This window comes from Acidiphilium sp. MT5 (assembly GCF_054767495.1).
On sequence record NZ_BAABMR010000006.1, the window covers coordinates 110060 to 193574 of the forward strand.

The window sequence follows — 83515 nt, forward strand, 5'->3', positions numbered from 1 at the left end:
ATTCTGGCCCTCGCCCCGGCCACCACCCGGCTGATCGCCACCGGCAAGCGCGCGGGCGGCGCGCAAACCCCGCAACTCGCGATCAACGCGCACCTGATCGCCCTCGCCCAGCAAAATCTGCGCGTGCTGCGGCTTAAAGGCGGTGACCCGTTCATTTTCGGCCGGGGGGGCGAAGAATGCCTGGCCCTTGCCGCCGCCAGCATTCCGCACCGGGTGATCCCCGGCATTTCGGCGGGCATCGGCGCCGCCAGCGCCGCCATGCTGCCAATCACCCATCGCGGCCTGGCCCGCAGCGTGCTGTTCGCCACCGGCGAAACCGGCCCCACCGGCCCGCAGGTCGATTTCGCGCGTCTCGCTCAGGCCGCCGACACGCTGGTGCTCTATATGGCGCGCAACAGCATCGCCAGCATCGCCGCCACCCTGATCGACGCTGGGCGTAACGCCGATGATCCGGTGGCGTTCCTGCTCGATGCCACCACCCCGCGCCAGCGGATCATCCACACCACCCTCGCGCAAGCCGGGCGATGCGCGCGCGATCTCACCACCGAGGCCACCTTGATCATTATCGGCCCCGTCGTCGCCCTCAGCGCCCTGCTCACCCCAGCCGCGCCGCACGCCCTCCCGTTGACCCGCGCCCAGGAAGCCTGATCCCATGACCAAACGCGCCAGCCTGCCCCGCACCGCCCCCTTCGCCCAGGCCGACATCGTGGCACTCGATCAGGTCATTGGCCGCGCCTCAACGGTCCAGCGCGCCTGGCTCGCGGGCTTTCTCGCCGGCATCGACGCCGCGAACAGCGACGCCCCAGCCCCCGCCGCACCCGCCCCGCAGGTCGCCGCCCCGCCGAAACCCAAACTCACCATTTTGTACGCCACCGAATCCGGCAACGCCGAAGCCCTCGCCACCGCCGCCCAGCGCAACGCGCAAAAGCGCGGCTTTGCCGTGCGCACGCTCGATATGGCGGAAACCAGCCCCGCCGCCCTGAAAAACGTGGGCAATCTTCTGGTCATCGCCTCCACCTGGGGTGAGGGCGAGCCGCCTGCGCGCGCCGCCCCGTTCATCCGCGCGCTGACCAGTCCCGCGACACCCCCCGCCGCCCCCCCAGCCGCGCCCCCAGTCGCGCCAATCGACCTGACCGGAGTGAATTTCGCCGTCCTCGCTCTGGGTGACAGCGCCTACGCCCAATTCTGCGAAACCGGCCGCCAGCTTGATGCTGCGCTCGAAGCGCTCGGCGCCACCCGCATCGCCACCCGCCTTGATTGCGACCTTGATTACGCCCAACCCGCGCAAAATTTCATCACGCGTCTCTTTGAAACACTCGCGCCGCCCGCCAACCCCGCGCCGGAAGCCGCCAACCCCGCCTCGATCATTCATGTCGATTTTCATCGCACCGAGGCGCAGCATACCAGCCTGCACACCCATGACGCGGACGAGGACGACGCTGAAAAGCCAATCACCGCAGAAATCCCCCTCGAAATTATCGCAGAAATCACCGCCCACCACCCGCTCACCTCCTCGCGCTCCGCCTCACCCACCTTTCATGTCGAGCTTGATCTCACCGGCACCGGCCTCACCTACGAGCCGGGCGACTCCCTCCAGATCCTGCCGACCAACGATCCCGCAACCGTCACCGCCCTCCTCGCCGCCACCTTCCTGTCGGCCAGCCCGGACCACGCAACCATCGCCCAACGCCTGACCACCGAGCGCGACATCACCACCCTCACGCCCAAGCTGCTGCGCGACTACGCGCAGGCCACCAACCACCCCGACCTCCTGGCCCTCAGCGCCGATGCCGAGGCCACCAAGCGTTTTCTCGCCGACCGCCAAGTGATCGATTTGGTCGAAACCTTCCCCGCCGCCCTGAGCGGCGATGCCCTGATCAATCTGCTCCGCCCGTTGCCGCGCCGCGCCTATTCCATCGCCTCCTCTCAATCCTTGGTCGGCGAGCAAGCCCATCTTGCCATCGCCAAACTCGCCTATCACGCGGCTGGCCGTGACCGCCTCGGTGTCGCCTCCGGCATGATCGCCGAGCGCGTCCGCCAAGGCGACACCCTGAACCTGACGGTTAAACCCAACCGTCATTTCCGCCTGCCCGCCGACCCGCAAACCCCGATCGTGATGATCGGGGCTGGCACCGGCATCGCCCCCTACCGCGCATTCCTCCAGCACCGCGAAGCCCTGGGTCTCTCCGGCAAAGGCAGCCTGGGCCAATCATGGCTCATCTTCGGTCATCGCCACTTCCTGCATGATTTTCTCTACCAGCTTGATATCCAAGAATGGTTAAAATCCGGTGTACTTTCCCGTCTTGATCTCGCTTTTTCCCGTGATCAGCCGCAGAAAAAATACGTCCAGCACATTCTCGCCGCCGAGCGCGATGCGCTCAAAGCCACCCTCGCTGACGGTGCCGTGCTCTATCTCTGCGGTGATGCCAAAGCCATGGCCCGCGATGTCGATGCGACCCTCACCGAGATTCTCGGCGCCGACGCGCTCGAAGCCCTGATCCGCGCGGGCCGCTATAAAAAGGACGTCTATTAATGCCCAAACCAGCCGCCGCGCACGCACTGCTCACCCGCGCCATCACCCGCGATTTTCCCGGTCAAATCGCCCTGATCTCCTCATTCGGCACCGAATCTGCCGTGCTGCTGCATCTGATCAGCACCATTGATCGCGCGATGCCGGTCTTGTTTCTCGATACCGGCAAACTCTTCCCCGACAGCATCGCCTATCGCGATGCCCTAACAACCCGTTTGCGCCTGACCAATATCCAATCGCTCCGCCCCGACCCCGCCCATCTGCGCCGGTTCGATCCCGATCATCGCCTCGCCGCATCCGATCCTGATCTTTGCTGCGCCATTCGCAAAACCATGCCGCTCGATGCCGCGCTGATCCCCTATGCCGCCTGGATCACCGGGCGCAAACGCACCCAGTCCGATACCCGCGCCACCATCACCGCCAGCGAAACCAGCCCCGATGGTCGCACCATTCTCAATCCGCTGCATGATTGGACCCGTGCGGACATCGAACAATATTTCCGCGCCCACGCGCTGCCCCGCCACCCGCTCGAAGCAGATGGTTTCGCCTCAATCGGCTGCGTTCCCTGCACCCGCCGGATCAAGCCCGGTGAAAGCCCCCGCGCGGGCCGCTGGAGCGGCACGCCGAAAACCGAATGCGGCATTTTTCTCCCCCGCCCCACCCAACCGATCCAGGCCCCAGCATGACCGAGCCAAAATCCCTCTCGCGCAACGAAACCCTCAAAGCAGGCAGCAATTTTCTCCGCGGCACTCTGCCCGAGGCCCTCGACCAGCAAGCCTTCGGCGGCCTGACTGAGGATGAAGGCCAGTTGGTGAAATTTCACGGCATGTATATCCAAGATGACCGCGATCTGCGCCCCGAGCGCGCCAAGCGCAAGCTGGATCGCGCCTATAGTTTCATGGCCCGCCTGCGCATTCCCGCGGGCATTCTAACGCCGCGTCAATATTTGGCGATGGACGAACTCGCCGATACCTACGCCAACCACACGCTGCGCCTCACCACCCGCCAAACCATCCAGTTCCACGGCGTGATCAAAGCCAATCTGCGGGCGAGCCTGCGCGCCATCGATGCCGCCCTGCTCGATAGCATCGCCGCCTGCGGTGACGTTAATCGTAACGTGATGGCAACAGCAAACCCGTTCCTCTCGCGCGCCCATACCGAGGCCGCGGAAGCCGCCCGCGCACTCTCGGCCCATTTTCTGCCGCGCACCGGCGCCTGGCGCGAAATTTTCATCGATGGCGCAGCAATCACCCCACCCGATGCTGGGGCCGAACCCGAAGCCGAGCCCATCTACGGCCCCACCTATTTGCCGCGCAAATTCAAAATGACCGTGGCCGTGCCACCGTCAAACGATGTTGATGTCTTCGCCCATGATCTCAGTTTCGTCGCCGTCATCGAGCAGGATCGCATCACCGGCTACACCATCATCGCCGGCGGCGGCATGGGGGCAAGCCATGGCGAGCCGGAAACCTATCCGCGCGTCGGCTCGATCATCGGCTATTGCCCTGCCGCGCAATTGCTCGAGGCCGCAGAAGCCATCCTCACGGCCCAGCGTGATCTCGGGGATCGCAGCAACCGCAAACATGCCCGCCTGAAATACACCATCGACACAATCGGCCTTGATGAATTCATCCGCATCGTCAATGAGCGTTTGCCAACTCCGCTGGAACCCGCACGTGCTTTCACCTTCACCAATAATCACGATACGCTCGGCTGGGCGCAGGATAGCGATGGTCTGCACCACCTCACCTTGTTCATCGAAAATGGCCGCATCCAGGACACCGACACAAGTCGCCTCAAATCCGCCCTTGCCAGCATCGCCCGCCTGCCGGACTTTATCGATCACGGCAGCCTGATTTTCACGCCGAACCAAAATATCATCATCGCGCGCATCACGGCCGCCCAGCGCAAGCTGATCGAAGCCATCCTCGCCGATCACGGCGTCACCCAGGCCGTCTCGCCGGTGCGCAGCACCGCTATGGCCTGCGTCGGCCTGCCCACCTGCGGCCTCGCCCTCGCCGAGTCCGAGCGCTATCTGCCAAGCTTAATCACCAAACTCGAAGCCCTGCTCAGCGCGCACGGCCTCGCGTCAGAAAAAATAACGATCCGCATGACTGGCTGCCCCAATGGCTGCGCCCGCCCCTATATCGCGGAAATCGGCCTGGTCGGGCGCAATCCTGGTCGCTATAATCTGCTGCTCGGCGGCGCGCCGGATGGGTCACGCCTCAATAAACCGCATCGCGAAAACGCAACCGAAGCCGAAATCCTCGAAACACTCGGCCCCCTCTTCGCCCGCTTTGCCGCCGAACGCATCGGCCCCGAATCCTTCGGCGATTTTTGCAACCGCACCCTTGCCTAACACCGCGTCACTGCCGCGCCATCTCCGCATGGCCAATCCCATCGCCGCTCACCAAGCCGCGCGGCTCCAGCCGCATCTCGATGCGCTGGATCTGCCCGGTGAACCGAAAGGGTGGCGCATAATCACCAACCGGACTGCCCCTGCTCATCCCAATATCCAACCCGCTCCAGGAAATCAGCGTGTTGAACCCCGAATCGCACCGCAGCCGCCCCACCTCATCATCATCAACCAGCAACACGCCTTCATGAAACGCCGTCTTCGCCATCATCCCCGCATGGCCCGGCGCGGCAAACCGCACCATCGGCCCCACCATGGCCCGATAGCGCAACCGGCACGCCCCCATTGGCAACATCCCGCTTGAGCGCAGCACATGATGCCGCCCGCCAATATTCAAATCATGCACCAGCCGCCCATCCTCGACATACAGCACATAGCCCGATGTCGCATCGCCATGCGCAATCAACACACCCGACGAACCCGCCTCTAACACCACATAAGCGACAATCTCATAGCCCCGCGCTCGAATATCCGGCGCCACATCGGTCGGAATATGGCCAACCCCCGGATGAAACACGAACTGCCGGCGATCACCCCGCCCGCGCGCCAAACTCTCGATAAATCGTTGCCCGAACCGATCATCCAGCGGCAATACATGGCACCGCTCCGCCTCCGCCCACCACATCGCCTGCAACGCCGCCAACCGCTCCGGCATCACAGCCGCCTGATCGCGCGTTTCCGAAAAATCACTGTCTAAATGATAAAGCTCCCAAACATCATCCTCGAACGCCGTGCCCGGCTTATGAAACGCCACCGCCTTCCAGCCATCATGCCACAGCCCCCGATGGCCAAACATCTCGAAATATTGCGGCCCCGCCCGGCGTGATGCCTGCGCATCCGTCAAACTACGCGCAAAACTCTCACCATCGAGCGACATTTGTGCGACCCCGCCAATCGTCTCCGGCACCGTCGCATCCACCCAGTCCAGCAAGGTCGGCACCAAATCCGCCGCATGACAAAATTGATGCCGCAACCCGCCCGGATCACGCACCGCACGCGGCCAATGCACAATCAACGGATCGCGAATCCCCCCGCCATGCGTGTTCTGCTTATACCGCCGCAACGGCGTATTCGCCGCCATCGCCCACCCATGCGGAAAATTCGAATGCGTGTCCGGCCCGCCAATATCATCAATCCGCCGAATTTTCTCCTGCAGCGTCTCGGCTTGAAAATTATACGGCCCCATCGCATTCACCATGCCCAGCGGCCCACCCTCCTGGCTCGCCCCGTTATCGGATAACACCAGTATAATCGTGTCCTCCGCCAACCCGCTCTGCGCCATAAACGCCATCAACCGCGCAATCTGCTGATCCGCATGATCCAGCATCGCCGCATAGGCCGATTGCAACCGCACAAATAACCGCCGCTCATCTGCGCCTAACGCATCCCACGCCGCCACCCCTTCATTGCGCGGCGGCAACGCCGTGCCCTCCGGTACAATCCCTAACGCAATCTGCCGCGCCAAACGCCGCGCGCGCTCCACATCCCACCCCGCCTCGAACATCGCATCATACGAGCGGATCAATTCCGCCGGCGCCTGATGCGGCGCATGGCACGCCCCAAACGCCAGCCATAACAGCCACGGCGCCCCCGGCGCATCAAGCTGATGCCCCGCCAAAAACCCCATCGCCTGATCCACCAAATCCGCACTCAAATGATAGCCAGAGCGAAAATTTCCCCCAAAATCCCCCCCAAAATCCGCTGGGGCCGCAATCGGCGAATTATCCCGGATCAATTCCGGCGCATATTGGTCGGTCTCCGCATCCATAAACCCATAAAACCGATCAAACCCCCGCCCCAACGGCCACCCATCAAACGGCCCCGCCGGCCCCGTCTCATGCAGCGGCGTCACATGCCACTTGCCCACCATATAAGTCCGATACCCCACCCCCCGCAGCATCTCCGGCAAAACCCCCGCCTCCCGCGCAATCTTGCCCCGATACCCCGGCAACCCGGCATCAAAATTCGCAAGGCACCCCATCCCCACCCGATGATGATTCCGCCCCGTCAACAACGAAGCCCGCGTCGTCGAACACATCGCCGTGGTGTGAAACCCCGTATAACGCAGCCCCCCCGCCGCCAATTGATCAATCGCCGGCGTGCGAATTTCCGAGCCATAACACCCAAAATCCGAAAACCCGACATCATCAAACAAAACCACCAAAATATTAGGCCGCGTCCCGCCGCGCTCATCACCCGACTGCGCCATAATGCCACTCCCTCATGGTTGCTCTAATCTTTACGAATTAAACTGGCACCAACCAGGCAGAGGGTCAATCAGGCTAATCGGCGGAGCGCCGCGAAAGCGAGCAAAAAACCGCTTTTTTGAAAAAAAGCGGCGCAAAAAACTTTCGCTCTCACGCGATATTTAGTCCACCGATCATACGGACGCGCCGCGACACGGTGAAATTCACGCAGCCGTTGTACGGATCAATAGCGCACCCAGCGTGCGAGAACCGGAGCATCATGTGGGGTTCAAGCGTGGCCCTCCCCTCGGCGCGTTCATCACCCAACCCCAAATGCCGCCCGATAAGCAATATCGATCTCGGCCATACGCTCGATCGTCATCTCCAATGCGGCAACAATCCGCTCCACTTGCGTAACCTCATCCAATCCAAGCGCCCGCCCTTTGCGGGACTTCAAGTATTTTTCCAGAACCTGATACCCGCCAATCTGGAACGCCCAAACATTCTCAGGCACCGGCGCAAAAAACTGTGCCGCATTGATGTAAACGGCGGACTCTGCCGCCACATAGCGCGGTTTCTCCACCACATTGTCGCCTCGGCCTTGATATTGCGCTAGGTTTTTATTCGGCTTGACTTTCAACAAATGAATTTGTGCCAAATCCCAGCCAAGATCGGCAAGCGTCTCAAAACCAATGCGCCGACCAGCAAACGGTATTCGTGGAAAATCGCCCCTTAGAAATTCTGAATACCGATCACGATACGTTTGGGAATGAAGAACCGCATAAACATAGCCAAATATCTGCTCGGGCGAGAACGCGGGATTTTCGTAGCGGGTTATGAGCTCGTCGCGATACCGTGGAGCTATGTTTTCGATTACTTCGGCAGTCTTATCGTTAGGTTCGATAAAGTCGAGAGTCGTGGTTTGCGCGCTTTTAGGCAAAGGATAGAGGTAAAGAGGGTAAACATAGTTTGCTTCACGGGAGCGATTAGAAATGAGACAGTCATTGGCGGGAGCATCAGCTAAAAAAGCGTGGCGCCAGACATTCGTACCAATTTGTCGAGGCACAAGAATGCAGATATTTTGTTTCGTATGTACATGAGCTAATAATTCGCGTCTTGGGTAATCCATGGTTATGTAACCAAAATGACAAAATCGTTGGTCAAAAGGACGATAATTAATGACTGTAATTTTCGGATCAGCAAGACGCTGAATGCTCTTTCGTGTGTCAGACAATTTCCAGTCGCGATTGTCCTTAAGTTTGTATTTCTCCGCCACGTTTGCATCGCTAATACGTTGATCGGCCATGTCGCGAAGGCGCTCAGCTATTTCCTCTTCCGTAAAACCAATAGCAAATTCATCCCGATGGGTCTGAAACCCCAAGACATTTACAGGGAATATTTCGGACACCGACCAACCCATTTGATATTCGGCTTGTCGGTTAACATCGTTGATTTGGAATAGGTAAAATGGAGCAGATGGAACCACCACCTTCCAATTTATATCCGAAAACTCAGTTCGTGCACACGCCTCGTATTTTGCGGACCGTGTTCCGAACAAGTCCGCTCGATACACACTATGGTTCGTTGGTTTTCGACTCTTAACAAAAAGCGACACCGCCACACCCTGCTCGATGTCAAATACGTTTTCGTCCTTTGATCCATCCGGATTGCGTTGGTTCTTTTTAGCGTTTCCGTGCAGATCAAGAACATAAATTTTATTAAAACTTACCATCAGCGACTGCCTCATGCCCCGAAATGTGGGGTTATCTAAGAACGAGTGGTTGGTAATAATTCCAACAATTCCTTCTTCCGCAGCGTCGATTTTCATTTGCGCAAATCGAATAAATTTAACATAATCATCATTGAGCCATTTTGAATTCCGTTCGGCCAACCGCGCCCCATCGACGATTTTATAAGCATCTATGGATCGCTTGGCGTCCACGCCATTATTGCGAGAATGTCCCGAATATGGCGGATTGCCAGTAATCACCAAAATGGGCTTATCCTTAATTTCTTGCGCCACATCCGCCTCCTTACTCAATGCGGGAAGCAAAAAATTCTGCTGTGCGGCAATTGGCTCCAACGTATTGGTCAAATAAATTCCCAACCGCTCATGGCCGGTCAGACCAACGCCCTTATCTTTGAGATATTGCGAGAGTTTCAAATGCGCAATCGTATACGGCGCAATCAAATATTCAAATCCAAACACATTGCGCAGCACATGCTCGCGCACCAGCATCACCCGTTTCGCGTGGCTCGGTCCAATCGTCTCGAACATCTTCTCCAATGCCTCGAGTAAAAATGTTCCGGTGCCCGTGGCAAAATCAAGCAGCGTCACGCGCTTATGGTCCGCAAGCCCGTCGGTAATTCCAAACGAATCGCGCAATACTGTATCAATCGCCCGAATGATAAAATTGACCACAGGCGGCGGCGTATAATAAACGCCGCGTGACTTTCGCAGCTTCGCATCATAACGCGCTAGAAAATCCTCGTAGAAATAAACGAACGGATCACGTTCGAACAAACGATGCTCTGCCTCTGACCCAGCCCGCACCCCTCTGCGGATCGCCCGGCGGTTGGCGAAACTTAAATCTTCAAGCACCGCCGCCAAGTCCAGGCTGTTCATAATGGAGAGAATCTCCTCCACCAGCCACCGGATCGGTGTATAATCGGGTTTCCGTAACTCGCCAATGAAGTCAATCAGTTCGCGAATAAGCGGAAATGCGCCCGGAACGAACTGCCGAGCATTATCGAGCGTGATCGTCTCCGCCGTATTGAGCCGGGCGAGAAACAGGCCATACGCAAGCATCTGCGCGAACGCATCAGCAAATTCGCTAAGCGTTAAATCGGCAAATACCTGCGTTCGAAAAGCGGCGTATAACCCATAAAGTCGGCCTTCCTGATGGTGGGCTTCCTGATCCGCCAGCACGGCCGCCAAACCCTCGCGCAATAGGTGTGAACGCGTTGCTAGCGCGGCTGCCAACTCTTGCGCCCGCCCCAACCCCATGGGCGCTTGGGAGAAAAAACCCCGCAACAACCGGCCAACCAAGTCGGCCCGATCCGTATTGACCTTATGCTTCCGACTTTTAACGTCCCCTGAAAATGCAAGCGATCCCTGCTCAACGCCATGCGAACTTATCCAGATAAAAGTCAAATAATCGGTTAGTAAAATATTGTCGGAGAGTTGACGATATTTCTTGATCTGCGGTGATTTTAATACGGCATCCAAATTATCGCCAATTTTTTTGACCTCAATATATCCGAGAACAGCACCTTTAACGGTAATTTTGAAGTCAGGTGAACCTTTATCATCCTGCCGCCTCGGCTCATGTTGCACGACGGCACTACGGCCAGCAAAGTGACATAGCAGCACCTCTAGAGCCGCGCGGTCTGTATGCTCTGTCTTTTGCTCAAGAGGAACCCGCAGTAGCGAATCAAAATATGTTTGAAATACCGTGTCCATGCACTCCACCGGCTGTATGACCCATCACTGCTGAATCATCCCACAGAATCGCCTTTTGATCCACATCTCGCGGGCACGGCCAAAACCGTTGACATGACGGCAGAACAAGCACACCCTAATCACTTTATACCCCTCGGAGCGTATAAATGCTCATACGGACATCCTTAACGAAATCATCGCAATTATGGCGGGTTTCTTCATGCCGCTAAACGTCCACTACCAAACAATGGTGGCCGACAACCCCGCCCAAGGGTCAGTCACCACAAAAGGTGTCCCATGAACGGCAAGCCCCCGCGCATATACCGACTTTTGTCCGTGGCCATCCGGGTTATCGCCTCGATCTTTGAGGGATTTATCCTTCAGGTCCAATCTTGGTCGAACATCGTGGTCACACCAACCCTGATCACGCGCACACTGATTGGCGCTGGGTTGTTTTTTGTTGTCTTCACCGTGATGATGATCCCAATCGAGCGCCGCCGCGCCCGCAAATATGCAAAACTCCCGCCGCTTGATCTGACGCTGCCAGCGCGAAATCCCGATCCCTAATCACCCACCTCCCCGCCGCTCTTCTCCCGCCGCGTATCCGGGCATATCGACCAAAGCTTGTTCAAAGGCCGACCTGATTTCGGTTTGACTGAACCCCCGATCCCAGAACTCGGTCATCAAACACGCCATCAACCACTCTAACGCCGCAGCCTTGTCGTAAGGCCCACGCCGCGCCAAATCCGCGCACGCATTGGCAAACTCGAAAGCCGCCGTCATCGCTTGCCCTTCCCACGGCACCTCATCCGCGTCCCCATCGCCCCCGCCACCGCTCATTTTTTTCTCCTCACGCGATCCGCTCGCCCGTTCACCCAATCCAACAAGGCGCGCCGCCTATCCTTTGGCCAATGGCTTCGTGCGTTATTCCCGCACCGCAAACAAATCAGCAGCCAATCGCACGGTGAATCCCGTGCCGCGTCGCGCAAATCCGGCTATGGTTCGCCCGCGCTCCACAATGAACGGTGCGATATCACTGCGCGCCGTTCAACAGCGCCACAATCCCCTCAAGCTGATCGAGCGTGTTATAAACCACACTCACCGTGCCCCGCTTGCCGTCATAGTTAATCCGCACACTCAAGCCCAAGCGCTCGGATAAATCCTTCTCCAAAGCCCGCGTTTCCGGGTCATGTTGCGCTGGCGGGCGCGGCGGCGGCGCTTTCGCGGTCAGCGCCTCTTGGGTCAATTTTTCGGCTTGCCGCACCGATAATTTCCGCTCAATAATCGCCCGCGCCGCCTCTTCCGGGCGCGGATGGCCGATAATCGCCCGCGCATGGCCCGAACTCATAGCACCCTCGCGCACCTGACGCTGCACCGCCATCGGCAAATTCAGCAACCGCAACAAATTCGCGACATGCGACCGCGACTTACCCACCGCCTGCGCCAGCGCCTCTTGGCTCAGCCCAAACTCGGTCATCAATCGGCGAAACCCCTCCGCTTCTTCAATCGGATCAAGGTCCTGCCTCTGTAAATTCTCAACCAGCCCCGCCGCCATCGCCTCCGTGTCGGACAAACGGCGGATCAACACCGGCACTTCATGCAACCCCGCGCGCTGCGCCGCCCGCCAGCGCCGCTCCCCGGCGATAATCTGATAGCGCCCGTCAATCGTCGGATGCGCGCGCACCAATAACGGCTGCAAAACCCCCTGCGCCTTCAGCGATTCAGCCAACTCATCGAGTGCGGCCTCATCCATCGTCCGCCGGGGCTGAAACGGCCCCGGCTCCAAATCAGCCGTCGCCAGGCTCTGCGGCGTTGCCAACGGCCCAGCATTCGCCTGATCGCCCATCAGCGCGGCCAAGCCCCGGCCCAGCCGTTTTGGTTGTGGTTTAGTCATGATGTTTCACCGCTCCTTGCCGTCCAGCCCGCTCGCGCCGCAAAAATTCTGCCGCCAACGCCACATAAGCCTGCGCCCCTGGCGAGCGAAGATCATAAAGCAATATCGGCTTGCCGTGGCTCGGTGCCTCGGTAATCCGAATATTGCGCGGAATCGTGGTCTCAAACACCAGCGATTTGAAATGATCGCGCACGTCATTCACCACCGCAACTGAAAAATTATTGCGCCGATCCAACATCGTCAGCACAATCCCGCCCATCACCAATCCAGGATTATGGCTCCGCCGCACGAGATCAATGGTCCGGGTCATCTGGGTGATGCCCTCCAGCGCAAAAAACTCGCATTGCAGCGGCACCAGCACCAGCGACGCCGCGACCAGCGCATTCAACGTGAGCAGCCCCAACCCCGGCGGGCAATCGATGAACACATAATCAAACAACCCAGCGAACGCCGGCGCGCCGATGGTTTGCGCAATCAATCGCTCACGCTGGGGTGCTGCGGCGAACTCCAAATCCGCACCAATCAAATCTTCCGTCGCCGGGATCAGGGAAAGCCCAGGAATCTCAGTGGGATGCACCAAATCATCCGGCGTCGCATCACCCGCCAACAACGCATAAGCGCCCACACCCCGCGCGGACGCGGCCAACCCCAACCCGGTCGAGGCGTTACCTTGCGGGTCCAAATCGATCAGCAAAACCCGCTCACCAGCAACCGCGAGCGCTGCCGCCAGATTAATCGTGGTCGTCGTTTTGCCAACGCCACCCTTCTGATTGGCAATCGCCACAATGCGCGGCGGTTTCGGCGAGCGATTTTTTTGGTCAGGTGACACGGCTTATCCCATCAAGACGAAAAATGACTGCATCAGGGTCAGTGCGGCTCGCCTCACGGCTGACCCTCATGTGCCACCGCGCCGAGGCTGCGGTCAACTCAGTTTCCCCCTGACGGCCTTTGGGAAACAGGCAAAATCCCTCAGGCGCCAGCAATGGCGCCGCAAGCTCCAACAGCCGGTCCAGCGGCGCCAAGGCCCGGGCGGTGACGAAGTCAACGGGCGGCAGCGAAAGCGCTTCAATGCGCGCGGCGATCACGCGCACCGCAACACCTAATTCGGCGGCGATATGCTGTAAAAAAGCAGCCTTGCGATGATCGGACTCCACGAGCGTCATGCGCAATGCCGGCCGTGCGATGGCCAGCACCATCCCCGGAAACCCCGCACCCGCGCCCAGATCGACCCCGTTGATGGTGGCGGTCGGGATCAGCGGCAGAATTTGCAGCGAGTCGAGAATGTGCCGCGCCCAGATATGTTCGATATCCGCCTTCGCAATCAGATTAATCCGCAACGTCCACCGGCGCAGCTCTGCCTCGAACGAACGGAGCCGCTCAATTGTTTCACGTGAAACAAGGGCCTCGATCGCCGCCAGATCCTGTTTCACGTGAAACAGCCCTCACGCCGCTTGGCTGCGCGGGCGGCGTAATGCGGCAAACACCGCGCCCAAGGCCGCCGGCGTCATCCCCTCCAAGCGACCGGCGTCGCCGAGCGATGTGGGGCGAAAGCGTTCCAGCCGCGCGCGCAGCTCGGCAGAGAGGCCGCCCACGGCGGCATAATTGAAATCATCAGGAATCAACACTGCATCATCCTTGGCACGGGCTTTGATTTCCTGATCCTGGCGGCTGAGATAGCCCGCGTAATGCTGATCGGCTGCGCGAATGTCCGCCGCCATCGCGCTAAGCCGACCGTCCGCCGAAGCGCCGGCCATGGCGGCGCGCAACGCCGCGAACGCGCTTTGACGATCAGGGCCAACGCATCCCCATTCGATGCCGAGTGCAGTCAAGCGCAAATCCGCATTGTCCGCCCGCAGCCGCAGCCGATGCTCGGCGCGCGAGGTAAACATGCGGTACGGTTCCGTCACCCCGCGTGTAACCAAATCATCAATAAGCACGCCGATATAAGCCTGAGCGCGGGAGAGTTTTATCAGCGCTTGATCGTTGGCACGGCTGGCGGCGTTAATGCCCGCCATCAGGCCCTGTGCTGCCGCTTCCTCATAGCCGGTGGTGCCGTTAATCTGCCCGGCGAGGAACAAGCCAGGGATTTGCTTGAGTTCGAGGCTGTGGCGCAAGGCGCGCGGGTCGATATAGTCATACTCAACCGCGTAGCCTGGCTGCAGAATTTTTGCACGCGCCAGGCCCGGCATGGTTTGAATGAACGCTTGCTGGATCGCCTCAGGCAGGCTGGTCGAAATGCCGTTCGGATACACAATATCGCTGTCGAGCCCCTCAGGCTCCAAGAATACCTGATGCCGAGATTTATCAGCAAAACGGACGATTTTATCCTCGATCGACGGGCAGTAGCGCGGCCCAACCCCTTCGATTTGGCCACCATAGACCGCCGATTGATGCAGATTATCGCGGATAATATCGTGCGTCGCGCCGGTGGTTTCGCTGATCCGGCAGGCAATTTGCGGGTTGGTGATCCGCTCGGTGAGCAGGCTGAACGGCGTTGGCTCAGCGTCACCATGATCGGCAGGAAGCTCGTCCCAATCGATCGAGGAACGCGCCAACCGGGCGGGCGTGCCGGTTTTCAGTCGGCCCAGCGGCAGGCCCAGAGCGCGCAGGCGGCGCGATAGCGCTTGAGCGGGCGCATCACCCAGTCGTCCGCCGGGGGTGGAACGGCCACCAAAATGCAAAATACCACCGAGAAAAGTGCCGGTGGTGAGCACAGCAGCGGCGCACCCTACGCGCTGGCCGGTGCTGGTGATGATCGCGGCCAGATGGCCCTGATCGTCCAGCGCAATATCAGCGGCCTCGGCCTCAAGGATGGTGAGGTTTTTCTCCACGGCCAAAAAACCCTGCACCGCTTGCGCATAAAGCGCCCGATCCGCCTGCGCGCGCGGCCCGCGCACGGCGGGGCCTTTGCTGCGATTGAGCATTTTGAAATGAATGCAGGCCGCATCAGCCGCTTTGCCCATGATGCCATCGAGCGCGTCAATCTCACGGACCAAATGGCCCTTGCCAATGCCGCCAATCGCCGGATTGCACGACATGGCACCAATACGGGCGCGGTCATGGGTCATCAACAAAACGCGCGCCCCCATGCGCGCCGCGACAGCAGCGGCCTCGGTGCCGGCATGACCACCGCCGATAATGATGACGTCATAGGATGAGTTTTGTGTAGACATAGCAGGCTTATAGCAGGGTTTGGCGAGAATTGTAGGGATCGGATTTTCGGCGGGGGCAAGGGCCGATTGGGCGCTGACACGAGGCGGCGCGGGTATGGTTGACAAGCCATGCAACTACCGAAGAAATTGCGATAAATATTGAAATATTTTTCAACCGACAAGAAATAATCGTGTCTAATAATAAACAAAATTCGATTTATTTCTATTCATAACCTATTTCGTTGGTCCTTTATTTGCCAGCCGTTGTTTTGGTCCTCTATGCCAGGTCAGTATTGCGCGCTTAGGAGCGGCGCATCCAGGCTTGGCACCAGCCAGCGGCGCTGATTGGGCCGGCGACGAGGTGGCAGTGGCTGGTGGTGGTGCCGGGGTTGGGTGGTTTGAACCAGATGCAGGCACCACAGACTTCGCCGTCATGGGGGATGTCGATATAGCCGACGGAGGCCTTGGATAGGGTGGGTACCATCGTGTTAAGCTGTGTCGGCGTTGCCGCCCGTGCTGTTGGCAGGGCAGCGGCGGCCGCGATGGTCGCGGTGGCGGTGCTTGTGAGAAATTGGCGGCGGCGGAGCGGCGGTGGCGCGAAAGACATGGTCGGCTCCTGTTAGTAATTCACGGTGGTAAGGGCGACGCGGGCATTGAGTGTCCGGTCCGCACCCAGCGCGCCGTAAAACCGCACGCTGGTGATATGGTTGGCGGTATAGCCTTGCTGCACCCGCAGAACGATGGGTATGGTTTTGTTACCGATGGTAGCGCGGCCAATGAGTTTGTCGCCCTGATCGGCGCAAGCACCGGCAAGATAAATCGGGCGTTTGCCATATTCGGTGGCGAGCGTTGCGGTCATCCGGCAATCGGTGCGGTTGCCGTTGAACCAGAGGCGGCCTTTAATGTCGGTAAATCTGCGGGTTGTTGATTGATGGCGCAGGCTGGCCTCTGTGCTGCCGGTATTGAGATCAACCTCGATGGTTTCCAGCGGGCGCAGGCGCGCAACGGTGGCGGCGGTCGCGTCCGGCTGGCCGCGATTACCCCAGCTGGTGCGCACATAATTGGCGATGGCGGCGATTTGCCGATCCGAGAGAATCGCGCCAAAGCGCGGCATTGCGGATTGGCCAGGGTGCCAGGGTTGAAAGCCGCCGAGCATCATCGCGATCAGATTATCCGGCTTGCCATTCCAGAGTGCTTGGTTGTGAGCGAGATTAGGGATGTTATTCTTCACCCCCTCGCCGTTATTTTGGTGGCAGCGGGCGCATTCGTCATGATACAGCGTTTTACCAGCGGCGATTGACCCGCTGTTATTGATGGTTGATTCGGCACTGGTCTGCGGTTTGATCGTGCGCAGATAATCAACAATGTCGCGCACATCCTGTTTGGGCAGGCGGCTCAGACTATCATCGACCACGGTTTTCATTTTGCCGAAAGGTGCGCCTTGGTGCATGTCACCATCATCGCGCAGATAGGTCAGAATCGCGTGGTTCGACCAAGCGCCGAGACCGTCTGATTTGGCGTTGGTGATGTTGGGGGCATACCACGATTGGGCGGTGATATGGCCGCCGGCAAGGAAGCGTGAGGTGATGGTTGCCATCGCGATGTTGCGCGGCGTGTGGCAGGCGTCGCAATGTTCGAGCGCTTGCACCAAATATGCGCCGCGCCGCGTGTTTTTGGTCCAGCCGGGTTGATCGCGAACCGGATGCGGGTGGAAATAGAGCAGGCGCCAGGCGAGCAGGCCGGCGCGCAGATCAGTCGGGAACAGCATGGTGTTCGCGCGGTTTTTGATCCGCACCGGCGCAAGACTGTCGAGATAGGCTTTGATCGCCATAACATCAGCGCGCGTAAGTTTGGAGTAGGCGGTGTAGGGCATCACCGGATACTGGTATTTGGGAAATACAAGCAGCGAATGGCCCGGATCGATGCCGTTATGCATCGCGTTCCAGAATTGCTGGTTGGTCCAAGCGCCAATGCCGTCGCGTTTACTCGGCGTGATATTGGGCGAAAAAACCGTGCCGAACGGCGTGCCGACAGCGCGGCCCCCGGCATAAGCGGGTTCGCCAGCAACGCTGTGGCAGGGCATGCAATCGCCCGCGACGGTGAGAAAATAGCCTTTGCGGATCAGGGCGGCTTGCTGTGGATGATCTTGCATCGGGGCGGGCGCGGGTAGGATGCTACCGGACATGCCGGGTTTCGGGTCCGTCGCCACGCGGGTGGCGGCGGCGGACCAGGTGGTGACACCGCCAAGGGGTGGCGCGGCGGAATGGGCGCCCCAGGCGATCGAGATCATCGCCGCGACAAAGCTGGCACTGAGCGCGCCGATCAGCGCACCGATCAGGATTGGCTTCTTGGACATAGGACACCTTTCATGACCTTACGAGGGTGCCCGGCTGGGTGATTTCAACCCGGTTTGTGGTGCGGTTCGGCCAAAATGCGGTCAGAACGGCCCGGATGACACGCTTGTGATCAATGCTCGATCAGCGTTGCGCCGCAAAGCTATTTGCCGATGCAAAAGGCGCGAAATACCTGATCGAGAATATCTTCCACCCCGATGGTGCCGGTTAGGCGGGCGAGGGCGGTGGCGGCGTCGTGGAGGTCTTGGGCGCGGAGTTCTGATCCGGGGGCGGCGAGGGCGCGGTCGAGCGCTGCGATCATGTCGCACAGGCAGGCGGCGTGGCGCGGGCGGGCGAGGGCGGGTGCGCCTTGGCGGTCGGTCAGGCGGGTGAGCTCGGTGGTCAGGCGGTCCAGCAGCGCGTCCAGCCCGGCGCCGGTTTGCGTGCTGATCGGCAGCAAATCAGCCGGGATTGTGCGCGCCGCGAGATCGGCCTTGCTCGCGAGATGCAGGATCGGCACGGGTCTATTAAGCAGCGCGGGCAGTGCGGGCGGGTGCGGAAAATCGGGGGCGGGGTGCAGCGCGAGGATTAGGTCCGCCTGTTCGGCGTGGCGCTGGGCGCGGCGCACGCCTTCGGCCTCAATCGGGTCATCGGTCTCGCGCAGGCCGGCGGTGTCGGTGAGGTGGAGCGGAATGCCGGCGATGATCAGGCGGGTGGCAACGGCATCGCGGGTGGTGCCGGGGGTGGGTGCCACAATGGCGATGTCCGATCCGGCGATGGCGTTGAGGAGCGAGGATTTGCCCGCGTTGGGGGGGCCGAGAATCACCACCGACAAGCCCTCGCGCAGCCGTTCGGCGGCGTGGCTGGCGCCGAGGGCGGCGGAAAGCTCGTCGCGCAGGCTGCGAATGGATTGCAGGAGCAAAAATTCGGTTTCCGGCGGCAGGTCTTCATCCGCAAAATCGATGCTGGCGGCGAGTTGCGCCATGGCGTTGATCAGGGTGCTGCGCCAATGCTCAACGGCGCGGCTGGTGGCGCCAGCGGATTGTTCGAGGGCCATGCGGCGCTGGGCTTCGGTTTCAGCGTCGATCAGGTCGGCGATGCCTTCGGCTTGCAGCAGGTCGATCTTGCCATGGGCGAAGGCGCGGCGGGAAAATTCGCCCGGCTCGGCGGGGCGTGCGCCGAGGGTGACCAGCGCATCGGCGATGGCGGCGCGCACCGCGCGGCCCCCATGCAAATGCAGTTCGGCATAATCTTCGCCGGTCACGCTGCGCGGCGCGGGAAACCAGAGCAGCAGCCCTTCATCGATGATTCGCCCCGCATCGCGCAGGCGGCGCAGGGCGGCTTGGCGCGGCGGCGGCAGGTGGCCCGCGAGCGCTTCGAGAATGCGCGGCAGCCCATGACCCGACAGGCGGATGATGGTGATCGCGCCGCCTTGACCGGAGGCGGGCGCAAAAATCGGATCGTTCATGGGGGCGTGATCATTCGGCGCGGATCATTTGGGCGCGGTGGGCGCGAGCAGAAATTCGGTGACGATCTGGCCGCCGAGCAGGTCTTCGGTGAGAATCCGGTCGATGGCCGCGTTATCGGGCGCGCGATACCAGGTGCCGCGCGGATAAATCACCAAGGTCGGGCCGTGTTCGCAGCGATCCAGGCAGCCGGCGGCGTTGATCCGGGTGCTGGGGATGCCGAGTTCCTTGGCGCGGGCTTTCATATAATCGCGCAGTTTTTCACTCCCTTTCGCGGCGCACGAGCCGCGCGGATGCCCATCCGGACGGCGATTGCCGCAGACAAAGACGTGATGTTGAAAATAGGGTAATGCGGTGTCGGTCATGCTGTTCTCGTGGTGGCGGTGTGACCATCTAGCGGCGGTGCAAAAATTTAGGAAGCGCATGATGGCTCGAAATGCTTTAGCGGATGCAACCTCCCCGTATTTGTTGCAGCATGCTCATAATCCGGTGGATTGGCTGCCCTGGAGTGCCGAGGCGCTGGCGCGCGCGGCGGCGGAGCAAAAATTGGTGCTGCTCTCGATCGGGTATGCGGCGTGCCATTGGTGTCATGTGATGGCGCATGAGAGTTTCGAAAATCCGGCGATTGCGGCGCTGATGAATGAGCATTTCATCAATATCAAGGTGGATCGCGAGGAACGGCCCGATATCGATCAGATCTATATGCAGGCGTTGCAGGCGATGGGCGAGCAAGGCGGCTGGCCGTTGACGATGTTTTTAACGCCGGAGGGCGCGCCGGTATTTGGGGGCACGTATTTTCCGCCGGAGCCGCGCTGGGGGCGGCCCGGATTTCCGCAGATCTTGCAGGGTTTGGCCGAAGGCTGGGCGCAGGATCGCGAGCGGATTGCCCAGAGCGGGGCGGCGTTGCTGCGCCGGGTGTTGGCGCGCGGCGAACCGGCGGTGGGCGGGGCGTTGACGCGGGCGGATTTGATTGCCGTCGCGGATCGGTTCATCGGCATGGTGGATTGGGAGGATGGCGGGCTGAAAGGCGCGCCGAAATTCCCCAACCCGCCGATTTTTCGGTTTTTATGGAGCGAATATGCCGGATCGGCGCGCCATGAGGCGGGGGCGGCGGTCGGGCTGCTGTTGGCGCGGATGGCGCAAGGCGGGATTTGGGATCATTTGGGCGGCGGGTTTGCGCGCTATGCCACGGACGGCGAATGGTTGGTGCCGCATTTTGAAAAAATGCTGTATGACAATGCGTTATTGCTCGATTTGCTCGCGCTGGTGCAGGCGGCAGAACCGGATTTATTGTTCGCCGCGCGGGCCGATGAGCTGGTGGGCTGGCTGCTGCGCGATATGCGCGCCGAGAGCGATGCGCAGGATGATGGCGCGGTGGCGTTCGCGGCCTCCGAGGATGCGGATAGCGAAGGCGAGGAGGGCAAATTTTACGTCTGGACGCGGCGTGAGATTGAATCGGTGCTTGGCAAGGATTTGGTAAGTTTTGAAGCGCATTATCCTTGTCCGGAAGGGGGGAATTGGGAGGAGCGGATTATTCTGACGCGCGCGACGCACCCGGAGGATGCGGCGACTGAGGCCCAATTGGCGGGCTTGCGTGCGCGGCTGCTGGCGGCGCGCGATCAGCGGGTGCGGCCAGGGCGGGATGATAAAATCCTCGCCGATTGGAACGGCCTCGCCATCGCGGCGTTGGTGCGTGCGGCTGCGGTGTTTGAACGGCCTGATTGGCTGGCGGCAGCGTGGTCCGCCTTTCGGGCGGTGCAGGCTTGTTTGGGCGGCGCGGATGGGCGGTTTGGCCATGCGTTTCGGCGCGGGCGGATTTCCGCAATCGGGCTGCTTGATGATCAGGCCGCGATGCTGCGGGCGATGGTGAGCCTGTATCAGGCCAGTGGCGATCGGGCGCTGTTGGCGTCGGTGGAGCGCACCCTGGCCACAACCGAGGCGCGGTTTGGCGATGGGCGTGGCGGATTTTACCTGGTGGCCGATGACGCCGAGGATTTACCGGGCGGAATGCGCCCGCATGGCGGGTTTGATGGCGTGACCCCGGCGGGGGCCGGGCTGATGGTCGAGGTGTATGCAGCGCTGTATCTCTTGACCGGCACGCTGGCGCATCGCGAGCGCGCCGAACAGATTATCGCGACGATGAGCGGGGAACGGCGGATTTTGTCAGCCTACCCGACCATGCTGGTCGCCGCACGGATGCTGGAGGCCGGCGGCTGCGTGGTGATCGTGGGTGATCCGGCGCGTGCGGATTTCCACGATTTGCACCAAGCCGCTTTGCGCGGGTTCGATCCGGCCCTCGTTGTGCTGCCGGTGGGCGATGCGAGCGGGCTGGCGCCGACGCATCCCGCCCACGGCAAAAAGCCGGGTGCGGATGGGCAAGCCGCCGCCTATCTGTGCCGGGCGCAAAGCTGCGCGCCGCCGGTCTATCGGGCGGAGGATTTGGCGGCGCTGATTGTGCAGCCAGGCGGCCGGCGCAATAGCTAAGGCTGCGGCGCTATCGAGCGAAAATCGTCATTACCAAGATTCGAGCCGTCCTTGCGAGATACGGTGAAAGCCGGGTCCTAAATTTGGACCCGGCCTCTTAATCACCGCCTCGGGTAGCTACGGAAGTGCTGACAAACAAGCTCCACGTTTCCGAAGCGAACGCGGACATAAGATTTAACGAACACCATGTTGAGAAAACCCCCATGGCCTGGGGTACACCCCTTGCACATCGACTCGGCCCACGCTAGATTCCGATAGCCACCGGACCCGGCGAGAGCCGCGTTTGCGTGTTGGTTGCGCGGGGTGCGCCCCAAGGCGTCACTACAACAACCAAAGCCGTAACCTCGTTAGCCCCCTTCCCTTTGGTGGAGGGATGGGGGCTTTCGATTCGTGGCCCATCATTAATGCTTGCCCGATTCTTACAACAAGGTCAAGGGTCGTTGTGACGCACTACGGCCTGTGGATAATTTTGTTGTAATCTTGAGATTCTTAGTATATTAGCGGATTATGTCGTTGGATCGTGCCACGTCGGATTTGACCAAACTTAAGCTGGAGGTGGCTCGCCTTCAGGCGCAGTTGAGCGCCGCGAACGAAAAAGTGGTCAAACTGGAGCACTACATTGAAGTGACTCGCGCTTATGAGTCACAACGGGACGATGTGGATCGCGTAAAAGGCGGCGTTGGAACTCTGCTGGTGTCTACCGTCATCGAAATTTTGAGGGAAAAAGGTACGCGTCAGCCGACTCGCCTCCTTGTCGAGGAACTTGAGCGGCGGGGGCTTCACATCGGTGGCCAGAATAAAATCACAAATCTTTCCGGGATGCTCTCTCGATCAGGCGACCTCGTTTCCAGTCGGACGGAGGGATGGGGACTAAGTGTATGGGAAAACGACTTACATCGAAACGAACCCTCGTGTTGGCAAGGGGTAGAGTCCACGTCTAGAGAGCAAGAACCCGAACCAGAACCGCCGACCAGCGATCAAATCGCCTCTTGGGGTGACGATATTCCGTTCTAATTTAAACGACGACGTAGGCCATTCACATGTGATTGGTCCTATTAAAATTGACTATGGCGGCGCTGATCGTTCAGCCAGGCGGTGGCCGTGCTAAATGAGGGCGCGCGGGTGGGTGTGGGTCTTCGTTGTGAAGCTGACTTATCCCCGGCTGATGAGTTTTCCGACCGTGGTAATATCTGTCTGTGTACCCTGTCCCGATTTCTGAAATTTCTGACCAATGGTGGGCGGAAACGGTAGCGCGGCGCCCATTAAATACTCGACTTCGAAATTATATCGCTTGGTGTTATGTGGCGCCCAATTGGATTTACGAAAATAGAATACCCAATTATTGCCAGATTTGCGGACACCTTTGGTGATCAGATAGGCCGCGCCGGGAATATTTTGCCATGTTTGCATCCCGTCGATACTGTATTGATACCATTGTTCGGCGACGTTCTCACCGGCGACCCATGGATATTGGCAAACGAAACGAGGGGGTTTGATCGAGTGATCGTCTCGTCCCGACCCCGAATTCGCCGATGGAGAGTCGCCCCAATAAAATTGCATGTCGCTCGGCATCCGGTCGGTGAACGGTGGTACTTGCTGGGATGTCCTGAACTTTACAAACTCTCGGGTGCCGACCTTTTTCAACGACTCCATGCTGCCGGTGCTGCTCTTCCATTTGAAATCGAAGACATGGTGGTAGCCGCCGGGCGTCAAGGTTACGAGCTCTCCAGCACCACCATTATCGCCCTTATACATATAACTATTTTCAAGATCGAAACGGACAAAATGCATAGTGGGATCACAGGGACGGCCACAGATCCGCAGGCCCGACGGTGCCAGTAGGTCGAGCGCGGCTTGATATTTTTGTTGCCGATCCGCGGGGATAAAAAAAATCAACTCTTGCAGCCGGGCCATTTTGGCAGGGTCGGCCATCAGTGTGGGGGCTTTGCCAAGTTCACTGATCAGTGGGTCGAGTGAGCTACTGAAGATTTTGCCGAGTCGTTTGTTAATTTCGAAGGCTTTGTCAGTAAAATTTTTCACATTGATGTCAGGCATTATCGCTTCCTCCATCCCCAATTCTTGACTGCACGAATTAATTCTGCAGTCAGGCTAGCGGTTAATCGGCTTAACGACAAGGATATGAAAGCTGCCCGGCACGAATTCGGTTTTGCCATAGCTCTTGCCCGGCTTCGGCGGCAGGATTTTGCGAATGGTGGCGGCGGAGAGAAAAGCGGTTTGGGTCGCCTGATCGAACGCCATAGTGCGCGCGCTCGGGGCGGTGTGGAGGGTTTGGATGATTTGGTAGTGGGTTAGGTCGGTGGCGCCGATGATGGTTAGTGTGCCGTCAATGCTGGGGGCGAAGGCGATGTTGGCGCGCGGATCATAGCGCATCGCGTCGCTAAAGCCGGGAATTGGCAGGGTCGCGAGACTTTGGCCGGTACGGGCGGCGATAATATCAACCCGGTGGTTCACACACGAGACGAACAGGCGCTGGCGGGTGCGATCAATCGCGAGGCCCACCGGGCCATGGCAGGCCGCACCGAGATTGATGCGCCGCGTCAAGCGCAGGGTTCTGGTGTTGATCACCGCGATTTGGTCGGCGGATTTCAGATTGAGATAAGCGTGGCCTCGGCCATCTGTGACAATGAATTCCGGATCGGCGTGAAACGGGATGGATTTCAAAAGGCGGCCCGTGCGCGCATCAATGGCGAACAGGCGCTGGCTTTTCTCGTTCGGCGCAAACACCCGATTGGTCGCCGGATCAAACGCGATGGCGTCCGGGCCGGGTCCGACCTTGATGGTTTTCAGGATATGCAGGGTCCGCAGGTTGAACATGGTCACGGTGCCGGCAAGGCCAGCGGTGGCAAAGCCGCGATTGAGCGTGGGTGCGAGGGCAATGCCGTGCGCGCCATTGATTGGCGCAATGGTGGCTATCGGCTGATCGCGCGCCGTGTCGATCACGGCGATGCGGTCGCCCTCCGCCGCGAACAGCCGGTGCGCGCCCGGCTCGGTGGTCAGATAATCCCATTTGACCGGGCCAGGAACCGCAATGCTGCCGGAAACCGCGAAATTCGGCGTGTGCGCCGCCGCGCGATGCGGCAGCACCGCAAGGCCGGTGAGTAAAGCAAGGCGGGTGAGCAGGGCAAGGCGGGCGGTCATGGCAAATCCTGAATTGAGCTGATGTCCGGGTTTGGAATGAAGCGCGCCGCGATGCAATCGCACGCGGGCGATGTCATCAATTTATCATTTTTCGCGCCCGCCACTTTTTCACATCCCCCGTCTTTCGCATCAATGGCATCGGGCGGAACCCGCTCAAGAGGTTGCATTGCGGCGATATGCCGATATATATAAGGCATATCGCCAGGAGCCCGATTATGAACACAGCCCCGATCATGAACACAGCATTGAGTGGCCTGGAGGCGGTCCGTGAAATCAGGAGCGGCCTCCCGATCGACCGGGTCGATGAGGCGATCCGCGACGGGTTGGTGACAGCGGTTGAAATCGACCAATTGGCAGTGCCCCGCAAAACCTTGGCGCATCGTCGGCAAATTGGCCGCTTATCGGTCGAGCAATCGGATCGTTTCGCCCGCTTGCTGCGCATCATTGCCACCGCCGAGGATGTGTTCGCCAACCGCGAAAAAGCCGCAACATGGCTCCGCCGCCCGAGCCGTGTTCTGGACGGTCAAGCGCCCTTGCATTTGCTCGATACCGATGCCGGCGCCCGCGCCGTCGAAGCATTGCTCACCCAGATTGCGCACGGCATCGCCGCTTGATCACGGCTTGGCGCATCGCCAAGCGGCGCTATGCGGATTTGTCCGGGTCCGGCGCCAAGCTGGTGGGGGGCCGTTGGAACCGGCCAGGCGCCGCCATTGTCTATACCGCCGATCACCCAGCCTTGGCGGCGCTGGAAGTCCGGGTCCATCTCGATTTGCCGCCCGACCTGTTACCCGATGATTTCGTGTTGATGAAAATCGCCCTGCCCGATGAGCCGCCAGAGACCCTCACCGAATTTCCCTCCAATCCCCAAGCCTATGGCGATCAATGGTGTGCGCAGGGCCGAACCGCCATCCTGCGCGTGCCCTCTCTACTGGTGCCTGATGCCTTCAATTATCTGCTAAACCCGGCCCATCCGAACGCCACCAAGGCCAAGCTGATCGCCCTCAAGCCGTTCGCTTTCGATACGCGCCTCTGGCGCGGCGCGCGCTGAGCGCGTCCCGCCAATCAGCCCAGCGCGTCAGGCGTGCAGCCCCGGCGCTTCCTGGCCGGTGCGGGCAACATACTCGGTGTAGCCGCCGCCGTAGAAATGAATGCCCTCCGGTGTCAGCTCCAGCACCCGGTTCGAGAGCGCGGCGAGAAAATGGCGGTCATGCGAAACGAACAGCATGGTGCCTTCATACTGCGCGAGGGCGGTGATCAGCATCTCCTTGGTCGCGATGTCCAAATGGTTGGTCGGCTCGTCCAGCACCAGAAAATTTGGTGGATCAAACAGCATCAGCGCCATCACCAGCCGGGCTTTCTCGCCGCCGGAGAGCACGCGGCAGGGCTTGTCCACCTCATCGCCCGAAAAGCCGAACGCGCCGGCCAGCGTGCGCAGCGTGCCTTGGTTGGCGTGCGGAAACGCGCTGTCGAGCGTCTCGAACACGCTGGCGCCGCCATCGAGCAAATCCATCGCGTGCTGGGCGAAATAACCAAGCTTGACGCTGCCGCCGAGCTTGACCGTGCCCTCATCCGGCGCGGTGCTGCCGGTCACCAGTTTCAGCAGGGTGGATTTGCCCGCGCCATTCACGCCGAGCACGCAGCAGCGCTCGCGCCGGCGCACCAGCAAATCCAGCCCCTGATAAATCACCCGCTCGCCATAGGCTTTAGACACGCCCCGGAGCAAAACCACGTCATCGCCCGAGCGCGGGGCCGGGGCAAAATCAAACCCGATGGCCTGACGGCGCTTGGGCGGCTCTACCCGGTCGATTTTTTCGAGCTTTTTCACCCGGCTTTGCACCTGGGCGGCATGCGAGGCGCGGGCTTTGAAGCGTTCGATGAAACTGATTTCTTTGGCCAGCATCGCCTTTTGCCGGTCAAACTGCGCCTGCTGTTGTTTTTCGGCCAACGCGCGTTGCTGCTCGTAAAACTCATAATCGCCCGCATAATCGGTCAAGCTGCCGCCATCGATTTCGATGATTTTATTCACCACCCGGTTCATGAAAGCGCGATCATGCGAGGTCATCAGCAGCGCGCCATCATAACCGGCCAGAAATTGTTCAAGCCAGATCAAGCTCTCCAAATCCAAATGGTTGCTCGGCTCATCCAGCAGCATGACATCCGGGCGCATCAGCAAAATACGCGCCAGCGCCACGCGCATTTTCCAGCCGCCGGAGAGATTGCCAACATCGCCCTCCATCATCGCCTGGCTGAAGCCAAGCCCGTGCAGCACCTCGCGCGCCCGGCCATCAAGCGCGTAGCCGCCCAGCGCCTCGAAGCGCGCTTGCACATCGCCAAAGCGCTCAATGATCGCATCGAGCTGATCGGCCTGATCCGGATCGGCCATCGCCGCTTCAAGGCGGGAAAGTTCGGCGCCGATCTCGCTCACCGCCCCCGCGCCATCCATCACCTCCGCCACCGCGCTGCGCCCCGCCATCTCGCCAACATCCTGGCTGAACAGGCCGATACTCACACCGCGCTCCACCAGAATCTGCCCTTCATCCGGCACCTCCGCGCCCGTAATCATGCGAAACAAGGTGGTCTTGCCCGCGCCATTCGGGCCAACCAGCCCGATTTTCTCGCCCTTTTGCAGAGCGCAGGAGGCTTCGATAAAGACCAGACGTTGGCCGTTTTGCTTGCTGATATTGTCTAGGCGGATCATGGAGCCTCGGTTCGGTGAACGGATAAGGCCGTGTAGAGCGTTTCGCCGTCAGCGAAAATGGGCGGCACCAAAATGCCAAGGCGCGACAATAGGAGCAAAAAATGGAGAATGTGGCGTATAAAATTTTTCGGGCGTCCGAATGGGCGCAGTTTCAGCGCGAGGGAAATTTTGCCGGCTCGCCCGCCGATCAGGCGGACGGGTTCATTCATTTATCCACCCGCGCGCAGGTAGCTGGCACGCTGGCCGCGCATTTTGCCGGCGCAACCGGGCTGGTGCTGGCCGCGATCAATCTGGTGCCGTTGGGGGCGGCGGTGCGCTGGGAACCGGCGCGCGGCGGCACATTATTTCCACATCTCTATGGCGTGCTGACGCCTGATCTGGTGCTGAGCGTGGAGATGCTTGCGCAGATCGGCCCGGCGGGCAATGGTGCCGCCCAAGCGTGATCGGAATTGGCGCGGAAAATTGGAGCGAATAATGGATGAGCAGCAGGTACGGTCGGTCGTTTTAGGATTTCCGGGGGTTGGCGCGGACCGGCTCGATTCGGTCTCGGTGCGCGAGGGGCTGGTGCAGGTGGCGCTGCGCGTAGACCGCGCCGAAGCGGCCCGGTTCGAAGCAATGCGGGCCGGGCTGGAGCGCGCCCTCAGCCAATTGGCCGGCGTGCGCAATGCAACGGTGGTGCTCACCGCCCAGCGCGCAGCGGAGCCTGCACCGCCCCCCGGTTCTGCGTCGGCAGCACCCGCGTCGGCAGCACCGGCTTTATTAGCCAATGTCGGCGCGATCATCGCGGTCGCGTCCGGCAAAGGCGGGGTGGGTAAATCTACCGTCGCGGTGAATTTGGCGGCGGCACTGGCGCAAACCGGGCTGCGGGTCGGCCTGCTCGATGCCGATATTTACGGGCCGTCATTGCCGCGCATGCTGGGCCACCAGGGCAAACCGGCGATGGAGGGCAACCGGCTGGTGCCGATTCAGGCCTGGGGCTTGCACGCCATTTCCATCGGGCATGTGGTCGATGAAGAAACCGCGATGGTGTGGCGCGGGCCGATGGTGCTGAATGCGCTGATGCAGCTCATGGGGCAGGTGGCGTGGCCCGCGCTCGATGTGATGGTGATCGATTTGCCGCCCGGAACCGGGGATATTCAATTAACCCTGGCCCAGCGGGTGAAATTGACCGGCGCCGTCGTGGTCTCAACCCCGCAGGATATTGCGCTGGCGGATGCGCGTCGTGGCGTGGCGATGTTCCGGCAAGTGCGGGTGCCGATTTTGGGCATTGTCGAGAATATGAGCTTTTTCACCTGCCCGCATTGCGGCGAGCGCAGCGAAATTTTCGGCCATGGCGGCGCGCGGGCGGAGGCGGCGCGCATCGGCGTGCCGTTCCTCGGCGAAGTGCCGCTGCTGCTGGCAATCCGCGAAACCTCAGATGCCGGCACGCCGGTGGTGGTGAGCGCGCCCGAGAGCGAGGCGGCACGGGCGTTCAAATCGGTGGCGGCAGCAGTATCCGCCCAAATCAGCGCGGCACCGGCATCAGCAGGGCCGCGCATCGTGATCGAATAGCGCGAGGATCGGCTTGGATGGCCGCCATCGGGTTTTATCATCTAACCCGCACCAAATTGCTCGCGGCCCTGCCGCCCTTGCTCGGGCGCAGCTTGGCGGCAGGGGCGCGAATATTGCTGGTCGCGCAAGATCCGTCCTTGCTCGCCAGCATCGATGACGCGCTGTGGCGGAGCGAAAATCCCGATTGGCTGCCGCATGGCATGGCGGGCGGGGCGGATGATGCGGCACAGCCCATTTTGCTGAGCATGGCGGATCATCCCGGCAATCAGGCGGGATTTTTGTTTTTGGCCGATGGCGCGCCGATTCCGCTCGATCGGTTCGAGCGGGTATTTGACTTATTCGATGGCACCGATCCTGACCGGGTGACGGCGGCGCGCAGCCGCTGGGCGGCGGCGAAACAGGCCGGGCACAGCCTCACCTATTGGCGCCAGGACGAATCCGGCTGGGTGAAGGCGGGATAGCGCCGGGGCGATTACCCGCCGAGCACGCGGCCCGCCACCGCATCAAGCTTCGCCACCAATTCCGGGTCGCGCGCCGCAGGCGGGGTGATAATCGCGTGGTCGAGCGCGTGGTCGCATCCCGCCGTGCAATGATGGCGCGGGGTCGCGAGGGTCGGGGCGATGGCGCGCACCAAGGCCCGCGCATGATCCGCATTGCCGAGCAGGATTTTCACCACCTGATCGACCGTCACGGCGTCATGCTCATCGTGCCAGCAATCAAAATCAGTGACCATCGCCACGGTCGCGTAACAAATTTCCGCCTCGCGGGCGAGCTTGGCTTCCGGCATGTTGGTCATGCCAATCACCGAGCAGCCCCAGGAGCGATAGAGATGGCTCTCCGCACGGGTGGAGAATTGCGGACCTTCCATCACCAAATAGGTGCCGCCACGGGTCACCGGCAGATCAAGCTGGCGGGCGGTGCGTTCCAGCGCGTCGCCCAGGCGGGTGCAGACCGGGTCCGCCATCGAGACATGCGCAACGCAGCCGACCGAGAAAAAACTTTTGGTCCGCGCAAAGCTGCGATCGATAAATTGATCGACAATCACGAAATGACCGGGCGGCAAATCGGCGCGCAGGCTGCCAACGGCGGAGAGTGAGAGAATATCGGTCACCCCCACGCGTTTCAGCGCATCGATATTGGCGCGATAATTCAAATCCGAGGGCGAGCGGCGATGGCCGCGACCATGCCGGGGCAGAAAAACCAACTGCACCCCGCCGAGCTTGCCAAAGAGCAGCGCGTCCGAAGGTTCGCCCCACGGCGTGCTGACATGTTCCCAATGCTGGTCTTCCAGCCCATCGATTTCATAAAGGCCGGAGCCGCCGATAATGCCGATGATCGGGGTTTTGGCGGGCGGGGCAGCAAGGGTCATGGGGTGCGGTCCTGTCGTAGGGCGAAAAAGCCGATGAGGCCGAAAATGGCCAGATAGATCATGGCGCGTAGCATGATGGATTTGCGCTGGTCGAGGGTCGGGTCCGCCGACCAGGCGAGGAATTCGGCAACATCATGCGCCATCGCCGCCGATTTGGGCGGATGATGAACGCGCAGGAGCGATACGATGCTGGCCGCGCCATGCGGCAAGGCGGTGGCGATCAGCGAAAGATCGGGGGCGGCAGGCTGTTGGGTCGGGCGCAGGGCGCGCCATCGCGCCATCGCGGCTGGGCTCACGCCCAAACCCGCAAGGTCACGCGCGCGCACCGCGCTGATCCCATGGCAAGCGGCGCAGTCGGCCTGATACACCGCAAAACCGGCCCGTAGCGTGGCCTTGTTATAAGTGCCCAGCGGTGCGGTGAAGCCAAAATGCGGTGCCGCGCGCGCCACCGGGCTGAACGCGACCAATGCGAGGAGTGCAATCATCGCGGCGCGCATCAGTTTTTCGCTCCACGCAAGCGGGTGGGCACCGGCTTGGGTTTTTCAAGCAGGCTAATCAGCGGGGTGACGAGACAAAAATGAGCCATCACATAGAAGGCGCTCAGATCCGTAATCAGCGGCCACGCGCCGCGATGGTCCGCCGCGCCGATCGAGAGCAAAACCCAGGCGCTGGCGAGCAGCCACAGCGCCCGGCGGTGCCAAGGGCGGTAGCGCGCAGCGGCGGCGGGGCTGCGGTCAAGCCAAGGCAGGGCCGCGAGCAGGATCAGCAAGACCGCGATCAGCGCGGTGCCACCGCCCAGGCTTTGGCCCGCTTGCGCGAGTCCCGCAAAGCCAAGCAGATACCAGGGCAAATCAAGATGCAGCGGCAGCGCCAGCCTACCAGCTGCAATCGCGTTCAGCCGACTCGATTGAATATGCGGGGCGGCAAGGATCAGGCCGAAAAAGATCAAGCCGGTGATGATCGCGGCGGCGAAGAGGCGCGGCGAGGCATGAGGGTGGAACGCCACCAGATCGCGCGGATCAAGCCGGGGTAAGCCATCGCGATTGGCCGGCGGGGCCAGGCGCTGGGTCAGGCTGGTCAGCCCCGCGATCAACAACAGCAAAAACCCGATCGCGATATGCGCCATGGCGATCCGGGTGAGATCGGGGCTGGATAATCCGCTGGCCGCACCTAGAAAGGCTTGAGCAATAGCGGGGCCGATCCGTGGGATGGCGGCCAGATGCGCGGCCAAATCCAGGCTGAGAGCAACGCTCGCGGCACCATCGATCATGATAAAGCCGAGCACGCCGAGGAACAGGAAGGTCGCAAACCGAACGATGCTAACAATCCAGGCCAGCTCACGGCCATCGCGATACAAGCCGAGGCGCAAGGCGCGAAACAATTGCAAATAGGCCAGGGCGAACAAAATACTAACCCCGGTGCGATGCAAATCGCGGATCAGCCAGCCAAACGGCACGGCGCGCATGATGGTTTGCAGTGAGGTGAAGGCGCCGTGCGGGGCGGCGTGGTAAAACAGGCCCAGCCAAATGCCGGTGAAGGTGAGGGTGATCAGCGCGCCCCAGATCAACGGCTCGAAGCAGGCACCGAGGCTGAAATCGGCGGGGACCGGCGCAAAAATCAGCGTATCGCGCAGTATCCGGCCTATCGGCAGGCGCTGTTCGAGCCAGTTGGGCGGCGCGCCGGGTTCGCTTGGCGGGGTCATGGGCGTGATGCCGTAATGGTGGCGGGCGCATAAGATGCGGCAGCGGGGCGAATCGGGCCGAGTGCGGCGATGAAAACCCAGGCCATGGCCCCGAACCCAACGGCGGCGAAGGCCAGGGCCAGGATGGTGAGGAACCGGATGGGTGTTTGGCGCATGGATAGGCTGGCATGGCGCGAATGGCGTGAAGATTCAAGCCATTGGCGCGGTTTTGTGATGTCAGGCGGTTCGGCGCTATAGAGGGAATGGTGTCAAGGAGGCCGAAATGACTGCCGAGAGTCCGGTGTTGGATGTGCCGCGCCATGAGGCGCTGAAACCGCAGGCGCAAGCGTGGTTCGCCCATTTGCGCGATCAGATTTGCGCGGCGTTCGAGGCGATTGAGGATGAGTATTCTGGCTCGGATTTGCCCGCCGGGCGATTCGAGCGGACGGCGTGGAGCCGGGAGTCCGGCGGCGGTGGGGTCACCAGCGTGATGCGCGGGCGGGTATTTGAGAAGGTGGGGGTGAATATTTCCACCGTTTGGGGCGAATTCAGTCCGGAATTTCGCAAATCAATCCCTGGGGCTGCCGAAGACCCCCGATTTTGGGCGGCGGGGATTAGTCTGGTCGCACATATGCGCAGCCCGCGTGTGCCGGCGGCGCATATGAACACCCGGATGATCGTCACCACCAAAGGCTGGTTTGGTGGCGGGGGGGATTTGACGCCGCTGCAACCGGGCACACCAGCCTCGGCGGAGGATGGCGCGACATTCCACGCGGCCTTCAAGGCGGTGTGCGATGCGTATGATCCTGACTATTACCCAAAATATAAAAAATGGTGCGATGAGTATTTTTACCTGCCGCATCGCGGGGAAACCCGTGGGGTCGGCGGGATTTTTTATGATTATCTGGACACCGGCGATCTTGAGCGGGATTTCGCCTTTACCCGCGATGTCGGCTTAGGGTTTTTGCGTGGCTATGACGCGATTGTGCGGCGGCGGATGGGCGAGCATTGGACGCCAGAGGAGCGCGAAGCGCAACTCGTGCGCCGGGGCCGCTATGTCGAGTTCAATTTGCTCTATGATCGCGGGACGATTTTTGGCCTGAAAACCGGCGGCAATATCGAGGCGATTTTGATGAGCCTGCCGCCGGAAGCGCGCTGGCCGTGAGATTATTGGCCTGATGGACACGATTTATCGCGGCGATTTGGTGAGCAAGGCCGGGCGGCGCAACGCGTGGATCGATGCGTTGTTCGTCGATCATGCGGTGCTGCGGCTCGGCTGGACCAATTTTGCCCCGGTGCAGCCGGGTGTGTTGTATCGCTCGAACCATCCGCTGCCGGGGCATTTGCGGCGCTATGTCCAAGAGGTGGGGTTGCGCAGCGTGATTAATTTGCGCGGGCCGTGCGCGAATGGCTCGGATGCGCTGTCGCGCGAGGCGGCGGGGCGGTTGGGGCTCGAATTTTACGATATGGCGCTGGAATCGCGGGGCGCGCCGCAGCGGGTGCGAATCCTGCGGCTGGCAGAGATTTACCGCACCATGGCGCGGCCCGGCTTGATCCATTGCAAATCCGGTGCCGATCGGGCCGGGCTGGCGGCGGCGTTATATTGGCTGATCGAGGGCGGCAGTTCGGCGCAGGCGCTGGCTGAGCTGAGCTGGCGCTATGGCCATATCAAACAATCCAATACTGGGATTCTCGACGCGTTCATTGAGACTTATGCCCGCGAGGCGGAGGGGCGGATTGGGTTTCTGGACTGGGTGCAAACCGAGTATGACGAGGCGGCCCTGCGGGAGCGGTTTCGCGCGCGCGGGCTCGCCCGGTTCGTCAATGATCGGATTTTGCGGCGGGAATAATTAATTTTCGGGCGGCACCGGGCTGATCGGGATTTCGCGGGCTTCGATGATCGGTTGCTCGCCATAGCCGGGGGTGCGCAGCTCGGCGCCAATCGTGTTGTTCAGCTCGGCTTCGATTTCGTCGCTCGCTTCGCGGGCGCGGTAATTTTGGCTGTTGCCGTTATGGTGCTGGCCATTATTCTGGCTCGCATGCGGCTGGGCTTGCGGGGCGGTGTGGCTGCCTTGCGCCTGGTTCATCGCGAGGATGATGCGGAAATAATGCTCGGCATATTGGTAATAGCTCTCGGCCAATACCCGATCACCGCTGCTTGAGGCATCACGGGCCATTTGCTGATATTTATCGTAGAGCTGTTGGGCGGTGCCGCGCACGCGCTGCTCCGGGCCGTTGCTGTCGAACACATGGTTGCGATTGAGCGGCGCGCTGTTCTGGAAGCTGCGGAAATTGCCGTTACCGCCACTATTGGGGCGATTATTGCGGCTGCGCATGCGTTTAATATTCATCGAGTTCGATCGTCCTGTCATGGTGTGGTGGAGCGGCGGACGCGGGCTGCATCATGGCCCCTGTCTTCCGCGCCGATCGTCCGCGACCGGGTCCTGCCTTCGGTGGGCGGGATGTTTTGGTGGCGCAGCGATGTCGGCGAACTCCCATCCGGTCAGACCCATCAGCACATCGAACGGACGACCAGGGGCGGGAGGTTGATCGGCATGAGCGGGCCAGAGGCGCGATTCATGATCGAACGGATAATTTATAGCGCAAACATTCGCTGGTGCCAAATTGTTTTTTTATCAGGGGTTTGGCCGGGTGATGATCAGGGCGCGGGGAATGGTTGCGAGGTCGTGGCGGGTGGTGACGGCGAAGCCCGCAGCTTCGGCCATCGCGCGCAGGGGGGCGGCTTGGCCGAGGCCGCATTCGAGGATGGCGGCGCCGTGCGGGGCGAGGCGCTGCGGGAGATCGGCCAGGATGGCACGGTAGGCGTTCAGCCCATCGCCACCACCATCGAGCGCGGAGGCGGGTTCGTACTGCGCGACCTCGGGCATCAGGCCGGGGATGTCATGGCTTGGGATGTAAGGCGGGTTGGCCAGGATCAGATCAAACCGGCCGGCGAGCGGGGCGGCCCAATCGGCCACGATGAAATGGCTGCGCTGCGCGAGACCCAGCGATTGGGCGTTGGCGCGGGCGAGTTGGGCGGCGGCTTCGATCCGGTCGATCCCGATGCCGTGGGCGGCGCGAAATTCGGTGAGGGCGGCGAGGAGCAGGGCGCCCGTGCCGGTGCCGAGATCGAGAATCCGCGTCACGTCATCACGGTGCGGAAATTGGGCGAGGGCGGCTTCGATCAGGGTTTCGCTATCGGCGCGGGGGATCAGGGTGGCGGGGCTGACGGCGAGGGTGAGGGACCAGAAATTGGCGTGGCCGGTGAGAAAGGCGAGCGGTTCATGGGCGGCGCGGCGGGCGACGAGGTTTTGTGCGGCCTCGGCCTCGATTTCGGTGATCTGATCGCGGAGCAGGAGAGTCTCGATGCGGCAGCGGAGCGAAAAAGCGAGCAGCAGGCGGGCTTCGCGGCGTGGTTGATCGATGCCGGCGGCGCGCAGTTGGGCGCTGAGGCGGGTGAGGAGGGTGGTGGTGGCTTCGCTATTCAAGATTGGGCGGCGAGTTTGGCGGCTTGATCGTGGGCGATCAGGGCTTCGATAATGTCATCGAACTCGCCTTGCATGATCCGGTCGATTTTATGGAGGGTCAGGTTGATCCGATGGTCGGTGACGCGGCCTTGGGGGAAATTATAGGTGCGGATGCGCTCTGAACGGTCGCCGGTGCCGACTTGGGATTTACGATCGGCGGCGCGCCCGGCATCGGCGCGGGCGCGTTCGGCGTCATAGATGCGTGAGCGCAGCACTTTCATCGCCTTGGCGCGGTTTTTATGCTGGCTCCGTTCTTCCTGCATGGTGACCACGATGCCGGTGGGCAAATGGGTGATGCGCACCGCGCTTTCAGTTTTATTGACGTGCTGACCGCCGGCCCCGGAGGCGCGATAAACATCGATCCTGAGATCGCCCTCATCGATGGCGATATCGACGTCTTCGGCTTCGGGCAGCACGGCCACGGTGATGGTGGAGGTGTGGATGCGGCCTTGGGTTTCGGTGCTAGGCACGCGCTGGACGCGATGCACGCCGCTTTCATATTTCAGCCGGGCGAACACGGATTTGCCGGTGATTTCGGCGATGCCTTCTTTCAGCCCGCCGAGTTCGGACTCGGTGTAGTCCAGATTTTCGAAGCGCCAGCCGCGTAAATCGGCGTAGCGGCGATAGGCGGCGAACAGTTCGGCGGCGAACAGGCCGGCTTCATCACCGCCGGCGGCGGGGCGGATTTCGAGGATGGCGGGCAGATCATCCGCCTCGTCACGCGGGAGCAGGAGCAGGCGGATTTCGCGCTCCAGGGCGGGTAATTGTTCGTGCAGGAGCGCAAGTTCGGCATCCGCTAGCTCGCGCAATTCGAGGTCTGCGCGGGCGGCTTCGGCTTCGGCTTGGGCGCGCTGGCCTGCGCGCAATTGCTGGATCAGGGCTTCGAGCGGTTCGATGCCGGCCAGTTCGCGCGAGGCGGCGACGAAGCGTTCGCCATCGAGGCCGGAGGCGAGCATGGCGCGCAATTCATGGGCGCGTTCGGCGATACGATCAAGTTGGTGGTCGAGGCTCATGGGCGGGGGGCGAGCTGCTGCAACAGAGTGGCGATGGGGAGGGTTTGTTGGGTGCCATCGGCGAGGTTTTTCAGGGCGGCTTGATCGGTGCTGCTCTCCGGCCCGACTAGGATGGCCCAGTTGGCGCCGGTTTTGTTGGCGCGCTCCAGGCGGCGTTTGAGGTTGCCGCGATAATTCATCTCTGCGGCGATGCCCTGGCGGCGCAGTTGGGTGAGGAGCGAAATGGCGGCGGGTTCGTGGGTGGCATCGATGGGGATGACGATGATCGGGGCGGGGGGTGCGGGCGGTTCGGCGATCAGCATGGCGAGGCGTTCGATGCCAGCACCCCAGCCGATGCCGGAGATGGCGGGGCCGCCCAGTTGTTCGACCAGGCCATCATAGCGCCCGCCGGCGAGCACGGTGCCTTGGGCGCCGAGGCGGGTGGTGACGAATTCGAAGGCGGTGTGGTTGTAATAATCGAGGCCACGGACGATGCCGGGATTTTCGATGTAGGCGACGCCCATGGCGGTGAGGTGGGATTTCAGCGCGGCGTAAAAGCTGGCGGCTTCTTGCGTGAGGTAGGGCGCGATGGTGGGGGCGTTGGCCACCAGGGCGATATCCGCCGGGTCTTTGGAATCGAGGATGCGGAGCGGGTTTTTTTCGAGCCTGGTTTGACTATCGGCGGAGAGTTGCGCCGCGTGGGCGGTGAAATAGGTGATCAGGGCGGCGCGGTAGGCATCGCGGCTTTGGGGGTCGCCCAGGGTGTTGATGTTGAGGGTGACGCCCTCGGTGATGCCCAGCTCATGCAGGATGGTGGCGGCGCAGGCGATGGCTTCGGCATCGGCCAGGGCGGTTTCGGCGCCGAGGATTTCAAAGCCGATTTGGTGAAATTGCCGGTAGCGGCCTTTTTGCGGGCGTTCGTAGCGGAACATCGGGCCAGCGTAGAAGATTTTTTGCGGCAGGGATTGGGTGAGGCCGTTGGTGACCAGGGCGCGACAGATGCCGGCGGTGCCTTCGGGGCGGAGGGTCAGGCTGTCACCGCCGCGATCCGCGAAATTATACATTTCTCTGGTGACGATGTCGGAGGTTTCGCCGAGATTGCGCGAGAAGACGGCGGTGGCTTCGAAAATGGGGGTGGACCAGGGTTCGGCGCCGTAGAGGGCGGCGATGCGTTGGGCGGTGCTGATGATGTGGGCGTGGCGGCGGGCTTCGGGGCCGATCAGGTCTTGGGTGCCGCGCGGCGGTTGGAGCTTGCTCAAGGCGGGTGATCCTTAGGGACTTGGCAGGGTGAGGGTTTGAGACGCTGCTCTATTGGCGGAAATTGGGCGGATTGACCAGCGGCGGCGGGGTGTGGGTTTTTATTACGATAACGCAACGAAATAGGCGTGATGCGGTGGCGGGGATTAAAAATATTGCAAACGGGGTGGGCCGAACCAGGCGTGGAAGGCTTGGCGTTGATCCCAGGGGGTGGGTTTGGGCGGCGGGGTTGGGAAGGGTGAGGGGCGGGGCGGATGGTTGCGCCGTGGTTTGCGGGGGCGGGGTGGGGTGGTGGTTGGGTTGCGGGTGGGGGCTGGCAGGTGCGTGGGGCGGGGGATGCCGAGCATGCGGCAGAGGGCGCGCAGCAGCGGGTGCAGGGCTGGGTTTTGGTCGATGGCGGCGCGCATCGCGGGATCGGCCAGGAATTGGGTGATGGCGTGGCGGTGGGTGACGCAGATATTGGCCTCGGTTTCGGTGGCGGGAACGAGGCGGAGCAGCCAGGCGTGATGGCGGGGCACGGGATCGGGCGTGTAGGGGCGCTCGGGGCGCGGGCGGCGTGATTGGGGGTTTTGGGGGATGGCGTTTGCGGGCCGCGGGCCAGCAGATGATCGAACCGGGCGATCATGCCGTTGAGGCGGCGCGCAATGGCATCGAGCAGGGGGCGGGGCAGGCCGGTTTGGTTACCGCGCCCGATAAATGCGCTGCGCAAGCCGCGCATGAGGATGGCGAAGCGGCGCGAAAGACTAACAAGGGTGGGCTGGTTGGTCACGCGCGCATAAGAGCATGAAGGGGGGTGGGTGCGAAAGGGGAAAGTGTCGCGTCTGTGCCGGATTGGGACTGAATGGCGGGAGTGCTTTTTCAATTTTGGAATAGCGCGTGTGATTGCTCTGTGCTACGATTGAATGCCGAAAGTTAGTGAGTTAATACTGACTCTATAAGAGACGAGAATAGCAAATGTATAATTTGGTTACGTCCCGATTAAACGTCGTTTCGTTGACGGTTGTGCGTATTGAGCTTTGTTGTGGCACTGTAAGTCTGAGCTTTGCATCGGCTTTTTATGAACGGGTAGGTGACAAGAGATTTCTCGTCACAAATTGGCATTGCGTAACGGGGCGTGATCCCAATACGGGTCTATGCAAAGCAAAGGACGGCATCACGCCAGATTCATTGATCGTTTGGAACCACAGTATCTTGATGGTCAATGGCCAATTCATCCGCTCGACTGGCCAATTTTTTGACACCCCTACTAAGATAAAGATTCCAATAGATTACCGCTCGGGCAGCAGATGGCGTATGCATCGGCAAGGACAGAAAATCGACCTTGCCGTTACCGAAATTATGCAAAGCGAAGGGGGTAATTTAGAGTGTTGCATCAGTGCGGTACAGCCTGACAAGAATACCGAGCTGGAAATTGGCGATGCTGTCGTCATAGTCGGCTTCCCGATTGGGCTTAACCCAACGGGAACGCTCCCGTTATGGAAAGGCGGTTATGTCGCCTCTGAACCAGCTTTTCCCGCGGGTGGCGAACCGTGTTTTTGGATCGACGCCGCAACACGGCGAGGAATGTCTGGCAGTCCTGTTTTCAAACGGCTACGGCGCCCGGACGCCTCGCGCGAGGCGATGAGTATTCTGCCCGGCATACTCACAATAGACGCATCTGATGCGCTACAGTTTGTCGGTATTTACTCTGGGAGGATGGGGCATGCTGACCTTCTAGAGGCGCAGATAGGTAAAGTTTGGCTCCCGCGCCTCATAGCAGAGGTCGTGACTGATGGCGTGGAACTTGATTTCGATGAACAGGTTGAGGCGTAGCGTCGGTTAGCAAGCGGGGAGGGTCGGTGATGGGCGCAGGTGGGTGGTCTGTTTGATGGGGTTATCGCCGCTGATGCGCTGCGTTGGCCATAAAATTCCCTTTGCGCATCAGAATGGCTCATTTAAGCGGCGTTGCAAGAGGGCGTGGTGGGGACGGGGCGACGTTTGCTTTCCCGCGATGTTGTGGATTTCCAAAATTGAACGTTTCTTCGATATTTGAACAATTGCCAATGTGTATCATGGCGGACTTGCAAGTGGATCGGGAAACGGTGGTAGCTGGCCGTTTATAGACATCAATTGGCCGACGCGGATGACCTCTTCTAGCCAGGATGAATCATGCGTCACGCCACTCGTTGCATCGATCACTAGATATCTGAGCTCATTTTGCACTTTCATATTAGAAATATATCTCCCGGCACGCTCGGTGACGGGTATTGTTGCCTCCAGAAGATCAAATATCCGAATGGCGATAATAATTGTTCCATCTATCTCAATGCCATAAGCTAAATGATGTTTTGGATGTAGCTGCCATAATTTGAACGAGGAGTTTCCTTCGGGAATGAGTCCAGCGCTCCCCATCAAAAATTGCGTCTCATTTGAATCCGGATTCAATATCGCCGCACGAATGGTAGCGGCGCTTGGATCATCAAGGTAGGTTTCGCCGAGCCACATAAAAGCTAGTTCGTAAACAATCTTAAGCATCGCGTGGCGGAGACGAGCAAAATTAATTTTTGGATTGATAATAAAAGTTGGTTGCTGACCTTCTTGCACCTCGAGACTTCCGATTATTTGCGACATTTCTTCGTCAGTTAGCGATCGCATACCCTGTCTTTTGCGTTCCCGTTGAATTATTTTTGGAATATTTTTCCGTTCCTTCGCATCCACCGTAATTTGGACCGCTATCGTGCCGTTGGGCAATTGCACTTTTCGCTTGTGGAAGATCAGGGAAATATCGAATTTTTCTGTTGTCGGATTGTATCGAACCTTCAGTCGCTTATCCGGATCTTCGGCTAGTTTAGCTTCTCCATCGAAGATATTAAACCGGCTTGGTGCTTTGCCAGAATTGCCGGCTAGGCCGAACTCCCCTCGCTTCCACAGAATTGGCGCAAAATTTGTCAATGCGGCGTCAATATTGTTTCCTAGAAATGAATTGCAATCACGGCATACTCGGGACATCGTCAAAGAGCCCCCGATGGCTAAAGGGAATACGTGCTCTTCAGACCCCGATTTTTCGCCAAGACAAAATATACACTTCACGTGTCATTCCTTCTTCCGATTTGGTCATTGTATTCTGGCCCAATAATTAGCAGGCGTATGATGGGCGAGCAGAGCGCTACCCATCGCTTACTTTTCGATTAAGAATTAAGAAATTTGATATTTGGTTTAACGGCCGTTATTTTACCAACAATAATACTACGCATCCTGTTTTCTATATGGTTGTATAGCGTGCTTCAATACGCTTCGCCGCTTTATCAAGTTCCGGAAAAAGATTGCTCTCATTAATGCCAAGCAAATCAAGAGCACTCCTCAGGGCACCCTTTGATTTTTGTGGAATAATGAATTTTTTTTCGCGTATGATCTGTGCGAAGTTAATGCTTTTTGGCGGCTCAAGACCATGAATTATAAAACCACCAGATTGAGCCAAAATCCGCCGATTACTCATCTTTGGATGAACGTAGTAGGGTTTGAACAGGTCGATTGGGTCAATATTTGGCAAGAAGTGTGGCTTTTCTGCTCTAATAAATTGTTGAAGCCGATGGTATTCCGCAAGCCCGTTCACTTGCCTCACTTCAATCGATTTCTTCACACCTTTGGTGCGGTTCTCTCGGATATTAATGATCGCATTTTTCTCCTCTTTTGTCAGATTTGCTAAATTTGCTAGACAGCTTACTGAATCACTATCAAAATACTTCTCTCGCCCCTTCGGGATTGAAAAGGCAGTAACGACCCCATCCGAGTGTTCACCGTCTGGGCCGGGATCAGTTGCAAAATAGAGTGCAACCAATGGATTTAATGACACGTCCATTAATCGCGTGGGTAGACCGAAGTGCTGCATACGGACGAGTCGGTCGAACATGGTTTGGTCATCGGAGAATTCGTTTGGATGAACAGTAATGAGGTCGCGTATCGCTCGTTTCTCATTTTCCTCCAGCTTGCTTAGGCCCGGTCGAAGTAAACCAGGCACATTCTTCCATTTGACATTGCGCTGCCCACGGTAACACTTGAAATCAGTTTCGGCTTTTGCATACTTCATTACTGCTTTTATAAAAGCCTCCAAAGTTGACGTGGTGTCCGTCACCACAGGTACAGCCACGGTTTCACGGCGACTTATCTGCGCTTTTAACATCGAATAACCTTACCGCATTATTTCTGATTTGCCAAGGTGGTAACAGTCTGATCGTTTCCAGAATATTCAGGGTGTCGCGAGCGCTAGCAAGCGTAGGATGGGTGAGCGCAGCGCTACCCATCGCTTCTTGATGCCGAGGCTTGGGGCAAGGCGATGCTGTTCTATCCAGCAGATTGGGCCGGCGCTGCGGTGGCGTTGAAAGAGGCGAGGGAGGCATTGATGGGTAGCGCTTCGCTCACCCATCCTACGCTTGCTTGATCGCGAACTTATTTTGTTATTTGAGCGCGCAATTCGGGACGAAGGATTTATTATAATTATCATTCATCTCGGTGGCTTTGGGCGTGTTTTCGAGGGGGGTATTGTTCGGTGGTGGTGGCCAGGTAAAATTCTGTCCCGCGCATTTCCGTGCTGCGGCCCAACAGGCTAAGCTGCGCGGATCTGTCCCATAAGAAGGGGGTATTCCGCCCATTTTTGCCATCTCGGCGCTATAATGCTCAGCCTGTTTACGTTCTTTTATTGGGTTGTACGTATTGATTTTATGGTATTGTCCATCGGCACCAATGAAGCCGTCGTTAATGTCGAAAGAGATCGCCTCGTCTGGTTGGCAAATAACACGGTCTTCTTCTGCTTGTTCATGACCACGCTCAGTGGGCGCATACGGCCAACGAATGCTGACGTCCAACTCATCGCCAACCTGCCGCATATCCCCAATATCAACTAACGCATCTATGGCTGATTTGTCTCTATCGCTGGCGACCCATACCGGCTTTCCCGACGCGATTGACGAAGGGGGGACGATCGTTACCGTTTGGGCTAGACATATATTCGGAACGGTTATTGATACTAATATCAGTAATTTTCCGAGGTCGCGTTGGTAAACCATTGTAGTGCTCCTGTGGGTGTTTGGATAGCTTATTTGAGCGGCCTTGCAAGAGGGCGCTGCGGATGTGGCGAGGACGGATTTGCAGGGTCAATAATGACGGGCCGACGATGGATTGCCGCGCTGCGCTCGCAATGACGGGGTGGTGGCGTGTTGGAGCGAGAGTTTTTTGCTGCTTTTTTTCAAAAAAGCAGTTTTGCTCCGCCTGATTTTTGCGCCGTTGGGTGGCGCTTTGGACGCGATTTCGGCTCAGGGGATGATCGGCGCGAAGCGGCGTGTTGCTGACCTATTGAGCGCGCCCCAGCGAATCGAGGGAGTTTGTGGCCAGATGATCGAGAATACGTTGCAGGGCTGCGATATTATTCTCGTCTTCGGCGGTTTCGAGCGCGTCTTGGAGCACTTCGTGGATGTCTTCGGCGCTGACGCGTTCCATTTGCCAATTCGGATAGAGGCGTTCGCGTTTTTCCGCGCTTTGGTCGAGCGCGACGATATCGTAATGGCGCGGATCGTTATGCAGGCTGGCCATGAGTTTGCGCACGGCGGCTTCTGGCCCCTCGATCCATTGGAAGAAGACGCCGCTGCCGAAAACGAGTACGCCGGTAATGCCGCAGGTGCGATTATGGCGTTGTGCGGCGTCGATGAGGCGGTTGACCTCGGCGTCGTCCACGCGGTCGGCGGCGCGACTGCAATAGACGAACGTGTGCAGTGGGGGCGTGGCGGCGTCATCGTCGGGGTCGCTGGGAAAACCGGGTTCGTCGAACATGGGTTGGCTCGCTTTGTGGATGTCAGGCCTGTGGTGTCACATGGTTGGGGGGGATCGGCAAGCGCCGTCGGGTGGGAGCGGCGCGGGTTATAGGCCGGTGAGGGTGCGGGCTTCGGTGATGGCTTGTTGGGCGGTGATGCGGTTGGTGGCGAGTTGTTCGATCAGGGTTTCGTTGGCGCGGGCGCGCAGGGCGAAGAGGGCGGCACCGGTGTCGTGGGCGGCGCGGCCGAGTTCGTCCATTTCGGATTGGGCGTATTTGCCGGCGGTGCGGGGGCGGCAGGCGATGACGCCGAACAGGCGACCGCGCAGGGCGAGGGGGAGTGCCATGCCGTCGGTATCGAGGCTGCTGTTGAGGCCGTGCAGGTCGAGCGGGGCGCGGGTGGCGCGCAGGCGCACGAGGGCGGGGTCGTCCGGGTCGAGGGTGGGGGGGTAGGGCTGGGTGCCGGTTTGGGCGGTGCGTTCGATGAGGTCGCCGCGCCATTCATAGAGGGCGGCGCCGGGGGCATCGAGGCGTTGGGCGAGGGCGGTGACAATGCGGGTGGTGAGGATGTCGGTGGATTCGATGAAGCCGGCGTCGCGGACGAAGTCGCGCAGTTGGGCGCGGGCTTGGTGTTCGCGCCAGAAGAATAGGCGGTCGATGGCGGCTTCGATCCAGCGTTGGGCTTGGTGGAAGAGGATGCCGACGCCGAGGGCGACGGTGAGTTCGAGGGCATGGCTGGCGTTGCTGCCGAGGGCGCTGCTGACGATCAGGCGTTCGCTGGCGCCGAGGCTGGCGACGATGATGGAGATCAGGGCGGTGACGAGCATGGCGCGGCTGACGACGATGCGGACATCGATCAGGCGTTGGGTGGTGGCGGCGTAGGCGAAGATGGTGAAGATGATGGTGAAGACGAGGGTGGGGCCGATCGTGAACAGGAAGTGGATGGTGGGGTTGGGGGTTTGGTCGAATAACGGGATGACGCCGAGGGCGAAGAGGACGATGATGAGGCTGGTGCCGACCAGAAACCAGCGAATGCGCAATTTTTGCTGAAGGGAGGCGCGGAGATAGCCGATGGTCAGGATGAGGACGGGTGTCAGCACGGCGATGGCGATCATTACGAGCGTTATGCCGGTGAGGGCGGCTTGGGTGTTGATGCCGCGATAGATGAGGGCGAGGGGCGGGATTAATTCGAGAGCGATGGTGGCGATGAGCAGGGGGATGAAGCTGCGATTGAGCCAGCGGCGGGTGCGGGGGCGGGGGGCGACCACGTTGAGGGCGCTGATATAGAGGCCGAAGATGGGGAGGCCGTTGACGGCGAAGATGAAAATCACGCCGGCCAAGACATTAAAGGGTGGCGGCAGGGGGGGTGTGAGGGCCGCGGCATTGATGATGAGGGCGAGGGCGAAAATTGTGAGGCCCCAGGCGGTCCAATCTGCGCCGCGCCAGAGGGTTACCAGGGCGAAGGCCATAGTGATGGCGAAGAAGAGGTTGTTGGCGGCTTTGATGATTGTGCCTTCATCGGGGGTGGGCTGGCTTTGGAGGGTGACGGTAAGCGGCTGGCCGGCGCGGATGATGTGGGCGGGGTAGGTGTGGTTTGAAGGGACGTTGGGGAACACCATGATTTCGCGGGTGATCAGTGGTTGAGTGGCGATGGTGATGAGGTCGCCTGGGTGCAGGTTAGCGGGGAGTTTGGTGTGCTGGCGGGCGGTGATCGGGCTGGCGCCGGATGGCGATGGGCTTGGGAGATGAAAGGGCAGGCGGTTCGGCTGAAACAGCAGGATCAGTGCGAAGCCGATGACCAGCACGGTTGTGGCCAGCAGACGGATGAGGAGCAGGCGGGGGCGGGTTATTGTTGCGAAGCTTGAATGGTCGGCCATTGGCTTGATTTATTGACCAGGCTGACGCTGCGCACAAGGAGTTTGTGGTTGGGAATTTGTGGGATTTAGGCGGGGCGGGGCAGGAGTGTGATGCCGGGGAGGGCGGTGATGCGGTCGATCCAGGCTTGCACGCCTTGGTAGGGTTGGAGCGAAAAGCCGGCTTCGTCGGCGCGGTGGGTGTAGGCGAAGAGGGCGAGGTCGGCGATGGTGGGGGTGGTGCCGACGAGCCAATCGGCTTGGCTGAGGCGGCGTTCCATGATGGTCAGGGCTTTGGCGCCTTGGGTGGCGCATTGGGCGAGGCGTTCGGTGTGGAGGTGGGCTTCGCGGCGCCAGGTGATGAGGTTGCGGGCGACGGCGATGGCGGGTTCGTGGGTGTATTGTTCGAAGAATAGCCATTCATGGATGCGGGTGCGGGCGAGCGAGGGGGGTGGCAGCCAAGCGGTGGCTTCGGCGAAATGGAGGAGGATGGCGTTGCTTTCGGTGAGGATGGTGCCGTCATCGAGGCGCAGGACCGGGACTTTGCCGTTGGGGTTGAGGGCGAGGAAGGCGGGGGTTTGGGTGGCGCCGGTGCTGGTATCGGTTTCGATCCAGTCAAAATCATGGCCGGTGAGGCGCAGGATTTGGGCGACTTTCCAGCAATTGCCGGACATGGCCATGCCGTAGAGCTGCATTGTGGTGCCTCCGTAGTGGGTGCGGATTATTCGGCGGCTTGGGGGGCGGCGTTTTTGGCGGCTTGTTGCTCGGCTTGGAGTTTGGCGGCGCGGGCTTCGACGAGGGCGACGACGTGATCGATCATGGTTTCGCCTTCGATGGTGTGGTCGGTTTTGCCGGCGGCGTAGACCATGTGGCGGCCATTGCCGCCGCCGGTGACGCCGAGATCGGTCATCAGGGCTTCGCCGGGGCCGTTGACCACGCAGCCGATGATCGAGAGGGTGATCGGGGTTTCGATATGGGCGAGGCGGTCTTCGAGTTTGGCGACGGTATCGATCACGTTGAAGCCTTGGCGGGCGCAAGAGGGGCAGGAGATGATGCGCACGCCGCGATGGCGGATGCCCAGCGATTTCAGGATGTCCCAGCCGACTAGGACTTCTTCTTCGGGTTCGGCGGAGAGCGAGACGCGCATGGTATCGCCGATGCCGGCCCAGAGCAGGGAGCCGAGGCCGATGGATGATTTGACGGTGCCGGTGCGCCGCCCGCCAGCTTCGGTGATGCCGATATGCAGCGGGTGGTCGCAGGCTTCGGCGAGCTGTTGGTAGGCGGCGACGGCCATGAACACGTCTGAGGCTTTGACGCTGATTTTGAATTCGTGGAAATCGTGGTCTTGCAGGATTTTGGCGTGTTCGAGGGCGGATTCGACCAGGGCGTCCGGGTTGGGTTCGCCGTATTTTTCGAGCAGATGGCGCTCCAGCGAGCCGGCATTGACGCCGATGCGGATGGAGCAGCCGTGATCGCGCGCGGCGGTGACGACTTCGCGGACGCGTTCGGCGCTGCCGATATTGCCGGGGTTGATCCGCAGGCAGGCAGCACCCGCGCGGGCGGCTTCGATCGCGCGTTTATAGTGGAAATGGATGTCGGCGACGATCGGCACGTTGACTTGTTTGACGATGCTGGCGAGGGCGGCGGTCGCGGCTTCATCGGGGCAGGAGACGCGCACGATATCGACGCCGGCGCGTTCGGCGCGGTGGATTTGCGCGACGGTGGCGGCGATGTCGTCGGTGAGGGTGTTGGTCATGGTTTGCACGGAAATCGGCGCGTCGCCACCGACTTTGACCGAGCCGACGCTGATTTGGCGGGATTTGCGGCGGGTGATTTGCTGATATTCGCGGTAGTTCATTTTGGCACCGAATTGTTGGGGGGCGTGGTGGCGGGTGTTGCAGCAGAATTGGGGGAGGGTGGGGTGAGTTCAATATGGCGCAGCACGACGCCGGTGGTGCCGAGTGGCGCGGAGGGTTGGCCGTTATGGAGCAGGATGGTGCCGCCAGCGTTGCCGGTGCTGAGTGTCAGGCCCGGTTCACTCGGGACGGGCCAGAATTCATCTTTTTTCAGGATGCGGGTGAACAGGATTTTGCCGGTGGCGTCGCGGATTTCGACCCAGGCGGGCGCGGTGGCGGCGACGGCGAGGGGACCGGGTGGGGTTGGCGCGGGCGCGGGCGTGGTTGGGGTGGTGGTGTTGGGGGTGGGTGCGGGTGCTGCGCCGATGGCGTGAAAGATCGAGGGGGTGGCGGGTGGCGCGGGTGGGGTGGGTGCGGGTGTGGCGCTGGGCGGGGTTGTTGGCGGTACAGGGGCGGCGCTCGTCGGGGTTGGTGTTGTCGGCGTCGTGATGGGTGCGGGCGCGGGAGCAGGAGCAAAAATATGGGATTTGGGGATGGCGAGGGGGGCTAGTTTGGCCGGAACGGGGGGGATGGCTTGGGCGAGGTGGCGTTGGTGCTCGGTATGGCGATACCAGAGCAGGTAGGCGGCGAGGGCCACCAGCAGGGCGAGCAGCACGATGGCACCGGGCGGCACGGCGCGGTCTGGCACTGGGCGGGGGAAGGCGAGTTTGGGTTGTTTGGGTGGGGCCATGCCGGCGGCGCGGAAGCGGCGGAGGATTTCATCGGGGTCTAGCCCGATCATGTCGGCATAGGCGCGGATGAAGCCGGTGGCGTAGGCGGGGGCGGGCAGGGCGGCGAGGTCACCCGCTTCGATGGCTTCGAGCTGGGCGGTGCGGATTTTCAGCCGGACCGAGAGTTCGGTGATCGACCAGCCGAGCTGTTCGCGCACGGCGCGCAATTCGGCGCCGACTTGTGCTGGGCCGGGGGCGCGCGCGGTTTCGCTCTCGGGATCGCTGGATTTTCTGTCGGGTCGGTCTGCCAAAATCAGAATGCCATGGTTGGGATTTGCCGGGGTGTTGCACCGTCGGGGAAACGCTTCGCGGCGATGTAGCGCGTTGGCGCTAGATGGGCAAATTATGCTCGCGCGCCCAGGCGGTCAGTGGCTCGCGCAGGCTGGTGCCCGCCGCCCCGGCGCGGCGCAATTCGCGCAGGACCGGTTGCAAGGCGTTGAGATCGGCGCTGGCGAGCAGGGCTTTGACCCGCAAAATCGACGCGCCGGACATCGATAAGGTGCGCACGCCGATGGCGGCGAATGCCAGCGCGTCCAAGGGGCGGCCTGCGGCTTCGCCACAGATCGAAAAACCAACCTCCTCCTCGCGGCAGGCGGTGGCGAGGCCTTCGAGCAATTCGAGGACCGGCGCGGAGAGTACATCATAGCGGCCCGCGAGGCGCGGGGTGCCGCGATCCGCGGCGAACAGGAATTGCATCAGATCATTGGTGCCGACCGAGAGAAAATCCGCCTCGGCCAGCAGGCCGGGCAGTTGGAACAGCAGCGAGGGCACTTCGAGCATGGTGCCGACCGCGAGGCTGCGCGGCGGGGTGCTGACTTTGCTCGCTTCGTTTTCCAGTAAATCGCGCGCGGCGCGGAATTCGGCGACGGTGGCGACCATCGGGAACATCACCGCGAGATCGGCCCCGGCGGCACCGATCAGCAAGGCGCGGAGTTGGCGGCGCAGCACGGCGGGGCGATCCAGCCCGACGCGCAGGCTGCGCCAGCCCATCGCGGGGTTTTCGACGGGTTCTTCGGTTTCGTTGGGCAGGATTTTATCGGCACCGAGATCGAGCGTGCGAAACACGACGGGTGCGCCGCCGGCGCGGGCGATGACTTTGCGGTATTCGGCGGCTTGATCGGCCACGCTGGGCACGCGCCCGGCGGCGAGGGCGGCGATTTCGGTGCGATACAGGCCAATCCCCTCAGCACCCGTGCGCTCAAGCTGATCAAGCTCGAAAGCGAGGCCGACATTGAGCATCAGGGTCAGGCGGGTGCCATCGGCGGTGATCGCCGGGCGGGTGCGAAATTCGGCGAGTTCGGCGTTGCGGCTGGAGCGGGCGGCGAGGGCGCGGTCATAGGCGGCGGCGACATCGGGGTCCGGGCGGAGGATCAGCACGCCGGTTTCGGCATCGAGCAGGACGGGTTCGCCCGCGCTGATGGTGTTGACCGCGCCCGCTTCGATGGCGATGGCGGGCAGATCGAGCGCGCGGGCGAGGATGGCGGCGTGGCCATTGGCGCTGGCTTCTTCGATGGCGAAGCCCGCGATGCCGCGCCGATGCCAATCGAGCAATTCGGCGGGGCCGAGGCGGCGGGCGATCAGGACCATGCCATCGGCGCGCTCGGGGCGCGGGGGCACGGCGCCGAGGGCGGTGAGCATGCGCTCGATCATGTCTTCGATGTCGGCGAGGCGTTCGCGCAGATAGGGATCGGCGATGCGGCGCATGCGGGCATGCAAGGCGGCGCCGGCTTGATCGACCGCCGCTTCGGCGCTCAACCCTTCATTGATCGCGCTGCGCACACGCTCCAGCCAGCCGCCGCTTTGGGCGAGCATGCGATATGCGTCCAGCACGTCGCGGCTGGTATCGCCATCGGGCAGGGTTTCGGCGATCAGCGCGTTGAGGCTCGCTTCGGAGTCGGCGATGGCGCGGTTGAGGCGAATATGTTCGGCGGCAGGGTCAGGCGCGAAAATCGCTTTCGGGGCGCTGGCGCGGCCCAGCGGCAAAGCGGTGCCCGCGATGATGCCGGGGGCGAGTGCGAAACCGAGATAGCGGCGTGACAGCGCATCACCGAGGCTGGCCGGGCTGTTTTGCACCACGCCGAGATTGGCGATGGTCTCGCCGAGCAGCATGGCGATGGTGGAGACCACGTCCGCTTCCATCGGCGCGAAGCGGCGGGCGATGCGGTCTTGCAGGGTGATCACGCCGAGGCAACGCCCGGCGCGGCGGATCGGCACGGCGAGCATGGCGGCGAAATCATCTTCGCCGGTATCGGGCCGGGCGGCGAAATCGGGGTGGCTGCGCGCATCGGCCAGATTGAGCGCGGTGGCGGAGGCGGCGGCGATGCCGACAATGCCCTCGCCGATGCGCAGGCGGGTTTGCCCGACCGATTCGGGTTTCAGGCCGAAACTGGCCACCAATTCGAGCATTTCGCCGGGGCGGGTGATGTAGATCGAGCAGACATTGGCCGCCATTTCGCTGGCGATCAGGCGGGTGAGTTCGGGCAGGCTCCAATCGCCCGCCGCGAGGCGTTCGCGCAGCGTGGCGAACAGCCGCCGCGAGGCCGCGATCCGATGGGTGCGCTCACGCGGCTTTTTCGCCGCCGCGAGCGGGGGGGGCGAGGCGACCGCTGGCGCGGCGTTACGCGGCTTGGTTGGCCGCTTCATCGGGGCGGCTGATGGATTGGGTGCGGGCGCGTAAGGCGGTTTCGGCCTGGGCGATCAGTTCGGCGATGATCTCGCGGACCGGCTGGATGGCGGTGACCATGCCGACCGATTGGCCGGCCATGACTGAGCCGGTTTCGACATCGCCCTCGATCACCGCGCGGCGCAGCGCGCCGGCCCAGAAATGCTCGATGGAAAGTTGTGCGGCTTCGCGATCCAACTCGCCCGACTGGAAGCGCTGGATGGTTTCGGCCTGGTGGGCGAGGAAGCGGCGGGTGCCGTCATTGGCGAGGCCGCGCACCGGGATCACGGGGAATTGCGGATCAAGCTGCACTGAGGGCAGGGCATCGCGGGCATTGGCGCGGATGAAGGCGTTTTTGAAATTTTCGTGGGCGATGCTTTCGCGGGCGGCGGCGAAGCGAGTGCCGAGCTGCGCGCCGGAAGCCCCCATTTCGAGGAAAGCGAGGATGGCTTCGCCGCGCCCGATGCCGCCGGCGACAAACACCGGCACTTCGTGGATTGCGGGCAGGATTTCCTGGGCCAGCACGCCGAGCGAGACCGGGCCGATATGCCCGCCCGCTTCCGAGCCTTCGATGATCAGCGCATCGGCGCCGATTTTGATCAGCCGTTTGGCCATGACTAAGGCGGGGGCGAAGCCGATGAGTTTCGCACCGCTCGCTTTGACCGCGCGCACCGCATTGGTGGAAGGAACGCCGCCGGCGAGCACGATATGGCTGACCTGATGGGCGGCGCAGACGCGGATCAGATCATCAAGCTGCGGGTGCATGGTGATCAGATTGACGCCGAAGGGCTTGCGGGTCAGGGCTTTGGTGGCGATGATTTCGGCTTCGAGCAAAGCGGGGGTCATGCCGCCGCAGGCGATCACGCCGAAGCCGCCTTCATTGGAGATGGCGGAGACCAGGTGGCGTTCGCTCACCCAGCTCATGGCGCCGGCCATGATTGCGGTGTCGGTGCCGAGAAAGGCGCGGCCCCGCGCCCAGAGGGGATCAAGCAGGCTCATGCGACGTCCAATCCATAGGCGGTGTGCAAGGCGCGCACCGCGAGTTCGGTATATTCGGCGGCGATCAGCACGCTCACCTTGATTTCGCTGGTGGAGATGACTTGGATATTGATGCCGCGACCGGCGAGGGCTTTGAACATGGTGCCGGCGACGCCGGCATGGCTGCGCATGCCGACACCGACCACCGAGATTTTTGCGACGTCAGAATCGGCGGCGAGTTCGGCATAGCCGATACTGTCATGCAACGATTCCAGCACGGCGCGGGCGCGCGGCAATTCGGTTTTGTTCAGCGTGAATGTCATGTCGGTCGTGCCATCCTCGGAGACGTTCTGCACGATCATATCGACATTGATGCCTGCTTCCGCCAGGGGGAAGAACACGGCGGCGGCGACGCCGGGGCGGTCGGGCACGCGGCGGACGGTGAGTTTGGCTTCGTCGCGTGAATAGGCGATGCCCGCGACCATTTCCTGTTCCATGATTTCATCCTCATCGACAACGAGTGTGCCGGGCGCATCGGAGAAGCTGGAGAGCACTTGCACGCGCACGCGCTCTTTCATCGCGAGTTCGACCGAGCGGGTTTGCAGCACTTTCGCCCCCACCGAGGCCAATTCTAGCATTTCTTCATAAGTAATGTGGGAGAGTTTGCGGGCTTTGGCAACGATGCGCGGATCGGTGGTGTAGATACCATCGACATCGGTATAGATATCGCAGCGATCCGCTTTGAGGGCGGCGGCCAGGGCGACGGCTGAGGTATCCGAGCCGCCGCGCCCGAGCGTGGTGATCCGGTGATCCGGGCCGACGCCTTGAAAGCCCGCGACAATCGGCACTTGGCCCGCTTGCATCCGGCGGATGAGCTCAGCGCCCTCGATATGATCGATCCGGGCTTTGCCGTGCTGGCCATCGGTCGCGAGGGGGATTTGCCAGCCGACCCAGGAGCGGGCTTCGACGCCGATGGTTTGCAGGGCGATGGCGAGCAGCCCGGCGGTGACTTGTTCGCCGGTGGCGACCACCGTGTCATATTCGCGCGCATCATAGAGCGGCGAGAGTTCCTGGCACCAGCCGACCAATTGATTGGTGGTGCCGGCCATGGCCGAGACCACGACGGCCACTTCATCGCCCGCCGCCACGGCTTGGGCCACGCGCGCCGCGACGTTGCGGATCCGTTCAAGGTCGGCGACCGAGGTGCCGCCGAATTTCATCACCAGACGCGCCATAGAGTCCTGTTTCCGAGTTCAACCAAGCCGTTAGGCTCCGCAAATCGCCCGCTTGCCGAGCGCGCACGGAACGCTCACATAAAGGCCGGTGCGATTGAGAGCAATGCTCGAGAAGCCAATCAGGCTCTCGCGCAGGAACGGAGCGGAACAATGACGGCGGCACAAGCGAGGAATGACGCGGCGGCGAGCGGTTCGGCGGCGGCGGAATTGGCAAAATTTAATGCCATTGCCGGGCGCTGGTGGGACCGCGATGGGCCGATGCGCGCGTTGATGGCGATGAATCCGCTGCGCACGGATTGGATTATGCAGCGCGTGCGTCCGCGTTTTGGCGCAGGCGTGCGGGTGCTTGATGTGGGCTGCGGGGCGGGGTTGTTGGCGGAGAGCTTGGCGAAGGCGGGCTGTGCGGTGACCGGGATTGATGCGGCGGGCGAGACGATTGCGGCGGCGCGGGCGCATGCGCGCCAATCGGGCCTCGATATTGCGTATCAGGTGGGCACGGCGGCGGCGTTGCGCGAGGCGGGGCAGCGTTTTCCGGTGGTGACGGCGCTGGAAATTATCGAGCATGTGGATCAGCCAGCGGTGTTTATCGCGACGCTGGCCGGGCTGCTGGAGCCGGGTGGGTTGTTGTTTATCTCGACCATCAACCGCACCAGATGGTCTTTTCTCGGTGCGAAATTAGGGGCGGAATATGTGCTGCGGGTGGTGCCGGTGGGCACGCATGATTGGCGCAAATTTATCACGCCTTCGGAGTTGGCGGGCTGGGGCCGTGATGCTGGGCTGCGGCTGGGGGCGATGGCGGGAATGGTGCCGGATGGCGGGTTGCGGCGCTTCAAGGTGAGTGCCTCGCTCGCGATGAATTATATCGCGATGCTGGAACAAGGCGGCGGCTGATCGGACGCTGGCGGGCCGGTATGCGTAGTTTCCGAGTCTAAGATTAGTTTCGTGGGCGCACCACCTGATGGGAGTGACCGAGCGTCGGTCAATTAACCCAGAGGATAGGTTCCATGAAAAGCTATTTTGCTGCGGCTGCGTGCCTTTGGCTCGGCCTCAACGGTGCGGCCCTTGCGCAGACCACGAATTCGCAGAGCACCACCACCACGACGACGGCAACGCCTGCCCTGGTCGGGCCTGATTTGGCGCAGGTGCCAGTGCCGGTGCCAATGCCAGTGCCAGTGCCGGTGGTCCCGCCGCAAAACGGGGTGTTGAGCACTACGGTTACCAGCCGATCCGTCGATCGTCTCGGTGATACCAAAAACTCAACCAAGACCACCTATGGCAATCAGAATGGCGCGGCCAGTTCCAAAACTGAAACCACCATCATCAAGCCGCCGGTCGCCGTGATCACGGCCAAACGGTCAACCACCACGACCACCACCAACAACGCGAATTAATCAAGGAGGCCATCATGTCCAAAATTTCTATCCCCGCTTTGCGCGCCGGTGCGATCATCGCGACTCTGACATTGCTGGCCGGTTGCAGCGATCCGCCGCAAACCACCACGACCACCTCCAGCAGCGAGCAAACCACGACCGCCCCGCCGATGATGATCCCGAGCACGGTGACGACGCGGACGACCAACACCCAGACCATGCCCTATAACGCCGTGCCGCCGAACAACAACCAGTAACCGCGCCCGATCAGGCCGAATCGCCTGATAATACTTGGATCAAGGGGCATTCGGTGCCGCCATTATCGTCGCAACGGACGATCAGAGTGGTTAATGTGGTCTCCATTGCGGTGAGATCGGCGATTTTGGCGCGGATATCGATGAGATGGGTTTGCGCCATGGATTTGGCCTCGGCGCAGGCGCTTTGGTCTTGATCGGCGAGGCGGAGCAAGGCGCGGACTTCATCGAGCGTGAAGCCGAGGGCGCGGGTGCGGCGCACGAAGATCAGCCGTTGTGCGGCGGCTTGGCTGTACAGGCGGTGGCCGCCTTCGGTGCGGGCGGGGTGCGGCAGGATGCCGATTTTTTCATAGAAGCGGATGGTGTCGATCGGGCAGGCTGAGCGGGCGGCGAGCACGCCGATGGGCATGAGCGGGCCAGGGCTGGGGTGGGAGCTGGGGTGAGTGCTGGGGTGAGTGCTGGCCGTCCGGGAGATGGATGATTTTTTAGCGGACGGGGCGGATTTACCGCTTGATTCTGGAGTTACTACAGGTTCCATAACCCGGTTTATCGCCGCTGAACGCTGGACGCAAGGCGGGCTGGGAACAAGGAATTTCAGGATGGATGGGTTGGGTCGGACGGATTGCTGCATGCCTGCGACGATTGAGGGGCAGCTTCCTGATTTGGTGGTGGTGGGAGCGGGCTCGGCGGGGTTTTCGGCGGCGATCCGCGCGAGTGAGTTGGGGGCGCGGGTGGTGCTGGTTGGTGCCGGGCAGATTGGTGGCACCTGCGTGAATGTGGGGTGTGTGCCGTCCAAGGCGTTGATCCGGGCGGCGGAAAGCCTGCACCAGGCGCGGCATGCGGAGCGTTTTGCCGGGATCAGGGCGACGGCGCGGCTTGAGGATTGGGCCGCGCTGATGGCGCAGAAAGATCAGTTGGTGCGCGATTTGCGCGGCGCGAAATATGAGGCTGTTCTGCCGGAATATCCCACTGTGCGGTATCTGCCGGGCCGGGCGGTGTGGCGGGATCAGCACATCGAGGTGGGGGATTTACGCTTTCCGGCAGCGCGCGCGATCATTGCGACCGGGGCTTCCGCGCAGATCCCGCCGATACCGGGTTTGGCCGATGTGACGTTTCTGGATAGCACCGCCGCGCTCGATTTGCCCGCGTTGCCGCGCTCGCTGCTGGTGATTGGCGGCGGGGTGATTGGGTGTGAGTTGGGGCAGATGTTTGCCCGGTTTGGCGTGGCGGTGACGATTGCGTGCCGCTCGCATTTGCTGCCCGGCTTTGATCCGGAGATTGGCGCGGCTTTGGCCAGCGTGCTGCGGGCCGAAGGGGTGCGGATTTTGGATGGCGTGACCTATGATTGGGTGCGCAATACCGCCTCGGGCATGGCGCTGGATTATACCAGCGCGGGGCAAGCGGGGGTGATTGAGGCGGAGCGGCTGTTAGTTGCGACCGGGCGGGTGGCGAACACCGCCGATATGGGTTTGGCTGAGGCGGGCATTGCGCTTGATGCGCGCGGGGCGGTGCAGACCGATGTGTTTTTGGCGACCAGCCGCCCCGGCACCTATGCGGCGGGCGATGTCACCGGGCGAGATCAATATGTGTATATGGCGGCGTATGGGGCCAAGCTCGCGGCGGAAAATGCGCTGGGGCAGACGCCGCGCCGTTATGACGCGACGGCGATGCCCGAGATTGTGTTCACCCAGCCGCAAATTGCGCATGTGGGGTTGAGCGAGGCGGCAGCGCGCGACGCGGGGTATCAGGTGCGTAGCGTGCGGCTGGATTTGACCGCGCTGCCCCGTGCGCTCGCGGCGCGCGATACCGACGGGTTTATCAAATTGGTCGCCGAGGCGGGCACGTTGCGCCTGCTGGGGGCGCAGATTTTGGCGCCGGAGGGGGCCGATACGATCCAGACGGCGGCGCTGGCGATCAAGCAGCAAATGACGGTGACGGATTTGGCCGAGACCGTGTTTCCGTATCTCACCACGGTTGAGGGGCTGAAGCTCGCGGCGCTTGGGTTTTCGCGCGATATTCACAAGCTCTCCTGCTGTGCCGGTTGATTCTCCTCCCCCCTCTTGCAACTTGAAGGACATGACGATGAATTTTCGTTTGATTGAACAACGGCTCCGCCGCGCCCTCGGTGCGGCCATTTGGTTAGCGCCATGCGTGGCGTTAGCGGGTCCGCCCCGGGTGATGGGGCCGAAAACTGTGGCGTTATCGGCGCCGATGGCCGCCCCTGCGGCTGATTTCATGCAGGGCGGCAAGCCTGTGCCGCTTTCGATGTTCAAAGGCAAGAAGCTGATGATTTGGCAGGTGGCGACCTGGTGTGGCAGTTGTCAGGCCGGGTTGCATGTGTTTGAGCGGCAGCGCGCCTTGATCGATCATTCCGATCTTACCGTGCTGGTGCTGCGTGATTATAAAAATGGCGGGTATCCGGGTGCGACGATCCAGCGTTTTGTGCAGGGTGCGGCACCGGGATTGTTGCATGATCCGCATTTTGTGTTTGGGGATGCCAGCAAGAGCCTTAATCAGCTTTATAATCCGAATCACTATGTTGATATTTATGATTTGATCACGCCGGGCGGCAAAATTGCGGTGCAATCCTCGGCACCATCGGCGACCTTTGGCAAGATCAAAGCGTTTATTTCGGCACCATCGTCGTGAGTTTTGCTGTATCGGACGCGGTGGCGGTGGTGGATCGGGCGGTTCGGCTTGCTTTGGCGACTCGGGCGGCCCAGCTTGCTGCGTTGCTGCTGGGGGCGGTGATTACGTTGGTTTATCTGTTTTTGCTGCCCGCGAGCAGCACGGGCGGGGTGATTGGGCTGGTGACGCTGCGTTATTTGACCATGGGTGAGGTGCTGTTGGCGCTGGCGATGGGCGCATTGCTCGCGTTGAGCCTCATGGTTGGGGTGCATGGGCTGCGCCATGGTGGGCGGGTACGCTCGGCTGGCGGTGCGGTTGGGGGCAGTGCGGTGGGGGCGATATTGGCGTTGGCACCCTCGTTATTATGCTGCTCGCCGATTTTGCCGCTGGGGATTGCGGCTTTGGCCTCGATCATTCCGGCGGCGGGCGGGCTTGGTTTGCCGATCCAGGGGTTTTTGGCGACCCATACGCTCTTGATTTATGCGCTTTCGCTCCTGCTGATGAGCTGGGGGCTGTATAGCAATGCCAAACGGGTTGTGGCGTGCGGGTGTTAGCAGAGCGTTATACCAAACTATGTGGCATATGACAGGTTCTTCGGTTTAGCCACGGATGCAGGCGTAGGGTAGAAGAGAAAAAATTTTGCGCCTCTGGGTCGGTGCTCATTTCAACGCCCCCGCATCAACTCAACAAAGTTTTTTGCTGCTTTTTTTCAAAAAAGCAGATTTTCCTTGTCGTCATCAACCGCGCAAAACCGGTCACCCGATCACGCAGCATGTTTTTGCGTCGCGATGCGTTGCAAATTGGTGATCACATCGCGCGCGGCGGCTAAGCGGGCCTCGACATTCATATCGCGGATCATCACCAATTTATGATCGGGGCGCAGGCGGAGTAGATTGTTGCGGGTGGCGATGAAGGCGAGCAGGCCGGCGGGGTTGGCGAAGTGGTTGCCGCGAAAGCCGATCACCATGCCTTTTGGCCCGGCCTCGAGTTTTTCAACGCCGGCATCGCGGCAGGCGCGCTTAAGGGCGACGGTGGCGAGTAGGTTTTCCACTTCGCTCGGCATTGGGCCGAAGCGATCCACCAGTTCGGCGGCGAGGGCTTCGCTATCGGCATCGGTGGTGAGCGCGCCGATGCGCCGATACAGGCCAAGGCGCACCGGGAGTTCGGTGACATAGCTTTCGGGGATGAGCACCGGCAGGCCGAGCGAGATGTTCGGCGTCCAATCGCGACTATGCTCGCGGGATTTTTGGCCACCTTCGGCGCGCAAATCGGCCACCGCGTCTTCGAGCATTTGTTGGTAAAGTTCGATGCCGACTTCGCGGATATGGCCGGATTGTTCATCGCCGAGCAAATTGCCCGCGCCGCGTAAATCCAGATCATGCGAGGCGAGGGTGAAGCCCGCGCCCAGCGTATCGAGCGTTTGCATCACTTCGAGGCGTTTTTGCGCGGAGGCCGCGAGTTTATGGGTGGCGGGCCAGGTGAGATAGGCGTAGCCGCGCTGTTTGCCGCGCCCGACGCGCCCGCGCAATTGGTAGAGCCCGGCGAGGCCGAACAGATCAGCGCGCCAGATCAGAATGGTGTTGACGGCGGGCATGTCGAGCCCGGATTCGACGATGTTGGTGGCGAGCAGAATATCGTATTTGCCTTCGCTGAATTCGGTCATCACCCGCTCGATTTCTGAGGGCGGCAGGCGGCCATGGGCGGTGGCGCAGCGGGCCTCGGGGGCGATTTCGGCGAGGCGCTCGCGCATCCGATCGATATCCTCGATATGCGGCACCACGCAGAAAATTTGGCCGGAGCGAAACCGCTCGCGCGCCAGGGCTTCGCGGATCACCAGCGGGTCCCACGGCATGATGAAGGTGCGCACGGCCAGACGATCGACGGGCGGGGTGGTGATGAGGGAAAGATCGCGCACGCCGGTGAGGGCGAGTTGCAGGGTGCGCGGGATTGGGGTGGCGGTGAGGGTGAGCACATGGACATCGGCTTTGAGCTGCTTCAGCCGCTCTTTGTGCGCGACGCCGAAATGCTGTTCTTCATCGACGATCAACAGGCCGAGCTGGGCGAAATTGATCGATTTCGCGAGCAGCGCATGGGTGCCGATGACAATATTGATCTGGCCATCGGCGAGGCCGGCGCGCACCGCGTTTGCGTCTTTGGTCGAGACGAGGCGCGAGAGCTGCGCCACTTTGATCGGCAGGCCAGCGAAGCGTTCGGCGAACAGGCGGTAATGCTGGCGGGCGAGCAGGGTGGTGGGCACCACGACCGCGACTTGGGTGCCGGCCATGGCGGCGACGAAGGCGGCGCGGAGTGCGACTTCGGTTTTGCCGAACCCGACATCGCCGCAAATTAGCCGGTCCATCGGCTTGCCGGCGGCGAGGTCTTCCAGCACATCGGCGATGGCGCGGGATTGATCCTCGGTTTCGGTATAGGGGAAGCGGGCGCAGAATTCGGCGAAACTGCCTTCTTCGGCGGCGAGCAAGGGGGCATCGTGCAGTTTGCGCTCGGCGGCGAGGCGGATCAGCCCGGCGGCAATGTCGCGAATCCGGTTTTTGGCGCGGGCGTGGCGGGCCTGCCAGGAGGCACCGCCGAGCTTGTCGAGCGAGACGCCGGCGGTTTCGGTGCCAAAGCGCGAGAGCAGCTCGATATTTTCGACCGGGAGGAATAATTTGTCGCCGCCATCATAGAGCAAGCGCAAGCAATCATGCGGCGCGCCATCGACGGTGAGGGTAACGAGGCCATCATAGCGGCCAATGCCGTGCTCTTGATGCACCACGAGGTCGCCTTCGGCGGTTTCGGTGGCATCGGCGATGAATTGGTCGGCGCGCGGGCGGCGCGGCTTGGGCCGGGCGATGCGCGCCCCGAGCAAATCCTGTTCGGCGATCACCGCCATATCCTCGGCGACGAAGCCGCGCTCCAGCCCGAGCACGGCGAGCAGCACGGCGCTGCCTTGGGCGATGCGCACCTCATCGGCGTGGTCGATTGGGATGCCGCTCAGCCCGTGATCGCGCAGCAAGGTGGCGAGCCGGTCACGCGAGCCTTGGCTCCAGGCGGCGAGCACCACGCGGCGCCCGGCATCCTGCCAGCGGCGCACCAGCAGGCGGAATTCGTCAAACACCGAACTGGTGGCGCCGCTTTGGGTCAGCACTGCGCCGGGGCGCGCCCCGGCATCGATCCGGTCATGCCCGGTGCTTTCGGGAGCGGCGAACGGGTCGAATATGAAACTGGGGCGCTGCGCCAAAACCGCGTCGAACGCGGCGGGGCTGAGATAAAGCTGCTCGGGGGCAATCGGGCGGTAGGGCACATCGCCGGGCCGGGTGGGGGTGCGCCGTGCGTCATAATGATCGGCGATCATCTCGAACCGGGCGGCGGCGGAGGCTGGGGCTTGATGATCGAGGCTGATCGAGGCGTCGGGCAGGGCCTCGAACACCGTGCTCATTCGCTCGGTGAATAAGGGCGCGTAATGTTCCATGCCGGGATGGCGGTGGCCAGCGGAAATGGCTTGGTAGAGGGAATCATTGATCGCATCCGCGCCGAAAAGGTCGCGATAGGCGCTGCGAAACCGGCTGATCGAGTCTGGATCGCGCGGGATTTCGGAGGCGGGGTGAAATTCGAGCTTGGTGAGCGGCTCGGCGCTGCGCTGGGTGACGGGATCGAAGCTGCGGAGTGATTCCACCTGATCGCCGAACAGATCGATGCGTGCGGGTGTCGCGTCACCGGCCGGCCAGACGTCGAAAATGCCGCCGCGAATCGCGAAATCGCCTTGTTCCATCACGGTGCCGACGCGGTGATAGCCTTGGGATTCCAGGAATCGCGCCCAATCGGCGGGGTCGAGCAGGGTGCCGGGGGCGATGTGGCGCGACACGCCGGCGAATTGGGCGGCGGGCATGACCCGTTGGATGGCCGCGTTGATGGTGGTGAGCAGCACCAGCGGGCCGGGGCGGCGCGCTTGCAGGCGGGTGAGGGTGGCGACGCGCTCGGCAATGATCGCGGGGTTGGGCGAGACCCGGTCATAGGGCAGGCAATCCCAGGCGGGAAAGCGCAATAGCGGCAGGTTGGGGGCGAAAAACCCGATGGCATCGGCCAGGCGGGCGAGGCGGGCATCATCGCGCGCGATATGGATCACCGCGCCGCTTTCCTGCGCGCGCCGGGCGATCAGATTGGCATCGAACCCTTCGGGTGCGCCATGAACGGTGATCACGCCCATAGCTCAGCGTCCGGTTTTGGCTTGGGCGACGTCCGGCGCTTCCTGTTGGATTTGGCGCAGCAAGGGAGAATCGGCGTGATCGGGGATCGGCAGCCGGCCGGTGAGCCAGTCCGCCAGCTCGACATCGGGGAACTCCATCAGCGCTTCGAATGCGTCCAACGCGGCATCATCCATGCTGTTGATATGGCGGTGCGCAAAGCCGCCAATCATCAGATCATTTTCATAGGTGCCGCGATGGGTGGCGCGATACAGCACGCGTTTGCGGCGCTGGATCAGGGCGGTTTGGGGTTGGCTGGGATCGGGCGGCGTGGGATCAGAGATCATGATGGGTTGCGATATAGAGTGCCAAAGCGGCACTGTCAGCCCGTGACCCCCGAGATCATCGATTCGCTGCGCGCACCGCTGACCAGCCTGCCCGGCATTGGGCCACGGCTGGCCGGGTTATTGGCGCGGGCGGTGGATGGCGAGACGGTGCTGGATGTGCTGTTTCATTTGCCCGAGGGCTATATCGACCGGCGCGGGCGCAAGCTGTTGAGCGAGGCCGAGGCGGGGCAGTTGGGTAATTTCATCATCGAGGTGGTCAGCCATGAAGCGCCGGCGCGGCGCGGCCAGCCGCATCGGGTGGTGATCCGCGATGCCAGCGGCTTTGGCGAGGTGGTGTTGTTTCATGCCGGACGGCTGGTGCAATTTCCCATCGGCGCGCGGTTGTTGATTGCGGGCAAGGCGGAGCGATTTGGGCCGCGCGTATCAATCCGGCATCCTGATTATGTGCTCCCCGTCGAGCAAGCGGCGTCCTTGCCCGCGATTGAGCCGGTGTGGCGGCTGACGGCGGGTTTGACGCGTGGGGTGGTGGCGCGGGCGATGCGCGGCGCCTTGGCGGTGCTGCCCGCGCTGCCGGAATGGCAGCTTCCTGCAATTTTGGCGGATCGGGGCTGGCCTGGTTTCACGGCGGCTTTGCACATTGTGCAGCATCCAGAGCAGATCCCGGATGACAAGGCGGCGCGCCGACTGGCCTATGATGAGCTGTTGGCGCGCCAGATTGCGTTTGCGCTGATCCGCAACCGCAGGCGCAAACGGCCGGGCCGCGCCTTCATCGCGCAGGGGCGGCTGCGCGCACAGGCTTTGGCCCGGTTTGGCCATCAGCCGACGGCGGCGCAGGCGCGGGCGCTCGCGGAGATTGATGCGGATTTGCGCGCCCCGCACCGGATGTTGCGGCTGTTGCAGGGCGATGTTGGCTCCGGCAAGACCTTGGTGGCGGCGCTCGCGATGCTGCGGGTGGTCGAGGCCGGGGCGCAGGCGGCGTTGTTAGCGCCGACCGAATTATTGGCGCGTCAGCATTACGCCACTCTGGCGCGGATTTGCCCGGTGCCGGTGGTGTTGCTGACCGGTTCGCTGAAAGCGCAAGAGCGGCGGGCAGCGCTGGCGGGAATCGCCGATGGTTCGGTGCCGATGATTATTGGCACCCACGCGATTTTTCAGAAATCGGTGAATTTTCATGATTTGGGGTTGGCGGTGGTGGATGAGCAGCATCGCTTCGGGGTGGATCAGCGTTTGGCGTTGGGCGCGAAAGGGGCGGCCACGGATATGTTGGTGATGACGGCGACGCCGATCCCGCGCAGCTTGCTGTTATCGCATTGGGGCGAGATGGCGGTATCGCGGATTACCGGCAAGCCGGCGGGGCGCACGCCGATCAAGACCACGTTGCACCGGATTGATCAGATGGAGGCGATTACCGATGCGGTGGCGCGGATGATTGCGCGCGGCGGGCGGGTTTATTGGGTCTGTCCGCTCGTCGCGGAGAGTGAAATGCTCGATATTGCGGCGGCGGAGTTGCGCTTTGCGGCCTTGGCGCAGCGTTTTGGCGGCAAGGTGGGGTTGGTGCATGGGCGGCAGAAGGTGGAGGCGCGGGCGGCGACGCTTGCGGATTTTGCGGCGGGGCGGCTCGATATTCTGGTCGCGACCACGGTGATCGAGGTGGGGGTGGATGTGACCGATGCGACGGTGATGGTGATTGAGCATGCGGAGCGGTTTGGTTTGGCGCAATTGCATCAGCTGCGTGGGCGGGTGGGGCGCGGGGCGGCGGTGAGCTATTGTTTGTTGCTGCATGATGCGGGGTTGAGTGCGGCGGCGCGCAAGCGGCTGGCGATTTTGCGGGAAACCGATGATGGGTTTCGGATTGCCGATGAGGATTTCGCGATCCGGGGCGGTGGCGATGTGTTAGGCGCAAAACAATCGGGGTTTCCGGGCTATCGGCTGGCCGATCCGGAGCGCGATGCTGATTTGATCGCGATGGCGCATCAGGATGCGACGATGCTGCTGGAGGCCGACCCGACATTGGCGGCACCGCGTGGGCAGGCGGTGCGATTATTGCTGCGCTTGTTCGATCATGCGCGGGCGATGCGGGCATTGGTGGCGGGATGAGCCGGGAATTTCCGACCGCGCCGCGTGTGGGCATTGGCGTGGTGGTGCTGCGCGGCGATGCGGTGCTGCTGATCCGCCGGGGTCGCCCGCCGGGTTTGGGGCAATGGAGCTTGCCGGGTGGCGGGCAGGAGCTGGGCGAGACGGCGGAAGCGGCGGCGCGGCGGGAATTGCGCGAGGAAACCGGCCTGACCGTGGGGGCGATGGTGCTGGCGGGGTATGCGGATCAAATTCATCACGATGAAGAGGGGCGGGTGCAGTTTCATTATACGGTGCTGGATTTCGCAGCCCGGTATGATGGGGGCGATGCCCAGCGCGGCGATGATGCGGCGGATCTGGCCTGGGTCGCGGAGGCGGAATTTGACGATTATGGGGTGGCACCCGCCGTGCGGCGTATGGTGCGTCAGGCGCGGAACGCAATCCGATATATTCATGATTGATCAATATGACACCTATGCTGCAATGCACCATGCTTGAGGGGTGCGGACGACCTATTTGAGGTTCAGACCATGGCGATCCAGAAGACGGCCCCGCTGTGAGGCCGCCAATCGCCTGGACCTTAAGGAGATTTCGATGAACAAGATCATTGTTGCGGGCGCTTTGGCGGCCATTTTGGGTGCGGGCTCGGTGGCCTATGCGGGCCAGGGCATTCCCAATCTGCCCGCGCAGCCGATTGTCGCGCAGACTGATACCGGCGTGATGGGGCAGAGCTACCCGAATTTTACCGGCGCGGCGCAGCCTGTTGTGTCGCTGCAGTTCGCGGCCAATGCGACCGGCCAGAACTACCCGACCTTCGCGCCCGCCACGGGCACCAACGCGACGGGTTCGACGGTTGAATATGCCGCCGTTGCGCCGGTGACCAAGCCGCGCGGCTAATAACCGGCAGACCGTCTTTGCGCTTCCGATAAAGGCAAGCGAGAACTGCCTTTTTGAAAAAAAGCAGCAAAAAACTTGTCTCAATCGGTGCGCGGGCGGCGAAACCAGCATGGACCCAGAGGCGCAAAGTTTTTTTTGCTTCTTTTTTGTTCACAAAAAAGAAGGGCCTTCGCTCCTCTGATCCGGCATTGTCCGAAAGGGCTGCACATTCCCTGCTGTGCAGCCCTTTTCGTTTGCCTCGTGCTGATCGGCACGGCATAAGGCGGCATGGGTTTTGTGCTGGATCATGTATTGGTGCTGATCGCGGTTTCGGCTGTGGGATTGGTTGGCGCTTCGGCACTCGGATTTCTCACCGCGTCGGCGGAGCCGGGCGAGTATAAATTGGCGCCGGTGCAAGGGGCGGTGCTGGGGCTGACCGGGTTGCTGTTGGGCTTTAGCATTTCGCTGGCGTTGAGCCGGTATGAGCATCGGCGGGTTTTGGTTGTCGATGAGGCCAATGCGATTGGCACGACTTGGTTGCGCGCCAGCCTGTTGCCAGCGCCGATGGATCAAGCGGCGCGGCCCTTGCTGGAGCGCTATGTGGGCGCACGGCTCGCATTTTTTCAGGCGGGTAACGATCCGGCGGCGATTGCCAAGGCTGAGGCGCGGGCGGCCCATTTGCAAACCGCGCTGTGGGCGATTGCCACCAAAGCGGCGGTTGCGGCACCCAATAGCATCACCGCGAGCTTTATTCGCGCGCTGAATGGCATGATCGATCTGGAGGCGGAGCGCGATGCGGCGCGGCGTGATCGGCTGCCATGGGTGATGTGGGGCGGATTGTTTTTGGTGACGCTGGTGGCCAGTTTTTTCACCGGCGCTGCGCTGCGCGGGCAGCGTTGGTGGGTGTTGCTGGTGTTGCCGCTCACGTTTGCGCTGCTGCTCGGTTTGATTGGCGAGTTTGATACGCCGCGCAACGGATTATTGCAGGTGAGCCAGCATAGTTTGGAACGGTTGCAGGCGAGTTTTGCCGCCCCGCCTTGATATGACGCACCCGATCATGATGCGCCGTTGGTCCAGGGTGCCGATCCTGATGTTGGTGGGAGTGATTGCGGCGTTGTGGCTGGGGGCTTGGGCGCCGTGTTCGGCGGCGGGGCTGCGCGTGGCGGCGATGGGCAGTTTTGACAGTTTCAACCCGTTCGTGCTGCGCGGCACAGCACCGCGCGGGATTTATCGGCTTTGGATGCCGCTGCTGCGCGCATCCGCGTTTCGCCCAGGCGTGCTGCATCCGGCGGTGGCGCTCCGCATGCAGGAGGAGCAAAATCCGAGGCGGGTGATTTTCACGCTGGATCCTGCGGCGCGTTTTGCCGATGGCGCGGCGATTACCCCTTCGGATGTGATTTGGACGTTTCATATTTTGGTGACGCAGGGGCAGCCGTTTTTTCGCTCCTATTATCGCGGGATCAAGGCGGTGACGGCTTCGGGGCCGAGGCGGGTGGTGTTTTGGCTGCGCGCTGATGCGGGGCGGGCGTTGCCGATGGAAATTGCCGGGGAGCCGATTTTGCCTGCGCAATTTTGGCGGGGGCGGCGGTTTGATGCGCTGCTGCGCACGCCACCGCCTGGCTCGGGGCCGTATCGGATTGCGGCGGTGCGGATGGGATCATCGATTACCTATCAGCGCGTGGCCCATTGGTGGGGGCGCGGCGCGATGCCGGAGCAAACCCGGGCGCCGCGTTTGACCTATGTGTATTTTCGCAATCGGGCGGTGGCGCGTCAGGCGTTTCGGGCCGGGGCGCTTGATATATGGGTGGTGCATGACCCGCGCCGGGCCAAGGATTGGGCGCGGGATTTGGCGCATTCTGGCGTGCGGATCGCCAACTTGCCGATCCACGAGCCGGCGGGGATGCATGGGCTGGTGTTTAATCTGCGCCGCCCGGCGCTGCGCGCGGTGGCGCTGCGTCAGGCGCTGGCGGTGATGTTTGATTTTCGCTGGATCAACCGGGTGTTGTTGGGCGGGGCGATGCGGCGGAGCGAAAGTTTTTTTGCCAATTCGGCGCTCGCGGCGCGGCGCGATGTGCCGGCATTGCCGGCGGGTGGGGCTTCGGGTTTTGATGATGCGGCGGCGCGTTTGGCGATTGGGCTGTTGCAGCAGGCGGGGTATCGGCTGCAGCGCGGGGTGATGGTGGGGCCGGATGGCGTGCCGTTGCGGCTGAGTGTGATTGTGGATCAGCCAGGGCTGATGGCGCCGCTGGTGGCGTATCGGGCGATGTTGCAGCGGATTGGGGTTGGGTTGCGCATCGATCCGCTCGATCCGGCTTCCTATCAGGCGCGTTTGCAGGCGCGCCAATACGATTTGGCCTATGCGGATTTTCCGCAATCGCGGCATCCTGGCGCGGCGGAGGCGGATTATTTTGGTTGCGCGGCGGCGGCACGGCCAGGGAGCTATAATTTGGCCGGGCTGTGCAGTCAGCGGATCGATCGGTTGATTGCGCAATTGCGGGCTGCGCCGGATCGCGCGGCGCGGCTGGTGGCGGCGCATCGGCTCGACCGGGCGTTGCGGCGGCGCTGGATTGTGGTGCCGGGGTGGTATCAGCGCCAGATGATGGTGGCGTATCGGGGTTGCGCGGTGCCGCCCGCGCGGGTGCCGTTGCGGGGGTTTGATCTGAGCACCTGGCAATGCCGATGACCCGTTATGTGCTGATCCGGCTTGGTTTGATGGTGCCGACATTGCTGGCGGTGTTAGCGCTGACGGTTGCGATTTTGCATGCGGCGCCGGGTGGGCCGGCGAGTGCGGCGATTGCGCGCGCGGCGGCGGCGGCGGCGCAGCATGGGCAGGTGCTGAGCCAGGCGGATATTGCGGCGATTAGGGCTTCGTATCGGGCGTCCTGGGGGGTGAGCGCGTTTGCGCGGGCGATGCTGCGCTATGGCCTATTTCATCTGGGTCATTCGCTGGTGACCGGGCAGAGCGTTGCGGGTTTGATTGCGCAGCGTTTGCCGGTTTCAATCGGGTTGGGGGTTGGCTCGACTTTGCTGGTTTATGGGCTGGCCGTGCCGCTGGGTATCGCGCAGGCGATGCGGGCGGGTTCGCGCTTTGATCGGAGCGTAACGCTGGCGATGCTGAGCGGTGCGGCGTTGCCGGGGTTTTTGGTGGCGATTTTGCTGGTGGTGGGGTTTGGCGCGGGGGGTGTGCTGCCGTTATTTCCGCTGCGCGGTTTGATCTCGGGCGGATTGGGGGCGGCACCGTTCGCGGTGCGCGCGCTCAATGGGGCGTGGCATCTGGTGTTGCCGGTGTTAGCGGTGAGTGCGGGGGGATTGGCGGGGTTAGCGCTCTTGGTGCGCCATGCGACGCTGGAGGCTTTGGGGCAGAGTTATGTGATGGCGATGCGCGCACGCGGGGCGAGTGAGCGTCAGATTGCGTTGCGCCATGCCGGGCGGCGGGCGCTGTTGGTGGTGGTGGCGGGGTTGCCGCAGAGTTTCGTGGCGATGTTATTTACCTCGGCGTTGTTGGTGGAGATTGTGTTTTCGCTGCCGGGTTTGGGGTTGTTAGGCTATCAGGCGGCGCTGGATCGGGATGTGCCGGTGTTATTGGGCAGTTTGTATATTTATACTTTGACCGGATTGCTTGCGCATTTGGCGGGGGATTTGCTGGCGCGATGGGTTGATCCGCGCATTGATTTTACCGCTTTGCGCTGAGCAAGGCGGCGAGCCCGGCGGCGACGGCTTTTTTCATCACGGTGGGAAGCGGGGCATCCGGCGGTGCGGCAGTGAGGTCATTGGGCAGGTGGCCGATATGGGCCGCACGCACGGCGAGGCGCAGTTCGAAATGGGTGAAGACGTGAATAATCGCGCCAGCATCATGCCAAGTCGTCGTGATCGGGGGTGCGGTGGGGGCGTTGGGTTGCTCGGTCCAGGCGCTGCCGGGCAGTTCCAACATGCCGCCGAGCAGGCCGCTGGGCGGGCGGCGGCGTAAGCCGATTTGGCCCTGGGCGTCGCGGAGCAAAAACGCGGTGCCATAGCGGATTGGGCGCGGGGTTTTGGCGGCTTTGCGCGGCAGGGTTGCGGCGATGCCTTGGGCGTGGGCGGCGCAGTGACGCTGCCAGGGGCAGAGCAGGCAGGAGGGGGTGCGCGGGGTACAGATTGTCGCGCCGAGATCAAACAAAGCTTGGGCGAAATCACCGGGCTGGGCGCGGGCGGCTTTTTGCGCGCCGAGGGTTGCGGCGGCGGCGGCGATGGCCGGTTTGGCGGCGGGCAAAGGCTCGTTGATCGCGAACATGCGGGCGGTGACCCGCTCGACATTACCATCGACCGGGACCACCGGGAGCGCAAACGCAATCGCGCCGATGGCGGCGGCGGTATAGGCGCCAATGCCGGGCAAAGCGCGTAACCCATCGAGCGTGGCAGGGAAGCCGCCTTGGGCGCTGACGGCGCGGGCGCAGGCGATCAGGTTGCGCGCACGGGCATAATAGCCAAGCCCGGCCCAGAGATTGAGCACCTGCTCATCCGGTGCGGCGGCGAGATCGGCGATGGTGGGAAAATGCTCGAGAAAACGCTGGAAATAGGGTATGACCGTGGTGACCGTGGTTTGTTGGAGCATAATTTCGCTCAGCCAGACGCGGTACGGGTGGCCGCGCTGGCCGGGTGCGGTGCGCCAGGGCAAATCGCGCCGGTGCGAATAATACCAGCGGAGTAGGGCAAGGGATGGCGGTGCGGCGTTCACAGCAGAAGAATGTGGCGGGAAATACCGCTCCTGTCGAGCCAGCGCGGCATTATGCGGCGCGGGGGATTGGGGCGTTGCTCGCCCCGGTGGTGCGCCCGGCGTTGCGGGTGCGCGGGCCGGCTTTGGCCGCTTTATTGGAGGATTGGGAGGCGCTGGTGGGGCCGGAGATTGCCGCCCGCAGCCAGCCGGTGAAGCTTGCGGCGGGGAGCTTGACCTTGGCGTGCGCGGGGCCGGATGCGCTGGAATTGCAACACCGTGCGCCCGCCTTGATCGCACGGATTAATCAGGCCTTGGGCGGCGCGCCGGTAACGCGGGTGAAATTCGTGGCCGCAGCGCCCGTGCTGGCGCCGGGTGCGGGGCCGGGTGCGGGGCCAAGTGCGGCGGTGGGGCGGGTAAGCGATGCGCCGCCGCCAGTCGATGGTTCGTTGGAGGCGGCGTTGACGCGGCTGCGCTGGCATTTGGCGCGTGGCGGGCGGCGGGGCTAACAAGCAAACCACCAAGCGGAGCAAAACTGCTTTTTTGAAAAAAAGCAGCAAAAAACTTTCGCTCCCCCCAGCCCCGCCGCGTCATTGCGAGCGAAGCGCGGCAATCCATCCTTCACGCACCCCACCACGCCCGCGCCGCCGACCGCGCACCGTGCGTCGCAATGCATGCGACGGCCTGTGCTGCTATGGCCGGGCTTCGAGCACTTAAATTGTGGGCAAGAGTTGGCCGAGAGGGGAATGGCTGGTTTGGCGCAGGTTGGGGCAAGAAGCTGCCGTTCGATTGACCTGACCCTCTGACGGCTCTCGACCGCAAGTCGGACGTAGAACGGCACGAGGGGCGGTTTCAAGAGCCGACATTCAGCCGATAGCCCAGTCCGACAGCTTCGCGCTGCAATCCGGGCGTTGGCGTTCAACCGACCGAGTCTTAAAACTTTCCGTCTACTTAAGGGTGTATGGCAGGGCAATTATACGCGAGATGGGTTGTCTCTCGAACCGAGACAACCCACGGCCCCAACCTAACGGCTTAACTTGGATGCCGCTTTGCAGATCGGAGACAGCGCCTCTTCCCTGATTTGCTCTATTGCTTCCGCTATATTCATCGTCTTTTGGCTACCATCGCGCAATCTCAATGACACCGTTTGATTTTCCTGATCGCGTTTTCCCACAGCGAGGAAGATTGGAACGCAATGTTCCCGTGCGTCGATAATCTTCCTGGGAAGCCGCTCGGATCGATCATCGAGAGTGGCCCGAACGCCCGCATTTAGAAGCTGATGTTGGATGTGACTCGCGTATGTGTCGCTCGCGGAACTGACACTTGCCACAACCACTTGGTCCGGTGCCATCCAAACTGGAAGCCATCCCTCATAATGCTCCAGTAGCATCCCGATAAAGCGCTCCATACTACCGAGAACGGCATGGTGAATCATCACCGGAATCTCATGAGTATTGGATTCGGAAACAAACTCGGCGCCTAATCGCCCCGGTAGAACGAGATCGAGTTGCACGGTACCGCATTGCCAATTCCGGCCTCTAGCATCAGTCAAGTGAAACTCGAGTTTTGGGCCATAAAACGCTCCTTCGCCCTCTTGAATGATATATTTCAGACCCGCACGTTCTGCCGCGTTAGACAATGCTGCTTCAGCATGGTCCCACACCTCGTCGGTTCCAGCGCGTTTTGCTGGCCGCGTTGAAAAAGCGACGGTGAAATCGGGAAAGCCGAGATCGCCATAGATCACCGTTAATAGGTTGCAGAACCTCCGGACCTCGAGCTCAATGTGGCTTTCAGTACAGAAAACATGAGCATCATCCTGAACAAAGGCGCGAGTCCGCATCAGCCCTTGCAATGAGCCCGATGGTTCGTCGCGATGGCAGGCACCGAATTCCGAATATCGTATGGGCAGATCGCGATAAGATCGGACATGTTTTTTGAAGACCTGCACATGGCATGGGCAACTCATCGGCTTCAGGCAGAAAGCTCTTTCCCCATCGATCAATGAATACATATTTTCTCTGAACTTTTCCCAGTGACCGCTTTGTTCCCATAACGATCTGGCCAACAGTTGCGGTGTTCTAATCTCCTGAAAGCCGGCTCTACGCATTCGCGATCGAATGTAATCTTCGATCACACGATAAAGTTCCCACCCCCGCGGATGCCAGAACACCATCCCAGGGCCTTCCTCTTGCTGATGAAAGAGGTCGAGGTTATTTCCTAATTGACGATGATCGAGTTCGTTCATGGTAATTCTCCGTCAGTTGAAGCCGAAAGACGGAGGCTAAAAACACCAAGGGCCCCGTCCGTTTCCGGCGGGGCCCTTGGTGGTCTGCGGCGTATCTAATCCTAGCGCAAACGACCTTCGGGCGACCCGCAAATGCTGGTCGTCGTCCTGGTCGTCGTAGTGCTGATCAGAAGAATGCCGTCCATCCCTTATTGTAGTAAGATATTCTCAGAATAGTCAATCAAACGTCCGCTCATTGTGAATATTTTTGCGAAACCTGTCATGCCGCTTACGTGGAGAGTTTCGGGCGCTTCTTGGCGAACGAAAGTCCCCGAGGAACGAACCCGTGGTCCAGAGGCCAAACCAAGCCATTTCGGCATGAACTTATCCATGTCGTTCTGGGCCATCTGAAGCAAGCGAACGGGGCCAAACCTGATCTCAGTTGTAGCTGCAACCGGTGCGACCACGATATCGCATAACTTCGTGATCCCGCCGCCCTGAGAGGCAAAGGATTACCGGGACGGGTTTGAGCCGTTCGGGTCCAGAGAGAGCGCCCCTCGGCTCGACCCGTTCCTGCTCTCCCGAGGTTTCCTTCATGACAACGAATCCCGCTTCCGCAGCCGCCTGCGCGGCCGTGCCGCGCCCTGTCACGCCACCCGGTATAGTGCCCGTCGACGCGCTGGCTTATGCCGCGCGTATTATTCTTCCCCATCTCGAACGCGGCCAACGCGTCGATGCGATTATTCTACGTGCCGCGATGGAGCGCAGCTTCGGCGGGTCCGATGCCGATGGCGCGTGGGACTGGAAAACCGCCTATGATTGCTGCGAGGCAGCAACCATTCTTTTGCTCCGCAAATTCGGCGCGGCCATGCGCGCCAAAGCGGGATCTTCCGCCGCCATGCTGCCGATGCTGGCAAAGATCACGGGCCTGCTTCCAACCCATACCCGCCGGACTGAACAAAGCCAGACGCTGCAGCAATTCTCAACACCGATCACATTAGGGTTTGCCGCAAGCATCGCCGCAGCAATCACGCCTGGCGATCTGGTGCTGGAACCCTCAGCGGGAACCGGGCTGCTTGCCATATTCGCCGAACTCGCGGGCGGATCGCTCGTTCTCAATGAACTCGCCGAGATGCGCGCCGGGTTGCTGGAGCAAATGTTCCCCGACGTGGCGGTAACCCGGTTCGATGCCGCGCATATTCATGATCACCTCGACGCCAGCATCGTTCCGAGCGTTGTGCTGATGAACCCGCCATTCTCGGCGCTTGCGAATGTCGATCGTCGCATGGCCGATGCCGCCCTGCGCCATATCGGCTCGGCGCTCGCGCGTCTTGCCGAGGGCGGACGTCTGGTCGCGATCACCGGCGCAAACTGTGCCCCTGATAATCCGGCGTGGACCGATGCCTTCATTCGCCTACAGGAACACGGGCGCGTTATTTTCTCCGCCGCCATCGATGGCTCGGTCTATGCCAAACAGGGCACAACCATCGATACACGCCTGACTGTGATCGATCGTCTGCCTGCGCCCGATCGGCGACAATTTCCGGGCCCGTTTGGAAGCGCGCCTGATGTTGCGACCTTGCTCGGCTGGGTCTGCGAAAACGTTCCACCACGACTCCCGCTCGCAACACCGATCATCACCAGGGCTACGGTTCGCCCTGCCGCTGCACAATCGCAGCGCCCTGGGCCGCGTTTTTGCTCCGTCCCGGCCAGCACACCCGAGCCCGAGGCGGTTGAGTTGACCTACGATACCCTCGACTGGGCGCCAGCCGAGGGCCGCCCGATCACCGAGGCGCTTTATGAAGGATACGGATTGCAGTCGATCCGTATTCCCGGCTCTCAGGCGCACCCGACCAAATTGGTGCAATCGGCGGCGATGGCATCCGTCGCACCGCCCAAGCCAAGCTATCGGCCGCATCTGCCGGCCCATATCGTGACAGACGGATTGCTGTCTGACGCCCAGCTCGAGAGCATCATCAATGCCGGCGAGGCCCATGGCGGCCATCTCGCCGGGTCCTGGACGGTGGACGACACTTTTGACATCGTCTCGGCCGCGCCCGACGGGGCAGAAAACGCCGTGCGCTTTCGTCGGGGCTGGTTTCTCGGGGATGGCACTGGCGCCGGTAAAGGCCGCCAAGTTGCAGGCATTCTGCTCGATAATTGGCTGAAGGGCCGACGCCGCGCGGTCTGGGTATCGAAATCCGACAAGTTAATCGAGGACGCCCAGCGCGATTGGTCAGCCCTTGGACAGGAGCGGCTTCTGATAACGCCGCTATCGCGGTTCCGGCAGGGGACCCCGATCCGTTTGGAACATGGCATCCTTTTCACAACCTACGCCACGCTACGCACCGACGGGCGCGACGAGAAGGTTTCGCGAGTGCGCCAGATCGTCGAATGGTTAAGCCATAAGGCGGAGAGCAATTGCGCGCCGACCAGAAATCCAAATCGCTTCGACGGGGTGATCATTTTCGATGAAAGCCATGCCATGCAGAACGCCGGCGTGACCAAGGGTGAACGCGGCGATCAGGCCGCCTCCCTGCAAGGGCGCGCGGGGCTGCGGCTGCAACACGCTCTGCCGAACGCCCGCGTGGTTTATGTTTCTGCAACCGGCGCCACCACGGTGCAAAATCTGGCCTACGCCCAGCGCTTGGGGCTTTGGGGCGGTGAGGATTTTCCCTTTGCCACGCGGACCGAGTTTGTCGAGGCAATCGAGGCTGGCGGTGTCGCGGCGATGGAGGTGCTGGCGCGTGATATGAAGGCACTCGGCCTCTATGCCGCCCGATCACTCAGCTATGAGGGCGTCGAATATGAATTGCTGGAGCACTGTCTCTCCGGCGAGCAAATCCGGATTTATGATGCCTATGCCGGAGCGTTCGGCATTATTCATAACAATCTGGACGCCGCACTGGAGGCGACCAACGTGACCGGTGCAACCGGCACGCTCAACGCGCAGGCAAAATCCGCCGCGCGATCGGCTTTTGAAAGCGCCAAGCAGCGATTTTTTAATCATTTGATCACGGCGATGAAAACGCCATCACTAATCGCCGCCGTCGAGCGCGATATGGCGGCGGGGCACGCCGCCGTCATCCAGATCGTCTCGACCGGCGAGGCGTTGATGGAGCGCCGTCTTGCCGAAATTCCCACCGAGGAATGGGGTGATGTTCAGGTCGATATCACGCCGCGCGAGTATGTGCTGGATTATTTGGCGCATAGCTTTCCCACCCAGCTCTACGAGCCGTTCACCGATAGCGAAGGTAATCTCTCCTCGCGTCCGGTGTATCGCGATGGCCAGCCCGTGCAATGCCGCGAGGCCGTCGACCGCCGAGACCGGCTGATCGAGACGCTCGCGTCGCTGCCGCCGGTCCATGGGGCCCTTGATCAGATCGTTCAGCGCTTTGGCACTGACATGGTCGCCGAGGTGACTGGACGCTCGCGACGGATCGTTCGCAAACGCGGATCGGACGGCGTGGATCGCTTCGCCGTCGAAAATCGCGCGGGTTCGGCCAATCTCGCTGAAACCCAAGCCTTCATGGATGATCTGAAGCGGATCCTGGTTTTCTCCGACGCGGGCGGCACTGGGCGATCCTATCACGCCGAATTGTCGGCGAAGAACCGCCGGTTGCGCGTTCACTATCTGCTGGAGGCCGGATGGAAGGCAGATGCCGCCATCCAAGGACTGGGGCGAACCAACCGCACCAACCAAGCGCAACCGCCGCTATTCCGGCCCATCGCGACCAATGTGAAGGCTGAGAAAAGATTTCTCTCCACCATCGCCCGACGGCTCGACACGCTGGGCGCGATTACGAAGGGCCAGCGCCAAACTGGCGGTCAGGGTCTGTTCCGACCCGAGGATAATCTCGAGAGCCACTACGCGCGCGATGCCTTACGCCAGCTTTATTGGCTCTTAGTCGCGGGCAAAGTCGATGGGTGCTCGCTGCAAGGCTTTGAGCAGGCAACCGGGCTGAAGCTCACCGACAGCAATGGCATTCGCGATGAGTTGCCGCCGATCACCACCTTCCTCAATCGGCTGCTGGCACTGACCATCGACATGCAGAACATTTTATTCACCGCCTTCGAACAATTGCTCTCCGCCCGTATCGAGGGCGCGATTGCATCGGGAACCTACGATGTCGGGCTGGAGACCCTAACCGCCGAAAGCTTCGTTGTGACCGATCGGCGGACAATTTACACCCATCCCGGCACGTCGGCGGAAACCCGCCTGCTGACGATTACCCAACGCGAGCGCAACCGGCCGGTCACGCTCGACGAGGCGCTCGGTCGACTTTCTGATCCTCGTGCTCTGCTCCTAGTGAACAGCAAGTCGGGCCGCGCCGCCGTGCAGGTTCCAGCGCCGAGCGTGATGCTCGATGATGGTGAGGTCGAGCGCCGCGTGCGGCTGATCCGGCCAATGGAGCATGTGGCCATGCCGTTGGCGATGATGCCGCAGACGCATTGGCGAGAAGCGGAGCAAACTATTTTTGCGCAGGCGTGGGCGCAAGAAATCGTGCAGGTGCCTGAATTCACCGCGACCGAAATCCATATCGTCGCCGGTCTTCTGTTGCCGATCTGGAAACGGCTGCCGCATGAATCCACGCGCGTCTATCGGCTCCAGACGGATGCGGGCGAGCGGATCATTGGCCGCAAAGTATCGCCCGCCTGGGTCACGAGTGTGGTTGATGCCGATGCGCCGACTTTATCGACCCATGATGCCTTCACCGCACTGATGGAGGGCAACACGATCCTTGATCTGTCGGAGGGGCTGCAGCTTCGCCGTGTACGCGTCATGGGAACCAATCGCATTGAATTGACCGGCTTCACCGAGGCCATGCGCGACCGGCTGCGCGCCTATGGCCTGTTCCATGAAATTATCTCCTGGAAATTGCGGATGTTCGTGCCGACTGACGCCACCGGCCCGGCGACCCTGGGGAAAGTGCTGGAGCGCTATCCACTCGTGCGCGTCGCCGAGCGGGTAGCAGCTTAGCCATGGGGTTTGATGCCGCTGACTTGGCACACCGTCTCGCGCGCGATGCCGAGGCGGTGTGCCGTTACTATCTCTCCAATGGCCGCCGCGAGGGTCGCTATTGGATGGTCGGCGATGTCAAAAATACGCCGGGCCGGTCACTGTTTGTTCGGCTGAATGGCCCAGATTCTGGCAAAGGGGCCGCGGGCAAATGGACCGACGCTGCGACCGGCGAGCATGGCGACCTGCTCGATATCATCCGCGAAAATTGTGGTCTTGCCGATTTCCGGGAGGTTGCGCGCGAGGCGCGGCGTTTTCTTGCGCTCCCTCAATCGACCGCCGGAGCAGAGCGAGATCGCCGCCATCACGCTTTTTCTCCAAGGGCCGGATCATCCGAATCAGCGCGTCGTCTTTTCGCTATGGCTCAACCGATAACCGGCACAGCAGCGGAAACATATTTGCGCAGACGCGGCATTGTTTCGGTTCAGGGATGTGCAAATCTCCGCTTTCACCCCAGCTGCTTCTATCGTCCGGATCGGCATTCGCTGACCGAGACTTGGCCAGCGATGATCGCAGCCGTCAGCGACCTCAAAGGTAAAATCACCGGCGCGCACCGCACCTGGCTCGATCCGTCGGGGCACGACAAGGCGCCGATCATCACGCCGCGGCGGGCAATGGGCCACCTTCTGGGCAACGGCGTCCGTTTCGATGAGGCGCATGATGTCTTGGCGGCCGGTGAAGGCATCGAGACTGTGCTGTCGCTCCGTTGCGTCATGCCAACCATGCCGATGGTTGCCGCCCTCTCGGCTGCGCATCTCGCCGCCATTTTGCTCCCTGACACACTGCGTCGGCTCTATATCGCCGGTGATAACGATCCGGCAGGACAGGCCAATGCCGAAACATTAGCGGCACGAGCGGTAGCGCAAAATATCGATGCGATTTTGCTCCACTCGCGTTTGGGCGATTTCAACGAAGATTTGCAGGCTTTCGGCTTAGATTCGCTCCGCGCCGATATAAGGTGCCAAATCATGCCCGAAGATGTCGCACGTTTTATGACGCTCACCGCCTAACCCCGAACGGGTGGGGCAAGAGAGAGGGTGCAAAAGCCCGCTAAATCTGATGCGGCGCAAATAGCTATTGGCGCTCGGAGCAAAAGGCCGCGCAACGGCCTTCTGAGAGGGCGATCGGGCGGCAAGCGGTCCGGCCCCGCAATGGCTGCGCCCGACTATTTTCCGTCGCGCCCTGACGGGCGCTTTACATCGCGAAGCAAAATAGCCGGGCTTCGCCATCCTTCGCTCCGCTGCGGCCTTTCGCTCCGCTCCCGGTGCAGGGCCGGTCCGCCCGCCGCCTTTCGTCGCCATGAAGGCCGCGATGGGCGCGGCTCATCCAACCGGAGCACCCTACTAATGATTTCTCGCCGCAATAATCCAGACTTTGAACCGCGGCACCACGCCTCACCAACCGATCGGGTTCTGACCGAACTGCAGCTCTACGGTTACCGCCCCCTCCAGGATGAACCAGATCCTCGCCCGCTACCCGAGGCGCGCATGGTGGCCGGCGCGATTGCCGATATCTTCGATGCCCTGAACGCTAGCCTGAGCGATACCCGCCTCGAACCCGACCTTGAGGAGCTGCTCTGGGCCACCGTCAATATGTTCCATCGAGCGGTCAGCCGGATCGAGCGCGATCTCGACGATAACGAGCAGGCGCAGCGACGCAGTCAGCGTGATCAGGACGGCTCGGAAATCCGCTCGGTCGAGCTGGAACGCCTAATCGCTGAAGGACAAACGCTGCTGGAGCGACGCGATGCGTTCGAGCTGATGCGCGACGAAGCCGCTAATCAATTCGAGCATCATACCAACACCGCCTGGCGCCCGCGTGCAGGATCAATGGTCAGCCACCGCACCCTAACCGCAGCAATGATCGATAGCCGCGATTTTCTCGCCGCCAAACGTCGTGCGCAAACCGAGATTTTGCTCCCCGCTGGACCCAAAATTGCCGTGACCGGCGGGCTTGATTTCAACGATCATCATCTGATCTGGGATCGGCTCGACAAGGTGCATGCCAAGCACCCGGACATGGTTTTGCTCCATGGCGGATCACCCAAAGGCGCCGAGCGTATTGCCGCACGCTGGGCCGACCACCGCAAAGTGCCACAGATTGCGTTCAAGCCGGATTGGACACGGCACGCCAAAGCAGCACCGTTCAAACGCAACGACGCAATGCTGACGGTCATGCCGATCGGCGTGATGGTATTCCCCGGTACTGGTATTCAGGACAATTTGGCCGACAAAGCCCGCAAGCTCGGCATCCCGGTTTGGAAATTCGGCAATGGCGGCGCGTGAGCGCCGCCACTCCTTCATCAAAATATTCAGCCGCTCAGCAATACACCGCCTGGTTGAAGCGCCCATTTGCCGGTGCGACATCCGAAGGCTTTGCGCAGAATTGATTTTATCGAGCGTGCTTCGGTATCAGCGGTATCCACCTGACGCTACGATAACCTGCCCGGTGATCCATCGAGCAGCATCGGACGCCAGAAAACCAACAACCTCTGCGATTTCTTCCGCCGAGCCAAGACGGCCAAGCGGCGTGTCCTTGATGATCTCTTGCTTGGCCTCTTCGGGAACCATCGCTTTCATTTTTTCAGTCATGATCAACCCGGGAGCGACCGCGTTGACGCGAATTTTCCTTGGTCCCAATTCCGCCGCCAGACTTACGGTTATAGCGTTCACCGCTGCTTTGGTCGCGCAATAAACCGCTCCACCCGGTATCGGCGAGACGCCCTGAATCGAGCTGATATTGATGATGACACCTCCGGCGTCACCAAAGGCGAGGGTGGCGTGCTTGGATGCGAACAGAACACCGGCGATATTCAACGCGATCTGAGTATTCACATGATCTGCATCGATCTCGACCAATGAGCGGCCCACGGCGAGCCCTGCATTGTTCACCAGAGCATCGAGCCGCCCGAATTTTTTGATCGCGAAATCGATCAACGCTCTGGCATCGTCGTCGGACGACATGTCAGCCATGAAAGAAGCTGCACTCCCACCGCTGCGGATGATGTCGGAAACTACCGCATGCGCCTCATCCCCTCTGATCTTGTAGTTAATCAGCACGGCAAAGCCCTGGCTAGCCAAATGCCGTGCGATCACCGCGCCGATACCACGGGATGCGCCCGTCACCACGGCGACCTTGATTATATTTTGCATATCGAATCCTGGACCCCTTTCTGTGGTTGAACAAAAAAGTGGAAGCTGACCAACGCGCAGGTTATTGCCCGCCGCAAGCACGAAGAAGTGCAGTCACCAACCACATAATTTTTCGCTTCACCATCCCACAGGCCTCCGCTATAATCATGATTGCGCCGTGGTGGTGGTGGAAGGCGCGAAAATCACTCATCCTAAGGAAACCACCATCATGATCATTTTTGGACTGTTTTTCATCATATTTGGCATCGGCGCCCTCTGCTGGTTGCTGTTCAATCTCGCCGTCTATGCACTGCCATTCTTTGTCGGTCTGACGGCCGGCACAGCCGCCTATCATAGCGGCGCTGGCGTGATTGGCGCGATTATCGTCGGGCTGCTCGCCGCGGCGCTAACGCTTGGCATTGGACAATTTTTCTTTGCGGCCCTGACATCACCCCTGCTGCGCTTGCTCGTTGCGCTCCTGTTCACCGCGCCGGCAATGGTCGCTGGATATTACGCAACGCTCGGCCTTGCGCGTATCGGCGTGCCATCGGTCATTTGGCGCGACGTTTTTGCGGTCATCGGCGCAATTTGCGTGGGATGCACCGCGTTCGTCAGGATTGCGGCGCTGGCACCGCCCGGTTCCTCGGGACGGGCGGAAATTTCAAGTGCAAATTATTAGGATAAAGTCTGACATTCGACGCCCGTATGAAATGTCGGCTTTGGGGAAAAGACGGAACGGCAGCGTTAGGATTGGTAAATGGGCTAGCGGACATGCTCAACGCCGATTGGCGCTGGACTGTGGCGAAAGATAGAAAACTGTTGCCGCAATGAGAATCTGAGATATTGTGCGAATAGATCACGTATCAGCTCAGAAAGATCGACGCAGCCAGGTCGGCCCGTTTCTCGAACTATAATATGACGTGACAAGGGGGAAACATCATGAAATCGAAATTCTCCAGCTTGATCGGCCTGGTGCTCACCATTGCCTGGGTGGGATGGGGCCATGCCGCATCAACGAACGGTGTTCCAACCTATTTGGCTCTCGGGGACTCATTGGCTTATGGGATGCAGATCGGCCATCTCAGACAAGAGATGAAGTCGGGAACCGTGGATGCTGCGTCCTTTGACACTGGCTACGTTAATCGACTTGCGGCGGCACTCAGACACTCAACGCCGAATTTGCACGTTGTCGATCTGGGTTGCCCAGGTGAAACAACGTCGTCGTTCATTGATGGCCCCTGTGCGTTTGCAACGAATGGAAAGCCTTTCAGCCACAAACCCTTGCCAATGCACGTCGAATATAAGGGCGCCCAGCTGCTTGCCGGATTGAAATACCTCGAAAATCAGAATGACAATATCCGGCTGATCACTGTCGATATCGGAATCAATGATCTTCGGGCTGATGAGCTAGCCTGTGGATCGGCTTCGGATTTTGAGAAATGCCTGAAAAGCAAATGGCCTGCGACGGCGAAAAATGTCGCCAAGAACCTGAGCATCATTCTGCATAATTTGAGGTATGCCGCACCACACACAAAAATTCTGGTGATGACGTATTATAATTGGCTTGGGTTGCAGCATCCCCGGTCTGATGCCCAGGTCCGGGATTTAAATGCCATCATAACGAGATCGGCGAGGTCAATAGGTGCCACCACGATCCACACATTCCCAGCATTCAACGAGTCAGGCAATCTCTGCAAATTGTCCTTGATTTGCGGCCCAACCAAGGATCTGCACCCGACCAACGCCGGCTACCGACTGATTGGCCGATTGTTTTATCGCGGAATGCAATGAAGGCGCTACGTCCCATGGTTCTTTCTGCATCGCTAGGCGTGTCATTATTGATAGGTTTATCGTTGGAGCCATGGCGCCAATAAATCTGTGCACCCAGATTCGGTCATCCGCAGAGCAAGGACAAGGGGGCCACCCGAATCTGTAACCTCTACAGCATGACCAAAGGCCAGCAGGCGATCCGGGATTTTACGCGGGCGATCAAGGATCGCACCGGCAATCTGCCGATGATGCCAGGCATCTTCCCTGATTACGCGGCACCAATCGTGCGCAACCAGCCCGACGGGCGAGAACTGGTCATGGCGCGCTGGGGTATGCCCTCACCGGCCTTTGCCCTCCAAGGCCGGAACGCTGATCCGGGGATCACCAACGTGCGCAATACCGCCTCGCCGCATTGGCGCCGTTGGCTCGGTGTTGAGCATCGATGCGTGGTGCCGTTCACCAGCTTTGCCGAAACCGAAAGACTGCCGGATGGATCGCGCCCGCCGATCTGGTTTGCCCTCGATGCTAGCCGGCCGCTCGCGTGTTTTGCCGGCATTTGGACGCAATGGCGTTCGGTCCGAAAGGTCAAGGAAGGCGAGACCACCAATGATCTGTTCGCCTTTCTCACGACCGAGCCGAACAAATTAATCGCCGCGTATCACCCCAAAGCCATGCCGGTCATTCTGACAAATCAGGACGCGATTGATCGCTGGATGACCGCCCCAATCGAAGACGCTTTGACGCTGCAACGACCCTTGCCCGATGATGCGCTCATGATTGTCGCCCGAGGGGCAAAAACGGACGGCGAGTCCTGACCAACGCGGGTGCGCACCGCCTTTCACAACGCCACCCCCTCTCGCACATCTAAACCCACAGCACCCGCCCCGCGGCGCCAAAAATTCACCCGATCATGCATTCGATGTGCTAAATATCACATCTTTGCGCCCGTCCCCGCGCTATTCATCATCTCAACGCTGCACACCCCAACCCACACCCCACCAGGAGCAACCGCCATGACCACCATCGCCCCCGCCGTCACCAGCACCGCCCTTCCCGTCAAGCATTTCCGCGCCGGCGCAAAAATCGCCTTTTCGCGCCCGCAAACCATCATCGATCGGGATTTCGACATCTCGCACCAGATCAAATATGTCGGCACCCTGGCTGCCACCGCCGTCACCCTGATCACCGGCGCTGTGTTCCTGTTCATGTAATTGTCGCGCCGCACCAATCGCCGCATCGAACTTCGCACCGCTCCCGAACACCCTACAGCCCGAATTTCAGCTCCAGCGCCGCGCGGAGCGATAAGGTGGCCCCTTGCGCCATCAGCGCGGCACGAGTTTCCGTGGGCAGCGTGCCCGCCACCGCTGCCGCGTCGAACAGCACCATCAGCGCATCCCACACACTCTGCTCGGTGGGGTCCATGGCCTGTTGATGGGTAGCGTAAAAATTCTCGGTGTGTCCGGCGAGTTGTGCCGCAACCGCCAGCGCGCCCGCCCGTGCCGCCAGCAGCGCCAAGTCGCCCGTGAAGCATGCGCCGATACTGTAATCCTCCAGCTCGATGACCAAGGGCATGGCCTCTCGTGCCGCCTGCGCTGCCGCCGCATCATCCCCCGCCAGCAGCGCATAGCTGGCCAGGTTCACAAGGCTATGGGTGAGAATCGCCCAGTTGCGCCCCGTG

77 protein-coding genes and 1 pseudogene (1 of these 78 only partly in view) are annotated in these 83515 nt (G+C 61.2%); 36 read left to right on the forward strand and 42 right to left on the reverse strand.

Annotated elements, in window-relative coordinates; genetic code table 11:
- The 4 genes in view from cobA to ACYUCQ_RS08435 are tightly spaced (at most 4 nt apart) and all read left to right on the forward strand, a layout consistent with a single transcriptional unit that may run on beyond the window.
- Positions 1 to 648: the 3' portion of a uroporphyrinogen-III C-methyltransferase gene (gene cobA / locus ACYUCQ_RS08420; RefSeq protein ID WP_460254072.1), read on the forward strand. The gene continues 162 nt to the left of window position 1, outside the view; the window shows 648 of its 810 coding nt (coding positions 163–810); the start codon falls outside the window, past its left edge; its stop codon occupies positions 646 to 648.
- A 4-nt stretch (positions 649 to 652) separates the two neighbouring features.
- A complete protein-coding gene (locus ACYUCQ_RS08425; RefSeq protein WP_460254073.1) occupies positions 653 to 2533 on the forward strand; it encodes a diflavin oxidoreductase in 1881 nt (626 codons plus the stop codon).
- Positions 2533 to 3216 carry a phosphoadenylyl-sulfate reductase gene (locus ACYUCQ_RS08430; RefSeq protein ID WP_460254074.1) on the forward strand — a complete coding sequence of 228 codons (684 nt, stop codon included), beginning with the start codon at positions 2533 to 2535 and terminating at the stop codon, positions 3214 to 3216. The genes ACYUCQ_RS08425 and ACYUCQ_RS08430 overlap by 1 nt, the downstream gene beginning before the upstream one ends.
- Positions 3213 to 4889: an NADPH-dependent assimilatory sulfite reductase hemoprotein subunit gene (locus ACYUCQ_RS08435; RefSeq protein ID WP_460254075.1), complete on the forward strand. Its 1677-nt coding sequence runs from the start codon at positions 3213 to 3215 to the stop codon at positions 4887 to 4889. Before ACYUCQ_RS08430 ends, ACYUCQ_RS08435 begins: the two co-directional genes overlap by 4 nt.
- A 7-nt stretch (positions 4890 to 4896) precedes the next feature.
- Here the strand turns inward: ACYUCQ_RS08435 and ACYUCQ_RS08440 are convergent, their stop codons facing one another.
- Positions 4897 to 7155, reverse strand: a complete 2259-nt coding sequence (locus tag ACYUCQ_RS08440) for an arylsulfatase (RefSeq protein WP_460254076.1) — start codon at positions 7153 to 7155, stop codon at positions 4897 to 4899.
- Positions 7156 to 7451: 296 nt separating this feature from the next.
- Positions 7452 to 10595 (reverse strand): type ISP restriction/modification enzyme, encoded by a 3144-nt coding sequence (locus ACYUCQ_RS08445; RefSeq protein WP_460254077.1) that lies wholly within the window; start codon positions 10593 to 10595, stop codon positions 7452 to 7454.
- A gap of 315 nt (positions 10596 to 10910) precedes the next feature.
- On the opposite strand from ACYUCQ_RS08445, the gene ACYUCQ_RS08450 reads away from it, so the two are divergent.
- On the forward strand, positions 10911 to 11141 hold the full coding sequence (locus ACYUCQ_RS08450; RefSeq protein WP_460254078.1) for a hypothetical protein: 231 nt from the start codon (positions 10911 to 10913) through the stop codon (positions 11139 to 11141).
- Here ACYUCQ_RS08450 and ACYUCQ_RS08455 read toward each other — a convergent pair whose 3' ends face one another.
- The 9 genes from ACYUCQ_RS08455 to ACYUCQ_RS08495 all read right to left on the reverse strand — a co-directional run bounded on the left by ACYUCQ_RS08455 (position 11142) and on the right by ACYUCQ_RS08495 (position 19784).
- On the reverse strand, positions 11142 to 11414 hold the full coding sequence (locus ACYUCQ_RS08455; RefSeq protein WP_460254079.1) for a hypothetical protein: 273 nt from the start codon (positions 11412 to 11414) through the stop codon (positions 11142 to 11144).
- A 193-nt stretch (positions 11415 to 11607) separates the two neighbouring features.
- Complete coding sequence (locus tag ACYUCQ_RS08460) at positions 11608 to 12468, reverse strand: ParB/RepB/Spo0J family partition protein (protein ID WP_460254080.1); 861 nt, start codon at positions 12466 to 12468, stop codon at positions 11608 to 11610.
- The gene (locus tag ACYUCQ_RS08465) at positions 12461 to 13297 is read right to left on the reverse strand and encodes a ParA family protein (protein ID WP_460254081.1); all 837 of its coding nucleotides are present in this window, start codon (positions 13295 to 13297) and stop codon (positions 12461 to 12463) included. Before ACYUCQ_RS08465 ends, ACYUCQ_RS08460 begins: the two co-directional genes overlap by 8 nt.
- On the reverse strand, positions 13287 to 13898 hold the full coding sequence (gene rsmG, locus ACYUCQ_RS08470; RefSeq protein ID WP_460254082.1) for a 16S rRNA (guanine(527)-N(7))-methyltransferase RsmG: 612 nt from the start codon (positions 13896 to 13898) through the stop codon (positions 13287 to 13289). Before rsmG ends, ACYUCQ_RS08465 begins: the two co-directional genes overlap by 11 nt.
- A 12-nt stretch (positions 13899 to 13910) precedes the next feature.
- Positions 13911 to 15641, reverse strand: a complete 1731-nt coding sequence (gene mnmG, locus ACYUCQ_RS08475) for a tRNA uridine-5-carboxymethylaminomethyl(34) synthesis enzyme MnmG (protein ID WP_460254083.1) — start codon at positions 15639 to 15641, stop codon at positions 13911 to 13913.
- Between the two features lie 280 nt (positions 15642 to 15921).
- On the reverse strand, positions 15922 to 16227 hold the full coding sequence (locus ACYUCQ_RS08480; protein WP_460254084.1) for a high-potential iron-sulfur protein: 306 nt from the start codon (positions 16225 to 16227) through the stop codon (positions 15922 to 15924).
- 12 nt (positions 16228 to 16239) lie between these two features.
- Positions 16240 to 17976: a c-type cytochrome gene (locus ACYUCQ_RS08485; protein ID WP_460254085.1), complete on the reverse strand. Its 1737-nt coding sequence runs from the start codon at positions 17974 to 17976 to the stop codon at positions 16240 to 16242.
- 140 nt (positions 17977 to 18116) lie between these two features.
- On the reverse strand, positions 18117 to 19421 hold the full coding sequence (mnmE, locus tag ACYUCQ_RS08490) for a tRNA uridine-5-carboxymethylaminomethyl(34) synthesis GTPase MnmE (protein WP_460254086.1): 1305 nt from the start codon (positions 19419 to 19421) through the stop codon (positions 18117 to 18119).
- A gap of 24 nt (positions 19422 to 19445) precedes the next feature.
- Positions 19446 to 19784 carry a (2Fe-2S) ferredoxin domain-containing protein gene (locus tag ACYUCQ_RS08495; RefSeq protein ID WP_460254087.1) on the reverse strand — a complete coding sequence of 113 codons (339 nt, stop codon included), beginning with the start codon at positions 19782 to 19784 and terminating at the stop codon, positions 19446 to 19448.
- 58 nt (positions 19785 to 19842) lie between these two features.
- Between ACYUCQ_RS08495 and ACYUCQ_RS08500 the strand changes: the two genes are divergently transcribed.
- Positions 19843 to 21903: a thioredoxin domain-containing protein gene (locus tag ACYUCQ_RS08500; RefSeq protein ID WP_460254088.1), complete on the forward strand. Its 2061-nt coding sequence runs from the start codon at positions 19843 to 19845 to the stop codon at positions 21901 to 21903.
- A gap of 507 nt (positions 21904 to 22410) precedes the next feature.
- Positions 22411 to 22917, forward strand: coding sequence for a hypothetical protein (locus tag ACYUCQ_RS08505; protein WP_460254089.1), 507 nt, complete (start codon positions 22411 to 22413; stop codon positions 22915 to 22917).
- Between the two features lie 138 nt (positions 22918 to 23055).
- Here the strand turns inward: ACYUCQ_RS08505 and ACYUCQ_RS08510 are convergent, their stop codons facing one another.
- Together ACYUCQ_RS08510 and ACYUCQ_RS08515 are read right to left on the reverse strand one after the other, a co-directional pair.
- Positions 23056 to 23958, reverse strand: coding sequence for a hypothetical protein (locus ACYUCQ_RS08510; protein WP_460254090.1), 903 nt, complete (start codon positions 23956 to 23958; stop codon positions 23056 to 23058).
- 54 nt (positions 23959 to 24012) lie between these two features.
- Complete coding sequence (locus ACYUCQ_RS08515; protein WP_460254091.1) at positions 24013 to 25062, reverse strand: YncE family protein; 1050 nt, start codon at positions 25060 to 25062, stop codon at positions 24013 to 24015.
- Between the two features lie 215 nt (positions 25063 to 25277).
- On the opposite strand from ACYUCQ_RS08515, the gene parS reads away from it, so the two are divergent.
- A complete protein-coding gene (gene parS / locus ACYUCQ_RS08520) occupies positions 25278 to 25676 on the forward strand; it encodes a type II RES/Xre toxin-antitoxin system antitoxin (protein WP_460254092.1) in 399 nt (132 codons plus the stop codon).
- The gene (locus ACYUCQ_RS08525; protein ID WP_460254093.1) at positions 25673 to 26110 is read left to right on the forward strand and encodes an RES family NAD+ phosphorylase; all 438 of its coding nucleotides are present in this window, start codon (positions 25673 to 25675) and stop codon (positions 26108 to 26110) included. Before parS ends, ACYUCQ_RS08525 begins: the two co-directional genes overlap by 4 nt.
- Before the next feature lie 27 nt (positions 26111 to 26137).
- Here the strand turns inward: ACYUCQ_RS08525 and ACYUCQ_RS08530 are convergent, their stop codons facing one another.
- On the reverse strand, positions 26138 to 27760 hold the full coding sequence (locus ACYUCQ_RS08530) for an ABC-F family ATP-binding cassette domain-containing protein (protein WP_460254094.1): 1623 nt from the start codon (positions 27758 to 27760) through the stop codon (positions 26138 to 26140).
- A 101-nt stretch (positions 27761 to 27861) separates the two neighbouring features.
- On the opposite strand from ACYUCQ_RS08530, the gene ACYUCQ_RS08535 reads away from it, so the two are divergent.
- The 3 genes from ACYUCQ_RS08535 to ACYUCQ_RS08545 are packed head-to-tail and all read left to right on the forward strand — an operon-like array spanning position 27862 to position 29772.
- Positions 27862 to 28203 (forward strand): DUF952 domain-containing protein, encoded by a 342-nt coding sequence (locus tag ACYUCQ_RS08535; protein ID WP_460254095.1) that lies wholly within the window; start codon positions 27862 to 27864, stop codon positions 28201 to 28203.
- 31 nt (positions 28204 to 28234) lie between these two features.
- Entirely contained in the window at positions 28235 to 29311 is a 1077-nt protein-coding gene (locus tag ACYUCQ_RS08540; RefSeq protein WP_460254096.1) for an Mrp/NBP35 family ATP-binding protein, read from the forward strand.
- Positions 29312 to 29328: 17 nt separating this feature from the next.
- Positions 29329 to 29772, forward strand: coding sequence for a DNA polymerase III subunit chi (locus tag ACYUCQ_RS08545; RefSeq protein WP_460254097.1), 444 nt, complete (start codon positions 29329 to 29331; stop codon positions 29770 to 29772).
- 11 nt (positions 29773 to 29783) lie between these two features.
- Here the strand turns inward: ACYUCQ_RS08545 and ACYUCQ_RS08550 are convergent, their stop codons facing one another.
- The 4 genes from ACYUCQ_RS08550 to ACYUCQ_RS08565 are packed head-to-tail and all read right to left on the reverse strand — an operon-like array spanning position 29784 to position 32537.
- Entirely contained in the window at positions 29784 to 30680 is an 897-nt protein-coding gene (locus ACYUCQ_RS08550) for an S-methyl-5'-thioadenosine phosphorylase (protein ID WP_460254098.1), read from the reverse strand.
- Positions 30677 to 31177: a cytochrome c1 gene (locus ACYUCQ_RS08555; RefSeq protein ID WP_460254099.1), complete on the reverse strand. Its 501-nt coding sequence runs from the start codon at positions 31175 to 31177 to the stop codon at positions 30677 to 30679. The genes ACYUCQ_RS08550 and ACYUCQ_RS08555 overlap by 4 nt, the downstream gene beginning before the upstream one ends.
- Complete coding sequence (locus ACYUCQ_RS08560; protein WP_460254100.1) at positions 31177 to 32382, reverse strand: cytochrome b N-terminal domain-containing protein; 1206 nt, start codon at positions 32380 to 32382, stop codon at positions 31177 to 31179. The genes ACYUCQ_RS08555 and ACYUCQ_RS08560 overlap by 1 nt, the downstream gene beginning before the upstream one ends.
- Positions 32379 to 32537, reverse strand: a complete 159-nt coding sequence (locus tag ACYUCQ_RS08565; protein WP_460254101.1) for a hypothetical protein — start codon at positions 32535 to 32537, stop codon at positions 32379 to 32381. The genes ACYUCQ_RS08560 and ACYUCQ_RS08565 overlap by 4 nt, the downstream gene beginning before the upstream one ends.
- A gap of 107 nt (positions 32538 to 32644) precedes the next feature.
- Here ACYUCQ_RS08565 and hemF point away from each other — a divergent pair, with 107 nt between their 5' ends.
- Both hemF and ACYUCQ_RS08575 read left to right on the forward strand, forming a co-directional pair.
- The gene (gene hemF, locus ACYUCQ_RS08570; protein ID WP_460254102.1) at positions 32645 to 33526 is read left to right on the forward strand and encodes an oxygen-dependent coproporphyrinogen oxidase; all 882 of its coding nucleotides are present in this window, start codon (positions 32645 to 32647) and stop codon (positions 33524 to 33526) included.
- A 22-nt stretch (positions 33527 to 33548) separates the two neighbouring features.
- The gene (locus ACYUCQ_RS08575; RefSeq protein ID WP_460254153.1) at positions 33549 to 34211 is read left to right on the forward strand and encodes a tyrosine-protein phosphatase; all 663 of its coding nucleotides are present in this window, start codon (positions 33549 to 33551) and stop codon (positions 34209 to 34211) included.
- On the opposite strand, the gene ACYUCQ_RS08580 is transcribed toward ACYUCQ_RS08575, so the two are convergent.
- The 5 genes from ACYUCQ_RS08580 to ACYUCQ_RS08600 form a co-directional block, all read right to left on the reverse strand.
- Positions 34212 to 34712 (reverse strand): DUF4167 domain-containing protein, encoded by a 501-nt coding sequence (locus ACYUCQ_RS08580; protein ID WP_460254103.1) that lies wholly within the window; start codon positions 34710 to 34712, stop codon positions 34212 to 34214. It abuts the gene before it with no gap.
- Positions 34713 to 34997: 285 nt separating this feature from the next.
- Complete coding sequence (gene prmC / locus ACYUCQ_RS08585; RefSeq protein ID WP_460254104.1) at positions 34998 to 35849, reverse strand: peptide chain release factor N(5)-glutamine methyltransferase; 852 nt, start codon at positions 35847 to 35849, stop codon at positions 34998 to 35000.
- Positions 35846 to 36901, reverse strand: coding sequence for a peptide chain release factor 1 (gene prfA, locus ACYUCQ_RS08590; RefSeq protein WP_460254105.1), 1056 nt, complete (start codon positions 36899 to 36901; stop codon positions 35846 to 35848). The genes prmC and prfA overlap by 4 nt, the downstream gene beginning before the upstream one ends.
- Positions 36898 to 38139: a histidine--tRNA ligase gene (hisS, locus tag ACYUCQ_RS08595; protein WP_460254106.1), complete on the reverse strand. Its 1242-nt coding sequence runs from the start codon at positions 38137 to 38139 to the stop codon at positions 36898 to 36900. Before hisS ends, prfA begins: the two co-directional genes overlap by 4 nt.
- A gap of 144 nt (positions 38140 to 38283) precedes the next feature.
- Positions 38284 to 38655 carry a hypothetical protein gene (locus tag ACYUCQ_RS08600; protein WP_460254107.1) on the reverse strand — a complete coding sequence of 124 codons (372 nt, stop codon included), beginning with the start codon at positions 38653 to 38655 and terminating at the stop codon, positions 38284 to 38286.
- A gap of 86 nt (positions 38656 to 38741) precedes the next feature.
- On the opposite strand from ACYUCQ_RS08600, the gene ACYUCQ_RS08605 reads away from it, so the two are divergent.
- Both ACYUCQ_RS08605 and ACYUCQ_RS08610 read left to right on the forward strand, forming a co-directional pair.
- Entirely contained in the window at positions 38742 to 38924 is a 183-nt protein-coding gene (locus ACYUCQ_RS08605; RefSeq protein WP_460254108.1) for a hypothetical protein, read from the forward strand.
- 167 nt (positions 38925 to 39091) lie between these two features.
- Entirely contained in the window at positions 39092 to 39949 is an 858-nt protein-coding gene (locus ACYUCQ_RS08610) for a S1 family peptidase (protein ID WP_460254109.1), read from the forward strand.
- A gap of 237 nt (positions 39950 to 40186) precedes the next feature.
- On the opposite strand, the gene ACYUCQ_RS08615 is transcribed toward ACYUCQ_RS08610, so the two are convergent.
- The 12 genes and pseudogenes from ACYUCQ_RS08615 to ACYUCQ_RS08670 all read right to left on the reverse strand — a co-directional run bounded on the left by ACYUCQ_RS08615 (position 40187) and on the right by ACYUCQ_RS08670 (position 53273).
- Positions 40187 to 41068, reverse strand: a complete 882-nt coding sequence (locus tag ACYUCQ_RS08615; protein ID WP_460254155.1) for an HNH endonuclease — start codon at positions 41066 to 41068, stop codon at positions 40187 to 40189.
- A gap of 3 nt (positions 41069 to 41071) precedes the next feature.
- Positions 41072 to 41206, reverse strand: a pseudogene (locus tag ACYUCQ_RS08620) (HNH endonuclease); the annotation flags it as partial.
- A gap of 172 nt (positions 41207 to 41378) precedes the next feature.
- A complete protein-coding gene (locus ACYUCQ_RS08625) occupies positions 41379 to 42296 on the reverse strand; it encodes an FRG domain-containing protein (RefSeq protein ID WP_460254110.1) in 918 nt (305 codons plus the stop codon).
- Positions 42297 to 42570: 274 nt separating this feature from the next.
- Positions 42571 to 43179: a hypothetical protein gene (locus ACYUCQ_RS08630; protein ID WP_460254111.1), complete on the reverse strand. Its 609-nt coding sequence runs from the start codon at positions 43177 to 43179 to the stop codon at positions 42571 to 42573.
- A 283-nt stretch (positions 43180 to 43462) separates the two neighbouring features.
- On the reverse strand, positions 43463 to 43939 hold the full coding sequence (locus tag ACYUCQ_RS08635) for a BLUF domain-containing protein (RefSeq protein ID WP_460254112.1): 477 nt from the start codon (positions 43937 to 43939) through the stop codon (positions 43463 to 43465).
- 87 nt (positions 43940 to 44026) lie between these two features.
- A complete protein-coding gene (locus tag ACYUCQ_RS08640; RefSeq protein WP_460254113.1) occupies positions 44027 to 45796 on the reverse strand; it encodes a hypothetical protein in 1770 nt (589 codons plus the stop codon).
- Positions 45797 to 45861: 65 nt separating this feature from the next.
- On the reverse strand, positions 45862 to 46467 hold the full coding sequence (locus tag ACYUCQ_RS08645; RefSeq protein WP_460254114.1) for a glutathione S-transferase family protein: 606 nt from the start codon (positions 46465 to 46467) through the stop codon (positions 45862 to 45864).
- A 26-nt stretch (positions 46468 to 46493) separates the two neighbouring features.
- A complete protein-coding gene (gene ispG / locus ACYUCQ_RS08650; RefSeq protein WP_460254115.1) occupies positions 46494 to 47630 on the reverse strand; it encodes a flavodoxin-dependent (E)-4-hydroxy-3-methylbut-2-enyl-diphosphate synthase in 1137 nt (378 codons plus the stop codon).
- Positions 47627 to 48649, reverse strand: coding sequence for a helix-turn-helix domain-containing protein (locus ACYUCQ_RS08655; RefSeq protein WP_460254116.1), 1023 nt, complete (start codon positions 48647 to 48649; stop codon positions 47627 to 47629). The genes ispG and ACYUCQ_RS08655 overlap by 4 nt, the downstream gene beginning before the upstream one ends.
- A 79-nt stretch (positions 48650 to 48728) precedes the next feature.
- Entirely contained in the window at positions 48729 to 51041 is a 2313-nt protein-coding gene (locus ACYUCQ_RS08660; protein WP_460254117.1) for a phosphoenolpyruvate--protein phosphotransferase, read from the reverse strand.
- Positions 51016 to 52059, reverse strand: coding sequence for an NAD(P)H-dependent flavin oxidoreductase (locus tag ACYUCQ_RS08665; RefSeq protein ID WP_460254118.1), 1044 nt, complete (start codon positions 52057 to 52059; stop codon positions 51016 to 51018). Before ACYUCQ_RS08665 ends, ACYUCQ_RS08660 begins: the two co-directional genes overlap by 26 nt.
- Complete coding sequence (locus tag ACYUCQ_RS08670; RefSeq protein WP_460254119.1) at positions 52056 to 53273, reverse strand: aspartate kinase; 1218 nt, start codon at positions 53271 to 53273, stop codon at positions 52056 to 52058. The genes ACYUCQ_RS08665 and ACYUCQ_RS08670 overlap by 4 nt, the downstream gene beginning before the upstream one ends.
- A gap of 150 nt (positions 53274 to 53423) precedes the next feature.
- Between ACYUCQ_RS08670 and ubiG the strand changes: the two genes are divergently transcribed.
- The 3 genes from ubiG to ACYUCQ_RS08685 all read left to right on the forward strand — a co-directional run bounded on the left by ubiG (position 53424) and on the right by ACYUCQ_RS08685 (position 54900).
- On the forward strand, positions 53424 to 54164 hold the full coding sequence (gene ubiG, locus ACYUCQ_RS08675; protein ID WP_460254120.1) for a bifunctional 2-polyprenyl-6-hydroxyphenol methylase/3-demethylubiquinol 3-O-methyltransferase UbiG: 741 nt from the start codon (positions 53424 to 53426) through the stop codon (positions 54162 to 54164).
- A gap of 113 nt (positions 54165 to 54277) precedes the next feature.
- A complete protein-coding gene (locus tag ACYUCQ_RS08680) occupies positions 54278 to 54664 on the forward strand; it encodes a hypothetical protein (protein WP_460254121.1) in 387 nt (128 codons plus the stop codon).
- Between the two features lie 14 nt (positions 54665 to 54678).
- Positions 54679 to 54900 carry a hypothetical protein gene (locus ACYUCQ_RS08685; RefSeq protein WP_460254122.1) on the forward strand — a complete coding sequence of 74 codons (222 nt, stop codon included), beginning with the start codon at positions 54679 to 54681 and terminating at the stop codon, positions 54898 to 54900.
- 10 nt (positions 54901 to 54910) lie between these two features.
- On the opposite strand, the gene ACYUCQ_RS08690 is transcribed toward ACYUCQ_RS08685, so the two are convergent.
- The gene (locus ACYUCQ_RS08690; RefSeq protein WP_460254123.1) at positions 54911 to 55306 is read right to left on the reverse strand and encodes a MerR family transcriptional regulator; all 396 of its coding nucleotides are present in this window, start codon (positions 55304 to 55306) and stop codon (positions 54911 to 54913) included.
- Between the two features lie 220 nt (positions 55307 to 55526).
- On the opposite strand from ACYUCQ_RS08690, the gene merA reads away from it, so the two are divergent.
- The 3 genes from merA to ACYUCQ_RS08705 are packed head-to-tail and all read left to right on the forward strand — an operon-like array spanning position 55527 to position 58079.
- Positions 55527 to 56942 carry a mercury(II) reductase gene (gene merA, locus ACYUCQ_RS08695; RefSeq protein ID WP_460254124.1) on the forward strand — a complete coding sequence of 472 codons (1416 nt, stop codon included), beginning with the start codon at positions 55527 to 55529 and terminating at the stop codon, positions 56940 to 56942.
- Between the two features lie 37 nt (positions 56943 to 56979).
- Positions 56980 to 57546 carry a TlpA family protein disulfide reductase gene (locus tag ACYUCQ_RS08700; RefSeq protein WP_460254125.1) on the forward strand — a complete coding sequence of 189 codons (567 nt, stop codon included), beginning with the start codon at positions 56980 to 56982 and terminating at the stop codon, positions 57544 to 57546.
- Positions 57543 to 58079, forward strand: a complete 537-nt coding sequence (locus ACYUCQ_RS08705; protein WP_460254126.1) for a hypothetical protein — start codon at positions 57543 to 57545, stop codon at positions 58077 to 58079. The genes ACYUCQ_RS08700 and ACYUCQ_RS08705 overlap by 4 nt, the downstream gene beginning before the upstream one ends.
- Positions 58080 to 58288: 209 nt before the next feature.
- On the opposite strand, the gene mfd is transcribed toward ACYUCQ_RS08705, so the two are convergent.
- Both mfd and ACYUCQ_RS08715 read right to left on the reverse strand, forming a co-directional pair.
- Complete coding sequence (mfd, locus tag ACYUCQ_RS08710) at positions 58289 to 61729, reverse strand: transcription-repair coupling factor (RefSeq protein WP_460254127.1); 3441 nt, start codon at positions 61727 to 61729, stop codon at positions 58289 to 58291.
- 3 nt (positions 61730 to 61732) lie between these two features.
- On the reverse strand, positions 61733 to 62053 hold the full coding sequence (locus ACYUCQ_RS08715; protein WP_460254128.1) for an FAD assembly factor SdhE: 321 nt from the start codon (positions 62051 to 62053) through the stop codon (positions 61733 to 61735).
- Between ACYUCQ_RS08715 and recG the strand changes: the two genes are divergently transcribed.
- The 6 genes from recG to ACYUCQ_RS08745 all read left to right on the forward strand — a co-directional run bounded on the left by recG (position 61964) and on the right by ACYUCQ_RS08745 (position 68692).
- Positions 61964 to 64150, forward strand: a complete 2187-nt coding sequence (gene recG, locus ACYUCQ_RS08720) for an ATP-dependent DNA helicase RecG (RefSeq protein WP_460254129.1) — start codon at positions 61964 to 61966, stop codon at positions 64148 to 64150. The genes ACYUCQ_RS08715 and recG overlap by 90 nt on opposite strands.
- Positions 64147 to 64587 (forward strand): NUDIX hydrolase, encoded by a 441-nt coding sequence (locus ACYUCQ_RS08725; protein WP_460254130.1) that lies wholly within the window; start codon positions 64147 to 64149, stop codon positions 64585 to 64587. Before recG ends, ACYUCQ_RS08725 begins: the two co-directional genes overlap by 4 nt.
- 133 nt (positions 64588 to 64720) lie before the next feature.
- Complete coding sequence (locus ACYUCQ_RS08730; protein ID WP_460254131.1) at positions 64721 to 65023, forward strand: hypothetical protein; 303 nt, start codon at positions 64721 to 64723, stop codon at positions 65021 to 65023.
- A 267-nt stretch (positions 65024 to 65290) separates the two neighbouring features.
- Positions 65291 to 66043, forward strand: coding sequence for a bestrophin-like domain (locus ACYUCQ_RS08735; protein WP_460254132.1), 753 nt, complete (start codon positions 65291 to 65293; stop codon positions 66041 to 66043).
- Between the two features lie 16 nt (positions 66044 to 66059).
- Positions 66060 to 67685, forward strand: coding sequence for an extracellular solute-binding protein (locus ACYUCQ_RS08740; RefSeq protein WP_460254133.1), 1626 nt, complete (start codon positions 66060 to 66062; stop codon positions 67683 to 67685).
- Entirely contained in the window at positions 67676 to 68692 is a 1017-nt protein-coding gene (locus tag ACYUCQ_RS08745; protein WP_460254134.1) for an ABC transporter permease subunit, read from the forward strand. Before ACYUCQ_RS08740 ends, ACYUCQ_RS08745 begins: the two co-directional genes overlap by 10 nt.
- Here ACYUCQ_RS08745 and ACYUCQ_RS08750 read toward each other — a convergent pair.
- Positions 68676 to 69716 (reverse strand): A/G-specific adenine glycosylase, encoded by a 1041-nt coding sequence (locus ACYUCQ_RS08750; RefSeq protein WP_460254135.1) that lies wholly within the window; start codon positions 69714 to 69716, stop codon positions 68676 to 68678. The genes ACYUCQ_RS08745 and ACYUCQ_RS08750 overlap by 17 nt on opposite strands.
- A gap of 11 nt (positions 69717 to 69727) precedes the next feature.
- Between ACYUCQ_RS08750 and ACYUCQ_RS08755 the strand changes: the two genes are divergently transcribed.
- Positions 69728 to 70201, forward strand: a complete 474-nt coding sequence (locus tag ACYUCQ_RS08755) for a DciA family protein (RefSeq protein WP_460254136.1) — start codon at positions 69728 to 69730, stop codon at positions 70199 to 70201.
- 515 nt (positions 70202 to 70716) lie between these two features.
- Here ACYUCQ_RS08755 and thrS read toward each other — a convergent pair.
- A complete protein-coding gene (thrS, locus tag ACYUCQ_RS08760) occupies positions 70717 to 71937 on the reverse strand; it encodes a threonine--tRNA ligase (RefSeq protein WP_460254137.1) in 1221 nt (406 codons plus the stop codon).
- Positions 71938 to 72511: 574 nt separating this feature from the next.
- Between thrS and ACYUCQ_RS08765 the strand changes: the two genes are divergently transcribed.
- The 3 genes from ACYUCQ_RS08765 (at position 72512) to ACYUCQ_RS08775 (ending at position 79221) form a co-directional block, all read left to right on the forward strand.
- Positions 72512 to 76897, forward strand: a complete 4386-nt coding sequence (locus ACYUCQ_RS08765) for a strawberry notch-like NTP hydrolase domain-containing protein (protein WP_460254138.1) — start codon at positions 72512 to 72514, stop codon at positions 76895 to 76897.
- 2 nt (positions 76898 to 76899) lie between these two features.
- A complete protein-coding gene (locus tag ACYUCQ_RS08770; protein WP_460254139.1) occupies positions 76900 to 77946 on the forward strand; it encodes a DUF7146 domain-containing protein in 1047 nt (348 codons plus the stop codon).
- 336 nt (positions 77947 to 78282) lie between these two features.
- Positions 78283 to 79221: a DUF2493 domain-containing protein gene (locus ACYUCQ_RS08775; protein WP_460254140.1), complete on the forward strand. Its 939-nt coding sequence runs from the start codon at positions 78283 to 78285 to the stop codon at positions 79219 to 79221.
- Positions 79222 to 79347: 126 nt separating this feature from the next.
- Here the strand turns inward: ACYUCQ_RS08775 and ACYUCQ_RS08780 are convergent, their stop codons facing one another.
- Positions 79348 to 80088: an SDR family NAD(P)-dependent oxidoreductase gene (locus ACYUCQ_RS08780; RefSeq protein WP_460254141.1), complete on the reverse strand. Its 741-nt coding sequence runs from the start codon at positions 80086 to 80088 to the stop codon at positions 79348 to 79350.
- A gap of 208 nt (positions 80089 to 80296) precedes the next feature.
- Between ACYUCQ_RS08780 and ACYUCQ_RS08785 the strand changes: the two genes are divergently transcribed.
- From ACYUCQ_RS08785 to ACYUCQ_RS08800, 4 genes are all read left to right on the forward strand, one after another.
- Positions 80297 to 80746, forward strand: coding sequence for a hypothetical protein (locus ACYUCQ_RS08785; protein ID WP_460254142.1), 450 nt, complete (start codon positions 80297 to 80299; stop codon positions 80744 to 80746).
- A 260-nt stretch (positions 80747 to 81006) separates the two neighbouring features.
- Positions 81007 to 81858, forward strand: a complete 852-nt coding sequence (locus ACYUCQ_RS08790) for an SGNH/GDSL hydrolase family protein (protein WP_460254143.1) — start codon at positions 81007 to 81009, stop codon at positions 81856 to 81858.
- Between the two features lie 137 nt (positions 81859 to 81995).
- On the forward strand, positions 81996 to 82652 hold the full coding sequence (locus ACYUCQ_RS08795) for an SOS response-associated peptidase (protein ID WP_460254154.1): 657 nt from the start codon (positions 81996 to 81998) through the stop codon (positions 82650 to 82652).
- A 198-nt stretch (positions 82653 to 82850) separates the two neighbouring features.
- On the forward strand, positions 82851 to 83048 hold the full coding sequence (locus tag ACYUCQ_RS08800; protein WP_460254144.1) for a hypothetical protein: 198 nt from the start codon (positions 82851 to 82853) through the stop codon (positions 83046 to 83048).
- A 52-nt stretch (positions 83049 to 83100) separates the two neighbouring features.
- Here the strand turns inward: ACYUCQ_RS08800 and ACYUCQ_RS08805 are convergent.
- Positions 83101 to 83515, reverse strand: a 415-nt coding sequence (locus tag ACYUCQ_RS08805; RefSeq protein ID WP_460254145.1) for a hypothetical protein, incomplete at its 5' end; no start/stop codon positions are given.

Coding starts and splice junctions, on each gene's coding strand:
- ACYUCQ_RS08425 (WP_460254073.1), top strand. CDS start 653: ATGACCAAACGCGCCAGCCTGCCCCGCACCGCCCCCTTCGCCCAGGCC.
- ACYUCQ_RS08430 (WP_460254074.1), top strand. CDS start 2,533: ATGCCCAAACCAGCCGCCGCGCACGCACTGCTCACCCGCGCCATCACC.
- ACYUCQ_RS08435 (WP_460254075.1), top strand. CDS start 3,213: ATGACCGAGCCAAAATCCCTCTCGCGCAACGAAACCCTCAAAGCAGGC.
- ACYUCQ_RS08440 (WP_460254076.1), bottom strand. CDS start 7,155: ATGGCGCAGTCGGGTGATGAGCGCGGCGGGACGCGGCCTAATATTTTG.
- ACYUCQ_RS08445 (WP_460254077.1), bottom strand. CDS start 10,595: ATGGACACGGTATTTCAAACATATTTTGATTCGCTACTGCGGGTTCCT.
- ACYUCQ_RS08455 (WP_460254079.1), bottom strand. CDS start 11,414: ATGAGCGGTGGCGGGGGCGATGGGGACGCGGATGAGGTGCCGTGGGAA.
- ACYUCQ_RS08460 (WP_460254080.1), bottom strand. CDS start 12,468: ATGACTAAACCACAACCAAAACGGCTGGGCCGGGGCTTGGCCGCGCTG.
- mnmG (WP_460254083.1), bottom strand. CDS start 15,641: ATGTCTACACAAAACTCATCCTATGACGTCATCATTATCGGCGGTGGT.
- ACYUCQ_RS08480 (WP_460254084.1), bottom strand. CDS start 16,227: ATGTCTTTCGCGCCACCGCCGCTCCGCCGCCGCCAATTTCTCACAAGC.
- ACYUCQ_RS08485 (WP_460254085.1), bottom strand. CDS start 17,976: ATGTCCAAGAAGCCAATCCTGATCGGTGCGCTGATCGGCGCGCTCAGT.
- mnmE (WP_460254086.1), bottom strand. CDS start 19,421: ATGAACGATCCGATTTTTGCGCCCGCCTCCGGTCAAGGCGGCGCGATC.
- ACYUCQ_RS08495 (WP_460254087.1), bottom strand. CDS start 19,784: ATGACCGACACCGCATTACCCTATTTTCAACATCACGTCTTTGTCTGC.
- ACYUCQ_RS08500 (WP_460254088.1), top strand. CDS start 19,843: ATGATGGCTCGAAATGCTTTAGCGGATGCAACCTCCCCGTATTTGTTG.
- ACYUCQ_RS08505 (WP_460254089.1), top strand. CDS start 22,411: ATGTCGTTGGATCGTGCCACGTCGGATTTGACCAAACTTAAGCTGGAG.
- ACYUCQ_RS08510 (WP_460254090.1), bottom strand. CDS start 23,958: ATGCCTGACATCAATGTGAAAAATTTTACTGACAAAGCCTTCGAAATT.
- ACYUCQ_RS08515 (WP_460254091.1), bottom strand. CDS start 25,062: ATGACCGCCCGCCTTGCCCTGCTCACCCGCCTTGCTTTACTCACCGGC.
- parS (WP_460254092.1), top strand. CDS start 25,278: ATGAACACAGCCCCGATCATGAACACAGCATTGAGTGGCCTGGAGGCG.
- ACYUCQ_RS08530 (WP_460254094.1), bottom strand. CDS start 27,760: ATGATCCGCCTAGACAATATCAGCAAGCAAAACGGCCAACGTCTGGTC.
- ACYUCQ_RS08535 (WP_460254095.1), top strand. CDS start 27,862: ATGGAGAATGTGGCGTATAAAATTTTTCGGGCGTCCGAATGGGCGCAG.
- ACYUCQ_RS08540 (WP_460254096.1), top strand. CDS start 28,235: ATGGATGAGCAGCAGGTACGGTCGGTCGTTTTAGGATTTCCGGGGGTT.
- ACYUCQ_RS08545 (WP_460254097.1), top strand. CDS start 29,329: ATGGCCGCCATCGGGTTTTATCATCTAACCCGCACCAAATTGCTCGCG.
- ACYUCQ_RS08550 (WP_460254098.1), bottom strand. CDS start 30,680: ATGACCCTTGCTGCCCCGCCCGCCAAAACCCCGATCATCGGCATTATC.
- ACYUCQ_RS08555 (WP_460254099.1), bottom strand. CDS start 31,177: ATGCGCGCCGCGATGATTGCACTCCTCGCATTGGTCGCGTTCAGCCCG.
- ACYUCQ_RS08560 (WP_460254100.1), bottom strand. CDS start 32,382: ATGACCCCGCCAAGCGAACCCGGCGCGCCGCCCAACTGGCTCGAACAG.
- ACYUCQ_RS08565 (WP_460254101.1), bottom strand. CDS start 32,537: ATGCGCCAAACACCCATCCGGTTCCTCACCATCCTGGCCCTGGCCTTC.
- hemF (WP_460254102.1), top strand. CDS start 32,645: ATGACTGCCGAGAGTCCGGTGTTGGATGTGCCGCGCCATGAGGCGCTG.
- ACYUCQ_RS08580 (WP_460254103.1), bottom strand. CDS start 34,712: ATGAATATTAAACGCATGCGCAGCCGCAATAATCGCCCCAATAGTGGC.
- prfA (WP_460254105.1), bottom strand. CDS start 36,901: ATGAGCCTCGACCACCAACTTGATCGTATCGCCGAACGCGCCCATGAA.
- ACYUCQ_RS08605 (WP_460254108.1), top strand. CDS start 38,742: ATGATCGAACCGGGCGATCATGCCGTTGAGGCGGCGCGCAATGGCATC.
- ACYUCQ_RS08610 (WP_460254109.1), top strand. CDS start 39,092: ATGTATAATTTGGTTACGTCCCGATTAAACGTCGTTTCGTTGACGGTT.
- ACYUCQ_RS08625 (WP_460254110.1), bottom strand. CDS start 42,296: ATGTTAAAAGCGCAGATAAGTCGCCGTGAAACCGTGGCTGTACCTGTG.
- ACYUCQ_RS08630 (WP_460254111.1), bottom strand. CDS start 43,179: ATGGTTTACCAACGCGACCTCGGAAAATTACTGATATTAGTATCAATA.
- ACYUCQ_RS08635 (WP_460254112.1), bottom strand. CDS start 43,939: ATGTTCGACGAACCCGGTTTTCCCAGCGACCCCGACGATGACGCCGCC.
- ACYUCQ_RS08640 (WP_460254113.1), bottom strand. CDS start 45,796: ATGGCCGACCATTCAAGCTTCGCAACAATAACCCGCCCCCGCCTGCTC.
- ACYUCQ_RS08645 (WP_460254114.1), bottom strand. CDS start 46,467: ATGCAGCTCTACGGCATGGCCATGTCCGGCAATTGCTGGAAAGTCGCC.
- ispG (WP_460254115.1), bottom strand. CDS start 47,630: ATGAACTACCGCGAATATCAGCAAATCACCCGCCGCAAATCCCGCCAA.
- ACYUCQ_RS08660 (WP_460254117.1), bottom strand. CDS start 51,041: ATGAAGCGGCCAACCAAGCCGCGTAACGCCGCGCCAGCGGTCGCCTCG.
- ACYUCQ_RS08665 (WP_460254118.1), bottom strand. CDS start 52,059: ATGAGCCTGCTTGATCCCCTCTGGGCGCGGGGCCGCGCCTTTCTCGGC.
- ACYUCQ_RS08670 (WP_460254119.1), bottom strand. CDS start 53,273: ATGGCGCGTCTGGTGATGAAATTCGGCGGCACCTCGGTCGCCGACCTT.
- ubiG (WP_460254120.1), top strand. CDS start 53,424: ATGACGGCGGCACAAGCGAGGAATGACGCGGCGGCGAGCGGTTCGGCG.
- ACYUCQ_RS08680 (WP_460254121.1), top strand. CDS start 54,278: ATGAAAAGCTATTTTGCTGCGGCTGCGTGCCTTTGGCTCGGCCTCAAC.
- ACYUCQ_RS08685 (WP_460254122.1), top strand. CDS start 54,679: ATGTCCAAAATTTCTATCCCCGCTTTGCGCGCCGGTGCGATCATCGCG.
- ACYUCQ_RS08690 (WP_460254123.1), bottom strand. CDS start 55,306: ATGCCCATCGGCGTGCTCGCCGCCCGCTCAGCCTGCCCGATCGACACC.
- merA (WP_460254124.1), top strand. CDS start 55,527: ATGCCTGCGACGATTGAGGGGCAGCTTCCTGATTTGGTGGTGGTGGGA.
- ACYUCQ_RS08700 (WP_460254125.1), top strand. CDS start 56,980: ATGAATTTTCGTTTGATTGAACAACGGCTCCGCCGCGCCCTCGGTGCG.
- mfd (WP_460254127.1), bottom strand. CDS start 61,729: ATGGGCGTGATCACCGTTCATGGCGCACCCGAAGGGTTCGATGCCAAT.
- recG (WP_460254129.1), top strand. CDS start 61,964: ATGGGTGGCGCGATACAGCACGCGTTTGCGGCGCTGGATCAGGGCGGT.
- ACYUCQ_RS08715 (WP_460254128.1), bottom strand. CDS start 62,053: ATGATCTCTGATCCCACGCCGCCCGATCCCAGCCAACCCCAAACCGCC.
- ACYUCQ_RS08725 (WP_460254130.1), top strand. CDS start 64,147: ATGAGCCGGGAATTTCCGACCGCGCCGCGTGTGGGCATTGGCGTGGTG.
- ACYUCQ_RS08730 (WP_460254131.1), top strand. CDS start 64,721: ATGAACAAGATCATTGTTGCGGGCGCTTTGGCGGCCATTTTGGGTGCG.
- ACYUCQ_RS08735 (WP_460254132.1), top strand. CDS start 65,291: ATGGGTTTTGTGCTGGATCATGTATTGGTGCTGATCGCGGTTTCGGCT.
- ACYUCQ_RS08740 (WP_460254133.1), top strand. CDS start 66,060: ATGATGCGCCGTTGGTCCAGGGTGCCGATCCTGATGTTGGTGGGAGTG.
- ACYUCQ_RS08745 (WP_460254134.1), top strand. CDS start 67,676: ATGCCGATGACCCGTTATGTGCTGATCCGGCTTGGTTTGATGGTGCCG.
- thrS (WP_460254137.1), bottom strand. CDS start 71,937: ATGAACGAACTCGATCATCGTCAATTAGGAAATAACCTCGACCTCTTT.
- ACYUCQ_RS08765 (WP_460254138.1), top strand. CDS start 72,512: ATGACAACGAATCCCGCTTCCGCAGCCGCCTGCGCGGCCGTGCCGCGC.
- ACYUCQ_RS08770 (WP_460254139.1), top strand. CDS start 76,900: ATGGGGTTTGATGCCGCTGACTTGGCACACCGTCTCGCGCGCGATGCC.
- ACYUCQ_RS08775 (WP_460254140.1), top strand. CDS start 78,283: ATGATTTCTCGCCGCAATAATCCAGACTTTGAACCGCGGCACCACGCC.
- ACYUCQ_RS08780 (WP_460254141.1), bottom strand. CDS start 80,088: ATGCAAAATATAATCAAGGTCGCCGTGGTGACGGGCGCATCCCGTGGT.
- ACYUCQ_RS08785 (WP_460254142.1), top strand. CDS start 80,297: ATGATCATTTTTGGACTGTTTTTCATCATATTTGGCATCGGCGCCCTC.
- ACYUCQ_RS08790 (WP_460254143.1), top strand. CDS start 81,007: ATGAAATCGAAATTCTCCAGCTTGATCGGCCTGGTGCTCACCATTGCC.
- ACYUCQ_RS08800 (WP_460254144.1), top strand. CDS start 82,851: ATGACCACCATCGCCCCCGCCGTCACCAGCACCGCCCTTCCCGTCAAG.